The sequence below is a fragment of the Streptomyces sp. NPDC002754 genome (assembly GCF_053592315.1).
Genome location: NZ_JBSFVM010000002.1, coordinates 278,294 through 392,099, shown reverse-complemented (window position 1 = coordinate 392,099; position 113,806 = coordinate 278,294). Strand labels below are relative to the sequence as shown.

Annotated in this window: 103 protein-coding genes, 1 pseudogene and 2 riboswitches (2 of these 106 cut by a window edge); of the genes and pseudogenes, 37 read left to right on the top strand and 67 right to left on the bottom strand. The window is 70.5% G+C overall.

The genetic code is table 11. From position 1 onward, the window contains the following. From ACWD2L_RS09185 to ACWD2L_RS09170, 4 genes are all read left to right on the top strand, one after another. Window positions 1-734, top strand: the 3' end of a protein-coding gene (locus ACWD2L_RS09185) for a sensor histidine kinase (protein ID WP_351341331.1). It extends 2,539 nt beyond the left edge of the window; 734 of the gene's 3,273 nt are visible here — the last part of the coding sequence; its start codon lies off the left edge, out of view; its stop codon occupies window positions 732-734. A gap of 10 nt (window positions 735-744) precedes the next feature. Beyond that, window positions 745-1,158: a roadblock/LC7 domain-containing protein gene (locus ACWD2L_RS09180; RefSeq protein ID WP_266714481.1), complete on the top strand. Its 414-nt coding sequence runs from the start codon at window positions 745-747 to the stop codon at window positions 1,156-1,158. A gap of 94 nt (window positions 1,159-1,252) precedes the next feature. Further along, entirely contained in the window at window positions 1,253-1,849 is a 597-nt protein-coding gene (locus ACWD2L_RS09175; protein WP_451188101.1) for a DUF742 domain-containing protein, read from the top strand. Further along, complete coding sequence (locus tag ACWD2L_RS09170) at window positions 1,830-2,420, top strand: GTP-binding protein (RefSeq protein ID WP_351341325.1); 591 nt, start codon at window positions 1,830-1,832, stop codon at window positions 2,418-2,420. Before ACWD2L_RS09175 ends, ACWD2L_RS09170 begins: the two co-directional genes overlap by 20 nt. Before the next feature lie 172 nt (window positions 2,421-2,592). On the opposite strand, the gene ACWD2L_RS09165 is transcribed toward ACWD2L_RS09170, so the two are convergent. Beyond that, on the bottom strand, window positions 2,593-2,784 hold the full coding sequence (locus ACWD2L_RS09165; protein ID WP_351341322.1) for an acyl-CoA carboxylase subunit epsilon: 192 nt from the start codon (window positions 2,782-2,784) through the stop codon (window positions 2,593-2,595). Window positions 2,785-2,816: 32 nt separating this feature from the next. After that, window positions 2,817-4,412: an acyl-CoA carboxylase subunit beta gene (locus ACWD2L_RS09160; protein WP_351341319.1), complete on the bottom strand. Its 1,596-nt coding sequence runs from the start codon at window positions 4,410-4,412 to the stop codon at window positions 2,817-2,819. Window positions 4,413-4,790: 378 nt separating this feature from the next. On the opposite strand from ACWD2L_RS09160, the gene ACWD2L_RS09155 reads away from it, so the two are divergent. Beyond that, complete coding sequence (locus ACWD2L_RS09155; RefSeq protein WP_351341316.1) at window positions 4,791-5,408, top strand: YceI family protein; 618 nt, start codon at window positions 4,791-4,793, stop codon at window positions 5,406-5,408. 65 nt (window positions 5,409-5,473) lie between these two features. Here ACWD2L_RS09155 and ACWD2L_RS09150 read toward each other — a convergent pair whose 3' ends face one another. After that, on the bottom strand, window positions 5,474-5,884 hold the full coding sequence (locus ACWD2L_RS09150; RefSeq protein ID WP_351341314.1) for an ATP-binding protein: 411 nt from the start codon (window positions 5,882-5,884) through the stop codon (window positions 5,474-5,476). Between the two features lie 112 nt (window positions 5,885-5,996). Here ACWD2L_RS09150 and ACWD2L_RS09145 point away from each other — a divergent pair, with 112 nt between their 5' ends. From ACWD2L_RS09145 to ACWD2L_RS09135, 3 genes are read left to right on the top strand one after another with little or no spacing between them, the layout of a single operon-like run. Continuing rightward, on the top strand, window positions 5,997-6,803 hold the full coding sequence (locus ACWD2L_RS09145) for a helix-turn-helix domain-containing protein (protein WP_351341387.1): 807 nt from the start codon (window positions 5,997-5,999) through the stop codon (window positions 6,801-6,803). Further along, complete coding sequence (locus ACWD2L_RS09140) at window positions 6,800-7,063, top strand: DUF397 domain-containing protein (RefSeq protein WP_351341312.1); 264 nt, start codon at window positions 6,800-6,802, stop codon at window positions 7,061-7,063. The genes ACWD2L_RS09145 and ACWD2L_RS09140 overlap by 4 nt, the downstream gene beginning before the upstream one ends. Then, window positions 7,044-8,405, top strand: a complete 1,362-nt coding sequence (locus ACWD2L_RS09135; protein WP_351341310.1) for an oxidoreductase — start codon at window positions 7,044-7,046, stop codon at window positions 8,403-8,405. The genes ACWD2L_RS09140 and ACWD2L_RS09135 overlap by 20 nt, the downstream gene beginning before the upstream one ends. Window positions 8,406-8,496: 91 nt before the next feature. Here the strand turns inward: ACWD2L_RS09135 and ACWD2L_RS09130 are convergent, their stop codons facing one another. The 4 genes from ACWD2L_RS09130 to ACWD2L_RS09115 all read right to left on the bottom strand — a co-directional run bounded on the left by ACWD2L_RS09130 (window position 8,497) and on the right by ACWD2L_RS09115 (window position 13,946). After that, the gene (locus tag ACWD2L_RS09130) at window positions 8,497-9,840 is read right to left on the bottom strand and encodes a hypothetical protein (RefSeq protein ID WP_351342678.1); all 1,344 of its coding nucleotides are present in this window, start codon (window positions 9,838-9,840) and stop codon (window positions 8,497-8,499) included. A 125-nt stretch (window positions 9,841-9,965) separates the two neighbouring features. Continuing rightward, window positions 9,966-11,615, bottom strand: coding sequence for a citramalate synthase (gene cimA, locus ACWD2L_RS09125; RefSeq protein WP_351342680.1), 1,650 nt, complete (start codon window positions 11,613-11,615; stop codon window positions 9,966-9,968). Window positions 11,616-11,923: 308 nt separating this feature from the next. After that, entirely contained in the window at window positions 11,924-13,345 is a 1,422-nt protein-coding gene (locus ACWD2L_RS09120; protein WP_351342682.1) for an MDR family MFS transporter, read from the bottom strand. 7 nt (window positions 13,346-13,352) lie between these two features. Then, window positions 13,353-13,946, bottom strand: coding sequence for an NADPH-dependent FMN reductase (locus tag ACWD2L_RS09115; protein WP_351342684.1), 594 nt, complete (start codon window positions 13,944-13,946; stop codon window positions 13,353-13,355). A gap of 134 nt (window positions 13,947-14,080) precedes the next feature. On the opposite strand from ACWD2L_RS09115, the gene ACWD2L_RS09110 reads away from it, so the two are divergent. Beyond that, complete coding sequence (locus ACWD2L_RS09110; RefSeq protein ID WP_351342686.1) at window positions 14,081-14,827, top strand: TetR/AcrR family transcriptional regulator; 747 nt, start codon at window positions 14,081-14,083, stop codon at window positions 14,825-14,827. 25 nt (window positions 14,828-14,852) lie between these two features. Here ACWD2L_RS09110 and ACWD2L_RS09105 read toward each other — a convergent pair whose 3' ends face one another. The 5 genes from ACWD2L_RS09105 to ACWD2L_RS09085 all read right to left on the bottom strand — a co-directional run bounded on the left by ACWD2L_RS09105 (window position 14,853) and on the right by ACWD2L_RS09085 (window position 19,698). Then, window positions 14,853-16,178: an MFS transporter gene (locus ACWD2L_RS09105; RefSeq protein WP_351342688.1), complete on the bottom strand. Its 1,326-nt coding sequence runs from the start codon at window positions 16,176-16,178 to the stop codon at window positions 14,853-14,855. Window positions 16,179-16,232: 54 nt separating this feature from the next. Next, entirely contained in the window at window positions 16,233-17,228 is a 996-nt protein-coding gene (locus ACWD2L_RS09100) for a DUF2891 domain-containing protein (protein WP_351342690.1), read from the bottom strand. A 112-nt stretch (window positions 17,229-17,340) separates the two neighbouring features. Beyond that, on the bottom strand, window positions 17,341-17,985 hold the full coding sequence (pcp, locus tag ACWD2L_RS09095) for a pyroglutamyl-peptidase I (RefSeq protein ID WP_351342692.1): 645 nt from the start codon (window positions 17,983-17,985) through the stop codon (window positions 17,341-17,343). A 13-nt stretch (window positions 17,986-17,998) separates the two neighbouring features. Continuing rightward, a complete protein-coding gene (locus tag ACWD2L_RS09090; RefSeq protein WP_351342694.1) occupies window positions 17,999-18,958 on the bottom strand; it encodes a DUF979 domain-containing protein in 960 nt (319 codons plus the stop codon). Continuing rightward, window positions 18,955-19,698: a DUF969 domain-containing protein gene (locus ACWD2L_RS09085; protein WP_351342696.1), complete on the bottom strand. Its 744-nt coding sequence runs from the start codon at window positions 19,696-19,698 to the stop codon at window positions 18,955-18,957. The genes ACWD2L_RS09090 and ACWD2L_RS09085 overlap by 4 nt, the downstream gene beginning before the upstream one ends. 171 nt (window positions 19,699-19,869) lie before the next feature. On the opposite strand from ACWD2L_RS09085, the gene ACWD2L_RS09080 reads away from it, so the two are divergent. From ACWD2L_RS09080 to ACWD2L_RS09070, 3 genes and pseudogenes are all read left to right on the top strand, one after another. Next, window positions 19,870-20,634, top strand: coding sequence for a LamB/YcsF family protein (locus ACWD2L_RS09080; RefSeq protein WP_351342698.1), 765 nt, complete (start codon window positions 19,870-19,872; stop codon window positions 20,632-20,634). A 2-nt stretch (window positions 20,635-20,636) separates the two neighbouring features. Beyond that, window positions 20,637-21,248, top strand: a pseudogene (locus tag ACWD2L_RS09075) (5-oxoprolinase subunit B family protein); the annotation flags it as partial. A 314-nt stretch (window positions 21,249-21,562) separates the two neighbouring features. Further along, complete coding sequence (locus ACWD2L_RS09070; protein WP_351342700.1) at window positions 21,563-22,420, top strand: 5-oxoprolinase subunit C family protein; 858 nt, start codon at window positions 21,563-21,565, stop codon at window positions 22,418-22,420. On the opposite strand, the gene ACWD2L_RS09065 is transcribed toward ACWD2L_RS09070, so the two are convergent. From ACWD2L_RS09065 to ACWD2L_RS09040, 6 genes are all read right to left on the bottom strand, one after another. Next, window positions 22,417-22,959: a TetR/AcrR family transcriptional regulator gene (locus ACWD2L_RS09065; protein WP_351342712.1), complete on the bottom strand. Its 543-nt coding sequence runs from the start codon at window positions 22,957-22,959 to the stop codon at window positions 22,417-22,419. The two genes, ACWD2L_RS09070 and ACWD2L_RS09065, sit on opposite strands and share 4 nt — an antisense overlap. A 66-nt stretch (window positions 22,960-23,025) precedes the next feature. After that, a complete protein-coding gene (locus ACWD2L_RS09060; protein WP_351342714.1) occupies window positions 23,026-24,057 on the bottom strand; it encodes an agmatine deiminase family protein in 1,032 nt (343 codons plus the stop codon). A gap of 24 nt (window positions 24,058-24,081) precedes the next feature. Next, window positions 24,082-25,794: an urease subunit alpha gene (locus tag ACWD2L_RS09055; protein WP_351342702.1), complete on the bottom strand. Its 1,713-nt coding sequence runs from the start codon at window positions 25,792-25,794 to the stop codon at window positions 24,082-24,084. Beyond that, window positions 25,791-26,489 (bottom strand): urease subunit gamma, encoded by a 699-nt coding sequence (gene ureA, locus ACWD2L_RS09050; protein ID WP_351342704.1) that lies wholly within the window; start codon window positions 26,487-26,489, stop codon window positions 25,791-25,793. The genes ACWD2L_RS09055 and ureA overlap by 4 nt, the downstream gene beginning before the upstream one ends. Before the next feature lie 197 nt (window positions 26,490-26,686). Beyond that, window positions 26,687-27,775: a branched-chain amino acid aminotransferase gene (locus ACWD2L_RS09045; RefSeq protein WP_351342705.1), complete on the bottom strand. Its 1,089-nt coding sequence runs from the start codon at window positions 27,773-27,775 to the stop codon at window positions 26,687-26,689. Between the two features lie 279 nt (window positions 27,776-28,054). Further along, the gene (locus ACWD2L_RS09040) at window positions 28,055-29,098 is read right to left on the bottom strand and encodes a 3-isopropylmalate dehydrogenase (protein WP_351342707.1); all 1,044 of its coding nucleotides are present in this window, start codon (window positions 29,096-29,098) and stop codon (window positions 28,055-28,057) included. 130 nt (window positions 29,099-29,228) lie between these two features. Here ACWD2L_RS09040 and ACWD2L_RS09035 point away from each other — a divergent pair, with 130 nt between their 5' ends. Further along, the gene (locus ACWD2L_RS09035) at window positions 29,229-30,788 is read left to right on the top strand and encodes a purple acid phosphatase family protein (RefSeq protein ID WP_351342709.1); all 1,560 of its coding nucleotides are present in this window, start codon (window positions 29,229-29,231) and stop codon (window positions 30,786-30,788) included. Window positions 30,789-30,816: 28 nt separating this feature from the next. Here ACWD2L_RS09035 and ACWD2L_RS09030 read toward each other — a convergent pair whose 3' ends face one another. Further along, the gene (locus ACWD2L_RS09030) at window positions 30,817-30,960 is read right to left on the bottom strand and encodes a hypothetical protein (protein WP_266714423.1); all 144 of its coding nucleotides are present in this window, start codon (window positions 30,958-30,960) and stop codon (window positions 30,817-30,819) included. Window positions 30,961-31,361: 401 nt separating this feature from the next. Here ACWD2L_RS09030 and ACWD2L_RS09025 point away from each other — a divergent pair, with 401 nt between their 5' ends. Next, on the top strand, window positions 31,362-32,285 hold the full coding sequence (locus ACWD2L_RS09025; protein ID WP_351342711.1) for an NADP-dependent oxidoreductase: 924 nt from the start codon (window positions 31,362-31,364) through the stop codon (window positions 32,283-32,285). 212 nt (window positions 32,286-32,497) lie between these two features. Here the strand turns inward: ACWD2L_RS09025 and pruA are convergent, their stop codons facing one another. Next, complete coding sequence (gene pruA, locus ACWD2L_RS09020; RefSeq protein ID WP_351345331.1) at window positions 32,498-34,135, bottom strand: L-glutamate gamma-semialdehyde dehydrogenase; 1,638 nt, start codon at window positions 34,133-34,135, stop codon at window positions 32,498-32,500. 56 nt (window positions 34,136-34,191) lie between these two features. Beyond that, window positions 34,192-35,118 carry a proline dehydrogenase family protein gene (locus ACWD2L_RS09015; protein WP_351345328.1) on the bottom strand — a complete coding sequence of 309 codons (927 nt, stop codon included), beginning with the start codon at window positions 35,116-35,118 and terminating at the stop codon, window positions 34,192-34,194. A gap of 185 nt (window positions 35,119-35,303) precedes the next feature. Here ACWD2L_RS09015 and ACWD2L_RS09010 point away from each other — a divergent pair, with 185 nt between their 5' ends. Continuing rightward, on the top strand, window positions 35,304-36,461 hold the full coding sequence (locus ACWD2L_RS09010) for a PucR family transcriptional regulator (RefSeq protein ID WP_351345334.1): 1,158 nt from the start codon (window positions 35,304-35,306) through the stop codon (window positions 36,459-36,461). Here the strand turns inward: ACWD2L_RS09010 and ACWD2L_RS09005 are convergent. Beyond that, entirely contained in the window at window positions 36,450-37,022 is a 573-nt protein-coding gene (locus ACWD2L_RS09005; protein ID WP_351345325.1) for a TetR/AcrR family transcriptional regulator, read from the bottom strand. The two genes, ACWD2L_RS09010 and ACWD2L_RS09005, sit on opposite strands and share 12 nt — an antisense overlap. A gap of 96 nt (window positions 37,023-37,118) precedes the next feature. On the opposite strand from ACWD2L_RS09005, the gene ACWD2L_RS09000 reads away from it, so the two are divergent. Both ACWD2L_RS09000 and ACWD2L_RS08995 read left to right on the top strand, forming a co-directional pair. Then, window positions 37,119-38,693, top strand: a complete 1,575-nt coding sequence (locus ACWD2L_RS09000) for an MFS transporter (RefSeq protein WP_351345322.1) — start codon at window positions 37,119-37,121, stop codon at window positions 38,691-38,693. Between the two features lie 91 nt (window positions 38,694-38,784). Next, window positions 38,785-41,742 carry an ATP-binding protein gene (locus ACWD2L_RS08995; protein WP_351345319.1) on the top strand — a complete coding sequence of 986 codons (2,958 nt, stop codon included), beginning with the start codon at window positions 38,785-38,787 and terminating at the stop codon, window positions 41,740-41,742. Between the two features lie 84 nt (window positions 41,743-41,826). On the opposite strand, the gene serA is transcribed toward ACWD2L_RS08995, so the two are convergent. The 6 genes from serA to ACWD2L_RS08965 all read right to left on the bottom strand — a co-directional run bounded on the left by serA (window position 41,827) and on the right by ACWD2L_RS08965 (window position 51,788). Beyond that, window positions 41,827-43,428 (bottom strand): phosphoglycerate dehydrogenase, encoded by a 1,602-nt coding sequence (serA, locus tag ACWD2L_RS08990; protein ID WP_351335452.1) that lies wholly within the window; start codon window positions 43,426-43,428, stop codon window positions 41,827-41,829. Window positions 43,429-43,732: 304 nt separating this feature from the next. Further along, a complete protein-coding gene (gene ilvC / locus ACWD2L_RS08985) occupies window positions 43,733-44,734 on the bottom strand; it encodes a ketol-acid reductoisomerase (protein ID WP_351335450.1) in 1,002 nt (333 codons plus the stop codon). A gap of 83 nt (window positions 44,735-44,817) precedes the next feature. Beyond that, on the bottom strand, window positions 44,818-45,342 hold the full coding sequence (gene ilvN, locus ACWD2L_RS08980) for an acetolactate synthase small subunit (protein WP_351335447.1): 525 nt from the start codon (window positions 45,340-45,342) through the stop codon (window positions 44,818-44,820). 33 nt (window positions 45,343-45,375) lie between these two features. Further along, window positions 45,376-47,226 carry an acetolactate synthase large subunit gene (locus ACWD2L_RS08975; protein WP_351335444.1) on the bottom strand — a complete coding sequence of 617 codons (1,851 nt, stop codon included), beginning with the start codon at window positions 47,224-47,226 and terminating at the stop codon, window positions 45,376-45,378. 265 nt (window positions 47,227-47,491) lie between these two features. Continuing rightward, window positions 47,492-50,347: a putative bifunctional diguanylate cyclase/phosphodiesterase gene (locus tag ACWD2L_RS08970; protein WP_351335441.1), complete on the bottom strand. Its 2,856-nt coding sequence runs from the start codon at window positions 50,345-50,347 to the stop codon at window positions 47,492-47,494. A gap of 490 nt (window positions 50,348-50,837) precedes the next feature. Continuing rightward, window positions 50,838-51,788 (bottom strand): 2-hydroxyacid dehydrogenase, encoded by a 951-nt coding sequence (locus tag ACWD2L_RS08965; protein ID WP_351335438.1) that lies wholly within the window; start codon window positions 51,786-51,788, stop codon window positions 50,838-50,840. Between the two features lie 96 nt (window positions 51,789-51,884). On the opposite strand from ACWD2L_RS08965, the gene ACWD2L_RS08960 reads away from it, so the two are divergent. Together ACWD2L_RS08960 and ACWD2L_RS08955 are read left to right on the top strand one after the other, a co-directional pair. After that, window positions 51,885-52,898, top strand: a complete 1,014-nt coding sequence (locus ACWD2L_RS08960) for an aldo/keto reductase (RefSeq protein ID WP_351335435.1) — start codon at window positions 51,885-51,887, stop codon at window positions 52,896-52,898. A gap of 119 nt (window positions 52,899-53,017) precedes the next feature. Continuing rightward, on the top strand, window positions 53,018-54,196 hold the full coding sequence (locus ACWD2L_RS08955; RefSeq protein WP_351335432.1) for a PQQ-dependent sugar dehydrogenase: 1,179 nt from the start codon (window positions 53,018-53,020) through the stop codon (window positions 54,194-54,196). A gap of 123 nt (window positions 54,197-54,319) precedes the next feature. On the opposite strand, the gene ACWD2L_RS08950 is transcribed toward ACWD2L_RS08955, so the two are convergent. The 16 genes from ACWD2L_RS08950 to ACWD2L_RS08875 form a co-directional block, all read right to left on the bottom strand. Continuing rightward, entirely contained in the window at window positions 54,320-54,529 is a 210-nt protein-coding gene (locus tag ACWD2L_RS08950; RefSeq protein ID WP_351335429.1) for a DUF6191 domain-containing protein, read from the bottom strand. Between the two features lie 43 nt (window positions 54,530-54,572). Then, the gene (locus ACWD2L_RS08945) at window positions 54,573-57,680 is read right to left on the bottom strand and encodes a helix-turn-helix transcriptional regulator (RefSeq protein ID WP_451188183.1); all 3,108 of its coding nucleotides are present in this window, start codon (window positions 57,678-57,680) and stop codon (window positions 54,573-54,575) included. 11 nt (window positions 57,681-57,691) lie between these two features. Further along, a complete protein-coding gene (locus ACWD2L_RS08940; protein WP_351335425.1) occupies window positions 57,692-57,892 on the bottom strand; it encodes a hypothetical protein in 201 nt (66 codons plus the stop codon). 177 nt (window positions 57,893-58,069) lie between these two features. After that, a complete protein-coding gene (locus ACWD2L_RS08935; protein WP_351335423.1) occupies window positions 58,070-58,669 on the bottom strand; it encodes a hypothetical protein in 600 nt (199 codons plus the stop codon). A 35-nt stretch (window positions 58,670-58,704) separates the two neighbouring features. Continuing rightward, on the bottom strand, window positions 58,705-59,274 hold the full coding sequence (locus tag ACWD2L_RS08930; protein ID WP_351335420.1) for a GNAT family N-acetyltransferase: 570 nt from the start codon (window positions 59,272-59,274) through the stop codon (window positions 58,705-58,707). Beyond that, window positions 59,252-61,498: an MMPL family transporter gene (locus tag ACWD2L_RS08925; RefSeq protein WP_351335417.1), complete on the bottom strand. Its 2,247-nt coding sequence runs from the start codon at window positions 61,496-61,498 to the stop codon at window positions 59,252-59,254. Before ACWD2L_RS08925 ends, ACWD2L_RS08930 begins: the two co-directional genes overlap by 23 nt. A gap of 139 nt (window positions 61,499-61,637) precedes the next feature. Further along, window positions 61,638-62,867 (bottom strand): arsenic transporter, encoded by a 1,230-nt coding sequence (locus tag ACWD2L_RS08920; RefSeq protein WP_351335414.1) that lies wholly within the window; start codon window positions 62,865-62,867, stop codon window positions 61,638-61,640. A gap of 115 nt (window positions 62,868-62,982) precedes the next feature. Continuing rightward, window positions 62,983-64,503 carry an Asp-tRNA(Asn)/Glu-tRNA(Gln) amidotransferase subunit GatB gene (gene gatB / locus ACWD2L_RS08915; RefSeq protein WP_351335411.1) on the bottom strand — a complete coding sequence of 507 codons (1,521 nt, stop codon included), beginning with the start codon at window positions 64,501-64,503 and terminating at the stop codon, window positions 62,983-62,985. 19 nt (window positions 64,504-64,522) lie between these two features. After that, window positions 64,523-64,756 carry a hypothetical protein gene (locus ACWD2L_RS08910; protein ID WP_351335462.1) on the bottom strand — a complete coding sequence of 78 codons (234 nt, stop codon included), beginning with the start codon at window positions 64,754-64,756 and terminating at the stop codon, window positions 64,523-64,525. 5 nt (window positions 64,757-64,761) lie between these two features. Continuing rightward, on the bottom strand, window positions 64,762-66,267 hold the full coding sequence (gene gatA / locus ACWD2L_RS08905; protein WP_351335409.1) for an Asp-tRNA(Asn)/Glu-tRNA(Gln) amidotransferase subunit GatA: 1,506 nt from the start codon (window positions 66,265-66,267) through the stop codon (window positions 64,762-64,764). A 6-nt stretch (window positions 66,268-66,273) separates the two neighbouring features. Next, window positions 66,274-66,570 carry an Asp-tRNA(Asn)/Glu-tRNA(Gln) amidotransferase subunit GatC gene (gene gatC / locus ACWD2L_RS08900; protein WP_351335407.1) on the bottom strand — a complete coding sequence of 99 codons (297 nt, stop codon included), beginning with the start codon at window positions 66,568-66,570 and terminating at the stop codon, window positions 66,274-66,276. A gap of 328 nt (window positions 66,571-66,898) precedes the next feature. Next, on the bottom strand, window positions 66,899-69,601 hold the full coding sequence (locus tag ACWD2L_RS08895) for a putative bifunctional diguanylate cyclase/phosphodiesterase (RefSeq protein WP_351335405.1): 2,703 nt from the start codon (window positions 69,599-69,601) through the stop codon (window positions 66,899-66,901). A gap of 228 nt (window positions 69,602-69,829) precedes the next feature. After that, entirely contained in the window at window positions 69,830-72,061 is a 2,232-nt protein-coding gene (ligA, locus tag ACWD2L_RS08890; protein ID WP_451188181.1) for an NAD-dependent DNA ligase LigA, read from the bottom strand. 2 nt (window positions 72,062-72,063) lie between these two features. Further along, window positions 72,064-73,092, bottom strand: a complete 1,029-nt coding sequence (locus tag ACWD2L_RS08885) for a methionine synthase (RefSeq protein ID WP_351335403.1) — start codon at window positions 73,090-73,092, stop codon at window positions 72,064-72,066. Window positions 73,093-73,219: 127 nt separating this feature from the next. After that, a complete protein-coding gene (locus ACWD2L_RS08880; RefSeq protein WP_351335400.1) occupies window positions 73,220-73,909 on the bottom strand; it encodes an SDR family oxidoreductase in 690 nt (229 codons plus the stop codon). Window positions 73,910-73,925: 16 nt separating this feature from the next. Beyond that, complete coding sequence (locus ACWD2L_RS08875; protein ID WP_351335397.1) at window positions 73,926-74,471, bottom strand: LOG family protein; 546 nt, start codon at window positions 74,469-74,471, stop codon at window positions 73,926-73,928. Window positions 74,472-74,535: 64 nt separating this feature from the next. Here ACWD2L_RS08875 and ACWD2L_RS08870 point away from each other — a divergent pair, with 64 nt between their 5' ends. Then, on the top strand, window positions 74,536-74,865 hold the full coding sequence (locus ACWD2L_RS08870; RefSeq protein ID WP_351335394.1) for a DUF427 domain-containing protein: 330 nt from the start codon (window positions 74,536-74,538) through the stop codon (window positions 74,863-74,865). Between the two features lie 60 nt (window positions 74,866-74,925). Next, window positions 74,926-75,366 carry a hypothetical protein gene (locus ACWD2L_RS08865; RefSeq protein WP_351335392.1) on the top strand — a complete coding sequence of 147 codons (441 nt, stop codon included), beginning with the start codon at window positions 74,926-74,928 and terminating at the stop codon, window positions 75,364-75,366. Window positions 75,367-75,375: 9 nt separating this feature from the next. Here ACWD2L_RS08865 and mnmA read toward each other — a convergent pair whose 3' ends face one another. Beyond that, complete coding sequence (mnmA, locus tag ACWD2L_RS08860; protein WP_351335390.1) at window positions 75,376-76,527, bottom strand: tRNA 2-thiouridine(34) synthase MnmA; 1,152 nt, start codon at window positions 76,525-76,527, stop codon at window positions 75,376-75,378. Between the two features lie 84 nt (window positions 76,528-76,611). Between mnmA and ACWD2L_RS08855 the strand changes: the two genes are divergently transcribed. Continuing rightward, on the top strand, window positions 76,612-77,307 hold the full coding sequence (locus ACWD2L_RS08855; RefSeq protein ID WP_351335388.1) for an N-acetylmuramoyl-L-alanine amidase: 696 nt from the start codon (window positions 76,612-76,614) through the stop codon (window positions 77,305-77,307). A 22-nt stretch (window positions 77,308-77,329) separates the two neighbouring features. On the opposite strand, the gene ACWD2L_RS08850 is transcribed toward ACWD2L_RS08855, so the two are convergent. From ACWD2L_RS08850 to ACWD2L_RS08840, 3 genes are all read right to left on the bottom strand, one after another. After that, window positions 77,330-78,499: a cysteine desulfurase family protein gene (locus ACWD2L_RS08850; protein WP_351335385.1), complete on the bottom strand. Its 1,170-nt coding sequence runs from the start codon at window positions 78,497-78,499 to the stop codon at window positions 77,330-77,332. An 88-nt stretch (window positions 78,500-78,587) separates the two neighbouring features. Further along, entirely contained in the window at window positions 78,588-78,881 is a 294-nt protein-coding gene (locus ACWD2L_RS08845; RefSeq protein WP_351335382.1) for a hypothetical protein, read from the bottom strand. Between the two features lie 35 nt (window positions 78,882-78,916). Next, on the bottom strand, window positions 78,917-79,078 hold the full coding sequence (locus ACWD2L_RS08840) for a hypothetical protein (protein WP_351335379.1): 162 nt from the start codon (window positions 79,076-79,078) through the stop codon (window positions 78,917-78,919). Between the two features lie 101 nt (window positions 79,079-79,179). Here ACWD2L_RS08840 and ACWD2L_RS08835 point away from each other — a divergent pair, with 101 nt between their 5' ends. Together ACWD2L_RS08835 and ACWD2L_RS08830 are read left to right on the top strand one after the other, a co-directional pair. Next, window positions 79,180-79,803: a TetR family transcriptional regulator gene (locus tag ACWD2L_RS08835; protein WP_351335376.1), complete on the top strand. Its 624-nt coding sequence runs from the start codon at window positions 79,180-79,182 to the stop codon at window positions 79,801-79,803. Between the two features lie 18 nt (window positions 79,804-79,821). Then, window positions 79,822-80,676: an alpha/beta fold hydrolase gene (locus ACWD2L_RS08830; RefSeq protein WP_451188067.1), complete on the top strand. Its 855-nt coding sequence runs from the start codon at window positions 79,822-79,824 to the stop codon at window positions 80,674-80,676. 57 nt (window positions 80,677-80,733) lie between these two features. Here ACWD2L_RS08830 and ACWD2L_RS08825 read toward each other — a convergent pair whose 3' ends face one another. The 11 genes from ACWD2L_RS08825 to ACWD2L_RS08775 form a co-directional block, all read right to left on the bottom strand. Then, the gene (locus ACWD2L_RS08825; RefSeq protein WP_351335372.1) at window positions 80,734-81,609 is read right to left on the bottom strand and encodes a thioesterase family protein; all 876 of its coding nucleotides are present in this window, start codon (window positions 81,607-81,609) and stop codon (window positions 80,734-80,736) included. Window positions 81,610-81,670: 61 nt separating this feature from the next. Further along, window positions 81,671-82,342, bottom strand: a complete 672-nt coding sequence (locus ACWD2L_RS08820; RefSeq protein WP_351335370.1) for a trimeric intracellular cation channel family protein — start codon at window positions 82,340-82,342, stop codon at window positions 81,671-81,673. Between the two features lie 28 nt (window positions 82,343-82,370). Then, window positions 82,371-83,768, bottom strand: a complete 1,398-nt coding sequence (locus ACWD2L_RS08815) for a M1 family metallopeptidase (RefSeq protein ID WP_351335368.1) — start codon at window positions 83,766-83,768, stop codon at window positions 82,371-82,373. A 227-nt stretch (window positions 83,769-83,995) separates the two neighbouring features. Further along, complete coding sequence (locus ACWD2L_RS08810) at window positions 83,996-85,123, bottom strand: ABC transporter ATP-binding protein (protein ID WP_351335365.1); 1,128 nt, start codon at window positions 85,121-85,123, stop codon at window positions 83,996-83,998. Window positions 85,124-85,149: 26 nt separating this feature from the next. After that, complete coding sequence (locus ACWD2L_RS08805; RefSeq protein ID WP_351335362.1) at window positions 85,150-86,250, bottom strand: ABC transporter ATP-binding protein; 1,101 nt, start codon at window positions 86,248-86,250, stop codon at window positions 85,150-85,152. Beyond that, on the bottom strand, window positions 86,247-87,248 hold the full coding sequence (locus ACWD2L_RS08800) for an ABC transporter permease (RefSeq protein ID WP_351335360.1): 1,002 nt from the start codon (window positions 87,246-87,248) through the stop codon (window positions 86,247-86,249). Before ACWD2L_RS08800 ends, ACWD2L_RS08805 begins: the two co-directional genes overlap by 4 nt. 117 nt (window positions 87,249-87,365) lie before the next feature. Further along, a complete protein-coding gene (locus ACWD2L_RS08795) occupies window positions 87,366-89,135 on the bottom strand; it encodes an ABC transporter substrate-binding protein (protein WP_451188062.1) in 1,770 nt (589 codons plus the stop codon). A gap of 108 nt (window positions 89,136-89,243) precedes the next feature. After that, window positions 89,244-90,248 (bottom strand): ABC transporter permease, encoded by a 1,005-nt coding sequence (locus ACWD2L_RS08790; RefSeq protein WP_351335355.1) that lies wholly within the window; start codon window positions 90,246-90,248, stop codon window positions 89,244-89,246. Between the two features lie 371 nt (window positions 90,249-90,619). After that, window positions 90,620-91,411, bottom strand: coding sequence for an enhanced serine sensitivity protein SseB C-terminal domain-containing protein (locus tag ACWD2L_RS08785; RefSeq protein WP_351335352.1), 792 nt, complete (start codon window positions 91,409-91,411; stop codon window positions 90,620-90,622). 127 nt (window positions 91,412-91,538) lie between these two features. Then, the gene (locus ACWD2L_RS08780; protein WP_351335349.1) at window positions 91,539-92,357 is read right to left on the bottom strand and encodes an enhanced serine sensitivity protein SseB; all 819 of its coding nucleotides are present in this window, start codon (window positions 92,355-92,357) and stop codon (window positions 91,539-91,541) included. 59 nt (window positions 92,358-92,416) lie between these two features. Further along, on the bottom strand, window positions 92,417-93,073 hold the full coding sequence (locus tag ACWD2L_RS08775; protein ID WP_451188178.1) for an AAA family ATPase: 657 nt from the start codon (window positions 93,071-93,073) through the stop codon (window positions 92,417-92,419). Window positions 93,074-93,198: 125 nt separating this feature from the next. Beyond that, window positions 93,199-93,298, top strand: a riboswitch (glycine riboswitch). Next, window positions 93,299-93,400, top strand: a riboswitch (glycine riboswitch). Between the two features lie 62 nt (window positions 93,401-93,462). Here ACWD2L_RS08775 and gcvT point away from each other — a divergent pair. From gcvT to ACWD2L_RS08755, 4 genes are all read left to right on the top strand, one after another. Beyond that, a complete protein-coding gene (gcvT, locus tag ACWD2L_RS08770) occupies window positions 93,463-94,587 on the top strand; it encodes a glycine cleavage system aminomethyltransferase GcvT (protein WP_351335346.1) in 1,125 nt (374 codons plus the stop codon). 65 nt (window positions 94,588-94,652) lie between these two features. Next, a complete protein-coding gene (gcvH, locus tag ACWD2L_RS08765) occupies window positions 94,653-95,030 on the top strand; it encodes a glycine cleavage system protein GcvH (protein ID WP_351335343.1) in 378 nt (125 codons plus the stop codon). A 7-nt stretch (window positions 95,031-95,037) separates the two neighbouring features. Next, window positions 95,038-96,303, top strand: a complete 1,266-nt coding sequence (glyA, locus tag ACWD2L_RS08760) for a serine hydroxymethyltransferase (RefSeq protein ID WP_351335340.1) — start codon at window positions 95,038-95,040, stop codon at window positions 96,301-96,303. Window positions 96,304-96,389: 86 nt separating this feature from the next. Next, window positions 96,390-97,772: an L-serine ammonia-lyase gene (locus ACWD2L_RS08755; RefSeq protein WP_351335338.1), complete on the top strand. Its 1,383-nt coding sequence runs from the start codon at window positions 96,390-96,392 to the stop codon at window positions 97,770-97,772. A 654-nt stretch (window positions 97,773-98,426) separates the two neighbouring features. Here ACWD2L_RS08755 and ACWD2L_RS08750 read toward each other — a convergent pair. From ACWD2L_RS08750 to ACWD2L_RS08725, 6 genes are all read right to left on the bottom strand, one after another. Continuing rightward, on the bottom strand, window positions 98,427-99,824 hold the full coding sequence (locus ACWD2L_RS08750; protein WP_451188056.1) for an MFS transporter: 1,398 nt from the start codon (window positions 99,822-99,824) through the stop codon (window positions 98,427-98,429). Window positions 99,825-100,010: 186 nt separating this feature from the next. Next, entirely contained in the window at window positions 100,011-100,397 is a 387-nt protein-coding gene (locus tag ACWD2L_RS08745; protein ID WP_451188054.1) for a DUF2255 family protein, read from the bottom strand. A gap of 103 nt (window positions 100,398-100,500) precedes the next feature. Continuing rightward, window positions 100,501-101,538, bottom strand: coding sequence for an alcohol dehydrogenase catalytic domain-containing protein (locus ACWD2L_RS08740; protein WP_451188051.1), 1,038 nt, complete (start codon window positions 101,536-101,538; stop codon window positions 100,501-100,503). A gap of 137 nt (window positions 101,539-101,675) precedes the next feature. Beyond that, window positions 101,676-102,662, bottom strand: coding sequence for a quinone oxidoreductase family protein (locus ACWD2L_RS08735; protein ID WP_451188049.1), 987 nt, complete (start codon window positions 102,660-102,662; stop codon window positions 101,676-101,678). A 46-nt stretch (window positions 102,663-102,708) separates the two neighbouring features. Further along, a complete protein-coding gene (locus ACWD2L_RS08730; RefSeq protein ID WP_451188046.1) occupies window positions 102,709-103,128 on the bottom strand; it encodes a (R)-mandelonitrile lyase in 420 nt (139 codons plus the stop codon). A 45-nt stretch (window positions 103,129-103,173) separates the two neighbouring features. Continuing rightward, window positions 103,174-103,506: a carboxymuconolactone decarboxylase family protein gene (locus tag ACWD2L_RS08725; protein WP_451188044.1), complete on the bottom strand. Its 333-nt coding sequence runs from the start codon at window positions 103,504-103,506 to the stop codon at window positions 103,174-103,176. A 252-nt stretch (window positions 103,507-103,758) separates the two neighbouring features. Between ACWD2L_RS08725 and ACWD2L_RS08720 the strand changes: the two genes are divergently transcribed. Continuing rightward, entirely contained in the window at window positions 103,759-104,625 is an 867-nt protein-coding gene (locus tag ACWD2L_RS08720; protein ID WP_451188041.1) for a helix-turn-helix domain-containing protein, read from the top strand. Between the two features lie 38 nt (window positions 104,626-104,663). Here the strand turns inward: ACWD2L_RS08720 and ACWD2L_RS08715 are convergent, their stop codons facing one another. Continuing rightward, on the bottom strand, window positions 104,664-105,572 hold the full coding sequence (locus tag ACWD2L_RS08715; RefSeq protein ID WP_451188039.1) for a helix-turn-helix transcriptional regulator: 909 nt from the start codon (window positions 105,570-105,572) through the stop codon (window positions 104,664-104,666). A gap of 208 nt (window positions 105,573-105,780) precedes the next feature. On the opposite strand from ACWD2L_RS08715, the gene ACWD2L_RS08710 reads away from it, so the two are divergent. The 5 genes from ACWD2L_RS08710 (at window position 105,781) to ACWD2L_RS08690 (ending at window position 110,591) form a co-directional block, all read left to right on the top strand. Next, a complete protein-coding gene (locus ACWD2L_RS08710) occupies window positions 105,781-106,758 on the top strand; it encodes an aldo/keto reductase (protein WP_451188036.1) in 978 nt (325 codons plus the stop codon). Window positions 106,759-106,817: 59 nt separating this feature from the next. Further along, window positions 106,818-107,849: a zinc-binding dehydrogenase gene (locus tag ACWD2L_RS08705; RefSeq protein WP_451188034.1), complete on the top strand. Its 1,032-nt coding sequence runs from the start codon at window positions 106,818-106,820 to the stop codon at window positions 107,847-107,849. A gap of 49 nt (window positions 107,850-107,898) precedes the next feature. After that, window positions 107,899-108,750: an aldo/keto reductase gene (locus tag ACWD2L_RS08700; protein WP_451188032.1), complete on the top strand. Its 852-nt coding sequence runs from the start codon at window positions 107,899-107,901 to the stop codon at window positions 108,748-108,750. Window positions 108,751-108,842: 92 nt separating this feature from the next. Beyond that, window positions 108,843-109,541 carry a flavodoxin gene (locus ACWD2L_RS08695; protein WP_451188030.1) on the top strand — a complete coding sequence of 233 codons (699 nt, stop codon included), beginning with the start codon at window positions 108,843-108,845 and terminating at the stop codon, window positions 109,539-109,541. Between the two features lie 114 nt (window positions 109,542-109,655). Then, window positions 109,656-110,591 (top strand): DUF5655 domain-containing protein, encoded by a 936-nt coding sequence (locus ACWD2L_RS08690; protein WP_451188027.1) that lies wholly within the window; start codon window positions 109,656-109,658, stop codon window positions 110,589-110,591. Window positions 110,592-110,690: 99 nt separating this feature from the next. Here ACWD2L_RS08690 and ACWD2L_RS08685 read toward each other — a convergent pair whose 3' ends face one another. Then, a complete protein-coding gene (locus ACWD2L_RS08685; protein ID WP_451188025.1) occupies window positions 110,691-111,437 on the bottom strand; it encodes a DNA-methyltransferase in 747 nt (248 codons plus the stop codon). Between the two features lie 579 nt (window positions 111,438-112,016). Between ACWD2L_RS08685 and ACWD2L_RS08680 the strand changes: the two genes are divergently transcribed. The 3 genes from ACWD2L_RS08680 to ACWD2L_RS08670 all read left to right on the top strand — a co-directional run. After that, window positions 112,017-113,162 carry a C40 family peptidase gene (locus tag ACWD2L_RS08680; RefSeq protein ID WP_451188022.1) on the top strand — a complete coding sequence of 382 codons (1,146 nt, stop codon included), beginning with the start codon at window positions 112,017-112,019 and terminating at the stop codon, window positions 113,160-113,162. 88 nt (window positions 113,163-113,250) lie between these two features. Next, the gene (locus tag ACWD2L_RS08675; protein ID WP_011029048.1) at window positions 113,251-113,559 is read left to right on the top strand and encodes a DUF6112 family protein; all 309 of its coding nucleotides are present in this window, start codon (window positions 113,251-113,253) and stop codon (window positions 113,557-113,559) included. After that, a protein-coding gene (locus ACWD2L_RS08670; RefSeq protein ID WP_382085183.1) for a hypothetical protein crosses the window boundary here: on the top strand, window positions 113,559-113,806 show its start. It continues 433 nt past the right edge of the window; only the first 248 of its 681 coding nucleotides appear in the window; its start codon is at window positions 113,559-113,561; its stop codon lies off the right edge, out of view. Before ACWD2L_RS08675 ends, ACWD2L_RS08670 begins: the two co-directional genes overlap by 1 nt.

Here is a 113,806-nt window from a genome sequence, read left to right as displayed (position 1 = left end):
TCGACGGATTCGTCCCCGTGCAGCCCACTCACGACAACGGGCAGCCGGACGGATTCGCCTCCGGGTACCCCACGCAGGACGGCTATGCGGAAGCCCCGCGGGAGTCGTACAACCCCTTCGAGCCGTCCCCGCCGCGGGCCGACTGGCAGGCTCAGGACGCCTTCCGGGAGCCCTACCAGGCCGATTTCCAGGGCCCGTTCGGCCCCGAAGCGGAATCCGCTCCGGGCACTGCCGCGGCGGACCAGGAACGCGTAGGCTTCGACGGGCACGGTGCCACCCCCTCGGCGGACACGACCGGACCGGCCCCCTCCGCACCCCACGCGCTGACCGACGCCGGTCTGCCGCGACGCGGCGGTGGCGGCGCCCCGCAGGAGCCCGCACCGACCCCCGAGCAGGCCCCCGAGACCCACTCCGACGAGGACACTTCCTGGCGCTCGGCCAACGACGCCCGGTGGGAGCGCGCGGAGCAGCTCAAGAAGCCGAAGGCGGGCGGAGTCACCGCGTCCGGGCTGCCGCGCCGGGTACCCAAGGCCAACCTGGTCGAGGGCACGGCGGAGTCCACGCCGCAGGGCGGCCCACAGGTCTCCCGCGCCCCCGAGGACGTCCGGGGCAGGCTCAGCAACCTGCGTCGCGGCGTACAGCGGGGTCGCAACGAGGGCAGCAGTGATACGAACGGCCAGGCCACTAGGAATCAGCACAGTGGTCCTGACAGCACCTACAACCAGGAGCGTTAGTGTGAGCCCGATGAGCCAGGCGGCACAGAACCTGAACTGGTTGATCACCAACTTCGTGGACAACACCCCCGGTGTGTCCCACACGGTGGTGGTCTCCGCCGACGGACTCCTTCTGGCGATGTCCGAAGGGTTCCCCCGCGACCGCGCCGACCAGTTGGCGGCCGTCGCATCGGGTCTGACCTCGTTGACCGCGGGCGCCTCCCGCATCTTCGAAGGCGGCCCTGTGAACCAGACAGTTGTGGAGATGGAGCGAGGATTCCTCTTCATCATGTCCATCTCCGACGGCTCTTCTCTCGCCGTCCTTGCACACCCCGAGGCGGACATTGGCCTCGTTGGGTACGAGATGGCCCTTCTTGTCGACCGGGCAGGCACGGTTCTCACGCCGGACCTGCGAGCGGAGCTTCAGGGAAGCCTTCTCAACTAACAGACAGGCAGTGCGTATTCGTGTCCCGGGGCCGTAAGGTTTCGGGACGCGGCTCCACAGTGATGGTGCCCAGCGCAGTCGGAGGAGGAAGTTCGTGTCTGGTTCAGCAACACCCCCGAGCGGTTCCTCGGCCCAGTGGCCGCCTTACGGCCACGGCCGGGGTCGTGGCCAGGCGGGTATGGGTGACGACGGATCCCAGAACCGGTACAACTTCCCGTCTTCCCCCTCGTCGGCGAACCACGCCCGACCGACCCGGCAGCCCGGTCCCTACGACCAGCCGCCGGCGCCGCGCATCCAGCCCGTGCAGCCGCAGCCGCGCCCCGACGCGAATCCCGCACCCGCCGCGAAGAACAACCCGCTGGTGCGCCCGTACGCCATGACGGGCGGCCGCACAAGGCCGCGTTACCAGCTCGCCATCGAGGCGCTGGTGCACACCACCGCGCAGCCGCACCAATTGCAGGGCCAACTGCCCGAGCACCAGCGGATCTGCAACCTCTGCCGAGAGATCAAGTCGGTGGCCGAGATCTCGGCTCTCCTGACGATCCCCCTCGGTGTGGCCAGGATTCTCGTCGCCGACCTCGCGGAGGCGGGACTGGTCGCCATCCATCAGCCCGGCGGCGACGAGAGCGCCGGCGGCCAGCCAGACGTGACATTGCTCGAAAGGGTGCTCAGTGGACTTCGCAAGCTCTAGCGGAGGGCCGGCTGCTCCAAGCCGTTCCACCACATCGGCGAAGATCGTGGTGGCAGGTGGTTTCGGTGTCGGCAAGACGACGTTCGTGGGCGCCGTCTCCGAGATCAACCCGCTGCGCACCGAGGCCGTCATGACGTCCGCGTCCGCGGGCATCGACGACCTCACTCACACCGGGGACAAGACGACCACGACGGTCGCCATGGACTTCGGCCGCATCACGCTCGACCAGGACCTGATCCTGTACCTGTTCGGTACGCCGGGCCAGGACCGCTTCTGGTTCATGTGGGACGACCTGGTGCGCGGCGCGATCGGCGCCGTCGTCCTCGTCGACACCCGCCGCCTCGCCGACTGCTTCCCCGCGGTCGACTACTTCGAGAACTCCGGCCTGCCTTTCGTCGTCGCCCTCAACGGCTTCGACGGCGGCCAGCCCTACGGTCCGGACGAGGTCCGCGAGGCGCTGCAGATCGGCCCGGACACGCCGATCATCACGACGGACGCCCGGCACCGCGCGGACGCGAAGTCGACGTTGATCACGCTGGTGGAACACGCCCTGATGGCGCGCCTCCGGTAGGCACGCTTCAAGCCCCTGCGGCGATTGAGCAGGTCTTTCAAGCCCCGCCGGCGATTGAGGCGCGGGGTCCGGGGCAGAGCCCCGCAACCGCGCCCCCCCGTCCGACTGCAAACACACTGAGGCCCTCCTCCCGATTCGGGAAGAGGGCCTCAGACGTGTGTACCGGTGCCGGTCAGCGCCAGCTGTGCGGCGCGCGGAACCCCGGCTCGCGCTCCAGGCGGCGCCACCCCGCACGGGGCTGACGCACCCGGTGCACCGGAGCCTCGGGAGCGGCGGAGGCCCGCGCCAGCAGGATCGCGGTGATGGCCGCGACCTCCTCCGGCTCGGCGTGGCCCTTCTCGACGCGGATGTCAGGCATGGACATGTGGCGGGTCTCCTACGACTAGTACGTGCCGGTTACTGCGGCGGGTTGCCGTGCTTGCGCGACGGCAGGTCGGCGTGCTTGGTGCGCAGCATCGCCAGGGACTTGACCAGCACCTCACGCGTCTGGGCGGGGTCGATCACGTCGTCGACCAGGCCGCGCTCCGCCGCGTAGTACGGGTGCATCAGCTCGGCCTTGTACTCCTTGACCATCTTCTGGCGCATGGCCTCCGGGTCCTCCGCCTCGGCGATCTGCCGGCGGAAGATCACGTTGGCCGCGCCCTCGGCGCCCATGACCGCGATCTCGTTGGTCGGCCAGGCATAGGTGAGGTCCGCGCCGATGGACTGCGAGTCCATGACGATGTACGCACCCCCGTACGCCTTGCGCAGGATCAGCGAGATCCGGGGCACGGTGGCGTTGCAGTACGCGTACAGCAGCTTGGCGCCGTGCCGGATGATCCCGCCGTGCTCCTGGTCGACGCCGGGCAGGAAGCCGGGGACGTCGAGCAGCGTCACGATGGGGATGTTAAAAGCATCGCACATCTGGACGAACCGGGCGGCCTTCTCCGAGGCCTCGATGTCCAGGACGCCCGCGAGCGCCTGCGGCTGGTTGGCGACGATGCCGACGACCTGGCCGTCGAGCCGGGCCAGGGCGCAGATGATGTTGCGCGCCCAGCGCTCGTGGATCTCCAGGAAGTCGCCGTCGTCGACGAGCTCCTCGATGACCTTGGTCATGTCGTACGGGCGGTTGCCGTCGGCCGGGACCAGATCGAGCAGGACGTCGCCGCGGCGCTCGGCCGGGTCGTCGGACTCGACGGTCGGCGGGTTCTCCCGGTTGTTCTGCGGGAGCATCGAGAGCAGGTAGCGGACCTCGGCGAGGCAGGTCTCCTCGTCGTCGTACGCGAAGTGGCTGACGCCGGAGGTCTCCGCGTGGACGTCGGCGCCGCCGAGCCCGTTCTGCGTGATCTCCTCGCCGGTCACGGCCTTCACGACGTCCGGGCCCGTGATGAACATCTGCGAGGTCTCGCGGACCATGAACACGAAGTCCGTGAGCGCCGGGCTGTAGGCCGCGCCGCCCGCGCACGGGCCGAGCATCACGCTGATCTGCGGGATGACGCCGGAGGCCTTCGTGTTGCGCTGGAAGATGCCGCCGTAGCCGGCGAGCGCGGAGACGCCCTCCTGGATACGGGCGCCCGCGCCGTCGTTCAGCGAGACCAGCGGGGCACCGGCCGCGATGGCCATGTCCATGATCTTGTGGATCTTCGTGGCGTGGGCCTCACCGAGAGCGCCGCCGAAGATCCGGAAGTCGTGCGCGTAGACGAAGACCGTGCGGCCCTCGACCGTGCCCCAGCCGGTGATGACGCCGTCCGTGTGGGGCTTCTTGGCCTCCAGGCCGAAGCCGGTCGCCCGGTGCCGGCGCAGCTGCTCGACCTCGTTGAACGAACCCTCGTCGAGGAGCAGCTCGATGCGCTCGCGCGCCGTCAGCTTGCCCTTCGCGTGCTGGGCGTCGGTCGCCTTCTCACTGGGTCCGGCCAGCGCCTGGGCGCGGATCGCGTGCAGCTCGGCCACGCGGCCACGGGCGTCGGTGGGCTCGTCCCCCGGGTTCGAGGCGGTGTCGTCCAAAACGGTCATGTAGTGACCTTACGAAGTGGACCCCTGAAAACGGTCCGTCGACTCCGTACAGTCTCCGGCCCGTTTTCCTGGTAGCCCTGAACAGAACCCCGCCTCCGGGGGGCCGAAGTGACTGCTCAGCACGGGTCCGCCTTGTAGACGTCACACAAAGCCGCGCACTGAGACCCCCCTCACACCACCCCGCACCCCCGCATCCCACGCACACCCGAAAGGGCGACCTTGGCCATATCGGGCTGTAATCGAGGAGGTACACACTGTTTGATGTTGAACATTGAACATCATCGCGCTACAGTCGAACTTGTTGGTAGTTCAACGTTCAACATCACCGCACCACCCCACCTGGCACCACCCGTGCCGCCCGTCCCCAAGGAGCACGTCATGGGCATCTTCGGCCGCAAGAACGAATCCGCCACCACCCCCGCCGACGCCGCGCAGGCCGCGCCGGTCAACCCGGACGCCGCCGCGCTCACCGGCGAGTACACCGTCGACCCCGCTCACACCACGCTCGGCTTCGTCGCCCGGCACGCCATGGTGACGAACGTGAAGGGCAGCTTCAGCGACTTCACCGGCTCGCTGCACCTGGACGGCTCGGACCCCGCGAAGTCCACGGCCTCGTTCGACGTGCAGATGTCGAGCATCACGACCGGCAGCGAAGACCGTGACGGGCACCTGAAGAGCGCCGACTTCTTCAAGATCGACGAGTTCCCGACGATGACCTTCCGGTCGACCTCCGCCGAGTCCCTGGGCGGCGACGACTACCGCATCACGGGCGACCTGACGATCCTCGGCGTCACCAAGCCGCTCAGCATCGACCTCGAGTTCAACGGCGCCGCAAAGGACCCGTTCGGCAACGAGCGCGTCGGCTTCGAGGGCAAGACCGAGATCCTCCGCTCCGAGTGGGGCATCACCTGGAACGCCGCGCTGGAGACCGGTGGCGTCCTGATCTCGGACAAGATCAAGCTGAACTTCGACATCTCGGCGATCAAGGAGGCCTGAACCGGCCTTCTGCACCGGCGGGTTGAGGCGGCCACTGGTTTCGTGGCCGCCAACTCGGCGTTGCCTCACGCGACACTCCCGCCGCCCCGCGCGAACTCGCACCACACGCTTTTCCCCGGGTCCCGCTCCCCCACCCCCCACTTGTCGGCCAGCGCCGCGACCAGGTGCAGGCCCCTGCCGTGTTCCTCCTCGGGGCCGGCCTCGCCCTCGTGGACCGTTCCCGGGCCGCTGTCGTGCACCTCGATCCGGAGCACGCCGTCTCCGCCCAGCTCGATGTGCAACCGGAAACCCCGCCCTGGCGGTACGCCGTGCAGCAGTGCGTTCGTCGCCAGCTCGCTGACACAGAGAAGTACGTCGTCAAGACGTTCGATTGCATGCCAGTCGCGCAAGGCCCAGGCTGTGAACGCGCGGGCCGCGGGGACGGATTTGCGTTCGCGTCGGTAGAACGCCTCGCGCTTGTAGGGCAGTTGCTCCATGCCTTGAGCTTCGCGCTGCGGGGTGTTCGTGGGGCAGCGCGCCGACTCGTACATCTGGATTTGTACGAGTGGACGCCGGTCAGGGCGGGTTGGCGAGGGGAACTGAGTGCGTATGAAGAAGCAGGTGACTTCGTGGCATGCCATTGGGGCTCAGATCGCGCATTTCCGCAAGTACGTGGGGATGACGCAGACGGGGCTGGCCGATCAGTTGCGTGTCAGCCACGACAAGATGGCGTCCATCGAGCAGGGGCGACGGCCGGTGGGCCTGGCCCTGGCCGGGCAGATCGATGAACTACTTGCCACCAAGGGGGCATTGGCGGTCGCGGTGGCCAAGGTACCGGTGCGGGAGAAGTTCCCACTGCTGGTCGCAGACCTGGTGGAGCTGGAGCAGAAGGCCCGCGCCATCCAGACGTACGAGACCCAGGTCGTGCCCGGGCTTCTACAGACACCGGAGTACATGCGTGCGGTATTCGACTCCTGCTACCCGCCCATCGAGGACGAAACCCTGGAGGACTGGCTCTCCGGACGTCTGGAGCGGCAGGCGATCTGGGGGCGGGAGCACCCGCCGTGGTGCAACTTCATCATCGAGGAGACCGCATTTCAGCGCCCCCTGGGCGGCCCGGACGTCATGCGGGCGCAGATCCGTCGTGTCCTGGAACTGGGCGGTCTGCAGTGCATGGGCATCCAGGTCATGCCCACCAAGCGGCTGCCGCACGCCGGTCTCAGTGGCCCGATGGTGCTGGTGGAGACCGTCGACCACGACAGCGTGGCCTACCTGGAGGACCAGTGCATCAGCGCCCTGGTCGAGGACCCCGACGAGGTGCACACACTCCAGCTCAAGTATGGAATGCTGAGGTCACAGGCACTATCTCCAGCAGAGAGCGCGCAGTTGCTGGACACATTGCTAGGAGCCTCATGAACACCGCGGCACCCATCACCGGCTGGTTCAAGTCCAGCTACAGCGGCGACAACGGAGGCAACTGCCTCGAAGTCGCCTACCACTGGCGGAAGTCCACGCACAGCGGCGACCAGGGCGGCAACTGCCTAGAGGTCGCCACCGCACCCACCGCCATCCACATCCGCGACTCCAAGAACAACCCCGCCACCGGAGCCGTGCTCACCGTCTCCCCCGGCACCTGGACCGCGTTCCTCAACTCCCGTGCCGCTGACCGCAGCTGAGGTCAGGCGGGAGATTCTCGACGAGGGCGCCGGGTCGCAGCCGTACGTGGTGCGTGATGCCCGGATCACGGGGGCGCTGCGGCTCGACGGGGCCGAGGTGCGGCGGGCCGTGCGGTTCGAGGGGTGTCGGTTCGACGAGCAGGTCGGCCTGGAGGGCGCGAGCACGCTCGCGTTCGGGGCCGTCGACTGCGTCCTGCCGGGGCTGATGGCCTCAACCGCCCGGATCGGTGGGCGGCTCGACCTGCGCCGGTCGGTGATCGGCGAGCGGGACGGGGCCGACGGCGCCGTGGACGTGGTGCACGCCGACATCGCGGGCGGGCTCCGGCTCGACGGGGCGCGGCTGGTCGCGCCGGGGCGGGTGGCCCTGGAGGCGGGCGGGCTCGTGATGCGGGGCGCGGTGATGTGCGAGGACGGGTTCGTCTCGGAGGGGCAAGTCGGGTTTCCCGGCGCCGAGTTGGCGGGTGGGCTCTGGATGCGCGGCGCGTGGATACGGGTCGGCTCGCCCGAGGACATCGCGTTCAACGGGGACAACCTGAAGGCGTCGTCCGTGCGGCTCTCCCACGGGTTCCTGGCCGACGGCAGGGTGCGGCTGCGCGGGGCGCAGATCGCGGACATGCTGACGTTCCGGGGCGCTCAACTCCTGGGCGGGCAGTCGTCGTTGATGGCCGTGGGGCTGCGGGTCGAGGCGCTCGACCTGTCGTTCTCGCACCGGCCCGCCGGCGGCGTGAACCTGCGCAACGCGCAGGCGACCCGGATCCAGGACGATCCCCGGACCTGGCCCGCGAATCTCGGCCTGGACGGGCTGACCTACGAATGGCTCGGCGACGCGACCGGCGGCCGCAGCGACGACGCGCGGACCCGGCTGGAGTGGCTGGACCGGCAACCGGACTACGCCCCGCAGCCGTACGAACAACTCGCCGCCCACTACCGGCGGTCCGGACGCGAGGACGAGGCGCGCCGCGTACTGCTCGTGCGGGAGCGGCGGCGCCGGGCGACGCTGGGGCCTGCCGGTCGGGCCTGGGGCTGGCTGCTCGAAGCCACCGTGGGGTACGGGTACCGGCCGTGGATCGCCGGGATCTGGCTGGCGCTGCTCACCCTGATCGGCTCACTCGTGTTCGCCGCCCACACGCCCGTGCCGAACAAGAAGGGCGAGGGGCCTCCTTTCAACCCCGTCGCGTACGCCCTCGACCTGATGATCCCGATCGGCGGGCTCGGCCAGCGCGACGGCTGGCACTGGGGCGGCGTGGGCGTCCAGGGATTCGCGTACGGGCTCGTCGCCGTCGGGTGGATCCTGACCACGACCGTGCTGGCGGGTGTGACGCGGACGCTCAACCGGGCCTAGGACCGGGGTGACGTGCGTCGAAGCGGCGGGACTGTGACGTGTAACGACGGCCAGGTCGTCGTTACACGTCACAGTCCCGCCGTGCTGCTCCTCAGGAACCGCCGCCGAAGTCCCCTCCGCCGAAGCCGCCGCCACCGCCGAAGTCGCCGCCCCCACCGTCGCCGAAGCCGCCGCCGAAGTCGCCGGGGTCGAAGTCGGAGCCGGAGATGTCGCCGCCGTCGAAGCCGCCGCCGAAGTCGCCGCCGCCGTAGTCGGCCGCGTAGGCGGGGCTCGCCAGCATGGAGCCGAGCACCGTGCCGACCAGCAGGCCCGGCAGCATGCCGCCGCCGAAGTAGCCGCCGGCCCACGGGCCGTACGCCGGGCCCGCGTCGTAGTACGGGCGGCGCTCCCCCGCCCCCGCGTCGACCGTGCGCACATGCGGGTCCTCGCCGTCCCGCAGCCGCGTCGCGTCCGCCGCGCAGACCGGGACCTCGCGGGACGAGCCGCCGGGCGGCGTCCACAGGGCGTCCTCGGTGGAGGGGCCGTGGCGCGGGTCGAAGAAGCAGGGCGCCCTGCGCTCGGGCAGCGGGCGGCCCTCGCGGCGCGCGGCAAGCTGCGCGAGTGCGAACCGGCCGTCCTCCAGGGCCTGCGTCACGCCGCGTACGTCGTCCGGGCGCCGGGCGTCGGCCATGTACTGCTTGGCCTTCTCGTACGCGTCGAGCGCCCGCTCGAAGTCGGCCCGCATCGCGTCGTCGGCGCCGGCCTCCGCCGGGTGGAAGTCGAGCCGGTCGAGTTCCTCGCCGAACGCCGTGATGTCCTCGTCCACGACGACCCGCAGCTTGTCGAGGGCCTCGCGCTGCTCCTCCTCGCGCTTGCGCCGGTTGCGCCGGCTCAGGGCGTAGACACCGACGCCGCCGACCACGACGACCGCGCCGACGCCGATCAGGGGGCCTACGGAGACGCCCTCGTCGCCGCCGCCCGCGTCCCAGGCGGACGGGGCCGAGCCCCTAGCCGTCCGGACCGACGTGCTCACGAAGTCGTCGAGCTGGCTCTTGGCGGACTCGCCCTGCACGCTGCCCACCGCGTTCTTGACGGCCTGCTGGGACATCACCCGACTGTCCGCGCGCGCGTCGAACCGGTCGCCGAGGCGGACCCCGTACACGCCCACGATCCCCGTCTTCGCACGGAGATCGCTGAAGAGCTTCTGCGTCGGGAAGTCGGCGGGCAGCACCGCGACCATGACCGGCTTGTTCGCGTCCTTGATCTTGTTCTCGAGCGCGTCGACGTCGTCCGAGGTGAGCCCGCCGGCCGCGCCGGGCGCGACGTAGACAGGGCTCTTCTCCAGGGCGTCGGCCACGGTGGACACGTCCGTGGCGGCGGCCGCGGGGGGCGCCACGGTGAGGGTGGCGCCCAGGGCGAGGAGCGGGGCGGCGAGGGCGGCGATGAGGGGCCTCATGTATCGACGCTAACTCAGCGCGGTACGTGGGGCCCCTCTCGCGGCGACGTGGTTGGCGTCCCGGGGCTCTGCCCCGGACCCCCGCGCCTCAATCGCCGGCGGGGCTTGATGTGGGCTTGAGAGGTCTATTCGACCGGTTCCACGCCCGCCCGCAGCAGCCCGTACGTGTACGCGTCCTCCAGCGCGCCCCACGACGCCGCGATCACGTTCTCGGCGACGCCGACCGTGGACCACTCGCCGGTGCCGTCGCTCGTCGAGATCAGGACGCGGGTCGTGGAGGACGTGCCGTGCTTGCCCTCCAGGATGCGGACCTTGTAGTCGACCAGCTCCAGCTTCGCGAGCTGCGGGTAGATCCGCTCCAGGCCGACGCGGAGCGCGCGGTCGAGGGCGTTCACCGGGCCGTTGCCCTCCGCCGTGGCGACGATGCGCTCGCCCTTGGCCCACAGCTTCACGGTGGCCTCGTTGGCGTGCGAGCCGTCGGGGCGGTCCTCGACGATCGCGCGCCAGGACTCGACGCGGAAGTACTTGCGCTCCTTGCCCTCGACCTCGGCGCGCATCAGGAGTTCGAAGGAGGCGTCGGCCGCTTCGTACGTGTAGCCCTGGAGTTCGCGCTCCTTGACGCGCTCCACGACCCGGCCGATCAGCTCGCGGTCGCCCCCGAGGTCGACGCCGAGCTCCTTGCCCTTGAGCTCGATGGACGCGCGGCCCGCCATGTCGGACACGAGCATGCGGATGCGGTTGCCGACGAGGTCGGGGTCGATGTGCTGGTACAGGTCCGGGTCGACCTTGATCGCGGAGGCGTGCAGGCCCGCCTTGTGCGCGAACGCGGAGACACCCACGTACGGCTGGTGCGTGGAGGGGGTGAGGTTCACGACCTCGGCGATGGCGTGCGAGATACGGGTCATCTCGCGCAGCGCGCCCTCGGGGAGGACCTTCTTGCCGTACTTGAGCTCCAGAGCGGCGACGACCGGGAAGAGGTTGGAGTTGCCGACGCGCTCGCCGTAGCCGTTCGCCGTGCACTGGACGTGGGTCGCGCCCGCGTCCACCGCGGCGAGGGTGTTGGCGACGGCGCAGCCCGTGTCGTCCTGGGCGTGGATGCCGAGCCGGGCGCCGGTGTCGGCGATGACGGTGGAGACGACGGCCTGGACCTGGGCGGGCAGGAAGCCGCCGTTGGTGTCGCAGAGGACGACGACGGAGGCGCCCGCCTCGTGCGCGGCCCGGACGACGGACTTCGCGTACTCGGCGTTGGCGCGGTAGCCGTCGAAGAAGTGCTCGCAGTCGACGAAGACCCGGCGGCCCTCCGCGACCAGGTAGGAGACCGTGTCGCGGACCATCTCGAGGTTCTCTTCGAGGGTCGTGCGCAGGGCCAGTTCGACGTGCCGGTCGTGCGACTTGGCGACCAGGCAGATCACCGGAGCGCCGGACTCCAGGAGGGCCCGCACCTGCGGGTCCTCGCTCGCCTTGGCGTTCGCCCTGCGGGTGGCGCCGAAGGCGACGAGCTGCGCGTGCTTGAAGTCGATCTCTTCTCGCGCGCGGGCGAAGAACTCGGTGTCGCGGGGGTTGGCGCCGGGCCAGCCGCCCTCGATGAAGCCCACGCCGAAATCGTCCAGGTGCCGGGCAATGGCCAGCTTGTCCGCGACGGTGAGGTTGATGCCCTCGCGCTGTGCGCCGTCGCGCAGCGTGGTGTCGAAGACGTGGAAGGCGTCGGAGGCCTCGCGGGAATCGTCGAGTTCGCCGGCGGTGTCGCTGAGACGTTCACTGGGGCTGCTGCTCATGCTGATCTGGCTCCTGATCGGGATCTCGGTCTTCGTACCGGAAGGACCGGTTCCACCGTCCATCTATGATCCCTCGCGCTCTCGGCCTGGCTGCGGGTGGGCCAGAAACCGAAAAAACCCCTCGCGGGTGCGAGAGGTCTGCGCGCGGGTCGAGGACGACGGTGTCCACCTGTACCGGGTCGTACGAGGTGGTCACTGCGGACCGGCGCGCCTGCTGCCAATAATCATGGCCAACGAGAGCACGGACGCAGTTTGCCACAGCCCCGGCGAGGCCTGGGCTGTGGTCTCACGATGCGGTCAGACCGGTGTCACCCCGGCTGCCGTGCGCGGAGAGGCACTTCCCGTACGAGGTGCGCCGACCCGAACGCCACCGCGCACAGCACCGCCGTACCGACCGCCACTCCGTGCAGCCCGTCGACGATGCCCGCGGGACCGGGGCCGTCGTGCACCCGCTGGACGAACACGGACCCGAGCACCGCGACGCCGAGCGAGCCCCCGACGGTCCGAAGGAGCGTCTGCGTCCCGCTGGCCGCGCCCATGTCGCGGGGCTCGGCGCTGTTCATGGTGATCAGCATCGAGGGCTGCAACAGGCAGCCGAGGCCGACGCCGAGGGCCAACGTCAGGGCGGACGCCGCCCACGTCGCCGTCCCCGTGCCGAGCAGGAGCAGGGCCAGCGCGCCCGCCGTCGCCAGGGCGCCGCCCGCGAGCGGGTAGGGCCGGTAGCGGCCGCCGTTGCTCACGCGCCGCCCGATGGTCAGCTGGGCGCCCATCATGCCGAGCATCAGGGGGAGCAGCAGCAGTCCGCTCCCCGTCGCCGACATGCCCCGTACGTGCTGCATGTACTGCGGCAGATACGTGGCGGCCGCGAGCATGGCCGCCCCCGAGGTGAAGCTCAGCACCTGCGCGACACCGAAGTTGCGGTCGCGGAACAGCCGCGGCGGGATCACCGGCTCGGCCGCGCGCCGCTCCACCGCGACGAACCCGGCGAGGGCCGCCGCCGAGACCAGGGCGAGCGCCCCGATCAGTGGCGACGTCCAGGCGTACGTCGTCCCGGCCCACGACGACAGCAACGTCAGGGCGAGGATCGCGAGGGTGAGCAGCGCCGCGCCCGCGAGGTCGACCCGCGCCTTCACCCGCTCGGTGCGCACCCGCACGCCCGCCCCGACGACGGCGAGAGCGAGGGCCCCGACGGGCACATTGACGTAGAACACCCACCGCCAGTCCAACTGGTCCGTGAGGAAGCCGCCGATCAGTGGGCCGCCGATCATCGCGGCGGGCAGCAGCACGCCGATGACGGCCTGCGAGCGGCCCGCCTCCGCGGGCCCGAGCAGCGTCCCCACGAGCGAGATCGCTCCCACGAACAGGCCGCCCGCACCGATGCCCTGCACCGCCCGGAACGCGATCAACTGCCCCATGTCCTGGGCGAGTCCGCACAGCACGGACCCGGCGAGGAAGACGGAGATCGAGGCGAGATAGCTGCCCTTGCGGCCGTACAGGTCGCCGACCTTGCCCCACAGCGGGGTGGTCACGGCCGTGGCCAGCAGGTAGGCGGTGACCACCCAGGACAGATGATCCATGCCGCCGAGGTCGCCGACGATGACGGGCAGGGCCGTGCCGACGATGGTGCCGTCCAGCGTGGCGAGCACGATACCGAGCAGCAGCCCGGCGATCACGAGCCGGGAGGGCGCGCGCTCCGCGGTCCGCCGCATCTCTTCCGTGAGTGTCGTCATGGTCGCCTCAAGCCGCGTACGGGCGATCGGACTTGGCGTCGCGCAGGGCATGCGCCCACCAGGTCAGCTGGTCGAGCATCGCCTTGGCCGCGGCGTCCACGGCCGGATCGTCGACCCGGCCGTCCGCGTCGAACGCGCCCCAGGCGTTGTGGAAGCTGACCGTGTTGCGGACGCTCATGGCGTTCAACTCGGCCATGACGACCCGCAGTTGCTCGACCGCGCGCAGCCCACCGGACAGGCCCCCGTACGAGACGAAGCCGACCGGCTTGCCATGCCACTCCGTGTTGTGCCAGTCGATCGCGTTCTTCAGGGACGCCGGGAAGCTGTGGTTGTACTCGGGCGTGACGAGGATGAACGCGTCGGCGGCGGCGAGGCGCGGCGAGACCCGGGCGAGGGCCTCCGTCGCGCCGGGCGGCGGCTGCTCACCGAAGGCCGGCAGGACGGTCGGCAACGGCGTCTCGGCGAGGTCGACGACGTCGGCGCGCAGATCGGCGCGCTGCCCGAGGTGGCCGGCGAGCCACTTCGTCACGACGGGCGCGAAGCGGCCCTCGCGGGTCGAGCCGACGAGGACGGCGACGCGGAGCGGATCGGTGCTTGGCATGACGGAACCCCCTGTTTGTGTACGGCGTACACTCTGGTGTGCGTACAACGTACACATCGATGTGTACGGCGTCCACTGGGGATACGCTGTACACGTTCATGCGTGAGAAGTGAGAAGCGAGAGGGGTCGATGGCGTGGTGGCACAGGGGAAGGCCGAGAGCGAGGCGGGCGGCCTCGTCGAGCCCTCGCTCTGGGAGCGTCTTGAGCGGCCCGCGCCCACCCGGCGCGCCTCGCTAACCCTGGCGCGGATCGCCGCGGCGGCCGTGGAACTGGCCGACGAGGAGGGCGGCGCCGCCGTCACCATGCGCCGCCTGGCCACCAAGCTGGGCGTCGCCCCGATGGCCGCGTACCGGCACGTCTCCGACAAAGAGGATCTGTGGGCGCTGATGTTCGACCGGGTCTCGGCCGAGCTGACCGTGCCCGACGACGTGACCGACTGGCGCGAGGTGCTGCGCTCCTTCGGGCTCCAGACACGGGAGTTGATGCTCCGTCACCCCTGGCTCGGGCAGACGCCGTTGCCGCTCATCCAGCTCACCCCGGCGCGGATGGCAGTGGCGGAGCGGCAGTTGAAGGCGCTGGCGACCAAGGAGCTCGACACGGACGCGATGGTGGCCGCCCACCGCACGGTCGGCGCGTTCGTGCACGGCGCGACCCAGACCGAGATCGCGCTGCGCGAGTACCGCGAGCGGCACGGTTGGAAGAGCGGCGACGAGACGCGGGAGGCGCTCGCCCCGCAGATGAAGTACCTGTTGGAAAGCGGCCGTTACCCGAACTACCACCAGTACGCCCTGTCGGCGACCCGCAAGGACGACCCGGCCTGGGAGTTCGAGTTCGGCCTCGACTGCGTGCTCGACGGGATCGCGCGGCGACTCGACATCTGACCCGTACGAAAAGAGCCCGCTGCGGTCAGGCGGTCTGCTTCGCCGGCGTGCCGCCGACGGCCTCCGCGTTCTTGACCTGGTTCAGGTCGATGTCGCGGGTCTCGCGCATCGTCAGGTAGACGATCAGCGAGACGGCCGCGCACCCGGCGACGTACCAGTAGAAGCCCGACTCGATGCCCGCGTCCTTGAACCAGAGCGCCACGTATTCGGCGGTGCCGCCGAAGAGGGCGTTGGCGATGGCGTACGGGAGAGCCACGCCGAGGGCGCGGATGCCCGTCGGGAAGAGCTCGGCCTTCACGCAGGCGTTGATGGACGTGTAGCCCGTGACGATGACGAGGGCGAGCAGGGAGAGGCCGAGGGCCGGCCAGAACGAGCCCGCGTGCTGGAGCAGCGTCATGATCGGCACGGTCAGGAAGGTGGAGCCGACCGCGAAGGTGATCAGCAGCGGGCGGCGGCCGATCCGGTCGGACAGCGCGCCGGCGAGCGGTTGCAGACAGGCGAAGACGACGAGGGCGAAGAAGGAGACGAGGGTGGCCGTGTCCTTGCTGAGGCCCGCCGAATTGGACAGGTACTTCGTCAGGTACGTCGTGTACGTGTAGTACGCGACCGTGCCGCCCATGGTCAGCGCGATCACGAGGAACGCCTCGCGCTTGTGCGCCATCAGCGCCTTGATGGTGCCCTTGTCGTCGCCGCCCACGGTGGCGTCCGCGTCGGCGGACTCCTCGTAGACCTCGGTCTCCAGCATGTTGCGGCGCAGGTAGAAGATGATCGCCGCGCCGAGGGCGCCGATGATGAACGGGATGCGCCAGCCCCAGCTGTGCAGGGCGCCGTCGGTCATGGTGCGCTGGAGCACGATCATCAGCCCGAGGCCGACGATCTGGCCCGCCGTCATCGACACGTACTGGAAGCTGGAGGCGAAGCCGCGCTTCTCCGGGGACGAGGCCTCGGTGAGGTAGGTGGCGCTGGCCGCGTACTCGCCGCCGACCGAGAGGCCCTGGAGCAGGCGCGCGATCAGCAGCACGACGGCGCCGCCGTAGCCGGCCACCGCGTACGTCGGCGCGATGGCGATGAGCACCGCCGACGCGGACATCAGCGAGACGGTGAGGGTCAGCGCCGCCTTGCGGCCCTTGCGGTCACCGACCCGGCCGAGCAGCCAGCCGCCCACGGGGCGCATGAAGAAGCCGACGGCGAAGATGCCGGCGGTGTTCATCAGCTGGGCGGTCGGGTTGCCGCTCGGGAAGAAGGATCCCGCGAAGTACGTCGCGAAGCTCGCGTACACGAACCAGTCGAACCACTCGACCATGTTCCCGGCCGAGCCGACCAGGATCTTCTTCCATTGTTCTCGTCCCATGATCGGCACGATGCGGGAGTGGTCATGCTCAGAGCAAGAGCACCCGGGCAACGATCACGCGTACTTGCGTTCATAGTGTTCACGGGGCTGTTCGCGGTGCGGTTCACGCGCGAGTTCGGCGAACGTCGCGAGCCAGTGGTCGGTCGTGAAGTCGCCGCTCTCGACGGCCGGGAGGCCCGCGTCGAGGTGCTCCTCGGCCGCCTTCGTGAGCCGCTCGCGCACGAGTCCCTCCGGCAGTGCGTTCGCGATCGTGCGCAGCGCGGCGGCGCGGGAGAGCGCGAGGCCGAGAAGGTGGCCGATGTGCGGGTCGGCGTGGTCGGAGACGACCGGTACGTCGAGGAGTGCGCAGGGGGCGTCGGCGGCGAGGGCGGGGAGGAAGCGGTCGAGCCAGGCGGCGAAGTCGTCGGCGTTCTCGAACACGCGGCGCATCGCGTCGGCCTCGGTCAGCGCCGGCGACAGGAAGTCCTGGCCGGAGGGCTCCCAGTGGGCGGGCGCGTCGTGGTCCGCGGCGAACCAGCTCCGCAGTCGTTCCCGTACGGCGTCGAGGGTGCGGGCGGGCAGTCCGGCCCGCTCCCCCGTGTCGAGGATCAGGCCGAGGGCGAAGGCGCTGTTGGCGTGGATGCCGTGGCGTACGGGATACGTGGCCTTCGGGAGCCAGTCCGTGAGGAGGCGGTCGACCGCGTCCACGGCCGGGGCGAAGGCGTCGGCCCAGCGGGTGCCCTCGCACTGCGCGGCGAGCGCGACGAGCCAGGCCCAGCCGTAGGGGCGCTCGAAGCCCGGTCGGGCGAGGAGGTAGTCGGCTTCCCGGGTGAGGTTCTCGCGGGTGAGGTGGCGGTCGAGTACGTCGGCGTGGGCCTCCGGCCGGGTCCGGAGCAGCAGCCAGTGCATGTGCACGGAGCTGTGCCAGTCGTAGGCGCCGTAGAAGGCGGGGTGGAGCTCGCTCGGGCGGGCGTTGTCGTCCGGGGAGGTGGTGAGGTGGGCCGTGAAGTTGGGGTATTCACGGGTGACGTTGGCTGCCGCCAGCTGGGCGGTTTCGTCCGGGGTGAGCATGGGGGGCCTTTCGGTGGGGCGGGGTGCGGGCGCGTGCCCGCGGGGTGCGTGTGCGTCGCCGGGTGCGGTGCTGCTGTGGTCCGGTTTGCGCAGTTCCCCGCGCCCCTGGCCGTCAGTGCGTTGCGCCCTCCGTGACCTTGAGGTCTTCGTTCGTCGAGGCAGCCGTCAGCAGCAACGAACGGATGGCCGTGGCGACCGTTTCGGCCGGGAGGGACGGTGCTGAGCCGTCCGGTACCTGGTCCGGTGCCCACGGGACGTGGACGAAGCCGCCCCGGGTGTCCGGGAGTTCCGTGGCCAGGAGGTGGGCGAGGCCGTAGGCCACGTGGTTGCAGACGAACGTTCCGGCCGTGTTGGAGAGTGCTGTCGGGACCCCCGCGGAGCGCATCGCCGACACGCACGCCTTCACCGGCAGCGTCGAGAAGTAGGCGGCCGGGCCGCCCGGTACCACCGGGACGTCGATCGGTTGCGCACCCGCGTTGTCGGGGATGCGGGCATCGTCGACGTTGATGGCGACGCGCTCGATCGTGACGCCGGGGCGGCCGCCCGCCTGGCCGAGGCAGACGACCAGGTCGGGGCGGGTCTCGGTGACCGCGGCCCGTAGCGTCTTCAGTGATTCGCCGAAGACGCACGGGAGTTGGACCGCCGTGACGGCGAGACCTTCCGGTGGCGCGGCGGCGACCGCCCGCGCCGCCTCCCACGACGGGTTCAAGGACTCCCCGCCGAACGGTTCGAATCCCGTGAGCAGTACCCGGGTCATCGGCTCCGACCTCCTAGAACGCGAACAGCGACATGATCACGATGTTGCAGCCGAGGAGCGCGAAGCCCGTCGGCAGTTGTGCCTTGATCGGCCCGTACTGGTCCTTCAGTTCGAGGAGGGTCGCCGGGACGATGTTGAAGTTGGCGGCCATGGGCGTGATGAGCGTGCCGCTGAAGCCCGCGAGCATGCCCATCGCGAGGACCGCGGGCTCGTTGCCGCCCATCTGCTGGATGAGCACCGGCCAGCCGATCGCCGCCGTCATGACGGGGAAGGCCGCGAAGGCGTTGCCCATGATCACGGTGAACAGGAACATGCCGACGCAGTACGCGATCACGGCCAGGTACTTGGAGTCGTCCGGCAGCATGGCGTTCGTGATCCGGCCGACCTGGCTGCCGACGCCTGCGACCGCGAAGATCGTGCCGAGGACGGAGAGGAGTTGGGGCAGCAGCAGCGCCGCGCCCATCGCCTCCAGCATCGAGCGGCCGGAGTGGATCGGCGTCGACACCTTGCGCTCGCCGGTGACCAGCATCCCGACGACGAGCGCCGCGACGCAGCCGACGCCGAGCCCGAGGAGGGTGGCCTGGCCGGTCTCGAAGATCCCCGATTCGTCGAGGAAGGACGCGCAGATGATGGCGACGATCGGGATGGTGAGCGCCGGGATGAACAGCTTGTTGCCGAGGCGGACCGCGGACTTCTCGCGCTGCTCCTGCGTGGTCGTGACCGGTTCGCCCTTGCCGATGAAGTTGAACCCGGCGAGCGCGATCAGCGCGAGGACCGCAACGCCCAGGGGTTCGGCGGGCAGCGCCTTCGAGCCGCCCGCGACCCCGGTGCCGTAGGGGAAGGTCAGTCCGAGCAGCCCCCAGAAGGCGGCCGACGTCCAGCGCTTGGGGTTGGTCCGGTCCCTCGCCATCTGCACGGCCATGACGACGAAGACGAGACCGATCAGCCAGTAGAGCCATTCGACCTTGATCACTTGGCGGTCTCCTTCCCGGAGTCGCCCGGGGTCTGCTTCGGCAGCGGGATGTCGTGCTCGGCGGCGGCGAGCGCCATCTCGCGCTCCAGATGCCTGTCGAGGCGCAGCAGGCGGGCGCCGTGGATGAAGAAGGCGCAGACGGCCAGCGGGATGGCCCACAGCGCGAGCTGCGTGGGTTCGAGGTGCTCGTGGTACGTCGAGTTCACGAATCCGGTGATCAGCAGGATCGAGCCGATCGCGATGAAGCAGTCCTCACCGAAGAAGACGCCGACGGTGTCGGCGGACGCCGAGTAGGAGCGGACCTTCTCGCGCATCTTGTCCGGGAGCACGGCCCCGGACTTGCGTTCGGCGGCGGCCTCCGCCATCGGCGCGACGAGCGGGCGGACCGCCTGGGCGGGGCCGCCGAGGTTGTTGAGGCCGAAGGCGGCGGTGACCTGGCGGACCAGCAGGTACGCGGTGAGGAAGCGGCCGGCGCTGAGCTTGCCGAGTTTCCCGATGAGGGTGCGGGCCTGTTCGCGCAGGCCGTAGCGCTCCAGGAGGCCGATCACCGGCAGCACGATGGCGAAGACGGTGACGGAGCGGCTGTCGGCGAAGGAGGTGCCGAAGGCGGCGAGGATCTCCAGCGGGTTCATCTTGCCGAGCAGCCCGGTGACGATGCCGGCGACACCGACCACGAGAACGGGATTGCGGCGCGTGACGAATCCGAGGATCACCACGAGCACGCCGAGCAGAACGATCATGCGGCGGCCTTTTCGATGAGGGACGCACTTATGGATGAGGGATGCACGGACCCTAGAGGATCGTTCAACGATCTAACAAGAGGTTCCGGAGCGCGGACATCCGATCGGGCTTTCATCGAGACCGAATCTTGACCCTTGTCGGATCGTTCAACGATCCTCTACCTTGAGCTCGTGATCCAGGATGTCATCGACCTCAATGCCGACCTCGGCGAAGGCTTCGGCCGGTGGAGCCTCACCGACGACGAGGCCCTGCTCTCCGTGGTGACCAGCGCCAACGTCGCCTGCGGGTTCCACGCCGGCGATCCCTCCGTGATGCGCCGGGTCTGCGACCTGGCCGCCGAGCGCGGTGTACAGATCGGGGCGCAGGTCTCGTACCGGGACCTCGCCGGGTTCGGGCGGCGCGCCATGGACGTGCCGCCGGACGAGCTTGCGTCCGAAGTGGCGTACCAGATCGGGGCGTTGCGGGTGTTCGCCGAGGCGGCCGGCGCCGAGGTGGCGTACGTGAAGCCGCACGGGGCGCTCTACAACCGGACCGTGCGGGACGCGGAACAGGCCCGTGCGGTCGTCGACGGTGCGCGGCTCGCGGGTGGGGAGCTGCCCGTGCTGGGGCTCCCCGGATCCCAACTGCTGCGCGTGGCCGAGGAGTTCGGGCTGCGGCCCGTGCGCGAGGCCTTCGCCGACCGTGCGTACACCCCCGAGGGCACGCTCGTGCCGCGCCGCGAGCCGGGCGCCGTCGTCGAGGACGCGGACGCCGTGGTGCGCCGGTCCGTCGCGTTCGCGGTGGACGGAGGGGTCGAGGCGGTCGACGGGTCCCATGTCGCCGTCGCCGCGCGGTCGTTGTGCGTGCACGGTGACACCCCTGGCGCGGCGGCGATCGCGGCGCGGGTGCGGGTGGCGCTCGAGGGCGCCGGGGTTGAGGTCGGGGCGTTCACGTGAGCATGCGCGTACGGGCTGCCGGGCGGCGGGCGCTGCTGGTGGAGTTCGACGACGCCGAGCAGGCGGGGGCGTTCCACGCGGAGGTGCTGCGCAGGCGCGGTGCGGGGGTGCTGCCGCCGGTGCGGGAGATCGTGCCGGGGGCGCGGACGGTGCTGCTCGACGGGGTGGCGGAGCGGGATGCGCTCGCGCGCCAGGTGGGCGAGTGGGATGTGCCGGTGGGCTCCGTGGCGGAGGGGGACGTCGTGACGATTCCTGTCGTGTACGACGGGCCGGATCTGGCGGAGGTGGCGGGGCTGTGGGGGGTGTCGGTGGCGGAGGTCGCCGCGGTGCACTCCTCGTTCGAGTACCGGGTGGCGTTCTGCGGGTTCGCGCCGGGGTTCGGGTATCTGGCCGGGTTGCCGGAGGGGTTGCGGGTGCCGCGGCGGGCGACTCCGCGTACGCGGGTTCCTGCGGGGGCGGTTGGGGTGGCTGGGGGGTACTCGGCGGTGTATCCGCGGGAGTCGCCGGGTGGGTGGCAGTTGATCGGGACGATGCCGGATCCCGGGGTTCTGTGGGATGTGGGGCGGTCGGCGGCGGCGCTGTTGTCGCCTGGGACACGGGTCCGTTTCGCCCCGACGGGGCCGACGCCACGGGGCTCCGCCCCGGACCCCGCGCCTCAATCGCCGGCGGGGCTTGATGTCGCCGCCGGGCCGGAGCCCACGACTCATGCCCCCACGGGGTTGACGTCACGGGGCTCCGCTGCCCAATCGCCGCAGGGGCTTGAATTGCCCGCTTCATCGCCTCATGAGTCGAGGCTTGATCTGTCCGCGTCTCAAGGGTCGGCGGGGACCGGTTCGGCATATCAAGCCCCGCTTTCGGACGAGAGCCAGCGGGGTGTGGGGCGGAGCCCCACAGTGCGGAGGACGGACGGGGCGGGAGGGGGCACGGCATGAGCGGGAAGATCACCGTCGTGCGGGCCGGGGCGCTCACCACCATTCAGGACTCCGGGCGGATCGGCCACGCCCACCTCGGCGTTCCCAGGTCCGGCGCGCTGGACGCGGATGCGCTGCGGCTGGCCAACCGGCTGGTCGGGAATCCGGAGGACGCCGCCGTACTGGAGACGACCCTCACCGGGTGTGCGTTGCGCCCCGACCAGGGCGTCAGCTTCGTCGTGGGTGGGGCGCCGTGCCCGGTCACCGTCGACGGGGCGCCCGCCGCTTGGGGCGTACCCGTGTACGTGCCGGCCGGAGCGACCCTCGACGTGGGCACGGCCAGTGCAGGCGTGCGGTCCTACGTCGCCGTAGCCGGAGGGTTCGCCGTCGAGGCCGTGCTCGGGAGCCGGTCCACCGATCTGCTGTCGGGGCTCGGCCCCGCACCGCTGGGCGCGGGGGACCTGTTGCCCGTCGGCGAGGCACCCGGTGCGCACCCCGCCACACCGGTGGCCGCACCATGGACCGCTCCCCCGGAGGAACTCGTGCTGCCGGCCCGGTTCGGGCCGCGCACGGACTGGTTCACCGAGGGCGCGCGCCGCACCTTCGTCACCGCCACGTACACCGTCTCGGCCAACAGCAACCGGATCGGCCTGCGTACCGAAGGGCCCTCCCTGGAACGGGAGTTGGACGGCGAGCTACCCAGCGAGGGCATGGTGCTCGGCGCGGTGCAGGTGCCCCCGGACGGGCGGCCCGTGGTGTTCCTCCACGACCATCCGACGACCGGCGGCTACCCGGTGATCGCCGTCGTGGACGAGGACGCCCTCGGCGCGGCGGCCCAGGCGGCGCCCGGCACCCCGCTCCGGTTCACCCTCTAGCCGTTCCGGGACAGGGCTTCGTCCAGGAACTCCCGTACGTGGCCCATGACCTGGCCCCGGTCCGCGCGCAGGCCGATCGCCACCGCGATGGAGAAGCCGTCGAGCAGCGCCCGCAGCCGGGTCGCGAAGCGGTCCGGGTCGAGGGCCCCGAACTCGCCGCGTGAGACGCCCTCGGCGAGCAGCGCCACGAGGTCGCGGTGCCAGGTCCCCTCGATGGCGGCCTGGCGGGCCCGCGCGTCGTCGTCGGCGTTGCGCGAGCGGTTGAACACCTCGAGCCACAACGTCCAGTGCGGATCGCGCGGCGCGTCCGGGACGTACAGGTCGACGTAGGCGTCGAGGCGCTCCCGCGCGCTGCTGCCGCCGACCAGCAACTCCCGGCGGCGCGCGCCCAGTCGACCCTCACTCCACTCCAGCGTCCGCAGCAGCAGCTCGTCCTTGCTGCCGAAGTGGTACGCGAGGTGGCCGCTGCTCATGCCGACCTCGCGGCCGAGCGCGGCGAGCGTCAGCCGTTCGAGGCCGTGCTCGGCGATCATCGCCATGGTCGCGGCGAGCACGGCCTCGCGCGGTGGCGCCGGTGTGCGTCGGCGCTGCGTCCCGGTCACCGCTCAGGCACCCGAGAGCGGTTGCTGCTGAGTGATGCAGTGGATGCCGCCGCCCGCCGCGAAGATCGTGCGGGCGTCGACGAGGGTGACCGTCCGGGACGGGAACAGCCGGCGGAAGATCGCCGCGGCCTCCTCGTCGTTCGGGTCGTCGAAGCCGCACAGCACCACGCCGTCGTTGCAGAGGTAGTGGTTGATGTACGAGTAGTCGACCCAGCCGCCGTCCGCCGCGTCCGTGAGGACCTTCGGCGCCGGGACCTCGACGATCTCCAGGGGCCTGCCCCGCGCGTCCGTCTGCCCGGCGAGGCAGCCGATGATCTCGCGGCTCACCTCGAAGTCCGGGTGCGCCGGGTCCCGCTGAGAGTGGACCAGGACCACACCGGGCGCCGCGAAGGCCGCCACGATGTCGACATGTCCACGCGTGCCGAACTCGCCGTAGTCCGCGGTGAGTCCGCGCGGCAGCCAGATCGCCTTGGACGTGCCGATCCGGGCGTGGATCTCCGCCTCGACGTCGCCCTTGGGGCGGCCCGGGTTTCGGCCCTCGTCGAGCTGCACCGTCTTCGTCAGGAGCACCGTGCCCTCGCCGTCGACGTGGATGCCGCCGCCCTCGTTGACGAGCGACGTGGAGTGCACGGGCACACCGGCCAGGTCCGCGACATGGCGCGCGATCTTCGCGTCGTGCTCCCAGCGGGCCCAGCTCTGCGCGCCCCAGCCGTTGAACGTCCAGTCCACGGCGGCCAGTTCACCGGACCCGGAATGCCTCACGAACGTAGGGCCGATGTCGCGCATCCACGCGTCGTCCAGTTCCCGCTCGACCAGCTCGATCGACGGGTCGAGCAGCGCCCGCGCGGACTCCGCCTGCCCCGTGCCGACGACCATCGTCAGCGGCTCGTGGCGGCGCACCGCATGAGCTACGGAAGCCCACGCGGCCCGCGCCCCGGCCAGTTCGGCCTCGTCGGAGAAGGTCGGGTTGGGGCCCGGCCACGCCATCCACGTGCGCGCGTGCGGGGCCCACTCGGGCGGCATCACATACGTCATGGGCTGCGTCATGAGCTCGATCCCTTACAGGAAGTAGAGGCGGTTGAGGGAGACGGACTCGGCCGGCTCGGAGCGCAGCGGGTCGCCGTCGAGGGTGACGAGGCCCGTGCGCTGGTCCACGTCGACCGCTCCCGTACGGGAGTTGAGGCGCAGATCGGCGGGGCCGATGCCGCGCGTGCCGCGGACCGCGACGCGGCGCCTGCGGGTGGGCATCGTGTCGTGCCCGTCGTCGACGGCGGCCTGCGCGACGAAGGCGACCGACAGCTCGGCGGCCGTCGCTCCGTACGCCCCGAACTGCGGGCCGAGAACCAGGGGTTCGCAGGTGTCGGTGGCGGCGTTGGGGTCACCCACCACCCCGTACGCGGGGAAGCCGGACTTCAGGACGAGCTGCGGCTTGGCGCCGAAGAACTCGGGGCGCCACAGCACGATGTCGGCCATCTTGCCGGGCTCGAGCGACCCGATCTCGTGCGAGAGGCCGTGCGCGATGGCCGGGTTGATGGTCAGCTTCGCCATGTAGCGCAGGACGCGCTCGTTGTCGTGGCCGACGCCCGGGTCGCCGAGCTCGCCCTTCATCTTCCCGGCCATCGCGAACGTCCTGCGCACGGTCTCCCCCGCACGCCCCATGCCCTGCGCGTCCGAGGACGTGATGCCGATGGCGCCCAGGTCGTGCAGTACGTCCTCGGCACCCATCGTCCCGGCGCGGATCCGGTCGCGGGCCATCGCGGCGTCGCCGGGGAGGTCCGTCTTCAGGTCGTGGACGGAGACGATCATGCCGTAGTGCTCGGCGACGGCGTCGCGGCCGAAGGGGAGGGTCGGGTTGGTGGACGAGCCGATGACGTTCGGAACTCCCGCCATCTTCAGTACATTTGGCACGTGGCCGCCGCCGCAGCCCTCGATGTGGAAGGCGTGGATGGTCCGGCCTTCGAGCACCTTGAGGGTGTCCTCGACCGACAGGCACTCGTTCAACCCGTCGCTGTGCAGGGCGACTTGGACGTCGTGCTCCTCCGCCACCCGGAGGGCGGTGTCGAGGGCGCGGTTGTGTGCGCCCATGTCCTCGTGCACCTTGAATCCGCAGGCGCCGCCCTCGGCGAGTGCCTCGACCAGCGGGGCGTCCTCGGAGGACGAACCCCGGCCCAGGAAGCCGATGTTGACCGGCCACGCGTCGAAGGCGGAGAACGCGTGCTTCATCGCCCACGGCGAGTTGACCCCGACGCCCCAGACCGGGCCGAACTCCTGGCCGATGATCGTGGTGACGCCGGAGGCGAGCGAGGCCTCCATGATGCGCGGCGACAGCAGATGCACGTGGGTGTCGACGGCTCCGGCGGTGGCGATCATGCCCTCGCCGGAGACGATCGTCGTGCCCGTGCCGACCACGACGTCGACGCCGTCCAACGTGTCCGGGTTTCCGGCCCGCCCGACGGCGTGGATGCGGCCCTCCCGGATCCCGATGGAGACCTTCCTGATCCCGAGCGCGGCATCGATCACCACGACGTTGCTGATCACGATGTCGCAGGTGTCGCGGACCGCGGCGGCCTTCAGGTGCAGCCCGTCACGCGCGGTCTTGCCGAACCCGGCGAGGAACTCGTCCCCGTAACTCTGGGAGTCGGACTCGACCTTGATGGTGAGCCCCGAGTCCCCGAGCCGGACGCGGTCACCGGCGCGCGGGCCGTGCGTCCCCGCGTACTCGTAGGGGGTCAGTCGGCGGGCTTCGGCGGCGTGGCCTCCGGGGCGGCTCATCGGCCCTCCTCCTCAATCTTGGCACCCCGGTATCCGCAGGCGGCGGCGCGGCGCAGCGCCTCCTCGCGGGCGCCGGGGGCGTCCAGCGGACCGTCGACCAGACCCGCGAACCCAATGGCGACCCGGGCCCCGCCGATCGGCAGAAGCCCGACGTCCCGGGTCTCCCCCGGCCCGAACCGCACCGACGACCCCGCGGGCACCGCGAGCCGCATCCCGTACGCCTTGTCCCGTACGAAGTCCAGGCGCGGGTTGACCTCGAAGAAGTGGAAGTGGGAGGTGACGGAGACGGGGACGGTCGCCGTGTTGGTGACGGTGAGCGTCAACTCGGGCCCGGGGTCGTGGTGTTCGGGGCCGGGCAGCAGCGCGCCGGGGGCCTCGTCCGTGAGACTGCCGCCCGCGATCGGGTCACTCACGACCGCGAGCCGCGAACCGTCGTCGAAGACCGCCTCGACGTGCACCTCGGTCACCACATCGGCGACGCCCGGCAGCACGTCGTCGGGCCCGAGCACGGAGCGCGCCGCCTCGATCGCCTCGGCGAGCCGCTCCCCGTCGCGGGCCGCCTCGCAGACGGTGTCCGCGATCAGGGCGGTCGCCTCCGGCACGTTGAGCCGCAGGCCGCGCGCCTTGCGGGCCCGCGCGAGCTCGGCGGCGCCGAACAGCAGCAGCCGGTCACGTTCCGTGGGGGTCAGTCTCACGCCGTCACGCCTCCTCGTCGTTCTTAGAGCGCCATTCTAACGCTGGCCGCTGCGAGCTGGAAGGCCAGGTGGTGACAGGGTGCGGTGCAGGTTGAATCGCGCTCTAAAATCGCCGCACGGCGCACACGCAAACAGGGCCGCACCCCCGAACGGGAGTGCGGCCCTGCACTGGTAGGCCGACCGGCCGAGCGGAGCGACTAGCCCAGCTCGTGCATCCAGCCATGCGTGTCCTCGGCCTTGCCGCGCTGGATGTCCAGGAGCGCGTTGCGCAGCTTCATCGTGACCTCGCCGGCCTCGCCGCCGGACTGGGTCCACTCGGCGCTCGCACGCTTGACCGTGCCGACCGGCGTGATGACGGCGGCGGTGCCGCACGCGAAGACCTCGGTCAGCTCGCCGGACTCCGTGGCGGCCTGCCACTCGTCGATGGAGATGCGGCGCTCCTCCGACTCGTAGCCGAGGTCGCGGGCGACCTGGAGGAGCGAGTCACGGGTGACGCCGGCGAGCAGCGAACCGGTGAGGGTGGGCGTGACGATTTTGTCGCCGTACACGAAGTACAGGTTCATGCCGCCCAGTTCCTCGACCCACTTGTGCTCGACGGCGTCGAGGTAGGCGACCTGGTCGCAGCCCTTCGCGGCGGCCTCGGCCTGCGCGAGCAGCGACGCCGCGTAGTTGCCACCGGTCTTGGCGTCGCCGACACCGCCGGGCACGGCGCGCACGCGGTCCTCGGAGAGCCAGATGGAGACGGGCTTCACGCCGCCGGGGAAGTACGCGCCCGCGGGCGAGGCGATGACGATGAAGAGGTACTCGTTGGCGGGCTTCACGCCCAGCCCGACCTCGGTCGCGATCATGAACGGGCGCAGGTAGAGCGACTCCTCGCCACCGTGCGCGGGCACCCAGTCCTTGTCCTGCTGGACGAGCAGGTCACAGGCCTCGACGAAGGTCTCGACCGGCAGCTCGGGCATGCCGAGGCGCCAGGCGGAGTGCTGGAAGCGCTTGGCGTTCATGTCGGGCCGGAAGGTGGCGACCGAACCGTCGGGGCGGCGGTAGGCCTTCAGGCCCTCGAAGATCTCCTGCGCGTAGTGCAGGACGTTCGTGGCCGGGTCGAGGGAGAGCGGTCCGTAGGGCACCAGCTGCCCGTCGTGCCAGCCCCGCCCCTCGGTCCACCTCACCGTCACCATGTGGTCGGTGAAGTGGCGGCCGAATCCCGGGTTGGCCAGGATCTCCTCGCGCTGCGCGGCGGACAGCGGGGTGGCGGTGGGCTTGAGCTCGATCGTGGGCGTCGTCATGGTTGCGTGTCCTTCACCGTTGGTTGTGACGGACCGCGTTCACGCCTGCACCCTTTGTACTAGGACGTCCGAGCTTCCACGTACATCGCGGTCCCGCGTTCGATTATCGCGCGAGACGGGGTGTGCTCGGAAACGGACCCGGTGGTACCTGTCGGGTACGGGGGCGTAAAAGCGGCCCATGGGTTGATGGTCGCACCCAGGGGCCGCACGAGAACAGCCGCCGGGCGCGGTGTGCGACCCGGCGGCTGCTGTTTTCAGCAGTACGAGATGAGCGCCGGGTCAGCCGGCTACTACTCGGGCGACGAGGGCGTCACCGATCTCGTCGGTGGAACGCACGGCATCGCCGCGCTCGCCGAGGTCCGCGGAGACCGCGGTCTCGATGCGGGCGGCCTCGGCCTCGTACCCGAGGTGACGCAGGAGGAGGGCGACCGAGAGGATCGTGGCGCTCGGGTCGGCCTTGCCCTGGCCCGCGATGTCCGGGGCCGAGCCGTGCACGGGCTCGAACATGGACGGGAACTCGCGGCTCGGGTTGATGTTCCCGGAGGCCGCGACGCCGATACCGCCGGAGACGGCCGCGGCGAGGTCGGTGATGATGTCGCCGAAGAGGTTGTCGGTGACGATCACGTCGAAGCGGGCCGGGTCGGTGACGAGGTAGATCGTCGCCGCGTCGACGTGGATGTAGTCGGTGGTGACCTCGGGGAACTCCTTGGCCACCTTGTTGAAGATGTTCGTCCACAGGTGGCCCGCGAAGGTCAGCACGTTGTTCTTGTGGACCAGCGTGAGCTTCTTACGGGGGCGGGCCTGGGCGCGGGCGAAGGCGTCACGGACCACGCGCTCCACACCGAACGCGGTGTTGACGGAGACCTCGGTGGCGACCTCGTGCTCGGTGCCCTTGCGGATCACGCCGCCGTTGCCCGTGTACGGGCCCTCGGTGCCCTCGCGGACGACGACGAAGTCGATGTCCGGCTTGCCCGCGAGCGGCGTCGAGACACCCGGAAGGAGCTTCGACGGGCGCAGGTTGACGTGGTGGTCGAACGCGAAGCGGAGCTTCAGCAGGAAGCCGCGCTCCAGGACGCCGGACGGCACCGACGGGTCGCCGATGGCGCCGAGCAGGATGGCGTCGTGCTTCTTGAGCGAGACGAGGTCGTCCTCGGTGAGGGTCTCACCGGACGCGTGGTAGCGCTTGGCGCCGAAGTCGTACTCCTCGGTCTCCAGCTTCACATCCTGCGGAAGGACGGCGGAGAGGACCTTGAGACCCTGGGCCACGACCTCCTGGCCGATACCGTCACCGGGGATCACTGCGAGATTGATGCTGCGAGACATGTTCAGCACCGTACTCCTTGTCCCATGGAATGACATGGGCTGTCCACGATCCGGACGACCGTCCACCTGTCGCTCTTTGTTCACCCGTACGTCTGGCGGGAGTTGACGGTCGCTGGGAAGTTCTCCTGCCATGGACACTCCGAACGTCGGCATCCCGGAGCGGCTCGCCCAGCGGATGAGCATGGCGGAACAACACGAGTACCTCCGTACGAAGTTCAGCAGGCGCCGGATGCTGGCGGGGGCCGCCGGGACGGTGGGCGGGGTCGCCCTCCTCGGCGGCGGCACGGCGACGGCGGCCACCACCGTCGTCCCGCGGCGCGGCCCGGTGCGCGTCGACGGCTCCCTCGTCGCCCCCTTCGGCCGGCATCTCGCCTTCGGCGCCGACCCGAAGACGCAGATGCGGATCTCGTGGCAGGTGCCGTTCGCGGTCAAGGACCCCTATCTGCGGGTGGGATCGAAGCCCTGGGAGCTGAGCCGGAAGATCGCGGCGGAGGTGCGCGCCCTGCACACCCCGTCGCTGTCGAAGAAGCTCCCCGAGGTCGAGCAGCTCTACCTGCACGCCGCGCTCGACCACCTCAGGCCCGGCACGACGTACTACTACGGCGTCGGCCACGACGGCTTCGACCCGGCCGACGCGGAGCGCCTCGGCACACTCGGCACCTTCCGTACGGCGCCGGCCGCCCCGGAGTCGTTCGTCTTCACGGCCTTCGGCGACCAGGGCGTCAGCTACGACGCGCTCGCGGGCGACCAGATGATTCTCGGGCAGAACCCGTCCTTCCACCTGCACGCGGGCGACATCTGCTACGCCGACAGCAGCGGCCAGGGCAGGGAGTCGGACACGTACGACGCGCGGGTGTGGGATCAGTTCCTCGCGCAGACGGAGACGGTCGCCAAGTCGGTGCCGTGGATGGTGACGACCGGGAACCACGACATGGAGGCCTGGTACTCCCCGAACGGCTACGGCGGACAGAGCGCACGCTGGTCGCTTCCCGAGAACGGCCCGGACCCGTCGAAGGCTCCCGGCGTCTACTCCTTCACGTACGGGAGCGTGGGCGTGGTCGCGCTCGACGCGAACGACGTCTCGTACGAGATCCCCGCCAACAGGGGCTACCTGGACGGGAAGCAGACCGCCTGGCTCGACAAGCGGCTCGGTGAGCTGCGGGCGCGGGACGACATCGAGTTCGTGGTCGTCTTCTTCCACCACTGCGCGTACTCGACGTCCACGCACGCCTCGGACGGCGGGGTGCGCGACGCGTGGGTGCCACTGTTCGCCAAGCACCAGGTGGACCTGGTGATCAACGGGCACAACCACGTCTACGAGCGCACGGACGCGATCAAGGGCGCGGGGAACGGGGAGGTCGGCAAGCCGGTGCCGGTCGGCGCATCGACCGATCCGACGCGCGACGGCATCGTGTACGTCACCGCGGGCGGCGCCGGCAAGGACCTCTACGGCTTCGGGCCGGGCGTGCCGGACAGCTACGAAGGCGACGTGCACGATCGCGAGTCGATCGTCACCTTCCACTGGACGACGTCACGCCTGCCCGACCCGGACACCGTGGAATGGTCCCGGGTGCGGTACGCCGGCTTCTCGTTCCTCGCGGTGGAGGTGGAGAGGGGCCGGATGAAGGTGTCGGCGCTGGCCGAGAGCGGCGAGCGCATCGACCACTTCGAGGTACGAAGAAGGGCGTAGGGCCTGGCTTTTTTATCAGGCCCGGATCTCAGTGACCGGTCTCGCCGCCGTTGTCCCTGCGGTCCAGCGCGCGCTGGAGGGCGGCGGCCGCGGTCCTGGCGGCCTGGCGGTCGGCTTCGCTCGACGGGGAGACGTGACGGACTCGGCGGCGGACGGGCGTCGCAGTGGCCATGAGGGATCGACTCCTTGAGAATCCGTGGGAATCCTCGCGCGCCATGTGCGCAAGGGGATTTCGAGGTGCCGGAAGGGCGGGAAGCAGGAGCTGCAGGGGTTGCCTGCCAGGTGCTCCGGCTCGCTGCCGCCATTCGCCGGATCGGGCGAGTCGTTCGGCTTCTACAAAGCTAGGACAGGTCTCTGCTTCTGTCTCCACAATTACTCGGACTTCCTACTATCTGAGACGGGACCCGCGTCTTGGGCCCCACCAGCCCCATCGACAACAGTGCTCACAGTGGTGGCCGAGTCCGGTCGCGTGGCCGGGCCGGGCCATGGCGTGGCCGCCGTCCACGCACCACGATGGGTCCCCTACCGGCCGGGCCGCGGTGGCCCGGCCGGTCCCTGGGGAGGAGTCCCACCATGCGCGTCATCAGTCAGCGCCGGCTCGGCGGACCCGAGGTGCTCGAAGTGGTGGAGGTGGACCGGCCCGAGCCGGGGCCGGGTGAGGTACTGGTCCGGGTCCGGGCCGTGGGGGTGAACCCGGTGGACCGGATGGCGCGCTCCGGCGCCGCACCGCTCCTCGGCGATCCGCCGTTCACGCTCGGCTGGGACGTGTCGGGCGTCGTCGAGGCGGCGGGCCAGGAAGTCACCGAATTCCGGCCGGGCGACGAGGTGTTCGCGATGATCCGGGGTGGCGGCTACGCCGAGTACGTCGTGATCCGGACCGAGCACCTGGCGCCGAAGCCGGGCAATGTCGACCACGTCCACGCGGCGGCGGTGCCCGCGGCGGCGCTCACCTCGTGGCTCGCGCTCGTCGACGTGGGGCAGATCGGGCCCGGCCGCAGGGTGCTGGTGCACGCGGCGGCCGGGGGCGTCGGGCACGTGGCGGTCCAGATCGCCAAGGCCGAGGGCGCGTACGTGATCGGGACGGCGCGCGCCGACAAGCACGACTTCCTGCGGGAGCTGGGTGTGGACGAGCCCATCGACTACACGACCACGGATTTCGCCCATGCCCTGCGGGACGTGGACGTGGCCATGGACCTGATCGGTGGCGACTACGGGCCGCGCACTCTGGTCACGCTGCGGCCCGGTGGGCTCCTGGCCTCGGCGATGCTCTGGGATCCCGGGGTCAGTCAGGAGGACGCCGAGACCCGGGGTGTCCGGTTCGCGCCCATCTCGGTGCAGCCGTCGGGGGCGACGCTCCGGAAGGCGGCGGCGTTGCTGGCCGCGGGGCGGCTGCGGCCGCACGTCTCGGCCACGCTTCCCCTGGAGGAGGCGGCCAAGGCGCACGAACTGGGTGCCTCGGGCCACACCCAGGGCAAGACGGTCCTCACCCTGCCCTGAGCGACACCGGGACCGCTTGCCTCCCCCACCCCGCCCCTTCCCGAAAGTCCTGCCGGACGGGCCTGCTCAATCGCCGCAGGGGCTATGAGCGGCCCTGCCGGGTGGGTCTGCTCAATCGCCGCAAGGGCTATTTATAGCCCCTGCGGCGATTGAGCAGCGGGGTCCGGGGCGGAGCCCCGTGGCCGGGGGACGGCGACACGCTGCAGAGGCGGTCAGCCCATGTGCGGGTACGCGTAGTCCGTCGGCGACACCAAGGTCTCCTTGATGGCGCGAGTGAGCGTCCACCGCTGGAGGTTCTGCGGGGCCCCCGCCTTGTCACAGGTGCCGGAGGCGCGCCCGCCACCAAAGGGCTGCTGCCCGACGACCGCACCGGTCGACTTGTCGTTGATGTAGAAGTTGCCCGCCGCGTAACGGAGCTTCTCCATCGTGTGGGCCGCCGCTGCACGGTCGTTCGCGATGACCGACCCGGTCAGCGCGTAGTCCGAGGCCGACTCCATCTGCTCCAGCATGGCGTCGTACTGGTCGTCCTCGTACACGTGCACCGCGAGGAACGGGCCGAAGTACTCCGTGGAGAACACCTCGCTGGCCGGGTCCGAGCACTCGACGACCGTCGGCCGCACGAAGTAGCCGACGGAGTCGTCGTACGTGCCACCGGCGACGATCGTGCAGGACGCGTCGGACTTCGCGCGGTCGATCGCCGCCTTGTTCTTGGCGAAGGAACGCTCGTCGATGACGGCGCCGATGAAGTTCGACAGGTCGGTGACGTCACCCATCTTGATGCCGTCGACCTCGGCCGCGAACTCCTCCTTGAACCCGGAGTTCCAGATGGAGGCGGGGATGTACGCACGCGAGGAGGCCGAGCACTTCTGGCCCTGGAACTCGAAGGAGCCACGGGTCAGAGCCGTCTTGAGGACGGCGCGGTCGGCGCTCGGGTGGGCGACGACGAAGTCCTTGCCGCCGGTCTCGCCGACGAGCCGCGGGTAGGTGCGGTACTTCTCGATGTTGTTGCCGACCGTCTTCCACAGGTGCTGGAAGGTCTTGGTCGAACCGGTGAAGTGAATGCCGGCCAGGTCACGGTGGTTGAGCGCGACCTCGGAGACGGCCAGACCGTCACCCGTCACCAGGTTGATGACGCCCTTCGGAAGACCGGCCTCCTCCAGGAGCTGGAGCAGCAGGACGGCCGCGTGCGTCTGCGTCGGGGACGGCTTCCAGACCACCACGTTGCCCATGAGGGCGGGCGCGGTCGGGAGGTTGCCCGCGATGGCCGTGAAGTTGAACGGCGTGATCGCGTAGACGAAGCCCTCCAGCGGGCGGTGGTCCATGCGGTTCCACACGCCCGTGGAGTTCGCCGGCGGCTGCTCGGCGAGCAGGTTGCGGGCGTAGTGGACGTTGAAGCGCCAGAAGTCGATCAGCTCACAGGGAGTGTCGATCTCGGCCTGCTGCGCGGTCTTCGACTGGCCGAGCATCGTCGAGGCGGCCAGCGTCTCGCGCCACTTCGTGGACAGCAGCTCCGCGGCGCGCAGGATGATCGCGGCGCGGTCGTCGAAGGACGTCGCGCGCCAGGCCGGGGCCGCGGCCAGGGCGGCGTCGACCGCGTCCTGGGCGTCCTGCTCGGTGGCGTTGGCGTACGTACCGATGACGGACTTGTGGTGGTGCGGCTGCACGACGTCGAAGCGCTCGCCGCCACCCATCCGACGTACACCGCCGATGGTGCAGGGCAGCTCGATCGGGTTCTCGGCCAGCTCCTTGAGCTTGGTCTCCAGGCGGGCACGCTCCGGGGAACCGGGGGCGTAGCCGTGCACCGGCTCATTGACCGGGGCGGGGACCTGGGTCACGGCGTCGAGGGTCATGGGTCCGTATCTCCTTCGGGGGGTCGGGGAGTTATCGGTTGAGCAAGTGGGAGGGGTCAGCCCTTGGTGAGGACCGAGCGGGCGAAGAAGAGCAGGTTGGCCGGCTTCTCCGCGAGGCGGCGCATGAAGTATCCGTACCAGTCGGTGCCGTACGCGGTGTAGACACGCATCCGGTGTCCCTCGGCGGCGAGCCGCAGGTGCTCGTCGCTGCGGATCCCGTACAGCATCTGGAACTCGTACTCGTCCAGCTTGCGCCCGGCCTGCCGGGCGAGCTCCTGCGCGATGGCGACGAGCCGCGGGTCGTGGGAGCCGATCATCGGGTACCCGGCGCCCTCCATGAGGATGCGCATGATCCGCACGTACGCCTTGTCGATCTCGGCCTTGTCCTGGTGCGCGACCTCGGCGGGCTCCTTGTAGGCGCCCTTCACGATGCGCACGCGGCTGCCGGCGGCGGCGAGGCGGCGGGCGTCGTCCTCGGTGCGGAACAGGTAGGCCTGGATGACGCAGCCGGTCTGCGGGAAGTCCTTCCGCAGCTCCTCGTGGATGGCGAACATCGAGTCGAGGGTGGTGTGGTCCTCGGCGTCAAGGGTGACGGTGGTGCCGATCTTCGCGGCGGCCTCGACGACGGGCCGTACGTTGGCGAGGGCCAGCTCATGGCCGCCGTCCAGCGCCTGGCCGAACATCGACAGCTTCACGGACATCTCGGCCTTCGTGCCGAGGCCCAGGTCCTTCAGGCGCTCAACCAGCTCAAGGTAGGCATCGCGCGCGGCCTGCGACTGCTCGACGGTGGTGATGTCCTCACCGACGACGTCGAGCGTGACCTCGAGCCCCTTGGCGGCGGCATCCTCGATGATCGGCACGACCTGGTCGACCGACTCACCGGCGATGAAGCGGTCGACGACCTGCTTGGTGCCCGGCGCCGCCGACACAAAAGCGCGCATCTTGTCGCTGCGCGACGCGGCGAGGATCAAGGGAGCCAGCACGGGGCACCTCCACGGGACATGAGTTGAGGACGGGCCGAACCACCGCAAAGCGGGAACAGCACGTGGAACCACCGTGAAATCTAAGGATCCCTCTGATCCTGTGCCATCGACAGCTGTCACGCATCTGTGTCCGCCGCCTCAGACATCTGTATGAAGAGGGGTGCGGGGTGGGCGAGAATGGCGGGATGAAGGGCGACTACCAGGAACTGGTCGACGAGATCTCGGCGCTGCTCGGCGCTCCCGCGACGCTGGAGAATCGTGACTTCCGGCTGATCGCGTTCGGTCAGCAGGTCAGCGCGGACGACTTCGACGAGACGGCGCTCGACCCGGTGCGCACGCGCTCGATCCTGACGCGCGGTTCGACCTCGGCGGTCCGCTCCTGGTTCGAGGGCTTCGGCATCGCGAGCGCCAAGGAACCGGTCCGGATCCCGGCCACCCCGGAGGCCGGCGTCTACCGCGGCCGCGTCTGCCTGCCCGTACGCCATCACGGCTTCGTCCTCGGCTACGTATGGCTGCTCGACGACGATCCGGGTCCCACGGCGGAGCAGCTCGACGCGGCGATGGAGGTGGCGGGCCGGATCGGCGCGCAGCTCGCCGACGAGGCGCAGGCGGGCGCGGACCTGACCCGCGAGTTCCACTCCGTGCTCACGGCGGAGCGGGGCTGGCAGCGGGACATGGCGGTGGCGGCGCTGCGCACGGCGCTCGGCAGCCGGGCGTCGGGGCTTCACACGGTGGTCTGCATCGCGCCGTGGCCCTCGGCGGACCCCGACGACGCTCCTTCGGTACGCACCATTCCGGCGGCGGACGCGCTGTGCACGGTGCCGTGGGGTGTGACGGGCCAGTGCCTCGCCCTGCTGGTGCGGCTGCGTTCGCGTGACGTGCTTGCGCCCGCGCTGACGGCGGCGGCGAAGTTGCGCGCCCGCGCGGGTTCCCCGGTCGCGGCGGGTGTCGGCGCCGCCCGTGACGACCTCGCCGAACTGGCCACGGCCTGGCAGGAGGCGACGGCCGCGGCGCGCGCGGCGCTGGCCGACCCGCGGCTCGGCCCGGACGCGCAGTGGTCGTCGATCGGCCCGTACCGGCTGCTCACCGCGCTGCCCGCGGAGGCCGCGCACGACCCGGCGGTCGCGCCTCTGCTCTCCCCCGCCCACCGTCAACTGGCGCGCACCGCCGAGGTGTTCCTCGACTGCGCGGGCCAGGCGGGCCGCACGGCCGCGGCCCTCGGCATCCACCGCCAGACGCTGTACTACCGCCTGTCACGGGTGGAACAGCTCACCGGCCTCGACCTGGACGAGGGCGAGGACCGGCTGCTCCTGCACATGGGGCTGAAAGCGTCACGCCTGTGACAGCTCGAACAACTGCCGCAGCCCCTCCGTGAGTTGCTCGGCGGACGGCGTCGTCTCCGGGTCGAAGGTGTACTGGGCGACGAGCCCGAGGAACACCACCGCCAGGAACCCTCCGAGCGTCGCCACCTTCGGATCGTCCGCCGGCGGCTCCTCCCCCATGATCATGCCGATGAAGCCGCGCCCGGCCTCCACCTGGGCCCGCACCAGGAACTCCTGCAGGGCGGGCATCTTGTCGCCCAGTGTCAGCAGCTCGATGCTCAGATGCCACATGGAGTCCGGCTTGCCGAGGCTGGCGATGACGTTCTCCATCAGGGCGCGAAAGCGCTCCAACGAGCCCGGCGCGCCCGCCAGTTCGTTCGGCTCGCCCCAGTCCAGCGAGGCCCCTTCGATCAGGGCCACGTACGCCTGCGCGAGCAGCGTGTCCTTCGACCCGTAGTGGTAACCGATGGAAGCCAGATTGGCCCCCGACTCCTTGACGATGTCGCGTGCCGTCGTGCGCGCGAACCCCTTCTCCATCAGGCAGCGCTTCGCGCCTTCGAGCAGATCCTCACGATGTCCCATGGCCCCACCCTATCCAGAATTCAGACGCATGTCTTAAACGAATGTACTAAACACTCGTACTAGACAAGCGTTTAAGACGCTCGTACAGTTCCCGGCATGACGAACCCGACGCGCACCACCCCACCCGCCGCACCCCGTGCGGGGCGCCGCGAGTGGACCGCACTCGGCGTGCTGATGCTTCCGCTGCTCCTGGTCTCGATGGACGTATCCGTCCTCTACTTCGCGATCCCCCAGATCAGCGCCGACCTGGAGCCGAGCGGCACCCAGCAGCTGTGGATCTTCGACATCTACGCGTTCGTGCTCGCCGGCCTGCTGATGACGATGGGCTCACTCGGCGACCGCATCGGGCGCCGCAAGCTGCTCCTCATCGGCGCCGCCGCCTTCGGCACCGCCTCGCTCCTGGCCGCGTACGCGAACAGCGCCGAGACGCTGATCACCGCCCGCGCTCTCCTCGGGGTCGGCGGCGCGACCCTGATGCCGTCCACCATGGGGCTCGTCCGCACGATGTTCACCGATGCCGGGCAGCGCGCGAAGGCGATCGGCATGTGGTCGGGCGTCATGACCGGCGGTATCGCGCTCGGCTCGGTGATGAGCGGCGTACTCGTCGAGCGCTTCTGGTGGGGTTCGGTCTTCCTGGTCAACCTGCCCGCGATGGTGCTGCTCCTGGTCCTCGGCCCGGTCCTGCTGCCGGAGTCCAGGAACCCGGTGCCCGGCCGCTTCGACCTGCTCAGCGTGCCGCTGTCGATGGCGGCCGTGCTGCCGGTCATCTACGGCATCAAGGAGATCCCGTCCGAGGGCTGGAACGTGCGGTACGTCGTCTCGATCACAGTGGGGCTACTGTTCGCCGCGCTGTTCGTGCACCGCCAGCGCACCACGAAGTCGCCGCTGGTCTCCCCCGCACTGTTTCGCGGCCGGGGATTCGCCCCCGGCGTCGTCCTGAACCTCATCTCCTCCTTCGGCATGATGGGCTCGGCGTACTTCACCACGCAGTACCTCCAGTCCGTGCTCGGCAAGAGTTCCCTGGCAGCCGCCCTGTGGTCGCTGGTTCCCACCGTCCTGGTCGGTGTGGCGGCCCCCGTCTCGGCGCAGCTCGTCGCGAAGGGCGTGCACCGCTCGTATGTCGTCGCCGGTGGATTCACCGTCGGCGCCTGCGGATACGCGCTTCTGGCCCTGGCCGGCACCGACTCGCTCTGGCTGGTCCTGGCCGGCGCGGGTGTCCTCGCGTCCGGGATCGTGACCGTGATGTCGCAGATGATGGACCTGGCTCTCGGCACCGTCCCGGTCGCCAACTCCGGCTCCGCCGCATCCCTGTTGGAGACAGGGGCCGAGTTCGGCGGCGCCCTCGGCATGGCCGTCCTCGGTTCCATCGGCACGGCCGTCTACCGCCACGGCGTCCCCGCGGACGCCCCGGCCGCGGCCCACGAAACGCTGGGCGGCGCCCTCGCGGTCGCCGGGCAACTGCCGGGCGAGGCGGGCTCGGCCCTGACGGCCGCCGTACGGCAGGCGTTCACCGACGGCATGCAGGCCGCGGCGATCGCCGGGGCGGTCGTACTCCTGGCCGCCGCGGTCCTCTCGGTGGCCACCCTGCGCAAGGTGACCGTGCACGACGCGGCCACGAACCACGGGGACGCGACGCCCGACGCGGCACCCAGCGAGAAGGCGACGGCCTGACGCCCCGGTCCGGCAGGCGGCTCCAATAGGCCGCCCGCCGGACCAGACGGACCGCACCAGAGCCCCGCCCGGGCCGTGCCAGGATGGGCCCGTGGCTCAGACATTCGATACGCCGTTCATCGGCCGGGCGGACGAACTCGCCCGGCTCACCGGCGTCCTGGAGCGGGCCGCGGCCGGCGAACCGCGCGCCGTCCTGGTGGCGGGGGACGCCGGCGTCGGCAAGACCCGGGCGCTGACGGAGGCCTCGGCGCACGCCGCCGCCACCGGCCTGACCGTCCTGACCGGCCACTGCGTGGACCTCGGGGACGTGGGCCTGCCGTACCTCCCGTTCACGGAGATCCTCGGCGCGGCGGCCGCCGACGACCGGCTCGCCCCCGCCTTCGCCGCGTACCCGGCGGTGGACCGGCTCATCGGCGCGGCATCGGGAGCCGGTCCCGCGCCCGACCCCGGCAGCCGCCTCCAGCTCTTCGAGGGCGTCGCCGGACTCCTCGCCGACCTGGCCGAACTGACGCCGCTGCTCCTGGTCGTCGAGGACCTGCACTGGGCCGACCAGTCCTCCCGCGACCTGCTCCGCTTCCTGCTCAGCCGGGGCGTCCTGCAACCCCGCCGCCTCGCGGTGTTCGCCTCGTACCGCGCGGACGACCTGCACCGCCGCCACCCCCTGCGGCCGCTGCTCGCCGAGCTGATCAGGCTGCCCGCCGTCGACCGTCTCGACCTGCGCCCAATGGCCGACGCGGACATGGCCCGGCTCGTCCGCGCACGCCGTACGGGCCCCGTGCCCGACAGCACGGTCCGCCGCATCGTCGACCGCGCCGAGGGAAACGCCTTCTACGCCGAGGAGTTGCTCGCCGCGCTGCCCGGCGACGAGGCGGGCGCCGACTCCCCCGCCATGCCGAGCGGCCTGGCCGACCTGCTGCTCATCCGGATCGAGCAGCTCACCGAGACCACCCAGCAGGTCCTGCGCACGGCCGCCGTCGCGGGCCGCCGGGTCGGGCACGAGCTGCTGCGGGCCGCCGTACAACTGCCCGAGGAGGAACTGGAGTCGGCGCTGCGCGAGGCCGTCGGACGCCAGCTCCTCGTGCCGGGCGACGACGCGACGTACTCGTTCCGGCACGCCCTCACCCGCGAGGCCGTGTACGCGGATCTGCTGCCCGGTGAACGGGTCCGGCTGCACGGCACGTTCGCCAAACTCCTTGCAGGGGACGGCCGTTCACCGCAGAGCGCGGCGGAGCGCGCCCACCACTCGCGCGAGAGCCACGACCTGCCCGACGCCCTCGCGGCCTCCCTCGAAGCCGCCGACCACGCCCAGCGCGTCGGCGCACCCGCCGAGGAGCTGCGGCACCTGGAGACCGCGCTCGAACTCCTGGCCGTGGTGGACGTGTCCGCCCGTCCCGAGACCGGCGACGCGGCCACCCTCACCCTGCGCGCCTCGGCCGCCGCCGCCCGCGCGGGCGACCCGCATCGCGCGGTCCAGCTCACCCGCTCCGCGCTCGCCCACGCAGGATCCGACGCCGACTCGGAACTCGCGGCGCGCGTGCGCTACACCCTCGCGGGCAACCTGATCCGGATCGACCACCTGGAGGCCGCGTTCACGTACAGCAGCGAGGCGCTGTCGCTGATCCCGGCCGAGCCGCCGTCGGGCACCTGGGTGTGGGCCGCCGCGACCCATGTCCTGGCCGCGCGGCACGTGGGCCGGGGCGAGGACGCCGAGCGCGTCGCCCGGCAGGCGCTCGCCGTCGCCGAGCGGCTTCAACTGACCGACGCCCAGGCCGACTTGCTCATCTCGCTGGTCGGCCTCGAGGTGCACACCCGGCGCACCCCGCAGGGCCGGGATCGACTGGTCCGGGCCCGTGAACTGGCCGGTTCCGCCGGAAACCTCGCGGTGGAGATGCGGGCGCTCTACAACCTCGCCATCGGCTGTTACGAGTCCGGAGACCTGGACGCGTGCCTGCCCTGGATCGCCGAGGGCCTCACCATCGCCCGCCGCGCGGGGCTCCTCACCTCGCCGTACGCCCTGGAGCTGCGCTACTTGCAGTCCTTGCTGCTCTACACGCTGGGCCGCTGGGACGAGTGCGCGCGTGCGGCGGCCGCCGACACCGAACTGCTGCCGCCCGCAGGCGGGTTCGCGATCGCGCCCGCCCTGTACGTGACCCTGGCCCGCGGCGGGTACGACGCGGCGGTCACCGCGGCCCGGGGGCTGCTCGACCATCACTTCGACTGGATGGCGGCGCTCGTCGCCGCGATCGTGCTGACCGACGCGGCGGCGCTGCGCGGCGACGCCGAGGAGTGCGTACGACAGATGCGCACGTCGGTCGATTCACTCACCGACGTCTCGGGCGGCACGCGGCCCGACGCCGTGGTGCGGCTCGCCGCGCTGGCCCTCGCGGCCGTCGCGGACGCGGCGGAGGAGGCCCGGCTCTCCGGCGACGCGGCGGGCGCGGACCGCTGGGCGGAGACCGCCACCGAGCTGGTGGAACTGGCCCGCGACACGGCGGCGCACGGCGAGGACGGTACGGAGCAGGGCCCCGAGGGCCTGGCCTGGCTGGCCCGCGCCGAGGCCGAGCGGGTGCGCGCCGAGACCGGCCCCGACGTCGCGGCCTGGGAGCGGGCCGTGACGGCGTTCGACTACGGCGAGCCGTACGAACTGGCCCGTTGCAGAAGGCGGTTGGCCGAGGCCCTACTCACCGACGACCGCCGCGAGGAGGCCGCCGAGGAGGCGTACGCGGCCCACGACGCGGCCGTCCGGCTCGGCGCCGAGCCGCTGCGCGAGGCGCTGGACACCCTGATCCGGCGGGGCCGGCTCGCCGACGCCCCGGCCGCCGGGGACCGTATCGCCGCGCTGACCGCCCGGGAGAGCGACGTGCTGCGGCTGCTGGGCCGGGGGCGTACCAACCGCCAGATCGGCGAGGAGCTGTTCATCACCGGCAAGACCGCGAGCGTCCACGTCTCGAACATCCTCGCCAAGCTGGGCGCCGCGAGCCGCACCGAGGCCGTGGGCATCGCCTACCGCGAGGGCCTGATCGAGCCGGAGAGCAACACCTCCGGCTGAGAGCACGAGTACGTATACGAGGGCCGGGTCACCCGCGGGTGACCCGGCCCTCGTATACGTACTCGTGCTCTCGAAGCAGAGACCTCAGTCGAGGTTGACGGACCGCGCCGAGGTCGCGCCGATCTCGGCGGCCAGCTCGGTCAGGACCGACTGCGGCACCGTGTCGTCCACGGTCAGGACCGCGAGGGCCTCGCCGCCGACGTCGGCGCGCGAGACCTGCATGCCGCCGATGTTGATGCCCGCCTCGCCGAGGACACGGCCGACCGTGCCGACGACGCCGGGACGGTCCTCGTAGCGCAGGACGACCATGTGCTCGGCGAGCGCCAGGTCCACGTCGTACTCGCCGACCGCGACGATCTTCTGGAGGTGCTTCGGGCCCGCGAGCGTGCCGGAGACCGAGACCTCCTCGCCGTCGCCGAGGGTGCCGCGCACCGTGACGACGTTGCGGTGCTCGTGCGACTCGGAGGACGTCGTGAGGCGGACCTCGACGCCACGCTCCTGCGCGAACAGCGGGGCGTTGACGTAGGACACCGTCTCGTCGACGACGTCCTCGAAGACGCCCTTGAGCGCGGAGAGTTCGAGCACCTTCACGTCGTGCTGGGTGATCTCGCCGTACACCTCGACGTCGAGGCGGACCGCGACCTCACCGGCGAGCGCGGTGAAGATCCGGCCGAGGCGCTCGGCGAGCGGCAGGCCCGGCTTGACGTCCTCGGCGATGACGCCTCCCTGGACGTTCACCGCGTCCGGCACGAGCTCGCCGGAGAGCGCGAGGCGCACCGACTTGGCGACGGCGACGCCGGCCTTCTCCTGCGCCTCGTCCGTGGAGGCGCCGAGGTGCGGGGTGCAGACGACCTGGTCGAACTGGAACAGCGGGGAGTCCGTGCAGGGCTCCTTCGCGTACACGTCGAGGCCGGCGCCCGCGACGCGGCCCTCCTTGATCGCCGAGTACAACGCTTCCTCGTCGACGATGCCGCCGCGCGCGGCGTTGACGATCCGCACGTTCGGCTTGACCTTGTGCAGCGCCTCGTCGCCGATCAGGCCAAGCGTCTCGGGGGTCTTCGGGAGGTGCACGGTGATGAAGTCGGAGACCTCGAGCAGCTCGTCGAGGGAGAGGACCTTCACGCCCATCTGCGCGGCGCGCGCGGGCTGCACGTACGGGTCGTACGCGACGACCTTCATACCGAAGGCGGACATGCGCTGCGCGACGAGGGCGCCGATGCGGCCCAGGCCCACGACACCCAGCGTCTTCTCGGCGAGCTCGACGCCCGTGTACTTGCTGCGCTTCCACTCGCCGGCCTTGAGGGCCTGCGAGCCCTGCGGGATGTTGCGCGCGGTGGCGATGAGCAGGCCGCAGGCGAGCTCGGCGGCGGTCACGATGTTCGAGGTCGGCGCGTTGACGACCATCACGCCTGCCTTGGTGGCGGCGGACACGTCGACGTTGTCGAGGCCGACGCCGGCTCGTGCGACGACCTTCAGCTTCTTCGCGGCGGCGATCGCCTCGGCGTCGACCTTGGTGGCCGAGCGGATCAGGATCGCGTCGACGTCGGCGATGGCGGGCAGCAGCGCCGCCCGGTCCGCGCCGTTGCACTGGCGGATCTCGAAGTCCGGGCCCAGCGCGTCGACCGTCGCGGGCGACAGCTCTTCGGCGATGAGTACGACGGGTTTGCCGTTGGCAGCAGTGCTCACGTGAGTCCTCACAGGTCCAGTGCGGACGGCCGTCCCGACGGCCGCAGGCGGTGGAGGGGGGAGCGGCACCGGGACGGGCCGGGTGCGTCCCCGCGTCGTTCGGTGCGGGGACGTGCCTGGTCCATCTCGGTGTCGCTTGTGCCGCGTGGAAGACGCACGACGCTGTGGGCCCGACGCGAATGTTGTCAGCAGTGTAGTGGCGCCGAGGAGAGCCTCTTACGCCTCCTCGGAAGGATCACCCGTCCGAGGCTGGACGGAATGGACAACGGGCCGCGGCAGCGGCCGCGGCCCGTTGTCCGGAGGCTTACGCCTCCTCGTCGTTCACCCAGCTCATGAGCTTGCGGAGCTCCGCGCCCGTGGTCGCCAGGAGGCTGTCCTCGTCCTGCTTCTTGTACTCGTTGTACTTCTTCAGACCGCCGTGGTACTCGTCCATCCAGTTCTTGGCGAACGTGCCGTCCTGGATCTCGGCGAGGATCTTCTTCATCTCGGCCTTGGTGGCGTCCGTGATGATCCGCGGGCCGCTCACGTAGTCGCCCCACTCGGCGGTCTCGGAGACCGACCAGCGCATCTTCTCCAGGCCGCCCTCGTACATGAGGTCGACGATGAGCTTCAGCTCGTGCAGGCACTCGAAGTACGCGATCTCCGGCTGGTAGCCGGCCTCGGTCAGCGTCTCGAAACCGGCCTTGACCAGCGCGGCCGTGCCACCACAGAGAACGGCCTGCTCACCGAAGAGGTCGGTCTCGGTCTCCTCGGTGAAGGTCGTCTTGATGACGCCGGCGCGGGTGCCGCCGATGCCCTTCGCGTAGGAGAGGGCGAGCTCGAAGCCCTTGCCCGTGGCGTCCTGCTCGACGGCCGCGATGCACGGAACGCCGCGACCCTCCTCGTACTGACGGCGCACGAGGTGGCCCGGGCCCTTGGGGGCGACCATGCAGACGTCGACACCCTCCGGCGGCTTGATGAAGCCGTAGCGGATGTTCAGACCGTGGCCGAAGAACAGCGCGTCGCCGTCCTTCAGGTTCGGGGCGATGGTCTCCTCGTAGACCTTGCCCTGGATCGGGTCCGGGACCAGGATCATGATGACGTCGGCCTCGGCCGCGGCCTCGGACGGCGTGACGACGCGCAGGCCCTGCTCCTCGGCCTTGGCCTTGGACTTGGAGCCCTCGTGCAGACCGACACGCACGTCGACACCCGAGTCGCGGAGCGAGAGCGCGTGGGCGTGGCCCTGGGAGCCGTAGCCGATCACCGCGACCTTGCGGTTCTGGATGATGGACAGGTCGGCATCGTCGTCGTAGAACAGCTCGGCCACTGGGGTTCTCCTTGGTGTGCTGGTGTTGCGTCCCACCGTACGGCGGGGTGCGGAAAGAAGGTTGAGGGGTCTCGCTATGCGAGCTACGCGGAGCGGTCGAGTGCCCGCAGGCTCCGGTCGGTGATGGAGCGCGAGCCGCGGCCGACCGCGATGGTGCCCGACTGGACGAGCTCCTTGATGCCGAAGGGTTCCAGCATCTTGAGCATCGCCTCGAGCTTGTCGCTGGAGCCGGTGGCCTCGATGGTGACGGCCTCCGGGGAGACGTCCACGGTCTTGGCGCGGAACAGCTGGACGATCTCGACGATCTGCGAGCGCGTCTCGTTGTCGGCACGGACCTTGGCGAGCACCAGCTCGCGGGCCACGGCCGCGTCGGGCTCCAGCTCGACGATCTTCAGGACGTTGACCAGCTTGTTGAGCTGCTTCGTGACCTGTTCGAGCGGGAGCTTTTCGACATTCACGACAATGGTGATGCGCGAGATGTCGGGGTGCTCGGTGACGCCGACGGCGAGCGAGTCGATGTTGAAGCCGCGGCGCGAGAAGAGGGCGGTGATCCGGGCGAGGACACCGGGCTTGTTCTCGACCAGGACGGAGAGTGTGTGCTTGGACATATCTCTTGGTCTCTCTCTACGTCTCGTCGTCGCTCAGTCGTCTTCGCCGTCGCCGAAGTCGGGACGGACGTCCCGAGCGGCCATGATCTCGTCGTTGGAGGTGCCGGCGGCGACCATCGGCCACACCATGGCGTCCTCGTGGACGATGAAGTCGACCACGACCGGGCGGTCGTTGATCGAGTTCGCCTCCTCGATGCACTTGTCGAGGTCCTCGGGGCGCTCACAGCGGATGGCGTAGCAGCCCATGGCCTCGCTCAGCTTCACGAAGTCCGGGACGCGAGTGCCCTTGTTGGGCGGGGTCTCGCCGTCCGGGCCCGCGTGCAGCACGGTGTTCGAGTAGCGCTGGTTGTAGAACAGCGTCTGCCACTGGCGGACCATCCCGAGGGCGCCGTTGTTGATGATGGCGACCTTGATCGGGATGTTGTTCAGGGCGCAGGTGGTGAGCTCCTGATTGGTCATCTGGAAGCAGCCGTCGCCGTCGATCGCCCAGACCGGCTGGTCCGGCGCGCCGGCCTTGGCACCCATCGCGGCGGGCACCGAGTAGCCCATGGTTCCGGCGCCGCCCGAGTTCAGCCAGGTCGCCGGCTTCTCGTACTGGATGTAGTGCGCGGCCCACATCTGGTGCTGGCCGACGCCCGCCGCGAAGATCGTGTCCTCGGGGGCGAGTTGGCCGATGCGCTCGATGACCTGCTGCGGGGAGAGCGAGCCGTCCGCGGGCTGGTCGTAGCCGAGCGGGTAGGTCTCGCGCCAGCGGCTGAGGTCGTTCCACCAGGCGCTGTAGTCGCCCGTGTGACCGTCGCTGTGCTCCTTCTGGACCGCCTGGATGAGGTCGGCGATGACCTCGCGGGCGTCCCCGACGATCGGCACGTCGGCGGCGCGGTTCTTGCCGATCTCCGCCGGGTCGATGTCCGCGTGCACGACCTTCGCGAACGGGGCGAAGCTGTCCAGGTTGCCGGTGACGCGGTCGTCGAAGCGGGCTCCGAGGGCGACGATCAGGTCGGCCTTCTGCAGCGCGGTGACGGCGGTGACCGCACCGTGCATGCCCGGCATTCCCACGTGCAGCGGGTGGCTGTCGGGGAATGCGCCGAGCGCCATCAGGGTGGTGGTGACGGGCGCTCCGGTGAGCTCGGCGAGCATCTTGAGCTCGGCGGTGGCCCCTGCCTTGAGGACGCCGCCGCCGACGTAGAGGACGGGCCGCTTCGCATTCGTGATCAGCTTCGCGGCCTCGCGGATCTGCTTGGCGTGCGGCTTGATCACCGGGCGGTAGCCGGGCAGGTCCTGCTGCGGCGGCCAGGAGAACGTCGTCTGCGCCTGGAGGATGTCCTTCGGGATGTCCACGAGGACGGGGCCCGGGCGGCCGGTGGCCGCGATGTGGAACGCCTCGGCGATCGCCTTCGGGATGTCCTCGGCCTTCGTGACCAGGAAGCTGTGCTTGGTGATCGGCATGGTGATGCCGACGATGTCCGCCTCCTGGAAGGCGTCCGTGCCGATCGCCTTGGAGACGACCTGGCCGGTGATCGCGACGAGCGGCACCGAGTCCATCATCGCGTCGGCGATCGGCGTCACCAGGTTGGTGGCACCCGGGCCCGACGTGGCCATGCAGACACCGACCTTGCCGGTGGCCTGCGCGTAACCGGTGGCCGCGTGGCCCGCACCCTGCTCGTGACGGACGAGCACGTGGCGCACCCGGCTCGAGTCCATCATCGGGTCGTACGCGGGAAGGATCGTGCCGCCGGGGATGCCGAATACGGTGTCGACCCCGACCTCCTCAAGCGAGCGAATGAGGGACTTCGCACCCGTGACGCGCTCGACGGGGGCGGACTGCTGTCCTCCGGAACGGGGCCGCGGCTGCGGCTGGCTGGCCCCGGTGGCCTGCTCGGTCATCGGCATTCTCTTCTCGATGCTGAGGGTTTTTGCGAGGGTTCTGCAGGGTCTTACGTGTGTGTCGGGCGGTGGGCGGCGGATCTGAACCGGCACCAGTGCAACAAAAAACCCCTCGTGCCGTGAGGCAAGCGAGGGGAGCGCGCCGGGTGCGGTCGCTGGGTTTCCGGTGTTCGAACCAGTGGTCCCAGCTTCAGCCGACGCGCTTTCCAAGTACGAGAATTCGGGTGCGCATGGCACTGACCCTCCCCCCGGCGCGTAGGGCGTGTCAAGTGGGTGGGACGGGCGTCTCATTATGTGAGCGCAGGGTGGTGAAGCCCGCGAACACCGGCTCGGCGGGGCCCCTGGGGACCGGATACTCCCCCGAGGTGAGGGCGCGGCGCAGCCGGTACTCGTCGAGGGGCCCGGAGAACGCCATGCCCTGCCCGTGCGTGCACCCCATCGAGCGCAGCGCCGCGACCTGCTCGGGCAGGTCCACACCGTCCGCCACGGAGTTGAGCCCGAGGTCGCCCGCGATCCGCAGCAGCCCGCTGGTGATCTTGTGCAGCCGCGCGGACTCGACGACGCCCTCGATCAGCGAGCGGTCCAACTTCAGTACGTCGACGGGGAGGCGGCGCAGCGCCGTGATGGCCGCGTAGCCGCTGCCGAAGCCGTCCAGCGCGATCCGGACGCCGAGGCGGCGCAGGGCCGTCAGACGCCGCTCCAGCTCGTCCAGCGGGACTCTGGGGTCGCTGTCCGCCAGCTCGATCACGAGCGCGCCCGAGGGCAGCCCGTGCCGGGTGAGGAGCGCTTCTATCGAGCCGAGCGGCATGGCCCGGTCGAGGAGCCGGCCGGCGCTGATCCGCACGGCGACCGGCGTCCCGTGCCCGCTGTGCCCGCGCTCGGCGGCCTGCTCGACGGCCTCCTCCAGCATCCAGCGGCCGAGCTCCGCGGTGCGCTCGCTGTCGTCGGCCACCCGCAGGAACTCGGCGGGCGTGAACAGGATGCCCTGCGCGCTGCGCCATCGGGCCTGCGCGGCGACCGCCGTGATCCGGCCGTCGTCGAGCGAGACGATCGGCTGGTGGAGCAGCGCGAACTCGCCCTCGTGCAGCGCCGATCGCAGCCTTGTCGCCAGCTCCGCCTTGCGTACGACATCGGCCTGCATCTGCGGCGCGTACAGCTCGACGCGGCCCTTGCCTGCCGCCTTCGCCCGGTACATCGCCAGGTCGGCGTTGCGCAGCAGCTCTCCTGCCCCGATGTCCGGCTCGGCGAAGGCGACTCCGATGGAAGCGGCGACCCGCACATCGTCGTGCCCGTCGATCGAGTACGGCTGGGACAGGGTGATTCTGAGCCGGTCGGCCAGCTCGTAGATCTGCTGTTCCCTCGCGGTGTGGTCGCGCCCTCCGTCTCCGACGATCAGCGCCGCGAACTCGTCACCGCCCAGCCGGGCCGCGGTGTCCGAGGCGCGCACGGATTCGGCCAGCCTTCTCGCCGCCTGGACGAGCAGTTCGTCGCCCGCCTGGTGGCCGATCGTGTCGTTGACCTGCTTGAAGCCGTCGAGGTCGATGAAGAGCACGGCGGTGCCCAGGTCGCCTGCCCGGCGACCGGCGAGGGCCTGTCCGACCCGCTTGGTGAACAGCGACCTGTTGGGCAGGTCGGTAAGTGGGTCGTGCTCCGCGTTGTGCTGCAACTGGGCCTGGAGGCGCACCCTTTCGGTCACGTCCCGGCTGTTGAGGATCAGGCCGCCGTGGTGCCGGTTGACCGTCGACTCCACGTTCAGCCAGGTGCCCGTGCCGGACCGGAAGCGGCATTCGATGCGCGTAGTGGGCTCCTCGATCTGGCTCGCGGCGAGGAATCTGCGCACCTCGTGCATCACACGCCCGAGGTCCTCGGGGTGGATGATCGACGCGAGTTCGGAGCCTACGAGGTCCTCGGCGTCCCGCCCGTAGACGCCCGCGGCGGCCGGGCTGACGTATCTCAGCGTCCCGTTCGGCGCCGCGATCATGATGACGTCGCTGGAGCCCTGGACCAGGGAGCGGAAGTGGTTCTCCTTCTGCGCCAGCTCCCGGGTGAGCGTGATGTTGTCGAGCAGCATGATGCCCTGGCGCATGACGAGCGCCAGGACGACGGTGCAGGCCGTGAAGAGCACGACGCGATCCACCCGATGCCCGTCCAGCACGTTGTAGAGAATGCCCAACGTACAGACGGCGGCGGCCAGATACGGGGTGAGCGCGGCGAGCGAGCCGGAGATCGGGCGGGTGTAGCTGACCTGGTAGCGGCCGCCGGATCCGGGCGGGGAGTCGTCCTCGCGCACGCCGCGCCGCTCTCCCACCCACGGCGCGTACGCGAGCAGCAGCGAACCGGCGAACCAGCCGGCGTCCAGGATCTCGCCCGAGCGGTAACTGGCGTGCAGCAGGGGCGAGGTGAACAGTGCGTCGCACATCACCGTGACGGCGAGCGCGCCGATCGCGGTGTTCACCGCCTTGCGATCGCCGGGAGAACGCCGGAAGTGCAGCGCGAGCACCATGCTGACCAGGGCGATGTCGAGCAGCGGGTACGCCAGGGAGAGCGCGGTGCGGGTGACGCTCTGCCCCTCGAACTCGGCGGTGTGCGCGAGGGCGAGGCTCCAGGAGAGGGTGATCAGGGAGCCGGCGATCAGCCAGGCGTCGAGCGCGAGGCAGATCCAGCCGGCCTTGGTGACGGGCCGCCGGGCGAGGACGAGCAGGCCGATGATGGCGGGCGGCGCGAAGCAGAGGAAGAACAGGTCGGCGAGGCTCGGCGACGGCACCGGCTCGCGCAGGACGACCTCGTACCAGCCCCACACCCCGTTACCGAGGCTGGCCATGAGCGAGGAGAACGAGAACAGGAGCCAGGCGGGTCGAAAGCGGCTGCGCCTGCTGCGCGCGTACACGAAATTCGATACGGCGGCGATCGCCGCCGCGAGGCTCAGGCCGAAGTCCCCCATGATCAGGGCGAGCCGGTCGGATCCCCAGCCGAACGCGGACCCCACCACGAAGCCGGCGCACACCAGGGCGAGGAGCAACTGGAGTCCCGTGCCACCCCGTTCAGGGGCTCGGGCGGGGGCCTGGCCGCCGGAGTACATCGAGGCGCCCAGTGCCGTCGTCGGCGTGGGGTGCGTACTCACCGGGCCGCCCCGGTCCACCGGGCGGCCCCCATGTCCGCTTTCCCCTGCCGGGCCTGCTGATGCCTTCTGCGGCCGCCGCGAGGGCCCGTCCGATGCACATGTGCCCTGCGGCAGCCGGGACTTCGGCCCCGCATCGTCGCGCGGGTCATCGCACAGGACCGCCGTCGACGGCCCCGCCGAGTCGGATCGTTCGCCCATAGGCCGTGCATCGCCCGTCGCCCCCCTCGCAGTCCGTCACTCTTCCCCGGCGCCGCGTGCTGGCACGGCGCTGCCCCAGTCGGGACGATACACCAGTCTCGTCACTCAGGGACATAGTTCCTCTACTCTCCGTGACGACCAGGCACGATGCGGGCGCGGGGCGGGCACGGGGCGCATTCAAGCGGGCGCACAGCGTGCCCGACGAACGGCATGCGGCCCTACGGGAGTTACCCGTGGGGCCGGTGTGGTTCGCGAGGTCTGTGGGTGTGCAGAGTCGCGAGGTGACCGGGTGTCAGTCGCCGCTTCCGTCGATAGTGAGTACGACGTTCTCGAGCGGATCCCCCGCCGCGAACCGCGTGAGCTGAGCAGCGAGGAGGCGCTTGGCCCGCGGCAGGAAGGCGGATGTGGGGCCGCCCACGTGCGGCGAGATGAGCACCCCTGGAGCCTGCCACAACGGGTGCTCCTGGGGCAGCGGTTCGGGATCGGTGACGTCGAGGGCCGCGGTGATGCGGCCCGTCTCCAGCTCCGCGAGGAGGGCCTTGGTGTCGACGACCGGGCCGCGGCCGACGTTCACGAGCAGCGCACCGTCCTTGAGACGCGCGAGCAACTCGGCGTTCACGAGGCCGCGGGTGTCCTCGGTGAGCGGGGTCACCATGATCACGACATCGGCCTGCGGCAGCAGTTCCGGAAGCTCGGTGAGCGGGCGCACGGGCCCGCGCTCCGTTGTACGGGCGGAGCGCGCGACGCGTGTCACCCGCGCGACCTCGAACGGCGTGAGCCGGTCCTCGATGGCACCGCCGATGGCGCCGTACCCCACGATGAGGACGTGCTTGTCGGCGAGCGCGGGCCGGAATCCGCCGCGCCACTCGCCGCGGTCCTGGCCGCGGACGAAGTCGGGGATGCCGCGCAGGGAGGCGAGGATCAGGGTGAGCGCGAGCTCGGCGGTGCTTGCGTCGTGCACACCGCGCGCATTGCACAACTGGACGCCGGGACGCAGGTACTTCAGCCCGCCCTGTACGTGGTCGACGCCCGCGGAGAGCGTCTGCACGGCGCGTACGGACGTCATCTCGGGCATCGGGCGGACGCCGATGCCCGGCGGCTTCATGTAGGGGACGACGTAGTAGGCGCAGTCGGCGGGGTCCGCGGGGAAGTCGGGTTCACCGTTCCAGAAACGGTAGTCGAGCCCCTGCGGGAGGCCCGGGATCTCGTCGGCGCGGAAGGGCAGCCACACATCACCAGTCATGGTCAGGAGGCTATGTCAGTCGCGTGAAGGGACAGAGGTTAGGTTGGGGACCTCAGCACGAGGGGCCAGGCAGGTCCTGGGGAGGGTCACGGGCACGTGAAGCAAGGTGGCGCGCGCAAGGCGATCGGCGCGACGGGCCTCGACGTGGGTGCCGTCGGCATCGGCTGCATGCCGATGAGCTGGGCGTACACGGGCTCGCGGCAGCGCGGCGAGGAGTCCCTGCGCACCCTGCACACCGCCCTGGACCGGGGCTGCAGCCTGGTCGACACCGCGGACATGTACGGGCCCTTCACCAATGAGCTGCTGCTCGGCCGTGTGCTCAAGGAACGGCGGGCGGACGCCTTCGTGTCGACGAAGGTGGGGCTGCTCGTCGGCGAGCAGCACATCGTCGCCAACGGCAGGCCCGGCTACGTGAAGCGGGCCTGTGACGCGTCGCTGCGGCGCCTGCAGACCGACGTCATCGACCTGTACCAACTGCACCGCGAGGACCCCGAGGTTCCCGTCGAGGAGACGTGGGGCGCGATGGCGGAGCTCGTGAGCGCGGGCAAGGTGCGCTCGCTGGGCTTCTGTGCCGTGGACGCGCGGGGCTCGCGGCGCGGTGGCCGGGCCGCACGGCATGCCGGAACGATCCGCCGGTTGGAGCGGGTGCAGCAGGTGTTCCCGGTGAGCGCGGTCATGGCCGAGCTGTCGGTGTGGTCGCCGGAGGCGCTCGGGGCGCTGCTGCCGTGGTGCGCGGCGCGCGGCGTCGGGTTCCTCGCCGCGATGCCGCTGGGCAGCGGGTTCCTGACCGGCACGCTCACCACCGGTGGGGGCTTCGAGCCGGACGATCTGCGCGCCCGCCACCCCCGTTTCACCGCCGAGATGATGGCGGCGAACCAGCCGTTCGTGGCGGGCCTGCGCCGGATCGCCGCGCGGCACGGGGAGCGCGTGACACCGGCCCAGGTGGCGCTCGCCTGGGTGGCGGCGCAAGGTGAGGGCGTGGTGCCGGTGCCGGGCGCCAAACAGGAACGCTGGGCACTGGAGAACGCGGCGTCCGCGGAACTGCGGCTCACCGCCGAGGACTTCGCGGAGCTCGCGGGTCTTCCGGCGGCGCAGGGGTCCTGGGACTGAGCGACCGGGTTCGGGTACCGGGTTCAGGTGCCGGGTTCGGGAACCTCGGCGGCGTGCGAGGTGTTTGAACGGTAGAGCGGTGTGTGAACGGCAGAGCTTCGTGTCGAAGGGACCTGATCGTGATCGTGCAACGTCCAGCTGTGCGGCCCGCGTTGGCCGTCACCGCCTGTGCCGCACTCCTGTTCACGGCCGGGTGCTCCTCCGGTGACGGTTCCCCTTCGCCGAGCAAGGACTCGGCGTCCGCGCCGAGCGAGAGCGGTGCGGGCGGCTCCTCGTCCCCCAAGGGGGACGTACCTCCGGCGAAGGGCTCGGTGAGCGTCGAGCGGACCGTCACGGACGGCCTCAAGTCGCCGTGGGGGCTCGCCGAGCTGCCCGGTGGTGGCGGCCTGCTCGTCTCGTCCCGCGACGAGGGGACGATCACGCGTGTCGACACGAAGACCGGGAAGAAGACCGTGCTCGGCGAGGTGCCCGGCGTCGCGCCCGAGGGCGAGGGCGGGCTCCTCGGCCTCGCGCTCTCCCCCTCGTACGCCTCCGACCACATGGTTTATGCGTACTTCACGACGGAGTCGGACAACCGTGTCGTGCGGATGGGTTACGACGAGAAGAAGCCGTCCGGTGAGCAGTTGGGCGCCCCCGACACCGTGTTCCGCGGCATCCCCAAGGGCACGAACCACAACGGCGGGCGGATCGCGTTCGGCCCGGACAAGCTGCTGTACGTGGGGACCGGGGAGACGTACGACAAGCCGCTGGCGCAGGACAAGAAGTCGACGGGCGGCAAGATCCTGCGACTGACCGCGGAGGGCGAGCCGGCGCCGGGCAACCCCTTCGGCGACTCCCCCGTGTACTCGTACGGGCACCGCAATGTGCAGGGTCTGGCCTGGGACGAGGACAAGCGGCTCTGGGCGTCGGAGTTCGGGCAGGACACCTGGGACGAGCTGAACCACATCGTGGCGGGTGACAACTACGGGTGGCCCGACGCCGAGGGCAAGGGGGGCGGCGAGAAGTACCACGACCCGATCGCCCAGTGGCACACGTCGGACGCCTCGCCCAGTGGGATCGCGTACGCGAAGGGGTCGATCTGGATGGCCGGGCTGCGCGGTGAGCGGCTGTGGCGGATTCCGCTCGACGGGGCGAAGGCGGCGCATGAGCCGACGGCGTTTCTGGAGGGGAAGTACGGGCGGTTGCGGACTGTGGTGGCGGCGGGTGGGGACAAGTTGTGGCTCGTGACGAGTGAGACGGATACGAGGGGGACGCCGGGGGCGGGGGACGACAGGATCCTGGAGCTGAAGGTGGGCTGAGGTCGTCGGCCGGTGGAGCGGCGCCGTCGTTGCGGACTCGGGGCTCTGCCCCGGACCCCGCGGGCTCTCGTCCAAGAGCGGGGCTCAAAAGACCTGCTCAATCGCCGCAGGGGCTTGAATGGCTCAATCGGCGCTGGGGGTTGAAGGAGGCTGCTCAATCGCCGCAGGGGCTTGATCCGGCGGGCGGATGACGACCTTGCCGGATGTGAGGTCTATTGGGCCGCGGCCGGGGTCGCCGTCGTTCGTGTCGGTGCGGGTGAGCTCCAGGCGCTTGCGTTCGTCGTTGGTGTGCTTGCGGCCGGGCGAGAACAGCTCCTCGAACATGTTGAACACGGCGCCTCCAAGTGGCGGGGACCGGCCGGGCGGGCCCTCCCTCTCAGCGTACGGGAGCCTTTTCCGCCGGGACGAGGTGCAGGCGGTGGGCCAGGGCCGCCGCCTCGCCGCGGCCCGCGACGCCCAGCTTCCCGAGGATGTTGGAGACGTGGACGCTGGCCGTCTTCGGCGAGATGAACAGCTCCTCGGCTATCTGCCGGTTGCTGCGGCCCGCCGCGACCAGGCGCAGCACGTCCCGCTCGCGGCTCGTGAGGCCGAACTCCTGCGCCGGGTCGGCCGGAGCGCTCTGCCGCGGCACATCGCGGGTCAGGGCCAGCCGGGCACGCTGGGCGAGCAGTGCGACGGATTCGGCGAGCGGGCGCGCGCCCAGGTGCTCGGCGACGGCCCCGGCGAGCCGGAGCAGTTCGGTGGCGCGGTCCCGGTCGTCGTCCGCACCCCGCGCGACCAGGGACTCCGCGAGGCGGAGCCGGACGCGGGCCAGATCGTGCGGGCGGTCGAGGAGCTCGAACGCGGTGGCCGTGGCGGACCAGTCGGCGGCGGTGTCGCGGCCCTCCGCGCGCAGGAGCTCGGCGCGCACCCACTGCTCATGGGCCCGCCAGACGGGGACCGCGGTGGCCTGCCGCTTGGCGGCGTCCCGGATCCGGGCGATCGCCCCGGCGCGCCCGGCGTCGGCGGCGGGCAGCCCCCGGGCATCGGCCTCGGCCGCGGCGGCGGTACGTAGGAGGGGCCACAGGTAGCGGTGCATGGAGGGTGGCAGCCCCGCCGTGATCAGCCGGTCGAGCTCGGCGCGGGCGTCCAGGAGGCGGCCCTGGGCGGCGGCGAGCGCGACGGCGAGGTGGGTGCGGGGCAGCGTGTACTGGGGCTGCGGGTCGTGTGCGCCGTAGTACCCGTTGGCCGCGGCAAGATGGTCGGCCGCTTCCTGAAGGGCGCCGCGGCCGAGTGCGATCACCGCGAGGTGCGCGCACGCGGTGCCGCGTGGCTTGTCGCTGAGTCCGAAGCGGCGGCTCACCCAATCGGCCATCTCGACCGCTTCGTCCCAGCGGCCGAGCGAGACGAGGGACTCGGCCAGATTGGAGCGGACCCAGCCCTTGTTGTCGCTGAGGCCGTAGCGACGGCACAGGACGATGGCCTCTTCGCAGATGCGCGCGGCTTCGGTGGAACGCCCGACGCCCTCCAGGTGGGAGGGCAGGTTGACATTGACGTTGATGAGGCGGGCAGTCATCCCTTGCGCCAAGGAGCGCTCGCGAACCGCGTACATCTCGGCGAAGCCCTCCTCGATGGCGCCCGCGTCCACGAGGAGTCCGCCGCGGACGAGACGCGCGTGGAGTTCGACCTCCTCCGCGTCGTCGACCATGCGCGCGTACTCGACGGCTCGCTCGGCGGCGGCGAGGGTCTGGGCACCGGGGCTGTGCAGCATGCCCCAAGCCGCCACGTTCGCCAGGACCTCGGCGTGCACGGCGGACGGCGGGAGGCCCCGGACGAGCTCCTGGGCCGTGGCGATCTCGTCCCAGCCGTCGCCGCGGCCGATATGGGAGACGATCTTGGAGTTCTGGATGTGGAACCACGCGGCCCGCAAGGGATCCGCCTTCCCGCTCTCCTCCAGGATGCGGATCCCCCGCTTGCCGATCTTCAGGGCGCGCTCCCGCTCACCGCACAGCCGCCCCGCGGCGGCGGCCTCGGACAGCAGGTCGAGGTAGTCGAGCGGGGTCGCGGCGGGGTCGCAGCCGCAGGAGTTGAAGGCGATGGCGTAGTCGCCCATGCGCAGCGCCGAGCGGATCTCCTGCGGCGCGCCGTCCCACAGCTCCATCGCCCGCTCGAGAAGGCGCAGTTGCTCGGAGTACGCGTGCCGGCGGCGGGCCGCCACGGAGGCGTCGAGGACGGCGGGCAGGGCCTTCGCCGCATCGTGGGCGTGGTACCAGTAGCTGGCGAGGCGTGTCACGCGCGCGTCGGCGGGCACCAGCGTCGGCCCGGCCTCCAGGGCCTCGGCGTAGCGGCGGTTGAGGCGGGAGCGCTCGCCGGGCAGCAGGTCGTCGCTGACGGCCTCGCGGACCAGGGAGTGGCGGAACCGGTAGCCGTCCCCGTCCGGCGAGGCGAGCAGGATGTTCGCGCCGACGGCCGCGCGCAGCGCCTCGATCAGCTCGTCCTCGCCGAGCCCTGCGACGGCCGCGAGCAGCGGATACTCGACCGTGGAGCCGCCCTCCGCGCAGATCCGGGCGACGCGCTGGGCGGACTCGGGCAGCGATTCGACGCGGACGAGCAGGACGTCGCGCAGCGAGTCCGTCAGGCCCGTGGCGCAGCCCTCGGCGGCGGACACGGCGAGTTCCTCGACGAAGAACGCGTTGCCGTCGGAGCGGCGGAAGATGTTGTCCACGTCGGCGGGCTCGGGTTCCGCGGCCATGATTCCGGCGATCTGGCGGGCCACCTCGTCCCGGCTGAGGCGGCCGAGCTCGATGCGGGTGACGGTGCGCAGCCGGTCGAGTTCGGCGAGGAGGGGGCGCAGGGGGTGGCGGCGGTGCACGTCGTCCGCGCGGTAGCTGGCGATGACGGCGAGGCGGCCGCTGCGCAGCGTACGGAACAGGTAGGTGAGCAGGTGGCGGGTGGAGGCGTCCGCCCAGTGCAGGTCCTCGAGGATGACGACGAGGGTGCGCTCGGCGGCGACGCGCTCCAGGAGCCGCGCGGTGAGTTCGAAGAGGCGGGCCATGGCGCTGTCGTCCCCGCGCCCGTCGAAGCCCCGGCCTTCCTGGTCTCCCAACTCCGGGAGCAGCCGGGCCAGTTCGTCCTCGCGGCCCGCGACCGCCGCGTCCACCTCGGCGGGCAGTGTGCGGCGCAGGGCGCGCAGGGCGGTGGAGAACGGCGCGAACGGCAGTCCGTCGGCGCCGATCTCGACGCAACCGCCGGTGACCACGACGGCGCCCCGCTCGCGGGCGGCCGCGCCGAACTCCTCGACGAGGCGCGTCTTGCCCACGCCGGCCTCGCCGCCGAGCAGCAGCGCCTGCGGCTCGGCGGCCTCGGCCCGCGCAAGGGCCTTGTTCAGTACGCCCAGCTCATCGGCGCGACCGACGAACACCGGGCTGACGGACCTGGTCTCCACATCGCTGAGGATGGCACACGGGTCTGACAGCGGGCCCGTGGTTTCCGCGCCGCCGGCCACGGCGGGCGCGCTCACGCGGTGTGCGGGGCGCGCCGCCGGCGGATCCGGCGGGTGGTCACCGGCCTCTCGGCGTCCTGGCTGTCCTGCCGGCTGCCCCGGCGCTCCGCACGGCGGGCCTTGGCCTGCGAATGGGCGAAGCGTGCGAGGCGGAAGCGCTCGGCCTGCTCGATGAGTTCTGCGGAGCGGAGCTGGTGCAGTTCGTACTCGAACATTGCGTCTCCCTGGTGACGATTTCTGCGGTTCTCGCGGAGCGTTCTCCGCGATGACTCGACTTTCGTCTCCCAGGGGGGTGCGGCACATCGGGAGAGTGCCGCATGTTCGTGGGCCGCGCCTCCTTAGGCGCGGCCCACGGTGTGCTTAGGCGGCTCGGCCGCCCTAAGGCAGATGCCTCAGCCGCTGGTCCCGGGCATGCCGAGGATCAGGTCGGTGTACTTGGCGACGGCGAGCAGCAGCCCGATGAGGCCGATGACGAGACCCGCCCACGCGGTCGACTTGATCCACACCGCCTGCGGCTTGCCGGGCGCGCCGAACGCGGGCCTGGCCAGGACGACGGCGCCGATCAGCAGGGCGACGAGCGAGAAGATCCCGCCGACCAGGGCGGCGGAGTGCCAGGCATCGCCGTACATCGCGGAGATCTGCTTGGCGACGCCCGCGCTCTGCGAGGTGGTGAGCTGGCCTTGGAGCTGCGAGCGGGCCGAGGCGATGGTGCCGAGCCAGCCGCCGCTGAGCCCGACGATGCCGAGGGCCACGGAGACGATCGCGCCCGCGCCCTGGCCGACGCCGGTCGGCTTCTCGGTCTCGGCCTTTTCGAGGGCCGCGAGCTCGGCCTCGGCGGCGGCTTCGGCGGCCTGAGCCGCCTCGGCGTCCTCGGTCTCGGCCTCGGTGGCCTCCGCCGTGGCTTCCTTGTCGGCCTGCTCGGCCTTGTCTGCCTTCACGGCCTCCTCCGCCATGGTCTCGGCGTCGCTCTGCGCTTCAGTCTTCGTAGTCATGTGCCGCACCGTAGGGGTGGAGTCTGAGAGGCGTCTTAATGTTTTCTGTGCGCCTCGCGTGCGCTGCGCCACTCGGGCGCGAGCACGGACCAGATCTCCTCGTCATGGCGTACTCCGTCGTACAGGAACGCCTCGCGGAGCACCCCGTCGCGGCGCATTCCGAGCCTGCGGGCGACGCCGATGCTGGGCGCGTTGCCGGCGGCGGCGATCCACTCGACACGGTGAATGCCACGCTCCTCGACGGCCCAGTCGATAAGCACGCCGGCCGCGCGCGTGATGAGGCCGCGCCCGGTGGCGGCGGGCTCCAGCCAGCAGCCCACCTCGCAGGTGCCCGCTGCCGCGTCGAAGACCCGGAAGAGCACGCCGCCGACGAGCTTTCCGTCCAGCCAGATGCCGTGCAGGCTGCCGCTGTCGGCTGCGCGCTTGTCGGCGTACCGCTGGATCAGCGCCCGGGCGCCCTCGGCGTCCCGGGCGTCCTGGCCGAACGGGATGAACTGCCCTATGAACTCCCGGCCCCGGTCCAGGTGGGCCAGGAACTCCTCGGCGTGCCAGGGCTCCAGGGGCCGCAGTTCGGCACGGGTGTCATCCAGCGGGATGGCGTACATCGGGCTCCTTCGCCGAGAGGTCGTGCAACGGATCTCGCTTCACCGGGATCCTCGCACCCGCGGCGGCGCGGCACTCGGGGGGCTCGATGCTCAGCCGCGGCAGGCGTCGCTCCAGCCATGTGGGCAGCCACCAGTTGGCGCCGCCGAGCATGTGCATCAGGGCGGGCACGAGGAGCGTACGGAGGATGAACGCGTCGACGGCGACGGCCACGGCGAGCGCGATGCCGAACATGGCGATCACCCGGTCCCCGCTGAGCACGAACGCCAGGAACACCGAAATCATGATCACGGCGGCCGAGTTGATCACGCGGCTGGTCTCGGCGAGCCCGACCCGGACCGCCCGCCGGTTGTCGCCGGTCTCCAGCCACTCCTCGTACATCCGGCTCACGAGGAACACCTGGTAGTCCATGGAGAGCCCGAAGAGAACCGACACCATGATCACGGGGAGGAAGGGCTCGATCGGCCCGGCCGCCCCGAGCCCGAGCAGCTCGCTCCCCCAGCCCCACTGGAAGATCGCGACGACGACCCCGAAGGCGGCTGCCACGGCGGCGACGTTCATCGCGGCGGCCTTGAGCGGGATCCCGATGGACCGGAAGGCGAGCAGGAGCAGCAGGCACCCGAGGCCGATCACGACCCCGACGAACAGGGGCAGCTTGTCGACGATGACCTCCGCGAAGTCGTCGTAGCTCGCGGTGACGCCGCCGACCTGCACATCGAGGGTGCTGCCCTGTTCGGCGGCGGGCACGACGTCGGCGCGCAGCCGGTCGACGAGCTCGCTGGTCCGCTCGGACTGCGGCGAGGAGGTCGGTACGACGGTGACGTGGGCGGCACTGTCGTCGGCGTTATACGTAACACGTGAGACGGAGGCGACCCCGTCGGTGGCCCGCAGCTCGCTCGTCAGCTCCGCGAGCGCGGCCTTGTCCTTGGCGCCGTCGACCTGGGTGACGAGGGTCAGCGGCCCGTTCACACCGGGCCCGAACCCGTCGGCAAGGAGGTCGTACGCCTGCCGGGTGGTGCTGCTCGCCGGACTGTTGCCCTGGTCGGACGTGCCCAGGTGGAGGAAGAAGGTGGGCAGCGAGAGCACCGCGATCGCCGCGACGGCGAGCGTGCCGAGCAGCTTCGGGCGGCGCTCCACGAAGGCGGCCCAGCGGGCGGCGAACCCGGTGGGCAGCACGGGTTCCGGCCCGTGCTCGGCGAGCCGCCGCCGCTCGCGCCGCGACAGGGCGCGCATCCCGATGTACGAGAGCAGCCCGGGCAGCAGCGTCACGGACGCGGCGACGGTGAGCAGCACGGTCCCGGAGGCGGCGATGGCGACGCCGTTGAGGAAGCTCAGGCCCAGCATCAGCATGCCGAGCAGGGCGATGCACACGGTGGCCCCGGCGAACACGACGGCCCGCCCGGTCGTGGCGACGGCCCGCTCGGCGGCCACGGCCACCGGGAGACCCCGCTTCAACGCTCTCCTGTGCCGGGTCACGATGAACAGCGCGTAGTCGATGCCGACGCCGAGCCCGACGAGCATGCCGAGCATCGGCGCGAAGTCCGCGACCGTCATGGCGTGGCCGAGCAGCACGATTCCCGCGTACGCGGTGCCGACGCTCACCAGCGCGGTGGCGATGGGCAGCGCGGCCGCGGCGAGCGAGCCGAAGGCGAGGAAGAGCACGACGGCCGCGACGACGACGCCGATGACCTCGGACGTGTGGGCCGAGGTCGACTCGGTGAGCGCGACGGCGCTGCCGCCGAGCTCCACCTGAAGCCCGTCCGGCCCGTCGTCCTCGGCGGCCCGCGCGGTGTCGACGACGGCCTGCGCCTGGCCCTTCGGGATGTCGTCGGCCTGCTTCTCGAAGGTGACCGCGGCGTACGCGGTGTGCCCGTCGGCGCTGGTCTGTCCCGTGCCGCCGGCTTCGTACGGTGATCCGACGGAGGCGACGCCGGGGAGCCCGGCGAGCTCGCCCAGGGTGTTGCTCATCGTCTTCTCGACGTCGGCGGCGCGCACGGTGGAGCCCTCTATGTGCCAGACGACGGTGTCGCTGTCGCCGCCGAGCCCGGAGAAGTTCTCGTTCAGGAGCTGTGTGGCGCGCCCCGACTCCGTACCGGGCGCCTCGTAGTCGTTCGAGTACGCGGAACCGGCGACGGCAGCGGCGGCGCTCGTGCCCAGGAGGGCGGTCAACCACAGAAGTACGACCACGAGCCGGTGCCTGACGCACCAGCGGGCAAGTGCGGCCACGGACGTGCCCCCTGAGTCATTTGTTGGTCTTTGGCAGGGAACATCCGCTTGGTGCGTAAACCGCCCGCAAAGAACACATGAGCAAGAGCGAGACACTCTTACAGGCAGAAGTGATCCTTTGTCGCTTTCGTGTCCTTACTCACAAGGTGAGCACGGCCCACAGAGCGACGGTCGAAGCCGCGAGCGTCGCGGGGACCGTGAGCAGGCCGAGGCGGGTGAACGTGCCCAACTCGGGCTCCGTTCCGTGGTCGTGCACGATGCGCCGCCACAGGAGGGTCGCCAGCGAGCCGACATACGTGAGGTTGGGGCCGAGGTTGACTCCGATCAGAGCGGCGAGCACCGGCCCGGGACCCATCGGAGTGACGACCGGGAGCAGGGCGAGGATCGCCGGCAGGTTGTTGATGACGTTGGAGAGGAGTGCCGCGGCCCCGGCGATCGCGAGGAGCGTGGACAGGGACGAACCGTCGGGGAGGAAGCGGGCGATGGCGTCCCCGAGCCCGTTGTCGACCACGGCCTTGACCACGACGCCGAGCGCAAGGACGAAGAGGCAGAACGGCAGGTTGGCCGCCTTGAGCAGTTCCACCGGGGTGCTGTGGCGGCGGGCGAGGGCTCGGGCGCCGAGCACGGCCGCCCCCGCGAAGGCGGCCCACAGCGGTTCGACGCCCGCGAGGGACGTGACGACGAATCCGGCGAGCGTGAGCGCGAGCACCGTGAGGGTGAACACCGGGACGCCGGGCGGCTCTTCGGGATCCGGGTCGTGCGCGGGCGCGGCCAGGTCCTTGGCGAAGTAGCGGCGGAACACCGCGTATTCGATGCCGACCGCCACCAGCCACGGGAGCGCCATCAGCCCGGCGAAGTGCGTGAACGTGAGCCCGCTCGCCGCGAAGGCCAGCAGGTTCGTGAGGTTCGATACGGGGAGGAGCAGCGAGGCCGAGTTGGCGAGGTGGGCGCTCGCGTAGACGTGCGGGGCAGGTCGTGCGCCGATCCGGGCCGCCGTCGCGAAGACGACCGGGGTGAGCAGGACGACGGTGGCGTCGAGGCTCAGTACGGCGGTGATCCCGGCGGCCACCGCGAAGACGCCGCCGAGCATCCGCTTCGGACTGCCGTGACAGGCGCGGGCGACCAGGTCGCCTGCCGCTCGGAACAGGCCTTCGTCGGCGCACAGTTGGGCCAGGAGGAGGATCCCCGCGAGGAACCCGACGACCGGGAGCAGCTCTTGGGTCTCGGCCCAGGCGTGGGCGGGCGTCACCTTTCCCGTGGCGATGGCCACTACCGCCGCGGGTACGGCAACAACGGCCTCCGGCCATTTACGGGGCCGTAGGACGGCGAAGACGAGCGTGACGAGCAGGAGGGCGAGGGCGGTGATCATTTCAAGCCCCGCCTTTCGGACGAGAGCCAGCGGGGTCCGGGGCAGCGCCCCGCGACGTCGGACACGGAAAGGCGGCGGCCCACCGGTGACCCGGTGCACCGCCGCCCAGGCGCTGTCAGCCTTCGCTGACGCCCAGTTGCTCCAGGATCAGTTCCTTGACGCGGGCCGCGTCGGCCTGGCCCCGGGTCGCCTTCATGACCGCACCGACGAGCGCACCGACGGCCGCAACCTTGCCGCCCCGGATCTTGTCGGCGATCGCCGCATTGCCCGCGATCGCCTCCTCCACGGCAGTGGTGAGCGCACCGTCGTCCGAGACGACCTTCAGGCCGCGCTTCTCGACGACCTCGTCCGGCGTGCCCTCGCCCTTGAGGACGCCGTCGATGACCTGGCGGGCCAGCTTGTCGTTGAGGTCACCCGCGGCGACCAGCTCGGACACGCGGGCCACCTGCTCCGGCGTGATCGGCAGCGCGGCGAGCTCGACGCCCTGGTCGTTCGCGGAGCGGGCCAGCTCGCCCATCCACCACTTACGGGCGGACGCCGAATCCGCGCCGGCCGCGATCGTGGCGACGATCGGCCCGATCGCGCCGGCGTTGCGGATCGACTGCATGTCGTGGGCGCTGACGGCCCACTCCTCGATCAGCCGGTTGCGCTGCGCCAGCGGCATCTCGGGCAGCTCGGCGCGCAGCGCCTCGACCCACTCGCGGGACGGGGCGATGGGCACCAGGTCGGGCTCCGGGAAGTACCGGTAGTCCTCGGCGTTGTCCTTGATGCGGCCCGACGTGGTGGAGCCGTCCTCCTCGTGGAAGTGACGGGTCTCCTGCACGATCGATCCGCCGGAGGTCAGCACCGCGGCGTGCCGCTGGATCTCGTACCGCGCGGCACGCTCGACGGAACGCAGCGAGTTCACGTTCTTCGTCTCGGAACGCGTACCGAACTCCTCGCGCCCGTGCGGGCGCAAGGAGAGGTTCACGTCGCAGCGCATCTGGCCCTTGTCCATCCGGGCCTCGGACACGTCGAGCGCCTTGATGACCTCGCGGAGCTCGGCAACGTACGCCTTGGCGACCTCGGGGGCCCGCTCGCCCGCGCCCTCGATGGGCTTGGTGACGATCTCGATGAGCGGGATGCCCGCGCGGTTGTAGTCGAGCAGCGAGTGCGAGGCGCCCTGGATACGACCCGTGGCACCGCCGACGTGCGTCGACTTGCCGGTGTCCTCCTCCATGTGGGCGCGCTCGATCTCCACGCGGAAGACCTCGCCGTCCTCCAGCTGGACGTCCAGATAGCCGTTGAAGGCGATCGGCTCGTCGTACTGAGAGGTCTGGAAGTTCTTCGGCATGTCCGGATAGAAGTAGTTCTTCCGGGCGAAACGGCACCACTCGGCGATCGAGCAGTTGAGCGCGAGGCCGATCTTGATGGCCGACTCGATGCCGATCTCGTTCACGACCGGCAGCGCGCCGGGCAGGCCGAGGCAGGTCGGGCAGGTCTGGCTGTTGGCGTCCTGCTTGAGCTCGGTGGAGCAGCCGCAGAACATCTTCGTCTTCGTACCGAGCTCGACATGGACCTCAAGGCCCATGACCGGGTCGAACGACGCGAGCGCGTCCTCGTACCCCATCAGCTCGGACGTGGTCGTGGCAGTCACGATTTCTGAAACTTCCCTCTCAGCCCAGCAGGACGTCGTCGTCGCCCAGGCGCTTGAGCTCCCGGTAGAGGATCGCCAGGCCGGTGGCGATGGCGGCAGCGGACACGGCGGCGTCGACCAGCCGCAGGGTGTCGTTGTCGTTGCGGGCCATCTTCGCCTGCTTCGCGACGCTGATCGCACCGAAGGCGGTGCTGGCCAACGAGATGTAGACGCCGGACTTGGACTTCTTGAAGTTCTTGGCCTTCTTTGCCATGGCACTCACAGCGACGGAGCCTCCTCTAGCAACGGGTGCCCCCACTTTTCCACGAAAGCCGCCTCGACGGCGGACCCCACCTTGTACAGGCGCTCGTCCTTCATCGCGGGGGCGATGATCTGCAGGCCGACCGGCAACCCGTCCTCGGGGGCGAGGCCGCAGGGCAGCGACATCGCCGAGTTCCCCGCCAGGTTGGTCGGAATCGTGCACAGGTCCGCGAGGTACATCGCCATCGGGTCGTCGGCGCGCTCGCCGATCGGGAAGGCGGTGGTCGGCGTGGTCGGCGAGACGATCACGTCGACCTGCTCGAACGCGGCCTCGAACTCCTGGGTGATCAGCGTGCGCACCTTCTGGGCGCTGCCGTAGTACGCGTCGTAGTAGCCGCTCGACAGGGCGTACGTGCCCAGGATGATGCGGCGCTTGACCTCGTCGCCGAAGCCGGCCTCGCGGGTCAGCGCGGTGACGTCCTCGGCGGAGTGCGAACCGTCGTCGCCGACGCGCAGGCCGTAGCGCATGGCGTCGAACCGGGCGAGGTTCGAGGAGCACTCGGACGGCGCGATCAGGTAGTACGCGGACAGGGCCAGGTCGAACGACGGGCAGTCCAGCTCGACGACCTCGGCGCCCAGCGACTTCAGCAGCTCGACGGACTCGTCGAAGCGCTGCACGACGCCGGCCTGGTAGCCCTCGCCGCGGAACTGCTTGACGACGCCCACGCGCATGCCCTGCACGCTGCCGTTCCTCGCGGCCTCGACGACCGCCGGGACCGGGGCGTCGATGGACGTGGAGTCCAGCGGGTCGTGGCCCGCGATGGCCTCGTGCAGGAGCGCCGCGTCCAGGACCGTACGGGCGCAGGGCCCGCCCTGGTCCAGGGAGGACGAGAACGCGACCATGCCGTACCGGGAGACGCCGCCGTAGGTCGGCTTGACGCCGACGGTGCCGGTGACGGCGGCGGGCTGGCGGATCGAGCCGCCGGTGTCCGTGCCGATGGCGAGCGGGGCCTCGTACGCGGCGAGGGAGGCGGAGGAACCGCCGCCGGAGCCGCCGGGGATCCGGGTGAGGTCCCACGGGTTGCCGGTCGGGCCGTACGCGCTGTTCTCCGTCGACGACCCCATGGCGAACTCGTCCATGTTGGTCTTGCCGAGGATGACGACGTCGGCGGCCTTCAACTTCTTGACCAGCGTCGCGTCGTACGGCGGGATCCACCCTTCGAGGATCTTCGAGCCGACGGTGGTCGGGATCCCCTCCGTGGTGAAGATGTCCTTCAGCGCGAGCGGGACGCCGGCCAGCGGGCCGAGCTTCTCGCCGTTCTTGACCTTCGCGTCGACGGCGGCGGCCTGCTTCAGGGCGCCCTCACGGTCGACGTGCAGGAAGGCGTGCACCTTCTCGTCGACGGCACCGATGCGGGCCAGGTGGGCCTCGGTGACCTCGACGGCGGTGAGCTCGCCGGAAGCGATCTTCGCCGCGATCTCCGCGGCGGTCAGCTTGATGATGTTGACGTTGATGTCCGTCATGACTGTTTAGTCCTCCCCCAGGATCTGCGGCACCTTGAAACGCTGCTGCTCCTGGGCCGGGGCGCCGGAGAGCGCCTGCTCGGGGGTGAGCGACGGACGGACCTCGTCCTGGCGCATGACGTTCGTCAGCGGCAGCGGGTGCGAAGTCGGCGGTACGTCTTGGTCGGCGACCTCGCTGACGCGGGCGACCGCGCCGATGATGTCGTCGAGCTGGCCTGCGAAGTGGTCGAGCTCTTCGGGCTTCAGCTCCAGACGCGCCAGCCGGGCGAGGTGGGCGACCTCCTCGCGCGTGATGCCAGGCATGCGGATCCTCACGGGGTGCGTGTTCTCGGTTTGGGCCCAATCCTATGGGTCGCGGAGCCGTGGTCGGTAAACGGTTTACCGGGGGGCGGGTGGTACGGGGTTCGTGTGGCCTCGGGTGTCGAGGTGGGGCTGCGCGCCTGTGCGGGTCCACCGTGGCTGGGGTTGCGCAGTTCCCCGCGCCCCTTAAAAACGGTGGTGCCGGCCACGGGTGGGCATCTTGGGGGCGCGGGGAACTGCGCAACCCCAGCCACGGGTGGCCCGCACCGCCGACGGCGTGAACCCCGCCCGCCCGGGGCGCACCCTGCACCGCCGACGGCGCACCGCACCGTCAGGCGAGAGGGCCGCCCCGGTCGTCCGACTGGGCCGCGGGGAGGGCCGCCGGTGGGCGCCAGCCGCGGTCGCCGCGGGCGCGGAGCCAGGCCGTCGTCTCGTCGGGCGGCATCGCGGCGGCGACCAGCCAGCCCTGCACCGCGTCGCAGCCCAGGTCCCGCAGCCGCTCCCACGTCTCGTCGTCCTCGACGCCCTCGGCGACGACCAGCAGGCCGAGCGAGTGCGCCAGGTCGACGGTGCAGCGGACGATCTCCGCGTCCTCGGTGTCCACCGCGAGCCGGGCCACGAAGGACCGGTCGATCTTCAGCTCGCTGACCGGGAGCCGCCGCAGGTGCACGAGGGACGAGTACCCGGTGCCGAAGTCGTCGAGCGACATCTTCACGCCGTGCCCGGTGAGCCCCGCCAGGGTGTCGGCCGCCCGCTGCGGGTCCTCCAGGAGTACGTGCTCCGTGATCTCCAGCTGCAAGGATCCGGCCGGGACCCCGTGCCGAGCGAGCCGCGCGGCGACCGCTCCCGCGAAGCCGGGCGTGTGCACGTCACGCGGCGACACATTCACCGCGACCGGCACGTACAACCCCTGCGCACGCCAGCGCGCGACCTGTCCGAGCGCCGTCTCCAGGACGTACTCGGTCAGATGCGGCATGAGCCCGGACGACTCGGCGATGGCGATGAACTCGTCCGGCGGCACCTTTCCGCGCTCCGGGTGCACCCACCGTACGAGCGCCTCCAGGCCCGCGACGTGCCCGTCGAACCGGACCTTCGGCTGGTAGTGCAGCTCCACCTCGCCCGCGTCGAGCGCGCGCCGCAGGTCGCCCAACAGGCCGAGCCGGTCGGGCGTGTTGGAGTCCCGCTTCGACTCGTAGACCTCGACGCCCGTGCGGTCCCGCTTGGCCTGGTACATCGCGACGTCGGCCCGGCGCAGCAGCCCCTCCGCGTCCAGCGCGTGGTCGGGGAAGACGGCGAGTCCCGCGCTCGCCTCCAGTACGAGCGTCAGCCCGTCCAGGTCGAGGGGCGAGCCGAGGGTCGCCACGAGGTTGCGGGCCACCCGCGTCGCGGACGTCGTGGAGTCGGCGACGGGCAGCAGCACCGCGAACTCGTCGCCGCCGAGCCGCGCGACCTCCGCACCGCGCGGCAGCGCCCCTCTCAGCCGATCCGCGATCTGCAACAGGAGCCGGTCACCGGCGAGATGGCCGAGCGTGTCGTTCACCGAGCGGAACCGGTCGAGGTCGATCAGCATCAGCGCGCTGCGCACCCCGATCCGCTCGGCGTCGTCGAGCGCGGTCCAGGTGCGCTCGAGCAGCCACTGCCGGTTCGGCAGCCCGGTGAGATGGTCACGCAGCTGCTCCTCGGCGCGGGCCCGCGCGATCCACAGCGTGGAGTCGAGCGCGATCAACGGGATCGCGAACAGCGGCAGCAGCACCGGCAGGGCGACGGCGACGACGCAGATCAACGGCGCGATCCCGAGCAGCGCGACGGCGATCAGACCGTGCCGCACGAGCGCGGTACGGGCGACGGTCGGCATCCCCGAGTTCGGCGGCGCATGCACGTACCAGAGCAGGGTGCGGGTGATCAGCAGATACGCGAGGGCCGCGAGGACCACCTCGGGCACAGTGGAGAAGCTCCAGCTCTCCGGCCTCCACGGCGTCTCGACGGACGGTGCGCGGCCGAACGCGGCGAGGACGAGGGCGCCCGCGCCGATGCCGAGGATGTCGATCGCCCCGTGCAACAGGCCCTGGCGCCAGCAGTGTCTGCGGGCGATGCCGACGAGGACGACGACGGTGAGGCTGACCATGCCCGCGGGCACCCAGCCGTACAGGAGCAGCACGGCGAGGGTGAGGGCGGCGCCGGATCCGGCGCCGCCCCACCAGCGGTCGCGGCCGAGCGCGACGAGGTGGCCGACGATGACCCCGGTCAGGATCGCCAGACACCAGCCGACCGTGCCGGACGGGAAGAGCGCGTGCCCCTGCCGGATCGACCAGGTGAACCCGCCGCCGAGCACCACGGCGGCGAGCGCCACCACCATGCCGGGCAGCAGCGGTAGGAGTGCGGCCCGCGAGGTCTCCCCCTGGCCCGCGAGCTGATTGCGCGCGGGGGTCGCCGCCCCGACCCAGCCTCCCGCGGGGACGGTCCCGGGCATCGGGCCCGGGGCCCGCCCGGGCAGGCCCCGGCCGTCGCGCGTACGGTCACCGGTCGAGGCGTTGGCGCCGCCCTGTGGCCGCGCGCCGGACGTGCGGTCGTTGGGCTCCCCGCCACCTGTCGCCGGGCTGCCGGATATGCGCACGTCGGGCGCGCCTCCGGCGTTCCGGATGCGGGCCGGCAGGCTGCGCAGGGGCTGCTCGTCGGTGCCTCCGGGTCGCATTGGAGCGGGCGCCTGCGGGCCGGGCGCGGTGTGGGCGTCGCTCGAACTGCCGCTGCCCGCGGGGCGATCCTCCGCCCCGCGCTTCAACAGCCCTTTGCGGTCGGCCGCTTCGGGCCCGGGGACGTCAGGGGCCGAGGCCCCGCCCATCCCGTCGATACCGAATCCCGCCGCACGCCACCATGTGCGCCAGTTCACCAGACCACCGCGCTCGCTCTCCCCGTGACCGCTCGCACTGCCGTCGGTCCCGTCGCCGCCGCCGTCGGGGCGCGGCGGCGTACCGCGCCGCGCACGTCGACGTGGGCGCAGGCGTGAGTCCGGGGCGGCGCTCTCGGTCGGTTCCATTCCCGTCCCTCTCACTGCCGGCGGTGCCTGCGTCCGCTGCCCGCTCTCCTCGCTCCAGTGAGCGAGGATTCGCCCCATCCGCAGCAGGACTCGGCAGGCGCACACCTCAACAGTAGGCCGCAGAAGGCTTCCACGGGCACTAGACGGACGCGCCCGGGCACGGTTGCCCGAATAGGCCCTGGCTTTCCCGCTGCGTCTGGTATGCGCCGATCGAGTGACCTGCGACCGCTACTCGGCGGCCTCCTGCTCCGCGGGAAGGGCCACGTCGGCGGCGGCCTCAGGCCCTTGTTCCAGGAGGACGACGAAGCCTTCCTCGTCCAGCACCGGAACCTTGACCTGCATGGCCTTGTCGTACTTGGAACCGGGGTTGTCCCCCACGACCACGAAGGACGTCTTCTTGGAAACGGAACCCGTGACCTTGGCACCTCTGGTCTGCAGGGCCTCTTTCGCGCCATCCCGCGTGAAGTCCTGCAGCGTCCCGGTGACCACCACGGTGAGCCCTTCGAGAGGCCGCGGCCCCTCGTCCTCACCGGCCCCCTCCTCCTCCATCCGCACACCGGCCTCACGCCACTTCCGCAGAATCTCCCGATGCCAGTCCTCGGCGAACCACTGCTTCACGGAGGTGGCGATGATCCCGCCCACGCCGTCCGTGGCGGCGAGCTCCTCCTCGGTGGCCTGGTCGATGCGGTCGATGGAGCGGAACTCGCGCGCGAGCGCCTCTGCGGCGACCGGGCCCACGTGACGGATCGACAGGCCGTTGATGACCCGGGCCAGCGGGCGGCTCTTCGCCGCCTCGATGTGCTCCAGCATCGAGACCGCGTTCTTGCGCGGCTCTCCCGCCTTCGTGGCGAAGATGTCCGCGATCTTCTCCTCGCCCGTCTTCGGATCGCGCTTGGGCAGTCCGCTGTCCTGGTCGAGGACGTACGCCTTGATGGGCAGGAGCTGGTCCATCGTGAGACCGAACAGGTCGCCCTCGTCCGTGAGCGGCGGCTGCGCGGGCTCGAGCGGTCCGGTGAGCGCGGCGGCGGCGACGTATCCGAAGTTCTCGATGTCCAGGCTCTGCCGGCCGCCCAGGTAGAAGAGGCGCTCGCGCAATTGGGCAGGGCACGTGCGGGCGTTGGGGCACCGGAGGTCGATGTCGCCCTCCTTCATGGCCCGCAGCGGGGTGCCGCACTCGGGGCACTCGGCGGGCATCACGAACTCGTACTCGCTGCCGTCCCGCAGGTCGGCGACCGGGCCGAGGATCTCGGGGATGACGTCACCGGCCTTGCGGATGACGACGGTGTCCCCGATGAACACGCCCTTCTTCTTGACGATCTCCTGGTTGTGCAGTGTCGCGAACTCGACCTCGGAGCCCGCCACGGTGACCGGCTCCACCTGCGCGTACGGCGTCACGCGGCCCGTGCGGCCCACGCCCACGCGGATGTTGATCAGTTTGGTGTTGACCTCTTCGGGCGGGAACTTCCAGGCGATGGCCCAGCGCGGGGCGCGCGCCGTGGAGCCGAGGCGGCCCTGCAGGCGGATCTCGTCGAGCTTGATGACCGCGCCGTCGATCTCGTGATCCACGGAGTGGCGGTTCTCCCCGTAGTACGCGATGAACTTCCGTACGCCTTCGAGGTCTTCGACCACCTTGCTGTACTTGGTGGTCGGCAGGCCCCATTCGCGCAGCAGGTCGTAGGCGCCCGAGAGGCGGTCGATGTCGAAGCCCTCGCGGGCGCCGATGCCGTGCACCACCATGTGCAGCGGGCGCGTGGCCGTGACGCGCGGGTCCTTCTGGCGCAGCGAACCCGCCGCCGCGTTACGGGGGTTGGCGAAGGGCTTGTCGCCGGCCTCGACGAGCCTGGCGTTCAGCTCCTCGAACTTGTCCATGGGGAAGAAGACCTCGCCGCGGATCTCGACGAGCGGCGGGATGTTGTCGCCCTTCAGGCGGTTCGGGATCTCCGTGATCGTGCGGACGTTGGACGTGATGTCCTCGCCAACGCGGCCGTCCCCGCGGGTGGCCGCGCGCGTGAGCCGCCCGTCCTCGTACGTCAGGTTCACTGCGAGGCCGTCGATCTTCAGCTCGCACAGGAAGTGGTAGCCGGGCGCGCCCACGTCCTTGGCGACGCGGTCGGCCCAGGCCGCCAACTCCTCGTCGTCGAAGGCGTTGTCGAGCGAGAGCATGCGCTCGCGGTGCTCTACGGACGTGAATTCCGTCTCGTACTGGCCCGCGACCTTCTGGGTCGGCGAGTCCGGCGTGCGCAGTTCGGTGTACTTCTCCTCCAGCGCCTCCAGGGAGCGCAGAAGCTTGTCGAACTCGGCGTCGGAGACGACCGGGGCATCGTTCACGTAGTACCGGAAGCGGTGCTCCTCGATCTGCTCCGCCAGCTGGGCGTGCTCGTCCCTCGCCTTGGCGGGCACCGTGCCCTCGCTCTGCAGTTCGTCAGCCACCGTCTCGTCCTCCCGTTCGCCTACGTCCACGGTCACTCAGGGTTGTCCGCGAGTGATCTCGCCGCCCGGACGCAGTGCGCGAGTGCCGCCCGGGCGTATGCGGGCGACGCACCCGCGAGTCCGCACGACGGCGTGAGCACCACCGAGTCCGCGAGAGAACCCGGATTCAGCCCCAGCCTGCGCCACAGCGTCCTGACACCCATGACGCTACCGGCAGGGTCTGACAATGGGCCGTCCACGCCCGGCACGACACCGGCGACGAGTCGCAGGCCGGCCTCGACGGACTCGCCGATCACCTCGTCGTCACGCTCGGTGAGCAGCGAGAAGTCGAAGGAGACCGCGTCCACGCCGGCCCGGCGCAGGAGGGCGAACGGCACGTCGGGGGCGCAGGAGTGCACGAGGCGCGCCCCGTCCCCGAGCACGGCGAAGACGTCCCGCAGCGTGCTCTCGACGAGCTGGCGGTCGACGGCGCGGTGCGTGCGGTACTCGCTGGCGGTCCTGACCTGGCCGCGCAGCACGGAGATGAGGGAGGGCTCGTCGAGCTGCAGCGCCAACCGGGCGCCGGGCACCCGGCGGCGGACCTCGGCGAGGTGCTCCCGCAGCCCCTCGGCCAGGGACGCGGCGAGGTCGCGGCACGCGCCGAGGTCGGAGAGCGCGGCCTGCCCGTTCCTCAACTCCAGTGCGGCGGCGAGGGTCCACGGCCCGACCGCCTGAACCTTCAGCGGCCCCTCGTACCCCTGCGTGAATTCCTCGAGCGCGTCGAGGTCCTCGCCGAGCCAGGACCTCGCGCGCTTGGTGTCCCGGCCCGGCCGGTCGCCGATCCGCCAGCCGCTCGGCTCCACGCGTGCGTAGAGGTCGACCAGCATCCCGGCCGTACGGCCGATCATGTCGGCGCCCGGTCCGCGCGCGGGCAGCTCGGCGAGGAACGGCATCCCCTGCTCCGGGCCCTCGAAACTGCCGGTCACGGTCTTGGCGGCCTCACGGGCATCGCCACCGGGCATCGAACCGACGCCCGTGGCCGGCCCCCACTTGAAGTCGCTCTGTTCACTGACGTTTTCCACGCGATGACGATCCCGGTCGCTCTGGCCGACATGCTTGTCGGCTGGGGGTCCGGGGGTCGCCCCCCGGGAGAATGCAGCGCTCACCCCGGAAGGGTACGTAACGACCGTGGCCGGCAGTGCGGCGACGTCAGCGGCCGGGGCGCACCGTCAGGTCGTTGACCTCGGCGTCACGCGGCAGGTCGATCGCCATGAGGATCGTCGTGGCGATCGACTCGGGGTCGATCCAGCGCTCCGGGTCGTACTCCTTGCCCTCCTGCTGGTGCACCTTGGCCTGCATGGCGCTCGCGGTGCGGCCCGGGTAGACGGAGGTGACGCGCACGCCGTTGCCGTGCTCCTCCTCGCGCAGCGCGTCCGCGAGGCCCTTCAGGCCGTGCTTGGAGGCGCCGTACGCGGACCAGCCCGCGTGGGCGTTGAGGCCGGAGCCCGAGTTCACGAAGACCACGTGGCCCTGGGCGACGCGGAGTTGGGGCAGGAAGTGGCGGGTCAGCTCGGCCGGGGCGACGAGATTGACGTTGAGCTGGTTGCGCCACGACTTCGGGGTGAGCTCCCCGACCTTGCCCAGGTCGACGACGCCGGCGATGTGCAGCAGCGAGTCGACCCGGTCGGGCAGCGTCTGGTGCGAGAAGGCCCAGGACAGCTTGTCCGGGTCCGCGAGGTCGCCGACGAGCGTGCTCGCGCCGGGGAACTCGGCGGCGAGCTCCTTGGCGCGGCCCGCGTCGCGCGCGTGGAGGTAGATTTCGTCGCCGCGCTCGTGGAGTCGGCGGGCGACGGCGGCGCCGATTCCGGAACCGGCGCCGGTGATCACATGTGTAGCCATGCCCGCCATGCTCGCACTACTCGACGCCCTGCGACTCCTCCAGGTAGGCCATCGCCCCGACCGGCTCCTCGGCGAAGAACACGAGGTCAGTGAGGGGGATCGGGAGGAAACCCTCGTCCTCCATGCGCCGGAACTGCTCCTTCAGGCCGTCGTAGAAGCCCGCGGAGTTGAGCAGCACGATCGGCTTGTCGGTCCTGCCGTGCTTCTTCAGCTCGAGGATCTCGGTGGCCTCGTCGAGCGTGCCGGTGCCACCCACCATGACCACGACGGCGTCGGACTTCTCCAGGAGCAGCGCCTTGCGCTCCGCGAGGTCCCCCGCGATCACCATCTGGTCGGGCTCGGCGACGACGCGCGCCTTCGCCGCGAGGAAGTCCACGGACACGCCGGTGAGCCGCCCGCCGGCCTGCGCCACTCCGTCGGCGACGACCTTCATGAGCCCGCTCTCCGAACCGCCCCACACCAGCGTGTGCCCGCCCTTGCCGAGCAGCTCGGCGAATTCACGGGCAGGTCGCGTGTAGCGCTCGTCGAGGTCGGCGGCGGAGAGGAAGACGCAGATGTTCATGCCATCTACCGTACGGTCCGGTGCCGCCGGGAAGAACTCGCCCACTGTGAGCGCTGACACACGTATGACTCAAGGACACACGATCACCGTCGAGCAGGGCTCGCAGCGCGTGCGGGTCGTCCACGAAGGGCAGGTGCTCGCCGAGAGCGCACGCCCGCTCGTCCTGAAGGAGACCGGCTGTCCGGTGCGGTACTACCTGCCGCCACAGGACGTACGGACCGATCTGCTTACGCCCTCGAACACGACTACGCACTGCCCCTTCAAGGGCGACGCCTCCTACTGGTCGCTGCCCGACGCGCGGGACCTGGTCTGGGCGTATCCGGAGCCAAAGGCCGAGGTGGCCGCCATCAAGGACCACCTGTGCTTCTACGAGACGCAGGTCGACGCCGCGTAGCCACGCGCGCGTGGTCGAATGAGGAGGAGGTACACGGCGTAAGGCGGAGGGTGAGGCGACATGACTCACGGAGACGGGCAGCAGGACGTTCCGGCGGGAGGGTTCGGCGGTCCCCCGCCGCCGTTCGCGCCCGCACCGCCGCCGCACCCGCCCGCGGCCCCGCCGCCGCCCGCCCATCCGCCGCAGTTCGCGCCCACGCCACCCGCTCCCCCGGCGGGGCCCGCCGGGCCGGATTTCGTGGCTGCCGACCAGCACAACGGCGTGGTCGTGGACGTGGACGGGCTGCACTTCGAGCAGGGGCCGCACGCCATCGACCTGCCGTGGACGCACGTACAGACGGCGAACTTCCAGCCGATGCCGTCCGGGGTGTTCGTCACGGCGGCGATGGTGGACGGCGCCGTCTACACGTGCGCGGTGCAGGCCCGGAAGAAGGCGCAGGCGTCCGAGTGGTGCGGTCAGCTGAGCGCCGTACTGCAGTACTACATGCAGGCCCGGGGCTGAAGCCCCGGCTCAGACCCCGGCAGTGACCCGCTCCGTAGTGGCGATCGTCGCCGAGCCCACCACGCGCGTGCCGTCGTACAGCACGATCGCCTGGCCGGGGGCGACGCCGCGGACGGCCTCCGTGAAGCGGACCTGGAGTTCGCCGCCCGACAGCTCCGCCGAGACCTCGGTCTCGCCGCCGTGGGCGCGGAGTTGGGCCGTGTACGTGCCGGGTCCTGTCGGGGCGGCGCCGCACCAGCGGGGCTTGAGGGCCGTGAGCGCGGTGACGTCGAGGGCCTCCACCGGGCCCACCGTCACCGTGTTGTCCACCGGGGAGATGTCCAGGACGTAGCGCGGCTTGCCGTCGGGGGCGGGCCTGCCGATGCGCAGGCCCTTGCGCTGGCCGATGGTGTAGCCGAAGGCGCCCTCGTGGGTGCCGAGCTTGTCGCCCGACTCGTCGACGATGTCGCCTTCCGCCTTGCCGAGCCGGTCCGCGAGGAAGCCCTGGGTGTCGCCGTCGGCGATGAAGCAGATGTCGTGGGAGTCGGGCTTCTTGGCGACCGCGAGGTCGCGGCGCTCCGCCTCGGCGCGGATCTCTTCCTTGGTCGTCTCCGTGTCGCCGAGCGGGAACATCGCGTGGGCGAGCTGGCGGTCGTCCAGGACTCCGAGCACGTACGACTGGTCCTTGGCCATGTCGGCGGCGCGGTGCAGCTCGCGGTCGCCGTTGTCGTTGACGATCACCTGCGCGTAGTGGCCCGTGCAGACCGCGTCGAAGCCGAGGGCGAGGGCCTTGTCGAGGAGCGCGGCGAACTTGATCTTCTCGTTGCAGCGCAGGCACGGGTTCGGCGTGCGGCCGGCCTCGTACTCCGCGATGAAGTCCTCCACCACGTCCTCACGGAAGCGGTCGGCGAGGTCCCAGACGTAGAACGGGATGCCGATGACGTCGGCCGCGCGGCGCGCGTCACGGGAGTCCTCGATGGTGCAGCAGCCGCGGGCTCCCGTTCGGAACGATTGGGGGTTCGCCGAGAGCGCGAGATGCACGCCTGTCACGTCGTGGCCCGCCTCTGCGGCGCGGGCCGCTGCGACGGCGGAATCCACGCCGCCGGACATGGCGGCGAGGACACGGAGGGGTCGGGCCGCCTGCTCGGGGCCCGCGGAGCGCTGCGGAGTCTGCGAAGTCATAGCACTAACAGGGTAAGGGCCCGCGGGAACCGAATCGCTCGGATATGCGTTGTGGATCTCGTACGGCACTGACGGGGGCGACTTATGGGGAAGCAGGGAGCCGGGTCCGGGAAGGGCCGCGGCGGGGACCGTGATCGTGGTGTCAGCCGGCGGACCTTGCTCATCGGCGGGGCCGCGTCGGCCGTGGGCGTCGGGCTGCTGGCGCGCGGCGATCTCGCCCGCATGTGGTGGCAGATGCCGGGCGTCGACAAGCCGCGCGAGGCCGGCGTGGTGGACTTCAAGGGCGCGGAGTGGGTGGCAGCGGCGTCGGCGAACTGGCGGCGTGCGGACCGCCCCTCCGACTACTCCGTCGACCGGGTCATCATTCACGTCACCCAGGGCAGCTACCAGGGCACGCTGAAGGTCTTCAAGGATCCGTGGCACGGGGCGGCAGCCCACTATGTCGTCCGGCAGGACGGGCACATCGCGCAGATGATCCGGGAGTTGGACGTCGCGTTCCACGCCGGGAACAAGGACTACAACGAGCGCAGTGTCGGCATCGAGCACGAGGGCTTCGTGGACCGGCCCGAGGACTTCACGGACGAGATGTACGAAGCATCCGCCCGGCTCACCGCCCGGATTTGCAGGCGCTACGACATACCGGTCGACCGGAAGCACATCATCGGGCACGTCGAGGTGCCGGGCACGGACCACACCGATCCGGGGCCGCACTGGGACTGGGACCGGTACATACCCCTGGTGAAGGCGGCGTACAAGCGGGCCGGGTCCGCCAAGGCGTAGCCCCTTCCGGACGCGACAGGCCCTACGTGAGTCCCGCCGACCTCGCCCGCTCCACCACGGGGCCGATCGCCTTCGCCACCGCTTCCACGTCGGCCTTCGTCGTGGTGTGGCCGAGGGAGAAGCGGAGCGTGCCGCGTGCCAGGTCCGGGTCCGTGCCGGTGGCGAGCAGGACGTGGCTGGGCTGGGCCACGCCCGCGGTGCAGGCCGAGCCCGTGGAGCACTCGATGCCCTGCGCGTCCAGGAGAAGCAGCAGCGAGTCGCCCTCGCAGCCGGGGAAGGTGAAGTGGGCGTTGGCGGGCAGTCGGCCGCCGGGCTCCGGGTCGCCGCCGAGGATCGCCTCGGGAGCGGCCGACCGGACCGCCGCGACCAGGGCGTCCCGGAGCGCGCCGATCTCGCGGGCGAACCACTCGCGCTGCTCGGTCGCGATCCGGCCTGCCGTGGCGAAGGCCGCGATCGCGGGGACGTCGAGGGTGCCGGAGCGGACGTGCCGCTCCTGCCCGCCGCCGTGCAGCACGGGGACGGGGGTGTACTCGCGGCCGAGGAGGAGGGCGCCGATGCCGTAGGGACCGCCGACCTTGTGGCCCGACACGGTCATCGCGGCGAGGCCGGAGGCGGCGAAGTCGACCGGGATCTGCCCGTAGGCCTGCACCGCGTCGGCGTGCAGCGGGATGTCGAACTCCCCTGCCACGTCGGCCAGTTCACGCACCGGCTGGATCGTGCCGATCTCGTTGTTGGCCCACATGACCGTGGCGAGCGCGAGGTCGTCGGGGTTGCGCGCGATCGCTTCCCGCAGCGCGTCCGGGTGCACCCGCCCGTACGCGTCGACCGGCAGGTACTCCACGGTCGCGCCCTCATGCTCGGCGAGCCAGTGCACCGCGTCGAGCACGGCATGGTGCTCGACGGGGCTGGCGAGGACGCGGGTGCGGGCCGGATCGGCCGCGCGGCGCGCCCAGTACAGGCCCTTGACGGCGAGGTTGTCGGCCTCGGTGCCGCCGGCGGTGAACACGACCTCGCTGGGCCGGGCGCCGAGCGACTCGGCGAGGGTCTCGCGGGACTCCTCGACGGTGCGGCGGGCGCGGCGCCCCGCGGCGTGCAGGGACGAGGCGTTGCCGGTGACGGCGAGCTGGGCGGTCATCACCTCGACCGCCTCCGGGAGCATCGGAGTGGTCGCGGCGTGGTCGAGGTATGCCATGGTGGGCTCGATTCTACGAGCCCCCGCACGGACCCCCGTACGAGCTCCCGCGCAAGCCCCCAAGCGCGCCCCCGTGCGCGCCCGACGGTCAGCCCGTGATGCTCCAGGACATCGTGCCGTCGGCGGCGATCAGGGCGCCGAGCACGACGAGGTCGGCGACGCCGAGACCGAGGCCGAGAAAGGCGCGGCCGCGCCGCTCGGTGCCGCGCCACAGGGCGACGGACGCGAGGACGATCGAGACGGGGCCGAGGAAGACGTTCATGACGAGCAGTCCGACCAGGCCGAGGACGAACGAGGCGACGGCCATGCCGTCGGCGTCACGCCGTCGGGTGGGACGGGCCTGGGGCCGGGACGTCGTCCGCGGTTCTGCGGTGAGTTGCATGGTGATACCCCCTGAGAACGTGAACTGCTGACGGTTCAGTGCTGGTGCCGGCGGCGCGCGTGGCGCTCGCGGGCCGCGAAGACGGCCAGCCAGACGCCGATGACGGCGGCCGCGACGAGCGTGATGGACAGCGGGGCGTGGGCCACGGTGCCGAGCGCGAAGCCCAGCAGCAGGAGGGCCGCTACGAGGAACAGCATGGAGGCCTCTCGAAAAGTTGGATTACAACTGTTCACTGACTGCCCAGTCTAACTCGCGGCGCGACTTCCTCATTACAGAGAACAGTTGTTAACTGGATGACATGAGTCACACCCCGGGCACCCGACAGGCGCAGAAACAGAAGACCCGACAGGCACTCCTGGACGCTGCGTTGGGGCTGCTGGAGGACCAGAGCCTCAGCAGCCTCGGCCTGCGCGAGGTGACGCGCGCCGTAGGCGTGACCCCGACCGCGTTCTACCGGCACTTCGACAGCACGGCCGACCTCGGGGTGGCCCTGGTCGAGGAGGCGCTCGACAGTCTGCACACGGTGATCCGCGACGCGTTGACGGCGACGTGGAACAGCGACGAACGCATCACGCGCACCATCGAGCTGATCACCCGTCACGTGCACGCGTACCCCGCACACGTCCGCTTCATCGCGCGCGAGCGGCACGGTGGCGTACAGCCGGTGCGGGAGGCGATCGGCGAGCAGCTCGCGCAGTTCGCGGACGAGGTGCGGGAGGCGCTCCGCCACGACCCCGACGCGGCGGGGTGGAGCCAGGAGGACCTGAAGATGCTGGCGAATCTGTACGTCGACCACATGCTGGCGACGGCATCGCTGCTGCTCGCGACGGACCCCGAGGAGTTCGAGCGGGTCGCGGACCGGGCCGAGCGACAGCTGCGCCTGGTGAGCGTCGGCCGAAAGCACTGGCTCGACATGTCATGAGCTACTAGCGTTACGGTCATGACAGCAGCCGAATGGAACCTCGACCGAAGCTTCTCGAGCTCGTCCGGTGAGATCCGCTGGGCGGCACTCGGGCCGAAGGACGCGCCGCCCGTTGTCCTCGTCCACGGCACGCCGTTCTCGTCGTACGTGTGGCGGGCGCCGGCCGGTGCGCTCGCGCGTCAACACCGCGTCTACGTATGGGACCTGCCCGGCTACGGCGTCTCGGAGACGGGTCCGGGTCAGGACCTCTCGCTCGACGCCCAGGCCCGCATCCTGACCGAGCTGCTCGACCACTGGGGCCTCGGCGACGGGCAACCCGCGGTGATCGGCCACGACTTCGGCGGCTGCATCGCGCTGCGCGCACACCTGGTGCACGGCGCCGCGTACGCGCGCCTCGCCCTGGTCGACCCGGTGGCGATCCGGCCGTGGGGCTCCCCCACGTACCGGCTGCTCGGTGACCACTCCGACGTGTTCCGGCAGCTGCCGCCCGATCTCCACGAGGCGCTCGTGCACCGCTACATCGCCTCCGGCAGCCACCACGGGCTGCACCCGGACACGCACGCGCGCGTGGTCGCGCCCTGGCTGACCGAGGCCGGGAAGGACTCCTTCTACCGGCAGATCGCGCAGAACGCTCCGCACGACGGCACGGACGACATCCAGGGCCGGTACGGGGAGTTGGACCTGCCCGTGCTCGTCTGCTGGGGTGCCGAGGACACCTGGATCCCGGTCGCGCGGGGGTACGAGCTGGTGGAGCTGATCCGCGGCGCGGAGCTGTGCGTGATCGCGGGCGCGGGGCATCTGGTCCAGGAGGATGCGCCCGCCGAACTCGCCGCCGTGCTCGGGGAGTTCCTGCGTGAGGCCCCCGCGGGGTGAAGACTCGGGGCTCCGCCCCGGACCCCGCGCCTCAATCGCCGGCGGGGCTTGATGGGGTCAGTCGAGGCGTACGCGGGCGAGTTGGCGGGATTGGGCCACCAGGCGGTCCTGCGTGTCCCAGATTTCGGCGTCCTCCTCCAGGAAGCCGCCGGCCAGGTTGCGCGTCGCGATCGACACCCGGACGGGGCCCGGAGCCGGGCGGCAGCGTACGTGGACGGTCAGCTCGACCGTCGGTACCCAGCCCTTGAGGCCCATCTCGAAGGCGGTCGGCGGCAGCGCGTCCACCGCGAGCAGCAGCGACAGCGGGTCCATGTCGCGGCCGTCGGCGAGGCCGAACCAGGCACGCATCTCGCCCTTGCCGGACGGCGCGCCGAGCGCCCAGCCCAGCGTGGCCGGGTCGAGCTTCAGGTCCAGCCGGTCGGAGATCGCGGAGCTGCCGGGCACGGGCGGCGCGCCCTCGGGTGCGTCGCCCGCACCGAAGCACTGTTCGGCAGGCGGCATGACGGGCGGCTCGGCGCTCGTGCGCACGTCGTCGGGGAGCGAGCTCAAGTCGCCGTAGCCGGCGATGACCCGGATCCGCTCGACCTCGCTGCCGTCCTCCGCGTACTGGAACAGGGAGGCCTGGCCGGTGGAGAGGGTGCGACCGGAGCGGGCCACATCGGTCCTGATCACGGCGGGGCCCGGCGCCGACGCGGTCAGGTAGTGCGCCGACACCGTGAACGGGTCGTCGTGCGGCAAGGCGTCCGCGAGAGCGCGGCCGAGCACGGCGAGGAGGTAGCCGCCGTTGAGGGCGTTGATGATCGTCCAGCCCGCGGAGAGGTCGATGTCGTAGACACCGGGTTCGCCCGCGCGCCGGGTGACGGCGGTGTCGCGGTCGAACTCGCTGTCGCCGATGACGGCCGGGCGACTCTGCGTGGATACTGCGTCTGCCATACACGGAAACGTACAACAGGAAATTACTAAGCGGTAGCTTGCACCAATCATCAACCCTTGACTACGGAGTCTCCTCGGTCACTTCCACCCCGGCGGACCTGCGGTTCCACGCGCGCGGCGCCCGCCAGTGGTAGCGCATCGCGAGCAGTCGCAGAACGAACGCGGTGAGGGCCGCGAGGGTGCTGGTGATGGGGCCCAGGGCGTCGAGGTGGATGCACAGGGCGACGATCCCGGCGCCGACCATGGCGGGCACCGCGTACAGGTCGCGGTCCCAGCGCACGAGGGACGGCACCTCGTTGGCGATGATGTCGCGCAGCACACCGCCGCCGACCGCGGTGGCGAGGCCGAGCGCCGCGGACGCGGTGAGCCCGAGCCCGTGGTCGTACGCCTTCGTCGTGCCCGTGACGCAGAACAGGCCGAGGCCCGCCGCGTCGAAGACGTTCACCGCCGTCTGGGTGCGCTCGACCTCCGGGTGCAGGAAGAAGACGAGCGCGGCGGCGATCAGCGGCGTGACGAAATAGCCGAGGTCGACGAACGCGGCCGGTGGCACGGCGCCGATGACCAGGTCGCGGAACACGCCTCCGCCCAGCGCGGTGACCTCGGCGAGCGCGGCGATCCCGAAGACGTCCCAGTTCTTACGGACGGCCATCAGGGCACCGGAGATCGCGAAGACGAAGATCCCGATGAGGTCGAGCCAATGCTGGACGGAGGGCGTGAACAGTTCCTCAAGCACCCGACATTCTTACCTGTCGGGGGCGCTGCTACAGACTCGGCTTGCCCGTGGTGAACAGCCAGGTGTCGAAGAGGTTGTCGAGCTGCTTGCCGGAGACCCTTTCGGCGAGGGCGATGAAGTCGGACGTCCGGGCGTTGCCGTACCGGTTCGCCTGCGTCCACTTCGGCAGCAGCTTGAAGAACGCCTTGTCGCCGATGCGCTCGCGCAGCATCTGGAGCGTCATCGCGCCGCGTTGGTAGACGGCGGAGGCGAACATCGTGTCGCGCTGCGGGTCGCCGACCTTCACCTGCCAGAAGGTGGAGTCCGCCGGGCGGGAGTTGTAGCCCGCGAGGAAGGAGTCGTGGGCCGAGGCGCCGCCCTTGTGCTCGGTCCACAGCCACTGGGCGTACGTGGCGAAGCCCTCGTTGAGCCAGATGTCCTTCCACTGATCGACGGAGACCGAGTCGCCGAACCATTGGTGGGCCAGCTCGTGCACGATCGTCGACTCGGAGCGGACGGCGGAGTAGCTGGGCTTGGACTGGGTCTCCAGCGAGAATCCGGCCTGCGGCATGTCGTCGACGACCGCGCCCGTCTCCTCGAAGGGGTACGGGCCGAAGACCCGCGACCAGTAATCGGTGGCCTCGGCGGTCACCGCGTACACGTCGACGTTGTTGCTGTTGGCGAGGACCGGGTCGATGGCTACGTAGATGGGGGTTCCGGCGGGCGTCTTACCGCTCTTCACGTCGAACTTGCCGATGCTGGCGGTCGCGAGATACGTCGCCATGGGCTTCGACTCGCGCCAGTGATGGACGGTCTGCTTGCCCTTGTCGGTGTCGTACGTGTCGACAAGGCGGCCGTTGGAGACACCGGTCAGACCCTTCGGGGCCTTGATACGGATGTCGTACGTGGCCTTGTCCGACGGGTGGTCGCTGGACGGGAACCAGGTGGAGGCGGCGTTCGGCTCGCACGCGACGAAGACGCCGTCCGCCGTCTTCATCCAGCCGTAGTCGGAGCCGAAGACGATGGGGCCGCTGAGGGGCTCGGGCACGCCGCCGTAGGTGACGGTCGTGGTGAAGGTCTTGCCCTTGTGGAGCGAGGCACGCGGTGTGACGCGCAGTTCGTCGCCGCTGCGGGTGAACTCGGCGCGTCTGCCGTTCACTTCGACCTTGGTGACGGTCAGCTTCTGCAGGTCGAGGTCGAAGGCGGAGAGGTTCTGGGTGGCGCGCGCGGTGAGGGTCGTACGGCCGTCGAGGCGGTCGGTGTCGGGGTTGTACGCGACGTCGAGGGCGTAGTGGCGGGCGTCGAAGCCGCCGTTGCCGAGCTGGGGGAAGTACGGGTCGCCGATGCCGTCGGAGCCGGGGGTGGGGGCGGGGCCGGCGGCTATCAGGCAGAAGGAGGCGGCGGCTACGGTGAGCGCGGCCAGGCGTGCCGAACGGGAGAGGGCCATGGGCGTCCCTTCGAGCGGGTTCCGGTGTAACGGACAGCGGAACTCTGCCGCTCGGCGGTCGGCGTGTACATGACCCCATCGGGCCATTTGCGCGGGAACGGGTTGCGCCCGGCACGCGGCACCGGTCCTACGCCACGGGGCTCCGCCCCGGACCCCGCGCCTCAATCGCCGGCGGGGCTGGAAATACCAATCGCCGCAGCGGGGTGCGGGGCGGAGCCCCGGTCTTTTCAGTCCTTGGGGGGTGTGGGTTCCGGGACCGTGATCACGTCGATCGCCTCCTTCGCCACCTGGAGGAGCGTGGAGTCCTCCGGCGCCTGGTCCGCCGCGTTCTCCGGGTGGTGGCACGCCACCTGGTGGGCCGTGGCGAGCGGGATGAGCGGGGGCTCGGTCGTCTTGCAGAGCTCCGTCGCCTTCCAGCACCGCGTATGGAACCGGCACCCGGTGGGCGGATCGATCGGTGACGGGACGTCGCCGCGCAGCAGGATGCGTTCCGACTTCACGCCGCGCCGCTTGGGGTCCGGCACCGGCACCGCCGAGAGCAGCGCCTTCGTGTACGGGTGCATCGGCTTCGAGTAGAGGTCGTCGCGGTCCGCCAACTCGACGATCTTGCCGAGGTACATGACCGCGATCCGGTCCGAGACGTGCCGGATGACCGAGAGGTCGTGCGCGATGATCACGTACGTGAGGCCGAGCTCGTCCTGGAGGTCGTCAAGGAGGTTCACGACCTGAGCCTGGATGGAGACGTCAAGCGCCGACACCGGCTCGTCCGCCACCACCAGCTTCGGATTGAGCGCCAACGCCCGCGCGATGCCGATGCGTTGACGCTGCCCGCCGGAGAACTCGTGCGGATAGCGGTTGTAGTGCTCGGGGTTGAGGCCGACCTTCTCCAGGAGTTCCTGGACGGTCTTGCGCACGCCGCCCTCGGGCTTGACCCCCTGGATCCGGAACGGAGCGCCGACGATCGCGCCGATGTTGTGGCGCGGGTTCAGCGACGAGTACGGGTCCTGGAAGATCATCTGGACGTCGCGGCGCAGCGGCCGCATCCCGCCGGTGCCCAGGTGCGTGATGTCCTGGCCCTCGAACTCGACGCGTCCGGCCGTGGGTTCAAGGAGCCGCGTGATCAGCCGGCCCATGGTCGACTTGCCGCAGCCGGACTCGCCCACCACGCCGAGCGTCTCACCGGCGCGGACGTCGAAGGAGAGCCCGTCGACCGCCTGCACCGCGGCGACCTGCCGCTTGAGCAGGCCCTTGCGGATGGGGAAGTGCTTGACCAGTCCTTCGACCTTGAGCAGCGGCTCACCGGCCGCCGGGTCCGGAGAGGTCGTCGCCTGCTGGGGGATCGTAGAGGGCGTCATCTCGGTGTCAGGTCCTTTGGCGTCCGTCACAGCTTCGGCGCAATCTCTTCGGTCCAGATCCGCTCGCGTTCCTCGCCCGACATGTGGCAGGCGGAGAAGTGTCCGGAGCCGACTTCCCGCAGTTCGGGGCGCTCGGTGCGCGTGATGTTGTCCTTGGGCACGTCCGCGTACGGGCAGCGCGGGTTGAAGGCGCAGCCGCTCGGCAGGTTGATGAGGCTGGGCGGGGAGCCCTTGACCGGGGTGAGCCGCTCCCCCTGGTCCCGGTCGATGCGCGGCATCGAGCCCAGCAGGCCCCAGGTGTACGGATGTTGGGGCGTGCTGAAGACCTGCTCGGCGGTCCCCCGCTCCACGCAGCGGCCGCCGTACATGACGAGCAGCTCGTCCGCCATCTCCGCGACGACACCGAGGTCGTGCGTGATCATGATGACGGCCGAGCCGAACTCCTTCTGCAGATCGCGGATCAGGTCGAGGATCTGCGCCTGCACCGTCACGTCGAGCGCGGTGGTCGGCTCGTCGGCGATGAGGAGTTCGGGGTTGTTGACCAGCGCCATCGCGATCATCGCGCGCTGGCGCATGCCGCCCGAGAACTCGTGCGGATAGGAGTCGACCCGCTTGTCGGGCTGCGGGATGCCGACGCGGTCGAGCATCTCGACGGCCCGCTTGCGCGCGACCTTCTTGTCCACGTTGTGGTGGACCCGGTAGGCCTCCACGATCTGCTTGCCGATCGTGTAGTACGGGTGCAGCGCCGACAGCGGATCCTGGAAGATCATCGCCATCTCGCGGCCGCGCAGCCGGCGCACCTTGTCCTTCGGGGAGGACAGCAGTTCCTCCCCGTCCAGCCAGATCTCGCCGGATACCTGCGCCCGGCGCTTGGAGTACTGGCCGACCGTGTGCAGGCCCATGATGCCCAGCGAGGTCACGGACTTACCGGAGCCGGACTCGCCCACGATGCCGAGGGTCCGGCCCTTCTCCAACGAGAAGTTCAGGCCGTCGACGGACTTCACCAGGCCGTCGTCGGTGGGGAAGTGCACCTTGAGGTCACGGACCTCGAGGAAGGCGGTCGGGGGCCGGGAGTCGGCCGCGAAGGGCTCGCCCACGACGGTCCCTGTGTTGCTCTGCTCGCTCATCCCAGCCTCACTCGGGGGTCGATCACGGCGTACATCATGTCGACGACGAGGTTCGCGATGGCGATGGCCAGCGACATGACCAGGGTGACCCCCAGGATCACCGGGAGGTCTTTGGCCTCGACGGCGTTGACGGCTTCGAATCCGACGCCCTTCAGGCCGAAGGTCGACTCCGTCAGGATGGCGCCGCCCATCAGGACGCCCAGGTCGAGACCGAAGACGGTGAGGATCGGCGTCATCGTGGAGCGCAGGGCGTGCCGGGTGATGACGGCCCGTTCGCCGAGGCCCTTGGAGCGGGCGGTGCGGATGTAGTCCTCGCCCATGACCTCGAGCATGGTGGCCCGGGTGAGGCGGGCGTACATCGCCGCCTGCAGGAAGGCCAGGGCGATCCAGGGCAGGATCAGCGTCTCGATCCAGGTCCCGATGGACTGGTCGCTGGACAGGCTGTCGCTGATCTTGATGAGCCCCAGGCTGTGGACGAAGATGCCCATCATCACCATGCCGGTGAAGAAGATCGGCATGGAGACGCCGGAGAGCGCGGCGATCATCGCGCTGCGGTCCCAGACGGTGCCCCGCTTCAGCGCGGAGACGACACCCACGGCCACGCCGCCGACCAGCCACAGGACGCACGCGCCCGCGGCGAGCGCCACGGTCACCGGCAGGGCGCCGGTGATGGTGTTCCAGACCGGCTCCTCCGTGCGGAAGGAGTAGCCGAGGCACGGCGCTGGACAGTGGGTCACACTGCCGCCGGAGACGTAGTCCCGGCCCATCGGGATCGCCCTGACGAAGTCCCAGAACTGCACCAGCAGCGGGTCGTTGAGCCCGAGCTTGACGCGGATGCCCGCAAGCTGCTCCGGCGATGTGGCCTTGCCCGCGAAGAGCGTGGCGACGTCCTGCCCGGACCACTTCGGCAGCAGGAAGAAGATGGCGAACGTCGTCAGCAGGACGATCAGCACCATCACAATGACGGCGCTCAGGCGCCGGATGAGGTAAGCAAGCACTGTGCGCGGCCCCTGGGCGGCCGGACCTCGGGTTACGGGGTCCGGCCGCCTGCCGGGACCATCACCTGCCCTTCGGACTGGTGGGTGTCGGCTGGGATGTCAGCGAGTCGGTCGCTGCTACTTCGTCACTCCGAGCTTGGCGTAGTCGTAGCGGCCACTCCAGGCGGGAGCCGAGTAGGCGTTCGTCAGTCGCGGCCCGCGCCAGGTGATGTTGGCCTCGTAGATGAACGGCATCCAGTAGGCCTCGTCCAGGATCCGGTGACCCATGTCGGTGTAGATGCTCTTCGCCTCGGCCTTGTCGGTCGTCTTCAGCGCGTTGTCGAACATCTTGTCGATCTTCGGGTCGTCGATCTGCGACTCGTTGTAGTTGCCGGTCTTCTGGATGAAGCGGCTGTCCCACAGCGGCTGGCCGAAGCCCTGGCCGGTGTTGAAGTCCGGACCCCAACCACTCATCGTCATGCCGTAGCCGCGCTCCTTGACCTTCTTCAGGTCGCCGGAGATGGAGGAGGCGTCGGCACCGGAGAAGGTGTCGATGGTCAGCTTGATGCCGACCTTGCCGAGCTGCTCCTGCAGCGCCTCGGCGGCGTCCTCCTCACCGGGCTGGTCGCTGCGCGCGGTCAGCACGGTCGAGAAGCCGCTCGGCTTGCCGCACTTCTTCAACGCGTCCTTGGCCTTGGCCACGTCCGGCTTGCCCTTGCGCTCCACCACGCCGTACGGGTCGTACGCGTCGTCGTGGCCCGGAACCGCCTTCGGGAAGGGGTTGTTGGCGATCTTGCCGGCCGCGACCTCGCCGCCGCGGGTCTGCTGCAGGCTCTTGAAGTCGGTGGCGTAGAAGACGGCCTTGCGGCAGTTGACGTTGTCCATCGGCTTGGTCGTCGTGACCAGGGCCACGTAACGGACGAACGGCGTCTGCATGTTGTCGACGTCGGCCCTGTTGTCCGTCACGGCGGTGGTCCGGCCGGACTGGGTCATGCCGGTGCCGTTGAGGTCGACGTCGTACTGGCCGGCCATCAGGTTCTTGTCGTTCTCTTCGAGGTTCTTGTTGATCGCGACCGTGATCTTGTCCGGCAGCGCGGGGTTGTTCGGGTCCGAGGACTTCTTCCACGCCTTGTTGCGGACCAGCACGATCGACTTGTTCGCCTGGTGCGACTGGACCTTGTACGGACCGTTGGCCATCGGCTTGGTCGTGTACTTCTCCCGGGTGTCCGCCGACTGCTTCACCGCGGAGCCGGACGGCATGGCGAGCATCTGCTCGAAGTCGCTGTTGGGCTGCGGCAGATGGAAGACGATGGTGTTGTCGTCGGGCGTGTCGATGGCCTTGAGGCCGAGCTTGTCCTTGGACTTGTCCTTGTACGGGCCCTTGTACTCGCCCTTGGGGTCGAGCACCTGCTTCAGGTACACCGGGCCGCCGGTGATGACGTCGTCGGCCCAGATGCGCTCGATGCCGTACTTGATGTCCTTGGAGGTCAGCTTCGAGCCGTCCTCCCAGGTGAGGCCGGAACGCAGCTTGTACGTGTAGGTCTTGCCGCCGTCGCTGACCTTGGCCATGCCGCTCGCCATGTCGGGGACCAGCGCGTTGCCCGCGGCGCCCGGCTTGGTGTCGTACGTCACCAGGGTGCGGTTGTAGAAGCGCATGAAGTCCCACGCCATGCCGAAGTAGGCGCGCTGCGGGTCGAAACTGTCCAGGTCCTGCTTGGCGACCATGCGGAGCGTGCCGCCCTTTGTGGTCGACTTGTTGGCGATCTTGCCTATGGCGGCGTTGTAGCCGGCGCCCTTCGACTTGTTGTCGCTGTCGTCGCCACCGCCGCAGGCGGTGACGGTGAGCGCCGACGCGGCCACGAGGGCAGCGGCCGCCGTCATCCGTCGACTCTGGAAACCTTTGGGCATTCTTCTCGCATCCTCCGGGAATCGCGGTCCTTGACCTTGCGGCCGCAGGGCCATGAGGGACCTACAGGGAGTGCTCCTGACAGGACGGCAGGGGCAGTTGACGGGTGTCTATCGGGTGCCCTTGGGGTCGAGCGCGTCGCGCAGGCCGTCCCCGAAGAGGTTGAAGGCCAGCACGGTGATGAAGATCGCCACGCCAGGGAAGACCATGAACATCGGGTCGTGCTCGTAGGTGCTGAGCGCGTCCCGCAGCATGCCGCCCCACGAGGCGGTCGGCGGCCGGACACCGGCGCCGAGGAAGCTGAGCGCCGCCTCCGTGAGGATGTTGGTGGGGATCATCAGCGTGGTGTACACGGTGATGGGCGCCACCAGGTTCGGCAGCAGCTCGCGGAAGAGGATGTGCCGGGGCCCGCCGCCGAGGCTGCGTGCCGCCTCCACGTACTCCCGCTCGCGCAGGGAGAGCGTCTGCCCGCGCACGATCCGGCCGATGTACGGCCAGCCGAAGAAGCCGATCACCATGATCAGAATCATGATGCGCACGCCGCTGCCGGTGAGGCCGAGCAGGTCGTTGGGGAGGACGGAGACCAGGGAGATGATGAAAAGGAGCTGCGGGAAGGACAGCAGCACGTCCATCACGCGGCTGATCACCGCGTCCGCCCAGCCGCCGAAGTAGCCGGCGATGATGCCGAAGAGGGTGCCGAGCACGACGGCGACGACTGCGGCGAGGAAGGCGACCAGCATCGAGACGCGGGTGCCGTAGACGATGCGGCTGAAGATGTCGCGGCCCTTGTTGGGCTCCACGCCGAAGAGGTGATCCGCGCTGACGCCGCCCAGGGCGCCCTTGGGCAGGTTCGTCAGCTCGTCCAGCTTGTCCTGGTGGAACTGGTTCGGCGGGTGGCCGAGCAGGCTGACGATGAGCGGAGCGAAGACCGCGACCAGGATCAGAAGGACGACAACGATGCCACCGCCGAGGGCGACCTTGTCGCGCTTCAGCCGGTTCCAGGCGATCTGCTTGAGCGACCGGCCCTCGACCTTGCGCTCTCCGTCTCCCTTGGCAGGCTCGACCGGGGCGCTCGGTTCCGCTTCCGCGCTCGTGTCGTGCAATGGTGCCGTCATCGTGGCAAGGACCCCTCTCAACCGGCGGTGACCGGCCCGCACTTGCCGCTGTGGCGGCGTGGTTCAGTCCGTCGTACACAGAGGCGAAGCCCCCTTGCTGCGGGAGTCTTCAACCTGGGCGCGATCTGTTACCAGACTTGACAGCGAAAGGATGCCTAAACGTGATGCAGGCTGGGGTGTTCCGTTATCCGGAGAGGGGTGAACGGGGTGCGGACGGTGGGCAGTTGGGCCACAAGCGGCCGAATGGCCGCGCAACCGGGACAGTTGGGGCGGCACCGGCGCAAAAAGATGTGCCTCTCGTCCAAAGGCGGGCTGGAATGTTCCAGCCCGTCCGGATGAATCAAGCCCGCCCGGCGTTTGAGGGCATCCTTTCAGCGCGTAGCGCCGTACGGCGGCGGATACCCGTACCCACCGCCAGCGGGAGCGACATGCGCCTCGCGGTCGTAGAACGGCCGCGCGTTGGCCCGGAGCCACATGGCAATGGGGTCGTACTCGTCCGACATCGCGACCGTGGAGACCGGGAGGCCCTCGGGGACCGCCGGGATGGACTGCTGCATCATCGCCCGGACCGCGTCCACGGACGCCGGGGACGTGTCGTAGACGTCCAGGCCGATGGCCAGGTAGGGCGCGCCGAGCGTCGGCTGGACCCAGGCACGGCGCAGCGAGCGGATCGCCGTCGTGCGATGGGCGTTCTGCGTCAACACCGCATAGAACTGGGGGATTTCGATCGCGGGCTCGGAGAGCCTCAGCGGGCCCGCCGGCTGCCGGTCGAGGCCGCCCGCGATGCGGCGCAGGTCGAGCCACGGGATGCCGACGCCGCCACCCGGCGCGTGCGGGTTCAGCCAGAGCCCGTACTGGTCCGGGTAGAGCGTGCGCGCCGCGTCGACCCCGCTCACCACCTCGTACGCCCTTGACCAGCCGGAGGCGGAGAGCTCCTGGGCGGAGGTGACGCACGGGGCGTACGAGAAGCCGTCCACCTCCATGTTCCCGTACTGGGCGTCAGGGGATCCGGCCTGGCCGTGCCAGAGCAGCATCCAGACCTGCCCGGCCGCGGGGTCGGCGAGGGCCTTGAGGAGCGCCTCGTACGCGTCGTAGCGTCCCGGCGTCACCTGGCGCAGCATGTGCTCGACTTGTCCAGCCGCGGCCGTGCCCGACGCACTCACCCGTAACCGCCCCTTCGGCTCTTCACATACGTCCGTGTCCCACACGTGGCCGGAGAGCGAAGCGCCGACCGGTCACGTCATGAAACCAGCTTAAGCGGCGATACTGACACCGACTTGACGGACGCCGTCACCCTTCTCGTACGTAGAACGGCCGTACGTGTGTACGCAGCCAGTCCGCGACCGGGTCCTGCGTCACGTCCAGGAACACCAGGTTGACGGTCCAGGCCACCGGCGCGCGGCCCAGCGCCCGCCCCAGCGCGTCCAGCGGAACGTCCCGCGCGCCGCCCGCGGCGCCGGCGGCCTGCGCCAGCAGCTCCACGCCGATGAACAGGGACGGCTCGGCGTCCTCCACGGTCGCGAGGCAGCGCCGGGCGCTCAGTACCGTGCCGAGCGCCTCGAACTCCTCACGCACCGCGGCCAGGAAGTCCATGGGGTCGACCTGCCAGTCCGGCTCGCTGAGCACCACGCGGCCACCCGCCGCCGGGCCGTCCAGCGGCGTGCGGCCACTGCGGGCCAGCTCGGCGACGGCCTGCGGCGGAAGCGGCACACCCACCGTGCCGTCCGGGTTCACGGCGATGCCGAGCTGCGGCGGAAGCCCGCGCGCGAACTCCACGGCCGGGGCCACGGTGCAGTCCATCCGGCCACCGGTGACCGCCATGAACTGCTGCTCGGAGCTGAACACGGGGACGTAGGCCTGGCCCCCGATCTCCAGGCTCGGCAGATCGAGGTCCCTGCTGGCGTTCGAACCGCCCCTGGGCAGCGGGATCCACACGTGGCTGCGGCCGAGCACCTCGACGACGCGGGCGCCGGACTCCGGCCGCCCGAGCGCCGCGGCGAGGACCTCCTCCAGCTCGTTGGCCGGCCAGCCCTGCGCGGGGTGGGCGTAGCCGCCCTCGTGCCCCTGGGCGTGATCGTGCCCCGGCTCCGGGGTACCTGGGAACTCCATGACTGCCATCAACCTCTGCTGTTCCGCCCGCTGCTGCTGCCCGCCGACCTTAACCGCTGTCAGTCGTCGAACGTGATCCCTCCCAGCGCCTCCATCGCCGCCCGGTCGAGCAGCACCGCCGAATCCATCCCGGCCGGCAGGTTCCCCTGCTCCGTCGAGCTGACGAGCGCGCCCACCGCTCTGCGGTGCCGGGCGAAGGCGTACCGGGACACCCCGCGGCCGCGGTCCCGCTGCCCCTCGAGGGCCGTGTCCGCCGGTACGTCGAGCAGCATCAGGTGGACGGCCGCGCCGCGCCGCCGCGCCGTGCGGATCACCCAGCGGCGCACCCACGCCTGCGTACCGCAGTCGTGCACGACGACGCTCACGCCCGAGCGCATCGCCCGGCGCAGCCCCACGTAGTGCGCGACGCGGACCAGCGGGCGGTACAGCGCGTACGGCAGGTGGCGCGGCATGCGCGCGGCCCAACGCTCGCGGGTGTCCTGCGAGTCGATCCGGATCTCCGCCACGGCCCGCCGCATCAGCGTCGACTTTCCGCTGCCCGGCAGGCCCGAGAGCACGACGAGGTCGCCCGCCGCGAAGGCGAGCAGGCGCGGCGTGTGACCGCGGCGGCCGCGCAGGTCCCGCACCGAGCGGCGGCCGGAGGTCCGCACCCCCGCCACCACCGGCGCCGAAGCCGCCACCGCGTACGCCCCCGCCACTGCCTTCTGCACCGTGATCGTCCTCCCCGTTCCGGTCACGCCACCCTTGCCCCTCAAGTGTAAAGAGAAGGTAATGCCACTCAAGGGCTTTCCCTGTCGGACGGGCATGCAATGATGTGCGCGCAAACTGCATACCGGCCGCTTGAATCCGCGCGGGAGAGTTCCGGGTACCCACGGGTCCCCGGACGCCGAAGGAGCAAGTTCCTCCCTTGAATCTCTCAGGCCCCGTACCGCGCGGGCGAGGCAGATCTGAAAAGTGGGGCGTCTTTGTGACGTGACGCCCCCACCCAAGGTGCAAGCCCCCTCGGGGCGAACCTCTCAGGTTCCGATGACAGATGGGGAGGACGTCCCGCGCGCGATCAGCGGGACTCCGCCATCGTCGTCATGCCACCGGGAGCACACCAGCCATGAGCCGCACCACTGCCCTTGACGCCCTGCATCGTTCACTCGGGGCGACGATGACCGACTTCGCCGGCTGGGACATGCCGCTGCGCTACGGCAGCGAGCGCGACGAGCACAACGCGGTACGCACGCGTGCCGGCCTCTTCGACCTCTCCCACATGGGCGAGATCACGGTGTCCGGTCCCGCCGCCGCGGACCTGCTCAACCACGCGCTCGTCGGCAACATCGGCTCCGTCGGCCTCGGCCGCGCCCGCTACACCATGATCTGCCGCGCCGACGGCGGGATCCTCGACGACCTGATCGTGTACCGGCTGGAGGAGACCACCTACATGGTGGTCGCGAACGCGGGCAACGCGCAGGTCGTCCTCGACGCCCTCACCGAGCGCGCCGTCGGCTTCGACGCCGAGGTCCGCGACGACCGGGACGCGTACGCGCTGCTCGCGGTGCAGGGCCCGACCTCCGCGGCGATCGTGAAGTCCGTCACGGACGCGGACCTGGACGGCCTGAAGTACTACGCGGGGCTGCCCGGCACCGTCGCCGGCGTACAGGCGCTCATCGCGCGCACCGGCTACACCGGCGAGGACGGCTTCGAGCTGTTCGTCGCCCCCGCCGACGCCGAGAAGCTGTGGCAGGCGCTGACCGAGGCGGGCGCCGAGTACGGCCTGATCCCCGCCGGCCTTTCCTGCCGGGACACGCTGCGCCTGGAGGCGGGCATGCCGCTGTACGGGCACGAGCTGACGACCGACCTCACACCCTTCGACGCCGGTCTCGGCCGCGTCGTGAAGTTCGAGAAGACCTCGCACGGGGACGACTTCGTGGGCCACGACGCGCTGGTCGCCGCCGCCGAGCGCGCCGAGGCCAACCCGCCCCGCAAGCTCGTCGGCCTCATCGCCGAGGGCCGCCGTGTCCCGCGCGCCGGGATGTCCGTCGTCGTCGACGGCACGGTGATCGGCGAGGTCACCTCCGGCGCCCCGTCCCCGACACTGGGCAAGCCGATCGCGATGGCGTACGTGGACCCGGCGCACGCCGAGGCCGGTGCTGCTTCTTCATCGGGGGTCGGTGTCGACATCCGCGGCAAGCACGAGCCGTACGAGGTCGTGGCGCTGCCGTTCTACAAGCGCCAGAAGTAGTCCGCGCCGCGCACCGGCGCCCCCTCTGTCACCAGCACCTTCCCGCGTACAGGAGAATTCGCCTCATGAGCAACCCCCAGCAGCTGCGTTACAGCAAGGAGCACGAGTGGCTCTCCGCCGTCGAGGATGGCGTCGCCACGATCGGCATCACGGAGCACGCCGCGAACGCGCTCGGTGACATCGTGTTCGTCCAGCTCCCCGAGGTCGGTGACACCGTGACCGCGGGCGAGACCTGCGGCGAGCTCGAGTCGACCAAGTCGGTCTCCGACCTGTACTCCCCCGTCGGCGGCGAGGTCACCGAGATCAACCAGGACGTCGTCGACGACCCGGCCCTCGTCAACTCGGCCCCGTTCGAGGGCGGCTGGCTGTTCAAGGTCCGGCTGGCCGACGAGCCGAAGGACCTGCTCTCCGCCGACGAGTACACCGAGTTCTCCGGGAGCTGACCCCCTGATGTCCGTACTGAACGAATCCCTGCACGAGCTCGACCCCGAGGTCGCCCTCGCGGTCGACGCCGAGCTGAAGCGCCAGCAGTCGACCCTCGAAATGATCGCGTCGGAGAACTTCGCCCCGGCCGCCGTCATGGAGGCCCAGGGCTCGGTCCTCACCAACAAGTACGCGGAGGGCTACCCCGGCCGCCGCTACTACGGCGGCTGCGAGCACGTCGACGTCACCGAGCAGATCGCCATCGACCGCGTGAAGGCGCTCTTCGGCGCCGAGTACGCGAACGTGCAGCCGCACTCCGGCGCCTCCGCGAACCAGGCCGCGCTCTTCGCCATCGCCAAGCCGGGCGACACGATCCTCGGCCTGGACCTGGCGCACGGCGGCCACCTCACGCACGGCATGCGCCTGAACTTCTCCGGCAAGCAGTTCAACGTGGTCCCGTACCACGTGGACGACGCGGGCCTGGTCGACATGGCCGAGGTCGAGCGGCTCGCCAAGGAGCACCGCCCGAAGGTGATCATCGCCGGCTGGTCGGCGTACCCGCGCCAGCTGGACTTCGCCGAGTTCCGTCGCATCGCCGACGAGGTCGAGGCGCTGCTCTGGGTCGACATGGCGCACTTCGCGGGCCTCGTGGCCGCGGGCCTGCACCCCAACCCGGTCCCGCACGCCGATGTCGTCACGTCCACGACGCACAAGACGCTCGGCGGTCCGCGCGGCGGCATCATCCTCGCCCGCAACAAGGACTTCGCGAAGAAGCTGAACTCGGCGGTCTTCCCGGGCTTCCAGGGCGGTCCCCTGGAGCACGTGATCGCGGCCAAGGCCGTCTCCTTCAAGGTCGCCGCCTCGGAGGACTTCAAGGAGCGCCAGGCCCGCACGATCGAGGGCGCCCAGCTCCTCGCCGAGCGCCTGACGACCCCGGAGTCCCGCGCGGCGGGCGTCAACGTCCTGTCCGGCGGCACCGACGTGCACCTGGTCCTCGTCGACCTGCGCGACTCGGAGCTCGACGGCCAGCAGGCCGAGGACCGCCTCCACGAGGTCGGCATCACGGTCAACCGCAACGCGGTCCCGAACGACCCGCGCCCGCCGATGGTCACCTCCGGCCTGCGGATCGGCACCCCGGCCCTCGCCACCCGCGGCTTCCGGGCCGAGGACTTCCGCGAGGTCGCCGACGTGATCGCGCTGGCTCTCCAGCCGTCCTACGACACCGAGGCGCTCAAGGCCCGAGTGACCGCTCTGGCCGACAAGCACCCGCTGTACCCGAATCTCGGCAAGTAACAGCGGGCTCGCTCCCCGGGGCACCGCGCACACTGGACAGTGCGCGGTGCCCCGCACCACTTCTGTACCGTCCCCTGGAGGAACCCGTGGCCATCTCGGTCTTCGACCTGTTCTCGATCGGCATCGGCCCGTCCAGCTCTCACACGGTCGGCCCGATGCGCGCCGCCCGCATGTTCGCGCGGCGCCTGAAGAACGAGGGCCTGCTGGCCCACACCTCCGCCGTCCACGCCGAGCTGTACGGCTCCCTGGGCGCGACCGGGCACGGGCACGGCACCCCGAAGGCGGTGCTGCTCGGCCTGGAGGGCGACTCCCCGCGCACGGTCGACGTCGAGCACGCCGACGAGCGCGTGGAGGCGATCAAGGAATCGGGCCGCCTCAACCTGCTCGGCGCCCACGAGATCCCGTTCTCGTACGACGACGATCTCGTCCTGCACCGCCGCAAGGCCCTCCCGTACCACGCGAACGGCATGACGCTGTGGGCGTACGGCGCCGATGGCAAGGCCGACGGCAAGGAACTGCTCACCAAGACGTACTACTCGGTGGGCGGCGGCTTCGTCGTCGACGAGGACGCTGTCGAGGGCGCGAACCCGATCGTCCCCGACGACACGTCACTCAAGTACCCCTTCCGCACCGGCGACGAGCTGCTCCGCCTCGCGCAGGAGACCGGCCTGTCCATCCCGGCCATGATGCTGGAGAACGAGAAGGCCTGGCGTACGGAGGACGAGATCCGCGAGGGTCTCCTCGACATCTGGCGCGTCATGCAGTCCTGCGTCTCCCGCGGCATGTCCCACGAGGGCATCCTGCCCGGCGGCCTCAAGGTCCGCCGCCGCGCGGCGGGTTCGGCCCGCAAGCTGCGCGCCGAGGGCGACCCCAAGGCCCTCGCCATGGAGTGGATCACCCTCTACGCGATGGCCGTGAACGAGGAGAACGCGGCGGGCGGCCGGGTCGTGACGGCCCCCACGAACGGCGCGGCCGGCATCATCCCGGCGGTCCTGCACTACTACGTGAACTTCGTGCCGGGCGCCGACGAGGACGGCGTGATCCGCCTCCTCCTCACGGCGGGCGCGATCGGCATGCTCTTCAAGGAGAACGCCTCCATCTCCGGCGCCGAGGTCGGCTGCCAGGGCGAGGTCGGCTCCGCCTGCTCGATGGCGGCGGGCGCGCTCGCCGAGGCGCTCGGCGGCTCCCCGGAGCAGGTGGAGAACGCGGCCGAGATCGGCATGGAGCACAACCTCGGCCTGACCTGCGACCCGGTCGGCGGCCTCGTCCAGATCCCGTGCATCGAGCGAAACGGCATGGCGGCGGTCAAGGCCGTCACGGCCGCGAAGATGGCGCTGCGCGGCGACGGCTCGCACAAGGTGTCCCTGGACAAGGTCATCAAGACGATGCGGGACACCGGCGCGGACATGTCCGTCAAGTACAAGGAGACGGCCCGCGGCGGGCTCGCGGTGAACATCATCGAGTGCTAGGGAAACGGGCCCTGACCAGCGCGTTCGAGTCTTTCAGCGCTGTCAGGGCCTTCCCTGCTTACGCGGCGGAAAGTCCCTGGAACCTCCCTGGGACAGACGTGAAAGTCCCTGAAAAGTCCCTGGGATGTCCCCGTAGGACTTGGCTGATAGCCGTTGGGGTAGGCCAACTTTCAGGCTGATCTGGCGCTCTTGCGGCCGACTCAGGTAGTGGTGCAGTGGGTACACGCCAGGTAGCGAGACTTACGCATTACGAGACCGAGAGCGTTCATGTCGAGTAGTGCCGCGCCATACTGCCCAGTGACGTCGTGGCTGATCAGAACATGTATGGCCGCCTATCTCGTGCGGCCTCGTATTGACTCGTCCAAAGGCGTCTGTCCACCGGTTGTCCACCGGAGCACGTCTCCTCACGGCTGTCAGTAACCCCTCCGCCTGCACTGGCGGAGCCGTCGCTACCAAAATAGTGCGCCGTCCGACGAGGTTGTCGTGTCCCCACAACCGGCGCAACATCAGCATCAGCCCCCCGCAGGACCTTCCTCTTAAGGTGACCAACTCGTGCCTGGGGCCGATTAATGGTCCCCAGACGGCAGCGCGGTTAGACGCACCACAACCAGGCATATCGGCCTGGCAGTTGGTCAGTCGAAGGTGAGGAAGACCTTAAGCCGTTTCCCTGCTGTCGGGTTTCAGGGCCAGGCTGGCGGCGGCGACGGTGATCAGGAGTGCGGTGGAGATGAGAAGGCTGGTGCGCATGCCGTTGAGGAAGGTGGGTCTGGTGGCCAGCAGGCCGCCGTAGATGGCGACGGCGAGGGCGCCGCCGAGTTGGCGGAAGGTGTTGAGTACGCCGCTGGCGGTGCCTGCTCGTTCGGCGGGCACGTTGTCCAGGAGTACGGCGGTGAGGGACGGTACCGCGAGTGCTCCCCCGATGCCGACGGGGATCATCAGCATGATGACGAGCCATATCGGGGCGGTGGCGGGCATCGTGGCCAGTGCTGCCATGCCGGCGCCCATCAGGGCGAGGCCGAAGGCGATCGGGACGCGGGGGCCGAAGCGTTCGGCGGTGCGGGCTGCGGTGAGGTTGACGAGGCCGGTGATGACGGTCATGGGCAGGAAGGTGAGGCCGGTCTGCCAGGCGGACAGGCCGCGCAGTTGCTGGAAGTAGAGGCTGAGCAGGAAGACGAGCCCGTAGAAGCTGGTGGTGAAGGCGAAGCCTCCCAGCACGGGCAGCACGACGCCGCGGGAGCGGAACAGGGGCAGCGGCACCATCGGGTGGTGTCCTCGGGCCTGGGAGATGAGGAACACCGCGAGCGCCACGGCGGCAACGGTGAGGGCTGCGACGACGCGGGGGGCGGTGAATCCGGCGTCGGCGGCTTCGATGACTCCGTAGGTGAGGCTGCACATGGTCAGGACGGTGGTGATCTGGCCGGCCGTGTCGAAGGGAGTGGGGCGCTTGGGGGAGGGTGCGATGCGGGTGAGCAGGAGGAGGGTTATCGCGCCGAGGGGGAGGTTGATGAAGAAGATGGCCCGCCAGCTCAGTTCGGTGAGGAAGCCGCCGACGACGGGCCCTGCGGCGGAGCCGACGGTGCCGCCCAGTGCCCAGATGGACAGGGCGCGGGCGCGGGATTTGGCTTCGGGGTATGCCTCGCGGATCAGGGCCATCGAGGCGGGCAGCATGATGGCGGCTCCGGCTCCTTGGACAAGGCGGGCGCCGATCAGCGCGCCGAGGTTCGGGGCGAGTCCGCACGCTGTCGATGCGGCGATGAACAGGGCGAACCCGGCTCCGTATGCCTGGCGTGCGCCGATGCGGTCGGACAGCGCGCCGCTGGAGAGCAGGAGGCCGGCGAAGAGCAGGGTGTAGCCGTCGACGACCCACTGGAGTCCGGTGAGGCCGCCGCCGAGGTCGGTGCGGATCGTGGGCAGAGCGACGTTGACGACGAGTGCGTCGAGGGTGATGACGGCGAAGCCGAGGACGGCTGCGGTCAGTGCCGCTGCCGGCCTTGTCTTCCTCCCCGGCGGAGTGTTCACCGCGGCGGCGGGCAGAGCGGGAGAGAGGGGCACGACGGGACTCCTGGAACGGGCTGAAAACAAGGCGCACCCGGTCCGTGGGCGCGCACGTTTGTGCGGACAGGATCGGCGTGTTCCCGGGCGTTGCCGGGTCACTGCCTGTGGTCTTGCCTGCGGACAGGGCCCAGGTGCGGTCCCGGGGTCGCCGGTGCGCGTCGCGGTGCGCGCACCGGTCCGGGTTCACCCGGAGGGGGCGGCGGGTTCGACGCGCAGGGTGGCGTCGTGCGCGTCGGGGGCGGCCATCGGATCGACGACTTGGCCGCTGTAGTGGCTGTACTTGGTGCGGTAGGCGCGGTCGATCGCTGCGGCGTGCTCGCCTTGGGCGTCGGTGAAGGTGACGTTCGTGGTGAGTCCGCCGGCCTCGATCCGGCCCCGGCCGGCTTGCAGGGCGTGGCTGAACCATCGGCTGCCGCGTCCCCGGTAGGCGCGTACGTAGAGGGCGTCATCGACCACGACCATCCAGATCGGTGTGCCGTTGCGCGGTGTTTCGTCGGTGGTGGCCGGGAAGATGACGAGCTCGTCCGCCCGGGTGAGTTGGTCGAGTTCGCCGGGGGTCCATCGGGTCATGGTGCGTCCTGTGTCATCGGTGTTCACCGCCCTCGTGGGGGCTGCCGCGCGGTGGAGGCGAGCGGCGTTTCGCCTGCTCGCCTCCACCGTGCGGCCGGGTTGGTCAGAGGGTGATCATGATCTTGAGGGCTTCGCGCTGATCCATGGCGCGGTATGCCTCGGGGATCTCGTCCAGGGTGAGGGTGCGGTCGAAGACGCGGCCGGGGTCGACGGTGCCGTCCAGGACGGCGGGCATCAGCCGCTCGATGTAGGCGCGGACGGGGGCCGGGCCTCCGGTGAGGGTGGCGTTCTTTCCGAAGAGGCTGCCGAAGCCGACGGGTGCGTCTTCGTACTGGGGGACGCCGACGCGGCTGATGACGCCGCCGGGACGGACGGCGCCGACGGCCATCTCGTAGGCGGGCATGTGGCCGACGGCTTCCAGGACGGCCCGGGTGCCGTGGCCTCCGGTCAGGTCGCGGACCTTGGCGATGCCTTCTTCGCCGCGCTCGGCGATGACGTCGGTGGCGCCGAAGTCGCGGCCGAGGTCCGTGCGGGCCTTGTGTCGGCCCATGAGGATGATCTGCTCGGCCCCCATCTGCTTGGCGGACAGGACGGCCAGGAGGCCGACAGCACCGTCGCCGACGACGGTGACGGAGTCGCCCGGCTTGATGTGGGCCTGGTGGGCGGCGTGGTAGCCGGTGCCGTACACGTCGGCCAGGGTCAGCAGCGAGGGCAGGAGCTTGTCGTCGACGCCCTTGGGCAGCTTGACGAGGGTGCCCTGCGCCTGGGGGACGCGGATGGCGTCGGCCTGGGCGCCGCCCACGCCGGGCGAGCCGTACCAGCCGCCCTTGGCGCACGAGGTGTGCAGGCCCTGGCGGCAGAACTCGCAGGTGTTGTCCGCGAACGCGAACGGGGAGACGACCAGGTCGCCGCGGCTGAAGCCGGAGACGTCGGAGCCGAGTTCCTCGATGACGCCGATGAACTCGTGCCCGATGGGCATCGGACCGTCCGCGGCGGTCAGGCTGTGGAAGAAGTGCAGGTCGCTGCCGCAGACGCAGGAGCGCACGATGCGTACGACGGCGTCGGTGGGCTGCTCGATGACCGGGTCGGGGGCGTTGTCGACGCGTACATCGCCGGCTTCGTGGATGAACGTGGCTCGCATGGGGGTGGCTCACTTTCGTGTGGTGCTCGAAAAGGGGGGAAGTGGTCCGGCCGTGGAGGCGGAGGTCCGGCTCCACCGGCTGGGGTGTGCGGGGCAACGGCCGTGGTGGCGTTGTCCGGTGGGTCAGGTCGTGGGGGTCAGGAGACCGTCAGGACGATCTTTCCGTGGGCCTGGTGGGAGAGCAGCCGCTCGGCGGCCGAGGACGCGTCCTCCAGGCTGAAGGTGCTGTCGATGACGGCGCGCACCCGTCCGTCGGCGAGGGCCGGGCCGGTCTGGTCGGCGGCTGCGGCGACCACCGCGCCGAACTCGGCGGGCCGGCCGTGGCCGAAGGACACGCCGTGCAGGCGCAGGCGCCGGTAGGACAGGGCATCCAGGTCGATGGTGGAGGCGGCCTGGTCGAGGCGCCCGATGTTGACGACCGCTCCGCCCGGCCGGGTGGCCGGCAGGCACGCGGCGAACGTCTGCCCGCCGACGTGGTCCAGCGCCAGGTCCACCCCGTCGCCGTTGGTGGCCTTCAGTACCGCGTCGGTCAGATCCTGTTCGCCGGTGATGACGACGGTGTCGGCTCCGGCCTCGGTCAGCAGTGCTCGTTTGGCGGCCGAGCGGGTCGTGGCGACTACCTGCCCTGCTCCCAGGGCCTTCGCGATCTGGATCCCGAGCAGGCCGATGCTGGAGGTCGCCCCGGTGATCAGTACCGACTGCCCGGCCGTGAAGCCACCGGCCATCAGGGCACCGTGCTCGGTCAGCAGCCCGGTGGGGAGCGCGGACGCCTGCTCGTCGTCGAGGCCGGCGGGGATCAACATCACGTGCCGGTGGTCGGCCAGGACGTACTGGGCGAACGCGGCGGGGCTGGTGCCCATCACGCGGGCCCCCTCGGTGAGGGTGTCGACGCCGTCGCCGACAGCGGCGATCTCCCCGGCGAACTCGTATCCGGCGCGGTACTCCTCACCGGTGCCGCCGTTCGTGGGGTCGGCGGCGGCCAGCATGGACCCGTCCGCGTTGTTCAGGGCCAGGGCGCGGGTCCTGACCAGGACCTGCCCGGGGCCGGGTCGCGGTATCGGGACTTGGCGGGCTTCCCAGGTGGGGCCGGTGCCACCGAACAGGGCGGTCATGGTCGCGTTCATGGGTGGTCCTTTCGTGCGCGTGCCGGTGCGGGTGGTGGGGGGCGGTTCAGCGGCTGCGGGTGCGGGGGCCGCGGTACTGCTCGTCGGTGACCTTCTCCAGCCAGGTGGTCTCGGGCCGGTCGTCGTCGGGGGCGGTGCCGTCCCACAGGGCGATGTGCTGCATGAACCGGTCCTCGGTGGCCCCGTGCCAGTGCTCCTCGCCGGGCGGGCAGGTGACCGTCTCGCCGGGATGGGCCTCGAAGACGGTGCCGTCGCGGGTACCGATCAGGGCGACGCCCTCGGTGACGTGGAGGGTCTGCCCCACGGCGTGGTGGTGCCAGGCGGTACGGGCGCCGGGTGAGAAGCGCACCATGTTGGCGCGGAGCCGGGACGGCTCCTGGCCGGCGTGGATGACGTCGAACCAGACGTCGCCGGTGAACGCTTCGGCGGGGGCCTTGGTGGTGGGCCGGGGCTGGACGAACTCCATGGTCATCTCCCAGGGGTCAGTACGTGAGGGCTCAGGAGGCCCGGGTCAGCTGTTCGCGCGGGCGGAGGCCAGCACAGCTTTGAGCTGTGCGGCGGCGCCCATCGCGTTCGGCCATCCGGCGTAGAACGCCAGGTGGGTGATGGCCTCGCTCAGCTCCTCCTCGGTCAGACCGTTGTCGAGGGCGAGCTTGAGGTGGAAGCCGAGCTGGTCGGTGCGGTAGAGGGCGATCAGCGCCGTGACCGTGACCAGGCTGCGGTCACGCGGCGACAGCCCTTCGCGCTCCCACACGTCGCCGAACAGCACCCGGTCGGTGAGGTCCGCGAGCTTCGGTGTGACATCACCGATCGACTTCTGCGCGGCCGAGGGCTCATTCGTCATAACGTCGCACTCCCGAACTCTTCAGTGATCCGATAGATCCCGCACTCGCCACACGCTTTCTCTGCGGCTACCATCGAATGGCTTTCGTGACGCACATCCGAAAGACGAGGGCTGGGCTTTCCGGTTGGTTCTCTTCGACTGTCACACCGAATCGGTGCAGGGAAAAGAGGAGAGTTCTTTCCGGGGAAGGAAACATCCTGGGAAGAAACTCTCCCCCCTTCATTCCGGGCCGGGGATGCGACACTGGGTGACATGAGTCCAGACCCGCAACTCAATGAGCTGGGCGAGTTCCTCAAGGCCCGCCGGGCCGAACTCACCCCCCGCACCGTCGGCCTGCCCGAACCCCAGCGACCCCGCCGGGTCCCGGGCCTGCGCCGGGAAGAGGTGGCGCAGCTCGCGGCGATCTCAACGGATTACTACACCCGCCTGGAGCAGGGCCGACTCCAAGCGTCCGCTTCTGTGCTCAAAGCCCTCGCCCAGGTCATGCAGCTCGACGAGGCGCAGTCCAACTACCTCTTCGGCCTCGCGGGCAAGGAATCCCCGCGCCCGCGACGCGTCGCCCGCCAGAAAGTGCAGTCGCAGCTCCAGCGGCTGCTGGACGACCTCACCACCACCCCCGCCATCGTCCTGGGGCGGCGGATGGACGTCATCGCCTGGAACCAGCTGGCCGCCGCCCTCATCACGGACTACTCGCAGATCCCCGAAAAGCAGCGGAACTACATCCGCATTCTCTTCACCGATCCGGCGATGCGGACCCTGTACGCGGACTGGGAGAACGCTGCCCGCACAGCGGTCGCCCAGTTCCGCATGGAGGCCGCGAAAAACCCCGCCGATCCCCGCCTCACCGCACTCGTGGGCGAACTCTCCGTCCAGGACAGCGACTTCCGCCAATGGTGGGCCGCCCACAACGTCGCCACATTCGCCATCGGCTCCAAAACCCTCAACCACCCCGTCGTCGGCGAAATGACCCTCGACTGGGACACCCTCACCGCCAGCACCGACCCCGACCAGCAACTCGTCGTCTGGACCGCCGAAGCCGGCAGCCCCACCCACGACCGCCTGCGCATACTCGCCTCCTGGGCCGCCGACCAGCACCTCCCCACCGCCCCGGCCGAGTAACACCCACGCACCGCGGCGCTCGGCAGGGCGCGGCTGTCCTACAAGGAGGTCCCCGGCATCGTCGATCCGGGAGCCGTACTGTGCGTGGGGCGAGGAGCGGTCATGTCGAGCAGCAGCAGGGCGTCGTGGTCGGGGCTGCCGGGTTCGGCGGTGTAGACGCCGAGGCGCTGCCCAGGGGTGCCCTCGACGTGGAGGGACTGCGATGTGAGGGTGAGGGCGCCGACCTGTGGGTGCTGGAACGCCTTGTGGGCGGGTTTGCGTCCGGTCACCTCGTAGCGCTCCCACAGGCCAGCGAAGTCCGGACTCTTGAGGAGCAGTTCACCGACGAGGTTGGTCAGATCCGGCGCGTCGGGTGCGGTGCCGGCGGTGGCGCGCAGGCGGGCGACGCAGGCCGTGATCTGGCGGACCCAGTCGGGGAAGAGATCGCGGGCAGCGGGGTGGAGGAAGAGGTAGCGGGCGAGGTTGCGGTGCTTGGCGGGCCAGTCTTCGAGTCCCGCGTACAGGGCGAGACCGCCGGGGTTCCACGCGAGCATGTCCATACTACGGCTGATCACGTACGCGGGGTTCGGGCGCAGGGACTCCAGCAGCAGCTTGAGGTGGGGTCGCACAGTACGGCTGGGTGCGGGCGGCGGTTCAGCGACGTAACGGGCAGCGCGGACGGCGAGCTCGCGCAGGTGCTGGTGCTCTTGGTCGTCCATGTGCAGGGCGCGGGCGAGAGCGTCGAGGACGGCGGGGCTTGGGCGGGTCTCCTTACCACGTTCCAGACGTACGTAGTAGTCGATGCTGATGCCGGCGAGGGTGGCCAGTTCCTCGCGGCGCAGGCCGGGGGTGCGGCGGGTTCCGGCCCCAGGCGTGAGGCCCACGTGTGCGGGGCCGGTCTGGGTACGGCGGGCGCGCAGGTAGCGGCCCAGCTCGGCGCCTTCGCTGTGTGCGCTCGTCGATGCCATGTCTCCAGTTTCACCCGCCGTGCGCCCGCCGCGCGGCAGCGAGGGGGGCCCTGTCGTTACCCCCGAAAAGCCCGCCCTGCCACACGCGCGCAATCCGGGCGAAGGTGAAGGAAGCAAGACACCCCAGTCCCACGTTCGGTAGGCGCGAAGTGCCCGGCCTGTCGAAGGTTGAAAGGGCTGGACACCTGCCATGTGGAAGAAGGGCGAGATGCGGTACATCAAGCTGCGTGACCTGGAGGTTTCCCGGATCGGGCTGGGCGCGATGGGTATGTCTCACGGCTACACCGGCTCCGGCACCGATGACGCGGAGTCGATCCGGACGGTGCACCGGGCGCTGGAGCTGGGCGTCACCCTGATCGACACCGCCGAGATCTATGGCCCCTACACCAACGAGGACCTCCTCGGCCGGGCCCTGAAGGGGCGCCGGGACCAGGTGGTCCTTGCAACGAAGTTCGGCCTGGTCTCGCACGGGGGCAACGGTCCGTGGAACCTGGACTCCTCGCCGGCAAACGTTCGCACGGCCGTCGAGGGCTCGCTGAAGCGGCTCGGCACCGATCACCTCGACCTGTACTACCAACACCGCGTCGACCCGAACACGCCGATCGAGGAGACCGCGGGCGCCGTCGGCGAGCTGATCGCCGAGGGCAAGGTCCGCGCCTTCGGACTCTCCGAGGCGGGCCCGGACACGATCCGTCGCGCGCACGCCGTCCAGCCGGTCACGGCGGTGCAGTCGGAGTACTCGCTGTTCACGCGCGGTGTCGAGGAGCGGGTGCTGCCGGTGCTGCGGGAGCTGAACATCGGCCTGGTGCCGTTCTCCCCGCTCGGACGGGGGATGTTGACCGGCACGGTGCGCTCCACCGACCAGTTCGACGAGAACGACTTCCGCCGCGACAACCCGCGCTTCACCGGCGAGAACTTCCAGCGCAACCTGGACCTTGCCGACCAGGTCAAGGCCCTTGCCGACGAGGTTGGCGCGACGCCGGGACAGGTGGCCCTGGCCTGGCTGCTCGCCCAGGGCGACGACATTGCCCCGATCCCCGGCACCAAGCGCGTGTCCCGGGTCGAGGAGAACGCCGCCGCCGACGCCGTCACCCTCACCTCGCAGCAGATCGACGTGCTGACCGCCCTGCCGCCGGCCTCCGGAGAAACCCACACCGAGGCCCAGGCCCGGATGCTCGAGCGCTAAGACCCGCGCCCGCCGGGACCGCACCCCCCACCCCTGCACCCGTTTGGAGTAACACCGTCATGCGTGCAGCCGTAATGTACGGAGCCGGAGACGTACGCGTCGAAGTCCGGCACGACCCGAAGATCGTCCAGCCCACCGACGCGGTAGTCCGGGTCGTCGCCTCCTGCGTCTGCGGCAGCGACCTGTGGCCCTACGCCTCCATGCCCACCACCGATCCCGGCCGACCCATGGGGCACGAGTTCCTCGGCGTCATCGAGGAGACCGGCGCGGACGTGACCGGGCTGAAGCCAGGCGACCTGGTGGTCGCCCCGTTCACCTACAGCGACAACACCTGCGACTACTGCGCCAGGGGTCTGCACATCTCTTGCCGCCACGGCGGCCGGTACGGATTCGACGGCGTCGACGGCGGCCAGGGCGAGGCCGTCCGCGTCCCCCAGGCCGACGGCACCCTGGTCAAGCTGCCGGTAGACGCGAACTCCGCGCTGCTGCCGTCCCTGCTGGCCCTGTCCGATGTGATGACCACCGGCCACCACGGCGCGGTCACCGCAGGCGTTGGCCACGGCGACACCATCCTCGTCATCGGCGATGGCGCGGTGGGCCTGTGCGCGGTGATCGCCGCCAAACGCCTCGGCGCCGAGCGGATCGTCTTGGCCGGCCGCCACCAGGCGCGCACCGACCTCGGCCGCGACTTCGGTGCCACCGACGTGGTCACCGAGCGCGGCGAGGAAGGCATCGCCCGCATCAAGGACCTGACCGGCGGCGGCGTCGACAAGGTGATCGAGGCCGTAGGCACGCGCCAGACCCTCGACACCGCGCTCGGCGCCGTCCTCGATGGCGGCATCATCAGTCGCCTTGGCGTGCCGCAGTACGAGCAGGGGCCGGTCGGCCCGGCTCAGTTCATGCGGAACATCACCTTGACCGGCGGCGCCAGTCCTGCCCGCGCCTACATCGAGCAGTTGCTGCCCGATGTCCTCGACGGGGCCATCGCGCCAGGCCGCGTCTTTGACCAAACCTTCCCCCTGGACCGCACCCCGGACGCCTACCAGGCCATGGCCGACCGCCAGGTCCTCAAAGCCCTCATCCGCCCCTGACCACGACCGGCACCCCTCACCGGCCCTCGCACGGTAAAGGACACCCCTGATGAAGACCGTCACCCTCAACAACGGCGTCGTCATGCCGCTGCTCGGCTTTGGCGTCTACCAGATCCCTGCCGAGGACACCGAGCGCGCCGTGTCCGACGCGCTCGCCGCCGGCTACCGGCTGCTCGACACCGCTGCGGCCTACGGCAACGAAGAAGCCGTAGGCCGCGCCATCGCCTCCAGCGGCATCCCGCGCGAAGAACTGTTCGTCACCACCAAGCTGTGGGTCCAGGACGCCCCCGCCCAGGACAACACCGAGCGGGCCCTGGAGACGTCACTGGCCAAGCTGGGCCTGGACCACCTCGACCTGTACCTGATGCATCAGCCCTTCGGCGACGTCTACGGCCAGTGGCGCGCCATGGAAGCCGCCCACCGCGAGGGCCTGACCCGCGCGATCGGCGTCGCCAACTTCTACCCCGACCGGCTGATCGACCTGATCGTCAACAACGAGATCACGCCCCAGGTCAACCAGATCGAGACCCACCCCTTCTTCCAGCGCGCCGACTACCACGCCCTCATGCGGGAACACGGCGTGCAGCACCAGTCCTGGGGCGGCTTCGCCGAAGGCAAGAACGACCTGTTCACCAACCCGCTCCTCGCCCGCATCGGCAAGGAGCACGGCAAGTCCGTCGCTCAGGTCGTCCTGCGCTGGCTCACCCAGCGCGACGTCATCACCATCCCCAAGTCCGTCCGCGCGGAGCGCATGGCCGAGAACTTCGACGTCTTCGACTTCAATCTCACCGACGAGCAGATGGCCGAGATCGCCACCCTCGACACCGGCCAGTCCCTGTTCTTCGACCACCACGACCCTGAGATCGTCACCTGGCTCGCCAAGCGCCGCCTCGACAGCTGATCTGAAGCGCGGGCCCTCAAGCGTGGGCGGCACGCCGTCGGTCTGCCGCCCACACCTACTTCCTACCCGCCCCCACCCTGTGGAGCCGTCCTGTGAAGCGAACCGACCGGCTACCCGTGCGGCGCACATTCCTGCGGGCCGTGCTGGTGAGCGGAGCTGCCGCCATGACCACTCCCGCGATGGCCGCCTGCACTTCCAGCCCCAACCGGCAGACATCCGGCCAGACCGCAACGTCGTCGGTGTACGAGTCCACCGGCCCACGTCGCGGCAAGGTGCTGCTCGCCTACTTCTCGCGGCCGGGAGAGAACTACTACTACGGCGACCGCACCGACTTGAAGATCGGCAACACCGAAGTCCTGGCCCGGAAGATCCACGACCTCATCGACTGCGACCTCTATCGCATCGAGCCCGCCGAACCCTACCCCCACGACTACGACGCCACCGTCAAGCGCAACGTCCGAGAACAGAACAGTGACGCCCGCCCCGCTATCAAGGGCACACTGCCCAACCTGAGCAGCTACGGCACCATCCTGCTCGCCAGCCCGATCTGGAACGTCCGCGCCCCCATGATCATGACCACGTTCACTGACGGACTGGACTTCCGCGGAAAGACCGTCCACCCCGTCACCACCTACGCCATGAGCGGTCTGGGCTCCACCGAACGCGACTACGCCGCCTCTTGTCCCGACGCCACCATTGCCCGCGGTCTCGCAGTCCAGGGAGAGAAGGTCGAGGACGCCGACACGGAGATCAGGGGGTGGCTTCCACGTACAAATCTGCGTAGCCGGTGACGTCGCTTCGACGGCGGCCCACCTCTACTTGCTTCGCGAGCGACCTGGTCACGCGGAATAACTGGCGCGTTCGTTCGATTGGCCTCCTTGCAGAGATCGCGGGAGGGGGCGCTGGTGGCCGAGCTGATGATGTTCCGGCAGGACGCGGACGGGCGGGACATCGAGCTGACCGGTTCGACGGTGGCGCTGGAGGTGGAGCTGCAGCGCCGGGTCGAGGCCGGGCTGGAGCAGATGCTGGGCGTCCGTTTCCTGGCATCGGAGTATCCGACCGGGCCTTGGCACCGAGGGCGGATCGACACCCTGGGACTCGATGAGAACGGCAGCCCGGTGGTGATCGAGTTCAAGAAGGGCTCGGACAGCGGGGTGATGTCCCAGGCGGTCTCCTACCTGTCCTGGCTGGAGTCGGCACACCACGAGTTCGAGGCGCTCGTGCGCAAGGTGCTGGGGGCGGAGGCCGCCGAGTCCGTCGACTGGCGTCGTCCGCGGATGATCTGCATCGCGGCGGGCTTCTCGCACCACGACCGGGTAGCGGTGCAGAGGTTGCCCGAGCGGATCGACCTGGTGCGCTACCGGATCTTCGACGGTGGCCTGCTGGGGCTGCTGCTCGTGGACTCCGCGACCGGCTTCCCGAGCGCTGCTTCGTCTCGCCGGGTTCGGGAGCGGGCGCCCGTGGCGGACAGTGTGCCGACGGCTTCGGCGGTCTCTCCGCCTGCGGGTGGCGGAGCGGTGCCGGAGTGCCTGCGGGACCTGTACGCGGAGCTGGACGAGGCGCTCACGGCGTGGGGCGAGGTGGAGGTGGCGTCGCTGCGGCACTACATCGCCTATAGGCGGTTGGTGAACGTGGCGTCGGTGATCTTCCGTCCGAAGCACGAGGCGATCCTGGTGTACCTCAGACTCGACCCGGACGCGGTCGAGTTGGAGGAGGGCTTCACCCGGGACATGCGCGGTATCGGGCACCTCGGGACCGGCGACCTGGAGGTCCGCGTCGTCTCGGCAGTCGACTTGGAGAAGGCGGCGCCGCTGATCCGGCGGGCGTTCGAGGCGGCCTGACGTAACAGGAGGGGCGGCTGGTGCATCGGTTAGTCGATGCTCCAGCCGCCCCTTTGGCGTCTGCGGGCCGCCGGCCCTGACCTCTCTTCGCTCTCACGCTCATGCCTCCGGTCCGGCCAGCTCGAAGTCGTCCTTCGTCAGTTCGGCCCGCAGCCGCTCCTCGGTGACGTCGGCGTAGTGCGCGGACAGCTCAACTCCCACGAAGCGGCGTCCCTCGCGCAGGGCCGCGACCCCGGTGGAGCCGCTGCCGGTGAACGGGTCGAGGACGGTGCCGCCCTCGGGGCAGACCTGGACGAGCTGCTGCATGACCTCGACCGGCTTCTGGGTGATGTGAACCCGGCCCTTGCGGGGCTGGGAGGCGATGTAGTGCCCCGGCAGGTAGAGATCGCGGGTGTTGTCGAGGGAGCCCTTGACGCCCCAGATGATGAACTCCGAGTCCTGCTTCGGCCCGCCCTTGCGGGGCCGGCTGGAGGGCTTGATCCACGGAATCGTGCCGCTCCAGGTCCATCCCGCCATCTGGAGGGCGTCGGAGGTGGTCGGCTCCTGTCGCCAGTCGGTGAAGACCATCGCGACCGCGTGCTCGGTCGAGGCCCGGTACGCCTCGGTGAGAAGTTCGGTGAGCCAGGAGCGGTAGGAGCGCTGGTCGCGGTTCTCGCCCGGGAAGTTGGCGAGGTCGTGCGCCGAGTTGCTCGTGACGTACTTGGCACGTGCGGTGCGGCCGGTCCGGTCGGAGCTGGTACGGCCCCCGGAGTTGTAGGGCGGATCGGTGATCACCGCCTGGACGCTCTCGTCCGGGAGGGACTTCAGGACGGTCAGGGCGTCGCCTCGGTGCAGCGTGTAGCTCATGGGGAGGGCCTCTCTTCGGGCGCGGCGGAGTCTGGACCTGCTCCGGACGCGCTCAACGGCGTGCATCCGGTGCGAGGTTGCAGCGGAGGTTAACGCCGAATTCCGGCCGCGCCTAACGAGGTGACTCCCTGCTTCGGGCCCCTGGATGGCAGTCGTTTGGCGCGGCCGGAATCCCGGTCTACTGTCTCGCCGTGCCACCGGGAAGGAGCGCTGCTCCACCCCCGTTGAGCTGTGCTTATCCGTGCTGCCTCGTCCAATCGAGCAGCGTCGGAGGCATGTTGCCCATCTGCCCGCGATCGCCGTGAGGAGGCCCCTGTGCACTGCCTGAGATTACGAGCGCGGCTGGCTGCCGCGCGTGACCTGAAACCGGCGTCCTGGAGCTACCAACTCCTCTGACCCGGGCCCGCCGAGAGGCGGATGCACATCGGCGCGGTGCCGACGGCTTTGCACGAGAAGTCGGCACCGCGTCTCCTTCGAACACCGAGGAGCCGCTGCGATGCAGCATGCCCTGGCACACCCGCGCCCCGACCCACCTCCGTCGCCCCGTCCGCACCGCCGTCGCGCTGAACGGCGGCGGCCGTGAAGAAGACGACGGGAGCCCTCGTCGGTCTGTGCGCCACCGGACCACTCCTGCTGGCACTGCCGATCCTCGGCATCGGCGCCGGGACCGCCTCGGCGTCGTGCTCGACCGACAGTGCACAGGGTGTGGACGCCTCCGCCGTCGCCAAGCAGGTGAAGGCCATCCTGGACGGCGGCGACAAGGGCTCGGTCTCCGTGCCGGGCCTGGACGCGCCAGCCGACCAGGTGCCCAACGCCAAGACGATCCAGGCCACGGGCGTCGCGATGAACATCCCCGCCCGAGGGCAGGTCGTCGCCCTGGCGACCGCGCTGCAGGAGAGCGGCCTGCGGAACTTGACCTACGGCGACCGCGATTCGCTGGGTCTCTTCCAGCAGCGGCCGTCGATGGGCTGGGGTACGGCCAGCCAGATCCTCGATCCGGTGCACGCCTCGACGAAGTTCTACGAGGGGCTCAAGAAGGTCTCCGGCTGGCAGTCCCTCTCTGTCACCCAGGCCGCGCAGGCGGTACAGAAGTCGGGCTTCCCCGAGGCATACGCCAAATGGGAGCCGCTGGCCACCGCCCTGCAGAAGGCCATCGAGCCCCTGCTGCAGAAGGCCGGCGGCGCATCGCCGAGCCCGTCGCCGTCCGGCTCTGCCGACACCGGCAGCCCCTCTCCAGCTTCCGCGAGCGGTTGTTCGGCGGACGGCGACGGGACGGACTTCGGCACCATCCCGGCGGGCGCCCTGCCGGACGAGTACAAGATCCCCGCCTCCGCGCCGCCGAAGGTACAGACGGCGATCCGGTGGGCGCTCGGCCAGCTCGGCACCCCGTATCAGTGGGGCGGCACGTGCACCGACTCCCACGGCAAAAACCCGATGGGCCGCTGCGACTGCTCCTCCCTGATGCAGGGCGCGTACAAGGCCGCCGGGGTCACCCTGACGCGGACCACGTACACGCAGGTCAAGGACGGCAAGGCCGTCTCGGTCGATGCCCTCAAGCCGGGCGACCTCCTCTTCACCGAGGGAACGGCCGCCGTACCGGAACACGTCGGGATGGCGATCGGGCAGGGCCTGATCGTCCACGCCCCGCACACCGGTGACGTCGTACGGATCACCACCGTCGCGTCCTGGAAATCACGGATTCTCGCGGCCCGCCGAGTCGTCTGACCGGCGCTCCTCCCCTCCTCACCTCCTCCTCGCACCGCTGGTTCGCCCCACCGGGCTTTGGCGTGCGCTCATTCGAACTGGAGTTCCCATGTATCTCGCTGAACAGGTCATACAGCTCGCCTACGACCCCGGAATCAAGCCCAACGAGGGCGGGCTCCCTGGCCTCAACGTCCTCAAGCAGGTGATGGGCTCGATCAACCTGTTCGGGCTCATCGCCGTGGTCGGAGCCCTAGCCGTCAGTGCGGGCGTGTGGGCCTGGGGTCACCACTCCGGTGGTCACCAGGCCGAGGCGAACGGTAAGAAGGGCGTGCTGGTCAGCGCGGGCGCGGCCCTTCTTCTCGGTGCGGCCAACGGTGTAGTGGCGTTCTTCTCGACGCTCGGGACGCAGGTCCACTGATGGCTCAGCACTCCACCCACCCCGGCGGCGCATCTCGCGTGCGCCGCCGGGCGCTGCTCGGCACTGCCGTCCTGGCGGTGCTCGTCGCCCTCGCCGGCCTGGCCGCCTACCTCACCCGCGAGGGCCGAAGCCCCTCCGATACCGCTTCCCCACCGCCGAGTTCGCCCACCACGTCCTCGTCGCCCGCGACACCGTCCGGGCCGCACACCCGGCCCCGCGCTCTGCCCGTTCCGCCGAAGACCCACGA

Coding starts and splice junctions, on each gene's coding strand:
- ACWD2L_RS08720 (WP_451188041.1), top strand. CDS start 103,759: ATGAGTCCAGACCCGCAACTCAATGAGCTGGGCGAGTTCCTCAAGGCC.
- ACWD2L_RS08745 (WP_451188054.1), bottom strand. CDS start 100,397: ATGACCCGATGGACCCCCGGCGAACTCGACCAACTCACCCGGGCGGAC.
- ACWD2L_RS09130 (WP_351342678.1), bottom strand. CDS start 9,840: ATGAGGCCCCTCATCGCCGCCCTCGCCGCCCCGCTCCTCGCCCTGGGC.
- ACWD2L_RS09105 (WP_351342688.1), bottom strand. CDS start 16,178: ATGGGACGAGAACAATGGAAGAAGATCCTGGTCGGCTCGGCCGGGAAC.
- ACWD2L_RS08735 (WP_451188049.1), bottom strand. CDS start 102,662: ATGAACGCGACCATGACCGCCCTGTTCGGTGGCACCGGCCCCACCTGG.
- ilvN (WP_351335447.1), bottom strand. CDS start 45,342: ATGTCCAAGCACACACTCTCCGTCCTGGTCGAGAACAAGCCCGGTGTC.
- ACWD2L_RS09145 (WP_351341387.1), top strand. CDS start 5,997: ATGAAGAAGCAGGTGACTTCGTGGCATGCCATTGGGGCTCAGATCGCG.
- ACWD2L_RS08810 (WP_351335365.1), bottom strand. CDS start 85,123: ATGACGCCCTCTACGATCCCCCAGCAGGCGACGACCTCTCCGGACCCG.
- pcp (WP_351342692.1), bottom strand. CDS start 17,985: ATGACCCGGGTACTGCTCACGGGATTCGAACCGTTCGGCGGGGAGTCC.
- glyA (WP_351335340.1), top strand. CDS start 95,038: ATGTCCGTACTGAACGAATCCCTGCACGAGCTCGACCCCGAGGTCGCC.
- ACWD2L_RS08710 (WP_451188036.1), top strand. CDS start 105,781: ATGCGGTACATCAAGCTGCGTGACCTGGAGGTTTCCCGGATCGGGCTG.
- ACWD2L_RS09165 (WP_351341322.1), bottom strand. CDS start 2,784: ATGTCCATGCCTGACATCCGCGTCGAGAAGGGCCACGCCGAGCCGGAG.
- ACWD2L_RS09115 (WP_351342684.1), bottom strand. CDS start 13,946: ATGCCAAGCACCGATCCGCTCCGCGTCGCCGTCCTCGTCGGCTCGACC.
- ACWD2L_RS08855 (WP_351335388.1), top strand. CDS start 76,612: ATGGGGAAGCAGGGAGCCGGGTCCGGGAAGGGCCGCGGCGGGGACCGT.
- ACWD2L_RS08895 (WP_351335405.1), bottom strand. CDS start 69,601: ATGGAACCGACCGAGAGCGCCGCCCCGGACTCACGCCTGCGCCCACGT.
- ACWD2L_RS09025 (WP_351342711.1), top strand. CDS start 31,362: ATGCGCGTCATCAGTCAGCGCCGGCTCGGCGGACCCGAGGTGCTCGAA.
- ACWD2L_RS08725 (WP_451188044.1), bottom strand. CDS start 103,506: ATGACGAATGAGCCCTCGGCCGCGCAGAAGTCGATCGGTGATGTCACA.
- ACWD2L_RS08685 (WP_451188025.1), bottom strand. CDS start 111,437: ATGAGCTACACGCTGCACCGAGGCGACGCCCTGACCGTCCTGAAGTCC.
- ACWD2L_RS09055 (WP_351342702.1), bottom strand. CDS start 25,794: ATGAGCCGCCCCGGAGGCCACGCCGCCGAAGCCCGCCGACTGACCCCC.
- ACWD2L_RS08940 (WP_351335425.1), bottom strand. CDS start 57,892: ATGTTCGAGTACGAACTGCACCAGCTCCGCTCCGCAGAACTCATCGAG.
- ACWD2L_RS09040 (WP_351342707.1), bottom strand. CDS start 29,098: ATGTCTCGCAGCATCAATCTCGCAGTGATCCCCGGTGACGGTATCGGC.
- ACWD2L_RS08740 (WP_451188051.1), bottom strand. CDS start 101,538: ATGCGAGCCACGTTCATCCACGAAGCCGGCGATGTACGCGTCGACAAC.
- ACWD2L_RS08730 (WP_451188046.1), bottom strand. CDS start 103,128: ATGGAGTTCGTCCAGCCCCGGCCCACCACCAAGGCCCCCGCCGAAGCG.
- ACWD2L_RS08700 (WP_451188032.1), top strand. CDS start 107,899: ATGAAGACCGTCACCCTCAACAACGGCGTCGTCATGCCGCTGCTCGGC.
- ACWD2L_RS08795 (WP_451188062.1), bottom strand. CDS start 89,135: ATGCCCAAAGGTTTCCAGAGTCGACGGATGACGGCGGCCGCTGCCCTC.
- gcvT (WP_351335346.1), top strand. CDS start 93,463: ATGAGCCGCACCACTGCCCTTGACGCCCTGCATCGTTCACTCGGGGCG.
- ACWD2L_RS08825 (WP_351335372.1), bottom strand. CDS start 81,609: ATGGCAGACGCAGTATCCACGCAGAGTCGCCCGGCCGTCATCGGCGAC.
- ACWD2L_RS08880 (WP_351335400.1), bottom strand. CDS start 73,909: ATGGCTACACATGTGATCACCGGCGCCGGTTCCGGAATCGGCGCCGCC.
- pruA (WP_351345331.1), bottom strand. CDS start 34,135: ATGACCCTCGACGCCGTGACCCAGGTCCCCGCCCCGGTCAATGAGCCG.
- mnmA (WP_351335390.1), bottom strand. CDS start 76,527: ATGACTTCGCAGACTCCGCAGCGCTCCGCGGGCCCCGAGCAGGCGGCC.
- ACWD2L_RS09030 (WP_266714423.1), bottom strand. CDS start 30,960: ATGGCCACTGCGACGCCCGTCCGCCGCCGAGTCCGTCACGTCTCCCCG.
- ACWD2L_RS09035 (WP_351342709.1), top strand. CDS start 29,229: ATGGACACTCCGAACGTCGGCATCCCGGAGCGGCTCGCCCAGCGGATG.
- ACWD2L_RS09120 (WP_351342682.1), bottom strand. CDS start 13,345: ATGACGACACTCACGGAAGAGATGCGGCGGACCGCGGAGCGCGCGCCC.
- ACWD2L_RS09005 (WP_351345325.1), bottom strand. CDS start 37,022: ATGGGACATCGTGAGGATCTGCTCGAAGGCGCGAAGCGCTGCCTGATG.
- ACWD2L_RS08865 (WP_351335392.1), top strand. CDS start 74,926: ATGACTCACGGAGACGGGCAGCAGGACGTTCCGGCGGGAGGGTTCGGC.
- ACWD2L_RS09085 (WP_351342696.1), bottom strand. CDS start 19,698: ATGATCGTTCTGCTCGGCGTGCTCGTGGTGATCCTCGGATTCGTCACG.
- ACWD2L_RS08910 (WP_351335462.1), bottom strand. CDS start 64,756: ATGGCAAAGAAGGCCAAGAACTTCAAGAAGTCCAAGTCCGGCGTCTAC.
- ACWD2L_RS09140 (WP_351341312.1), top strand. CDS start 6,800: ATGAACACCGCGGCACCCATCACCGGCTGGTTCAAGTCCAGCTACAGC.
- ACWD2L_RS08715 (WP_451188039.1), bottom strand. CDS start 105,572: ATGGCATCGACGAGCGCACACAGCGAAGGCGCCGAGCTGGGCCGCTAC.
- ACWD2L_RS08930 (WP_351335420.1), bottom strand. CDS start 59,274: ATGTACGCCATCCCGCTGGATGACACCCGTGCCGAACTGCGGCCCCTG.
- gcvH (WP_351335343.1), top strand. CDS start 94,653: ATGAGCAACCCCCAGCAGCTGCGTTACAGCAAGGAGCACGAGTGGCTC.
- ACWD2L_RS09000 (WP_351345322.1), top strand. CDS start 37,119: ATGACGAACCCGACGCGCACCACCCCACCCGCCGCACCCCGTGCGGGG.
- ACWD2L_RS09100 (WP_351342690.1), bottom strand. CDS start 17,228: ATGCTCACCCCGGACGAAACCGCCCAGCTGGCGGCAGCCAACGTCACC.
- ACWD2L_RS08705 (WP_451188034.1), top strand. CDS start 106,818: ATGCGTGCAGCCGTAATGTACGGAGCCGGAGACGTACGCGTCGAAGTC.
- ACWD2L_RS09155 (WP_351341316.1), top strand. CDS start 4,791: ATGGGCATCTTCGGCCGCAAGAACGAATCCGCCACCACCCCCGCCGAC.
- gatC (WP_351335407.1), bottom strand. CDS start 66,570: ATGCCTGGCATCACGCGCGAGGAGGTCGCCCACCTCGCCCGGCTGGCG.
- ACWD2L_RS08790 (WP_351335355.1), bottom strand. CDS start 90,248: ATGACGGCACCATTGCACGACACGAGCGCGGAAGCGGAACCGAGCGCC.
- ACWD2L_RS08835 (WP_351335376.1), top strand. CDS start 79,180: ATGAGTCACACCCCGGGCACCCGACAGGCGCAGAAACAGAAGACCCGA.
- ACWD2L_RS09150 (WP_351341314.1), bottom strand. CDS start 5,884: ATGGAGCAACTGCCCTACAAGCGCGAGGCGTTCTACCGACGCGAACGC.
- ACWD2L_RS09060 (WP_351342714.1), bottom strand. CDS start 24,057: ATGACGTATGTGATGCCGCCCGAGTGGGCCCCGCACGCGCGCACGTGG.
- ACWD2L_RS09010 (WP_351345334.1), top strand. CDS start 35,304: ATGAAGGGCGACTACCAGGAACTGGTCGACGAGATCTCGGCGCTGCTC.
- cimA (WP_351342680.1), bottom strand. CDS start 11,615: ATGAGCAGCAGCCCCAGTGAACGTCTCAGCGACACCGCCGGCGAACTC.
- ACWD2L_RS09070 (WP_351342700.1), top strand. CDS start 21,563: ATGAGCGGGAAGATCACCGTCGTGCGGGCCGGGGCGCTCACCACCATT.
- ACWD2L_RS08675 (WP_011029048.1), top strand. CDS start 113,251: ATGTATCTCGCTGAACAGGTCATACAGCTCGCCTACGACCCCGGAATC.
- ACWD2L_RS08850 (WP_351335385.1), bottom strand. CDS start 78,499: ATGGCATACCTCGACCACGCCGCGACCACTCCGATGCTCCCGGAGGCG.
- ACWD2L_RS08840 (WP_351335379.1), bottom strand. CDS start 79,078: ATGCTGTTCCTCGTAGCGGCCCTCCTGCTGCTGGGCTTCGCGCTCGGC.
- ACWD2L_RS09045 (WP_351342705.1), bottom strand. CDS start 27,775: ATGACGACGCCCACGATCGAGCTCAAGCCCACCGCCACCCCGCTGTCC.
- ACWD2L_RS09180 (WP_266714481.1), top strand. CDS start 745: ATGAGCCAGGCGGCACAGAACCTGAACTGGTTGATCACCAACTTCGTG.
- ACWD2L_RS08815 (WP_351335368.1), bottom strand. CDS start 83,768: ATGGCCCTCTCCCGTTCGGCACGCCTGGCCGCGCTCACCGTAGCCGCC.
- ACWD2L_RS08870 (WP_351335394.1), top strand. CDS start 74,536: ATGACTCAAGGACACACGATCACCGTCGAGCAGGGCTCGCAGCGCGTG.
- ACWD2L_RS08830 (WP_451188067.1), top strand. CDS start 79,822: ATGACAGCAGCCGAATGGAACCTCGACCGAAGCTTCTCGAGCTCGTCC.
- gatA (WP_351335409.1), bottom strand. CDS start 66,267: ATGACGGACATCAACGTCAACATCATCAAGCTGACCGCCGCGGAGATC.
- ACWD2L_RS09160 (WP_351341319.1), bottom strand. CDS start 4,412: ATGACCGTTTTGGACGACACCGCCTCGAACCCGGGGGACGAGCCCACC.
- ACWD2L_RS09065 (WP_351342712.1), bottom strand. CDS start 22,959: ATGGCGATGATCGCCGAGCACGGCCTCGAACGGCTGACGCTCGCCGCG.
- ACWD2L_RS08920 (WP_351335414.1), bottom strand. CDS start 62,867: ATGATCACCGCCCTCGCCCTCCTGCTCGTCACGCTCGTCTTCGCCGTC.
- ACWD2L_RS08845 (WP_351335382.1), bottom strand. CDS start 78,881: ATGCAACTCACCGCAGAACCGCGGACGACGTCCCGGCCCCAGGCCCGT.
- ACWD2L_RS08875 (WP_351335397.1), bottom strand. CDS start 74,471: ATGAACATCTGCGTCTTCCTCTCCGCCGCCGACCTCGACGAGCGCTAC.
- ACWD2L_RS08805 (WP_351335362.1), bottom strand. CDS start 86,250: ATGAGCGAGCAGAGCAACACAGGGACCGTCGTGGGCGAGCCCTTCGCG.
- ACWD2L_RS08975 (WP_351335444.1), bottom strand. CDS start 47,226: ATGACCGAGCAGGCCACCGGGGCCAGCCAGCCGCAGCCGCGGCCCCGT.
- ACWD2L_RS08780 (WP_351335349.1), bottom strand. CDS start 92,357: ATGGAGTTCCCAGGTACCCCGGAGCCGGGGCACGATCACGCCCAGGGG.
- ACWD2L_RS08935 (WP_351335423.1), bottom strand. CDS start 58,669: ATGACTACGAAGACTGAAGCGCAGAGCGACGCCGAGACCATGGCGGAG.
- ACWD2L_RS08965 (WP_351335438.1), bottom strand. CDS start 51,788: ATGACTGGTGATGTGTGGCTGCCCTTCCGCGCCGACGAGATCCCGGGC.